The sequence below is a fragment of the Halorubrum sp. F4 genome, from assembly GCF_027257195.1.
Taxonomy (GTDB): Archaea; Halobacteriota; Halobacteria; order Halobacteriales; family Haloferacaceae; genus Halorubrum.
In genome coordinates this window covers 1-98,553 of the sequence record NZ_JAPDFS010000004.1, presented here as the reverse complement: position 1 = coordinate 98,553, position 98,553 = coordinate 1, and the positions used below count along the sequence as shown (strand labels likewise).

Here is a 98,553-nt window from a genome sequence, read left to right as displayed (position 1 = left end):
AGGAGTAGTCGGAGCCCCGGCACAGGAGTAGTCGGAGCCCCGGAACGAGGGAGCGTTCCGGCCGTGGGGTTTTTGATCCGGGACGCCGTTTCCCTTGCCGATGGGAGACGGGACGCGTATCGTCGACCTCGAGGCCGTCCCCGAGAACGGGTCGTACCTCTTCACCGCGGAGGACCCGTTCACGAACGAGACGGAGCTGGTCCTCGTCCGCTGTACCGAGGAGCCCGGCGTCCGCGCGTGGGCCAACACCTGCCCGCACGAGAGCCAGCGGCTCGACACCGGCGACGGCGCGGCGATACGAAACGACGAGATCGTCTGTCCGCGTCACGGGTCGCTCTTCGACGCCTGTTCGGGCGAGTGCGACAACGGCCCGGCCGCGGGGACGACGCTTCCCGACGTCGACGTCGCCGTCGAGGACGGCGTAGTTCACCTGGCCGACGACCGGTACACGTTCCTCCACGAGGGCGGGATCGACGACGGCGGGCCGGGATCCGCCTCACATCTGTCGTTTTGATCCGTGCCACGGCGGAGCGTGAGCCGCGCTATTCCGCCGTGTCGACGCCCACGGCCCGCACCGGCGCGCCGTCGCTCGGGAGCGCGAGCGGGTACGCGCGGAGCTCGAACCGCTCGTCGACGGCACCGAGGCCGGTGAGGTTCTCGAGGATCAGCGAACCGGAACCGAGCAACGTGTGATGGGCCTCGAATCCCGCCGGCTCGTCGTCGCTCGCGTTCGGTGACGGGGTCGGATCCGGGCTCAGCGCGTCCACGGCGACGTCGAACCCACGTTCGGCACACGCCTCGGCGGCCGCCGGCGAGAGGTACGGATGGTCGAGATAGCGATCGGTTCCCCAGGAGGCGTCCCAGCCGGTCCGGAACGCGAGGAGGTCCGCGTCGGCGTCCGGAACGCGTTCGGCGGGGATCGACTCGCGAGCGCCGAGGTCCCGGCAGTCGACGCGGATCGCGTCGAAGACGAATCGCTCGACCGGATACGCGTCGAGGGTTCGCCCGTCGGGTTCCGTGTGTGCGGGCGCGTCGACGTGTGTTCCGGTGTGGCTCCCACACTCGACGGATTCGACGTGGAAGCCGTCGGTCTCGTGGGTCGCGACGGTCTCGACGGTGACGGCGGGATCGCCGGGATACGTCTGGATGCCGGTCTCGATCGGATGGCTGAGGTCGTGGTGCACGTCCGAACCCGGGAGCGGGACGCGGAAAACGATCGGTGTACTCTGTAGAAACACTCTACGACTGACACAAGCGGTGTGCCGAATGGGAGTGCGTATCTTACGATCCGAGATGGGTGAGGAGTAGGTTTGCCACCCGATCGGGGTACTCGTGAGGGATCCAATGAGTGGCCTCGGAGATCTGTTCGAGGGTTCCTTCGTCACAGTAGTCGAGACTCTGTGGAGCCATCTCCGGCACGAGGGCCTGATCGTTCTCACCCCAAACGACACATGTGGGTGCGGTAACACGCTCGCGTGGTGGCTCCTCGCCGTGTCGAAAGAGTGCCCGATACCAGTTGAGCATCGCCGTGATCGCTCCGTCCTGTGCCCACGCCCGACGATACCGCTTGAAATCCGTTTCGTTGAATGCCTCCGATCGAGCTTCCTGCCGCATCGCAGTCACCATGAACTCGTAGTCGTCCCGTCTGACATACCACTCAGGAACGCGGGGGACCTGGAAAAAGAACATATACCAGCTTTTGCGCATTTGCGTCAGGTTCGATCGAAGATGCTCCTCAAACACCATCGGGTGGGGAACGTTGATGATTCCGAGCCGATCGACGGTATCCGGACGTCTGAGCGCCAGATCCCACGCCACGGCAGCTCCCCAATCATGACCGACGACGTGTGCAGTATCCCGATTTTCGGTAGCAATCAGACCGATGATATCCCCCGAGAGTTCGGTAATCCGATACGGACGGATACCAGCGGGCTTCTCACTGTGATTATATCCTCGCTGATCTGGGACGAGTACGCGATAGCCGGCCTCGACAAACGGTTCGATGTAGTCGTGCCATTCATACCAAAACTCTGGAAAGCCGTGAAGCAAAACGACGAGCGAGTCATTCGGGTCACCGGCAGCGACAGTATGTAGGCTCACATCATTTACGTCGCGGAAAGTGCTCTCTACCGATGGTATATCCGGAAGCAGTGCGTCGGTTTCCGTCCGTGTAGTCATTCTCTTTCCCCTTTCGTGTATGTACCGTGTATTCGTTATAAAATTGGGTTCTCCATCACTCGATATCCGGACGCTCGTGCGACTTTGCTGCGACACTCACCCTCTACGTTCAGCACGTAGTTCGAGATATATCGGCGTCGAACGATTTCAACAGCGCCGATCCGCAGTAACCCGTCCGAGCTACGACTCGTACTCCGCCCAGATGTACCGCGTGCCGTAACTCCGATATGGACGCCACGACTCGGCGATCTCGCGCATCTCGTCGCGGGTCAGCTCCTCGCCGTCGTTGTACACCTGCTCTATCCCCTTCCGCACCGCGAGGTCGCCGAGCGGCAACACGTCCTCGCGGCCGAGCGCGAAGATGAGGTACATCCGAGCGGTCCACTCGCCCACCCCGCGGATCTCGGTCAGCCTGTCGACGACCGCGTCGTCGTCGTGGCCGGCGAGTCCTTCGCGAGCGAGGTCGCCGTCGCCGTCACGGAACGCCTCCGCGGCCGACCGTAGGTACTCGACCTTCGTGCGGCTGAGTCCGGCCTCGCGCAGGGCGACCTCGTCCGCGGACAGCACGCGGTCGGAGGTCGGATCGCCGCCGAGAACGCCGACGAACCGCTCGTGAATCGCGGCCGCGGAGGCCGTCGAGAGCTGCTGGTTCACGATCGAGGTACAGAGACGCGCGAACTCGTCGTCCGCGGGCTCGATCGCGAGCCGTCCGTGTCGGTCGACGAGCGTCGCCATCGTCGGGTCCTCGCGTAAGGTCGCCGCGATTCGGTCCTCCATCGTCCCGACGTTGGGCCCGAAACTACGTGTACGTTTCCGGTCACGGACGGCGTCGGCGGCTCGGTTCGCGAATGCACCGTCGGCCGATCGACGGTCCATAAATAAACTTGCCTTGAGTTTCTCGTTTGAGAAATGGAAACGTTGAACCGGAGCGCTCGTGACCCTCCCGTATGCGACTCGAAGACGTTCAGCGGATCGCGGTACTCGGGGCCGGAAACATGGGCCACGGCATCGCCGAGGTCGCCGCGCTCGCCGGCTACGACGTGGCGCTCCGCGACATCGAGGAGGAGTTCGTCCGGGACGGCTACGACCAGATCGAGTGGTCGCTCGACAAGCTCGTCGAGAAGGACCGTATCGACGAGGAGGAGGCGACGGCCGCGCTCGACCGCGTCGAGACGTTCGTCGACCTCGCGGACTCGCTCGCGGACGCCGACGTCGTGATCGAGGTCGTCCCCGAGAGGATGGACATCAAGAAGGACGTGTACGGCCAGGTGGTCGAACACGCCCCCGAGGAGGCCGTCTTCGTCACGAACACCTCCAGCCTCTCGATCACCGAACTCTCGGAGGTCACCGATCGACCCGAACGCTTCTGCGGGATGCACTTCTTCAACCCGCCGGTGCGGATGGACCTCGTCGAGGTCATTTCCGGGAAACACACGAGCGAGGACACGCTCGAACTGATCGAGGGGCTCGCGGAGTCGATGGGAAAGACGCCCGTCCGCGTCCGCAAGGACAGTCCCGGGTTCATCGTCAACCGCGTGCTCGTCCCGCTGATGAACGAGGCGGCGTGGATCGTCGAGTCCGGCGACGCGACGATCGAGACGGTCGACTCCACGACGAAGTACGACATGGGACTGCCGATGGGCTCGTTCGAGCTCGCGGACCAGGTCGGGATCGACGTGGGGTATCACGTCCTCGAGTACATGCACGAGGTGCTCGGCGAGGCGTACCGCCCCTGCCCGCTGCTCGTCGGGAAGGTCGAAGACGAGGACCTCGGAAGGAAGACGGGGAGAGGGTTTTACGACTACGAGGACGACGGCGCCGAGATCCCCACCGGCGAGGGTGACGAGGACGTTCGACGCCGGCTGCTCGCCGTGATGGCCAACGAGGTCGCCGGGCTGGTCGGGAACGACGTGGCCGACGCCGAGGCGATAGACCGGGCGATGATGCTCGGAGCCGGCTTCCCGGACGGCCCGGCGAAACTCGCCGACGACGCCGGTCTCGACGACCTGTGTGACGTCCTCGACGACCTCCACGAGGAGACCGGCGAGGAACGGTATCGGGCGATCGAGTACCTCAGGGAGGCGGCCGAGGTGGGTGGATTCCACGGGAACGGAACCGACGCCGACGGAACGGGAGACGAGACGCCCGACTACGACACCCTCTCCGTCACCGTCGAAGAGCGGATCGGACACGTCGAGATCGACCGTCCCCACCGGATGAACACGATCAGCCACGAGCTGCTCGCGGAGCTCGAGTCGGCGATCGACCGGCTCGACGCCGACGACGAGGTTCGGGCGATCCTGGTGACCGGCGCGGGCGACCGGGCCTTCTCGGCGGGGGCCGACTTCCAGAGCATGGCCGCGAGCGGCACGGACCCGCTCGAGGGCGTCGAGCTCTCCCGGACGGGACAGCGCGCCTTCGGGAAGCTCGAAGAGTCGGACAAGCCCGTCGTCGCCGGCATCGACGGCTACTGTCTGGGCGGCGGGATGGAGCTCGCGACCGCGGCCGACCTCCGCGTCGCCTCCGAGCGCTCCGAGCTCGGCCAGCCCGAACACGACCTCGGGCTGATCCCGGGGTGGGGCGGGACGCAGCGGCTCGCGCGGATCGTCGGCGAGGGGCGCGCGAAGGAGATCATCTTCACCGCCGACCGCTACGACGCCGAGACGATGTACGACTACGACTTCGTCAACGAGGTCGTCGCGAACGACGCGCTCGACGACCGGGCGTGGGAGCTCGCCGAGGAGCTCGCGGCAGGCCCGCCGGTCGCCCAGAAGTACACGAAGCGGGTCATCCACGCCGGACGGGACGACGGCGAGGCCGGCCTCGAGGCCGAGTCGCAGGCGTTCGGCCACGCGATGAACACCGACGACCTCATGGAGGGAATCACGGCGTTCATGAGCGACGAGGAGCCCGAGTTCGAGGGGAAGTGAGCGACCTTCGAGTCCGTGTCGGCGACCGCGAACTGCCGGCGACGTGGACGGACGACGCCCCGGAGACCGTCGAGGCGATCGACGACGAGCTCCCCCTCTCCGGCGACGCGACGCGATGGGGCGACGAGCTGTACTTCGACGTTCCCGTCGACGTGCCGGCGGAGAACGCGCGGGAAGCGGTGCCGGTCGGGGCGATCGCCTACTGGCCGCGCGGGAACGCGCTCTGTCTGTTCTGGGGACCGACGCCCGTCAGCACGGACGGGGAGCCGCGCGCCGTGAGCCCGGTGAACGTGGTCGCTTCGCTCGACGACGTGAGCCTGCTCCGGTCGCTCGACGGCGGAGTGAGAGTCGTGATCGACCGAGAATAGGCGTCCGCGGCCGGGAGAACGTACCGCCGGAACGAAGGACGCGATCGTCTCCGGAGCGTTAGACGTACCCTTCCTCGACGAGCAGCTCGCCGTTCAGGATCGACGCGCCGGCCGCACCGCGGATCGTGTTGTGTGCGAGACAGTTGTACTGGACCCCGTTCGTCGTCGTCTCGACGCCGCCGGCGACGATCCCCATCCCGTCGGCGTAGGTCCGGTCGAGCCGAGGCTGTGGCCGGTCCGGCTCGTCGGGGCCGAACACCTTGATGAGCTGATCGGGCGAGCTGGGGAGGTCCGCGCTCTCGAACGCGCGCATGGCGTCGCGGACTTCCTCCGGATCGGGGTCGTCCGTCAGCGCGGCGAACACGTTCTCGAGGTGGCCGTCGAGCGTCGGGATCCGGTTACACGAGGCCGCCACGTCGGCGTCGTGGAGGCTCAGTTCGGCACCGTCGAACGAGCCGAGCAGCTTGCGCGACTCCGTCTCCATCTTGTCCTCCTCGCCGCCGATGTGCGGGATCGCGTTGTCGAGGATCTCCATCGACGTGACGCCGGAGTAGCCCGCCCCGGAGACGGCCTGGAGCGTGGAGACGTGGACCGTCTCGAGTCCGAACTCGTCGAGCGCCGCCAGCGTGGGAACCATCGTGATCGTCGAGCAGTTCGGGTTCTTCACCAGCGCGCCGTCCCAGCCGCGCTCGTCGCGCTGGACGTCGATGAGCCCGAGGTGGTCCGGATTGATCTCGGGGATCGTCAGGGGGACGTCCGCCGCCATCCGGTCGTTCGAGGAGTTCGAGGAGACGACGTACCCGGCCTCGAGGAACGGCGGTTCGACCTCCGCGGCGACGGAGGAGGGAAGCGACGAGAAGAGCAGGTCGACGTCGGCGTCGGCGATCGCCGCCGGGTCGGTCGCGACGACCTCCATCTCGGCGACGTCGTCGGGGATCGGGGTGTCGACGCGCCACTTCGCGGCCTCCCGGTAGGTCAGGCCCGCGCTCGAGGGACTCGCGGTGACCGCCGCCAGTTCGAAGGTCGGGTGGTCGTCGAGCAGTTGGATGAATCGCTGACCGACCGCACCGGTCGCACCGAGGATGCCGACTCGTACAGACATTGGATGACCCTGCGAGACAGTCACATAAGTGCGTTCGGATACGCGTCCGTTCGGGTGACCATCGGTACGTCGACGACCGACGGTTTAACACCGTCCGCCGTCTACGACCGGTCGCGTGCCCTCAGTCCCCGCCCGAGTACTCCCGGCTGGGAGCGATGACCGCGCGGAGAACCCAGGCACGTCACATCCGGTCGCGAACGCGACCCGCCCGTCGCCGCGCAGGCGACCGCCCGCCACGAGGGTTTCCCGGTCGACGCGGCACGCCGCCGGAGATGAGACCGGTCGTTAGTGTTGCGGGCGTACATTCCGAACTACCCTAGATACGTCTCTAAGACGGTGATGACATCTTCCACGAACTCGTCCGTGACTCGCCCCTGCCACGCGACCAGGTCTTCGATACGGGGCGAATGAACGGCCCACGGAGAGACGAACGACTGTTGTGGTACTCCGCCAACCGTCCACGGTCCGGCTTCACGGCGATCGAGTCCTCGTACTCTTTGGTCGAGATGGCGACTGCGACGAACTGTTCGTCACTGAACGGATGTAGGTCGTTGTTGACGACCAGCCACGGCCGTTGTCGATCTTCACCCAGCTTGAACGGATCCACGCTCCGAACCACGTCACCTAGCTCCGGCTGCATCTATTCGTCTCGTTCGCTGGGATGTGGTTCGTCGGGGGCAACGGCATCCCACTCGTCCGGATCGATCCCCTCATCCTCCTCGTCCAGCCGTTCCGTGATAGCGTGAAGTTCGTAGGCGTCTCTCACCCGATCCAGATCCGCTATTATTGCCCAGTACACCCCGTTATGTCGGACGAGATCGCGCTGCTTCAGCCGCGAGAGTGCGGTTCCGACCGTGTTCGGATCTTCGTTGATCCCGGTCGCGATCTCGGAACGAGTGAACGCTTTGTCCCGGTTCGTGTACAGGTAGGTGAGCACCTGTTCGGGGACGCTCGGGCCGTTCGGTAGATCACCGGTCTCGAACTCTTCGATACGTACTGGCAGATCCTGTACTCAGCGTGCTGATGTAATGAATGTACTGCAGTACTGGACCTGTCGACGGAGTCTGTTTACTCCGGGGAAAGGTCGCGTCACTTCCACCGAGCCTACTAGTAGATCCTCGTTCGGTAGTGTCGGGGGTGTACGTTTCGAACCACCGCAGACACGTCTCTACCGCATCCACGACTTCGTTGATATCTTCCCGGCGCTGAAGCGCGAGGATTCCCACGGCACCGCTTGGTTGAGATATTGTGGTTTACGATGTTACCTGTTTTTGAGGTGCGAATGTGCCAGTTTCCTTGTCAAACAGGTACTTCGATGGCTGTGCCAACCAGTGGTTGCTCCTATTCATCGACAAATCCGGTGAATTCGGAGGTACTTTTTATCGAATGTTCTCAGCTCCTTTCACATCCACATTTGCTGTCGTTCCGCACTCATCGCACACGTACAACCCGCACTCGATACGGTTCGCCTTCCGCTTGCGCCCACAACACGAGCACGATGTTAACGTGTCGCGCTCGGATACCTCTGTGATTCCTTCTATCTTGGCCTTATAGGTGAGCAGCTCCGTGAAACGGTCGAACGCCCACGAGTGTAAGTCGAGATTGCCGTGCTTCCCCCACTTTTTCGACTCTCTGTTCTGGTCGTCCTCACGGATACCGGAGAGATCGCCGACCACGATCGTCGCGACACCCTCCTCGACGGGTAAAACCACTAGAAGGTACGGGCACCATTTATAGAGAATTTTTACTAAAATGAGACTAGGTATGAGAGAGAAGCAGGGAGATTCAAGATAGTGTATCGGACGGATCTCAATGTGGTGCTATTCTAGTGAACTTAGACAAACACATCCCAGATATATCCGAAGAAGAACGACCGAATATTATCGATCTATTTGAGAGAATAGCACAAAATAACCTGAATGAGAATGTCACTCTCAAAGAGGATAATGAAATTGATAGTCTAAATCATTATTCGATTAAATCCGAAGAATGTGAACCGTTTACCGATAGTGATGAAGATTACTGTCTTTTCCGCGAAAAAGAAGATAAGACATTGATGGATTACTGATTATGAATAACACAACTACAATAAGAGCTGTTTTGGATCTGAAAGTAGCGAGGAGATATCTACAGCTGATTAATTATTACCACTCTACATCCGTTATCTCCCGATCCCCTCCATTGTTTGACGCCTCAACAATACTGCGAACATAATCGCACTCGTCTTCCCCCATATCTTCAGCATTAGATCGAAATACACTCGGGGTATCTGGTGACGGAATTTGTCCATGGGCATCAAATGTTCCAATAAGCCGGCCATCATTATCTAATTGTTGAACAGTTATTGTAGCGGTATCAGTTTCCAGATTAACACCTGCTGAATTTGTAACTTCAAACTCCCAATTAACTGTATCCAAATCTTCAAAAGCAAACGCAGAATAACACGACCAACTTCCGTCAATTATTTCTGTTATTTCGAGAGCATCTACGGCAGTTGTGATATTAATTTCCTCTTCCAAAACTGTCTCACCAGCTGTTTCAGCAAATTGTGCGTAAGAACCTACTTCCGGGACTTCATAATCAAACGTAATTGTCTCTGACGAACTGGGTTCAAGCGTAACATCTTCGGAACGTTCTACGCTACCCAATTCAAACATTAGATTTGTTGTTATCTCAAGATCGATCTCATTGTCCAGAGTTATTTCAACTGTCTGATCTTGGCCAACAAGCTGAGTAGACTCAATGTCATACGTTAATTCAATATCCGGTTCTACAACTTCTACTGTATCTGAGAGAGTCATTTCTTCCTCTGATAAGGATGCCTCAATATCTTGTTGGCCCGATGGGATATCTTCAAACTCAAACCGAACGGTGCCTGTACTATCTGGTTCGATCTCTACTTGCTCTGATTGTTGGGATCCTCCTAAATTCACTTCAACTACCGCTTCTCCAGTTTGTCCTCCTGTGTTTTCCAGATCAATATAGACATCTAAGTCATCCTCAACGAGGATCTTATCGAAACTTTTAATTTCAATTATTTCTATCCGAGCAGGCTCTGTTTCCTCCTGTTGGTCTTCATCCACCTGTTGGTCTTCATCCACCTGTTGGTCTTCATCCACCTGTTGGTCTTCATCCTCCCGTTGGTCTACTTCAGGCCCAGTTTCTTCTCCTGATTGGTCGTCACCTGATTCACCATTACACCCTGCTAATGCCACTATACCGCCCGAGATAGCTAGATATTCTCTCCGGTTCATATCGTGTTACTTTGTCATTTACTGCTTTAAATATTGGCCATATAACAAAAACTGAACCCACATAATGATACCTATATTCAATAGTATAGTGCCCTCATGAGGACAAGATAATCGTATATTGGAGAGTAGTGTATCTCTAAGTGGTGAATATAGGAACTTGAGAATACTCTACACTGATTTTAACATGAGCGATGGCACAATACGAATTATTGATAGAATTAGAAGCCCGTGAAACATCTCCAATCTATAAATCACCGCGTGATTGAATTATAGATGAATCGGTAGGAGGGTCCAAGGGACTTACGAGAACCGATTGAATCAAAATGACGTAGTTAAGAGAATATTTATACACATACCACTCGCGTCATGCGATTCAGACACGGCAGGAGAACGAGTGGGTCGGGGCGGATTCGAACCGCCGACCTGCTCCGTGTGAAGGAGCCGTCATAACCGGACTAGACCACCGACCCGGACGATACCACCTTTCCAACGTCGGGACTTAAGAGTTGCTTTGTCGCTTACCTTCGACTCGGATCGGACCGATCGTATCGACGGGAATGTCCCGTCAGCAGCGGGCAGTTCGCGGTTACTCGGCCGACTGTTCGTCGCGCTTGCGGTACGCCTCGACGCGCTCGCGAGCCGACTGGACGGCCTCCCGCGCCTCGCCCTCGGCGCGATCCTCGAGAGCCTTCAGGTCCGCCTGGAGCTTCTCCAGCCGCGACGGCTCCGGCTCCTCCTCGGGCTCGTCGCCGACGAGCTTCGAGACCCGATCCTGGAGGGGCTCGAGCTCCTCCTTGACTCCCGCCTTCGCGTGCTCTGCGGCTCGACCGAGATAGTATCGTGCGTCCTCGAAGTGCTTGCTCATATCTGTCCTTTGGTGAAGGACGAATATATGCTTTGTGGCGATCCCGGTGAATCCGACGTGTCCCGTCAGTACGACGGCGACTCCTCGGGTTCGCCGTCGCGCGCGTTCGCGACCCGGCCGAGCGTGAAGAGCAGGTCCGAGAGCCGGTTGAGATAGGTGACGACGGTCTCGTTTATCGGTTCGGACCGGGCGAGGTCGACGGCTCGTCGCTCCGCGCGGCGGACCACCGTCCGGGCGTGATGGAGCGCCGCGCCGGCCCGCCCGCCGCCGGGAAGCACGAACGACCGCAGCGGCTCCAGTTCCTCGTCGAACTGGTCGATCCGCCCCTCCAGCGTCTCGACGTGTTCGGGCTCGACGGCCGGATCGTCGGGGGACGGGTCCGGGTTCGCGAGGTCCGCCTGGACCACGTGGAGGTGGTTCTGGACGGTCTCGAGCAGGTCGTCGAGGTCGTCGTGGCCGGTCGGACGGATCGTCCCGAGGAGCGCGTTCGCCTCGTCGACGGTGCCGTAGGCCTCGATCCGGTTGCTGGACTTCGACACCCGGCTCATGTCGCGCAGGTCGGTCTCGCCGTCGTCGCCGCGACCGGTGTAGATCGTCATGCGAGCGTCCGCTCGACGTACTCGAGGACGTTCGCGCTCTCGGCCATCGTCACCCCGCGTTCGTCGTCGACCAGGACGGGAACCCCGCGCTGGCCGCTCACGCGTTTCACCTCGTTGCGGTCGGAGTGTAGCGCGTCGACCCACGTCGTCTCGTACTCGATCCCGGCGTCGGCGAGCGCGTCGTGAACCTTCTCACACCACGGGCATCCCTCGAGGGCGTACAGTCGGATCGACATGGGCGGAACGTGGACCCGCGCGGGCAAGAAAGTGCGTGTTCGGCCAGGGGAGGAGGCGATCGGCACTCAGATCCCGTGGTACGTCTCGATCGCCTCCCGATATTCGTCGGGGATCGGGCGGGAGGAACCGTCGTCGACGGCGACCTGGACCGACTCCGCCTCGGCGACGACCTCCCCCCGCGCTCGGATCTCGTAGGTCATCGGCACGCTCGACCGGCCGAGTTCGGGCACGTCGATCTCGACGGTAACCGCACCGTCCGTCAGTTCGACCGGCCGGCGGAACTGGATCGACACCGACGCGAGAACGGTCGCGACCGCCGAGAGGTCCGCCTCGAGGACGTCCCGGAAGTAGTCCGTCCGCGCCTGTTCGAGATACGTCGCGTACACGGCGTTGTTCACGTGCCCCATCGCGTCGATGTCGCGGAAACGAACGGGAACGTCCGTGGTGTACGTGCTCATGTCCGTTTCTCACCGGGCTGAGGTATGTACGCGTCGGAAGCGGCGACCGACCGGAAGCCGGGGCCGATCCGCCGGCGAGTACGACGGTTCCGGCTAGTAGAGCAGTTCGTCGTCGTTCTCGATCATGTAGAGCGCTCGAGCGGCGATGTTGACCGCGTGGTCGCCCACGCGTTCGAGGTCGCGGATCGTCAACAGCAGCCGGGAGACGTTCGCCATCATCGCCTCCACGTCGCCGTCCTCGCCGAGGTGGTTCTGTTCTATCAGGTCCCGGACGACGAGGTCGCTCGCCGCCTCACACGCCGCGTCGAGGTCGTCGTCCATCTCGGCGACCGCGTGACATCGGTCCGGGTCGGAGTCCGCGTAGGCCGTCATCGCGGCGTCGAGCATCTCGAGGGTGTCATCGCCGATCCGCTGGGCGTCGACGTCGGGGAACACCTCGCGTTCGGCCTCCCCGGCGTACTCGCCGAGGTTGGTGGCGAGGTCGGCGATCCGCTCGAGGTCCGTGATGATCTTGAACGAGGCCGCGATGAATCGCAGATCGCCGGCCACCGGCTGTTGAAGCGCGATGAGGTCCGTACACTGCTGTTCCAACTCCAGATAGAGGTCGTTGATCTCGGCGTCGCCCGTGATCACTCGCTCGCCGAGCTCGGCGTCCTGCCGTTCGAGAGCGTCGAGGCCCATCCTGAGCCGATCGGCGACGAGCTCGCTCATGTAGAGGACGTCGTCGCGGAGGTTCTCCAGTTTCGCCTGATACTGTTCCCGTGGCATCGTCTCGGTCGTAGACCACGCCCGACGGTTAAAAACACGTCGGCGACCGCGCGGCGGTGGACGGACGGTCACCCCTCGGACCGAAACCGATCGACGACCGACACCCGCCGAGGTCGCCGACGTATTGACGGACCGAAACTTTTTGCGATGGGCGACGAGAATACGACCGACCGTTTACTCGCCAGGACCGGGTGGTTCAGTGCGTCTCGGCCCTCACAGGATTAGTTACTACCGGTGTTGTAACAGCCACCATTAATTATAAATACATACAAATAACACGATCTGCCATGGAGGACAGTCGTTCACACGACGCGAATCGAACCGGATCGAGCGTCTCCCGCCGCAAGTTCATCAAGGCGACCGGGGCAGGAGGGGCAGCAGCGAGCCTCTCCGGATGTATCTACGGTGGAGATGACGACGGAGACGGTGCGTCCGTGACGATCGCCATGGGGTCGACCACCATCGAGGACATCAGAGAGGACATGCCGGACCTCCTCTACGAGAACGGCCTCAGCGAGGACATCGAGATCGAGTTCAGCGAACAGTCCAACGACACGGGCGAGCAGCGCGACCAGTACGTCTCCCTGCTCCAGGCCGAGGAGACCAGCCCCGACCTGTTCATGATGGACACCGGGTGGGCGAACGTCTTCATCCAGCGGGGCTACCTCGCGAACCTCTCCGAGGAACTGGACGACGAGACCCTCTCGACGATCAACGAGGACTACTTCCAGGCGTTCACCGACACCGTCCGGGACACCGAGAGCGGGGACCTGTTCGGCGTCCCGCTGTTCCCGGACTACGCGGTGATGCTGTACAACAAGAACTACGCCCGCGAGGCCGGCTACACCGACGAGGACTTCGCCCAGTGGGAGTCCGAGCCCATGACCTGGGAGGAGTGGGGCGGGATGGCCCAGGAGATCGTCGATGCCTCCGACGCCGAGTTCGGGTTCTCGACGCAGATGGACGTCTACGAGGGCACCGCCTGCTGTAGCTTCAACGAGGTCATGACCTCCTTCGGCGGCGCGTACTTCGGCGGCGACGAGAACCTCCAGGGCCCCGTCGGCGACCGCCCGGTCACCATCGACGAGTCGGAGTTCATCGAGGCGCTCTCGATGATGTACACGCTCGCCGCGACCGAGGACGACGAGAACACCCTCGACGCGTACCCGACCGGATTGGCCTCCCCGGACATCACGTCCTGGACGGAGAACCCGGCACTCTCGCCGTTCACGGAGGGACAGGCGGCCTTCCACCGCAACTGGCCGTACGCGATCGTCGAGGCGCTCACCGGCGACTACGAGAGCTTCGACGACGAGAGCGACCTCGGCACGATGCCCATGCCGTACGCCGTCGAGGACGGCGAGGGCGCGTATCCGGGTACCGGCGGTTCGACCTCCGCGCAGGGCGGCTGGCACCTCACCATGAATCCCAACTCCGAGCGAAAGGAGGAGGCGCTCGAGGTGCTGCGGGCCACCACGCAGGACGACTTCAACATCGGCATGCTCGAGACCATCGCGTGGCTCCCGCCGAAACCCGACCTCTTCGAGGCCGACGACGTGACCGATCCGGAGAGCGTCGGCGTGGTCGCGAACTACATGAGCACGCTCCAGGTGGCGGGCCAGGGCGCGATGCCGCGGCCGGTCACGACCCAGTGGCCGTCCCAGTCGACGACCATCGCCGAACAGGTCAACGCCGCCGTCGCCGGCGAGACGAGTCCCGCTGACGCCGCATCGACACTTCAAGACGCGATCGAAGCGAGCGAGGAAAGCGGGTCGTAACGATGAGCACCGGACGCGAACACGAATCGAAGTGGCCGGGACCCGTCGTCTCGTTCAGCCGGTGGCTCGAGAACCTCGGCGAGACCGCGTTCGCCTACCTGCTTTTGACTCCCGTCTTCGTGCTGCTCGGCGCGATCGCCTTCTATCCGCTGTTGCGGACGTTCGAGCTGTCGCTTTTCACCGGGGTACTGGGTTCCGGCGAGCCGACCTTCGTCGGACTCCAGAACTACGTCGACCTGTTCACCGGGGCGGCGAACCCGACGCTTCCCGGCTCGGTCACCTTCCTCCCCGACGTGACGACCTCCGGGAGCTTCCCGTTCGTCCACGTCGACGGGTGGGTTCGCAGCACCCTGATCGTGACCCTGCTCTTCACCTTCGTGAGCGTCTCCTTCGAGACGATCATCGGGTTCGGGCAGGCGCTCATCCTCGACAAGGACTTCTCCGGTCGGCGGTGGGTCCGCGCGGCGATCATCATCCCGTGGGCGATCCCGCTCGTCATTCAGGGAATGATCTTCTATCTGATGTTCCACCCGAGCACCGGGTTCCTGACCAGCTACCTCGCGCCGCTCGGGCTCGTCGCGGAGACGAACACGCTCAACGACCCGGCGAGCACGTTCCTGATCGTCACGGTGGCCGACATCTGGAAGACGTCGGCGTTCATGGCGCTTCTCATCCTCGCCGGGCTTCAGAGCATCGACCGCAACCTCTACGACGTGGCCAAGGTCGCCGGCGCGAGTCCCTGGCAGCAGTTCAAGCTCATCACGTTCCCGCTCGTGTTGCCCACGCTCATCATCGCCGTCCTCTTCCGGACGATCAACGCGATGCGGATCTACGGGCTCATCGACACGGTCTCGAGCTGTACGACGGTCCCGTCGCTGTCGTGTATGGTCGTCGAGACGTTCTACTCGAGTCGCGGGCTCTCCTCCGCGATCGCGTTCGTGACCGCGGGGATCGTCGGCATCGTCGCGTCGGTCGTCATCTACCAGCGGTACAAGGAGGGATTCTGACATGGCAACCATCGACGGATCGAACGACTCGACGGGATCGAACGACTCGACGGAACCGGAGGGCGGTCCGCTGGCACGCTGGACGAAGAGCGTGATCGAGGACCAGGAGAAACGCGAACGGCTCTACCGGGCGCTCTTCATCGTCGCGGCCGGCTTCTTCCTCCTCACGACGCTGTTCCCGTTCTACTGGCTGCTCGTGTTGGCGTTGACGCCGACGAGTCGGATCCTCACGGGCGACTGGTCGCTGCCGATCATCGGGATCGAGTTCCCCCATCCGCAGGGGTTCAACGTGTACGCGTTCGTGGAGATGTTCGAGCAGGTGCCGTTCCACCTGTTCATGTTCAACAGCTTCGTGCTCGCGATCTCGACGACGGTGATCGTCCTCGCGGTCGCGACGCTCGCCGGGTACGTCTTCGGTCGGCTCGACTTCCCCGGCCGCGGGGTCCTCATGCTCGTCGTGTTGATGATATCGTATTTCCCCCCGGCGGCGTTCCTCGTGCCGCTCTTCGACGCGTTCCTCGGGAACGCCGTCGTCGTCCCGTTCCTCGGGATCGAGCTGTTCGAGTCGCCGCGGCTCGTGAACACCCCCGCCAGCATGGTGTTGCCGTTCAGCGCGCTGTTCCTGCCGCTCGCGATCTTCATTCTCACCACGTTCTACTCGCAGATCCCGGACGGACTCGAGGACGCGGCGCGCGTGGAGGGAACCACCAGACTCGGCGCGCTCGTGAGGGTCATCATGCCGCTTTCGGCACCGGGGCTCGCGACCGCGGCCGTGTTGACGTTCATCACGGTCTACAACGAGTACTTCTTCAGCTCGATCATGGCGCTGGAGAACAACCCCGAGAACTGGTCGCCGCTTCTCGGCGGTATCCTGAGCTACCAGACGCAGTACACGACGGAGTTCAACCTCATGGCGGCCGCGAGCATCGTCGGGGTGTTGCCGATCGTGATCATCGTCATCGTCGCACAGGAACGGATCGTCAGCGGACTGACTGCGGGCGGACTCAAGGAGTAAATCCATGGCCAACTTAACACTCGAACACGTCACGAAACGCTACGAGGACGTCACGGCGGTCGACGACATGAACCTCGACATCGACGACGGGGAGTTCATCTGTCTCGTCGGTCCGTCGGGCTGCGGGAAGTCGACCACGATGGAGACGATCGCCGGACTCACGAAACCGACCGAGGGAACGATCTCCATCGGCGACCGGGACGTCACCACCCTGCCGCCGAAGGACCGCGGGGTCGCGATGGTGTTCCAGAACATCGCGCTGTTCCCGCACATGGACGTCTACGAGAACATCTCGTTCGGGCTTCGCCTCCGCGATTACGACAAGGAGGAGATCGACCGGCGCGTCGAGCACGCGACCGACGTCGTCCAGCTCGAGGGGATGCTCGACCGGATGCCCGAGGAGATGTCCGGCGGCCAGCGGCAGCGGGTCGCGATCGCCCGGGCGATCGTCCGCGAGCCGGACGTCTTCCTCATGGACGAGCCGCTCGCGAACCTGGACGCCAAGCTGCGCGTCCACATGCGAACGGAGCTCCAGCGGCTCCACAAGGAGCTCGACACCACCATCATCTACGTCACCCACGACCAGGCGGAGGCGATGACGATGTCGGACCGGATCGCGGTGATAGACGGCGGCGAGCTCCAGCAGATCGACCCGCCGCTCGTCTGTTATAACGAGCCGGCGAACCTCTTCGTCGCCGGTTTCATCGGCTCGCCTTCGATGAACCTGCTCCGCGGGAGACTGACCGCGAACGGCGCGGAGACCGACGACTTCGCGATCGACCTCGACGTCGAGAACGTTCCCGGCGCGTCCGCGGGCGACGACGTGACGATCGGGATCCGCCCCGAGGACGTCTACCCCACCGACACGCAGGGAGCCATCTCGACGCCGTCGGATCCCATCGAGGTGACCACCGACGTGCTCGAGCCGATGGGCGATCAGATCTTCGTCTACCTCACCTTCGACGAGACGGACGCGGGGGCGATGCGGGGCGACGCGACGGGCTCGGATCAGCTGTTGATGAGCGTCGATCCGGACCGGGACATCGAGGAGGACGAGTCGATGGAGGTCGTCTTCGACCGGACGAAGGTCCACCTCTTCGACGACGCCTCCGGCGACGCGCTGGTCCACGGCGTCGAGGACCTCACGAGCTCCGGCTTCGAAACGCGGGTCTCGGAGACGCGCTCGGGTGAGGCCGATGAGTAACGTCGTCGCCCTCGTCTACTACGGCGGAATGACGGTGCTGTTCTTCTTTTGGGCGTACGGGATCGTCTCGTTCGTCCTCGACGTGAAGAACAAGCTGATCCCGGGGATACGGGACTACCGCGAGGGTCGAAAGCAGCTGAAAGCGCAGGCCGAAGAGGAGGAGGAACGGGAGTCGCGGGAACGACAGCTGTACTGATCGGCGAAGGATCTCCTTTCGTTCGAGCTCCGGCAACCGACTCGGGAAGTCGCCAGAGCGAAGTGGCGTCCGAGCCAGTACCTTCCATGCCGATCCCTCGTGACGACCCGATCGATGCCCTCGGACGCCTCCTCGATCGCTGGGGGATCATCGGCGCCGATCGGTTCCGTCCCACGCTCGATCTCGCCTGGCCGCGCGTGGTGACGGGGTTCGCGATCATGTCGAAACAGACCGCCGACCTGGCGATGGTCGGCATCTCCATCGGCACCGCCGGGACCGCCGGACTGGCGTTCGCGCTCGGCTACTGGAGCATCGTCGTCCTGGTGGGACTCGGACTGGCGGGCGGGACCGTGAGCCTCGTCTCGCAGAACTACGGCGGCGGTCGAACCCGCCGCGCCTCGCGCGTGGTCACACAGAGCGCGCTGCTCGCGGTGGCGCTGTCGCTGCCGATCATGGCGCTTTTCACCCTGTTCGCTTCCGAACTGATCGCCGTTCTGGGTGCCGAGCCCGAGTCGCTCGGGTACGGCACGGTCTACCTGCTGTACGTCACGCCCGCCGTGCTGTTCGAGACCCTGAACCTCATCGCCAGCCGGACGTACACCGGCGTCGGAGACACCTTCACCGAGATGGTCGCCCGGACGGGCGGCGCGGTGCTCAACGTCGTCCTCAGCGCGCTGTTCATCTTCGGGCTCGACATGGGCGTCGCCGGGGTCGCGCTGGGGACGACGCTCTCGACCGGCGCGGTGACGGTCGTTCTCGGGTGGGGGATGGTCGGACGCTCGTACGGGCAGTTGGGGATGGAACCGAGTCCGGTGCCGATCTCGGTGTCGCGTCCGGTCGTCGACGCGGGGATCGTCCGGCAGCTGCTCGAGGTCTCCACGCCCGAGATCGGCCGCCGGCTCGCCCAGGGGCTCGTGGTCTTCCCGCTCCTGTGGATCGCCGCCTCGTTCGGCCCGGTCGTCGTGACCTCCCTCGAGGTCGCACGGCGGGTCCGCGCGATGATAAACAGCGTCAACTGGGGCATGTCGCTGGCGTCGAGCTCGCTCGTCGGCCAGCGGCTCGGGGCCGACGAGGAGGACGAGGCCGGCGCGTACGGCGCGGACATCATCCGACTGTCGATGGTGATCTACGTGCTCCTCGCCGCGGTCGTGATCCTGCTGGCGTCGCCGCTCGCGGAGCTCTTCGTCTCCGGACCCGAGGAGGTCGCCGCGACCGCGACGTTCGTCGCCGTCGCCGCCGTGAGCGCGGTCGGCCTCGGGCTCGACGGAACCGCCTCGGGCGCGCTCGTTGGCGCCGGCGACACGCGGTGGCCCTTCGTCGCATCGCTTCTCGGTCGGTACGCCTTCGCGTTACCGGCCGCGCTCATCGGGCTGGTCACGCCGCTCGGCGTCGTCGGGCTCCATCTGGCGCTGATCCTGGAGCCGTTCGTTCCGGGCCTCATCAACTACGGACTGTTCCGGTCCGGCCGCTGGAAGGTCGTCAGTCGACGCTACCGCTCGAGTACGGGAGACGATTGACTCAAGCGCCGTTCGCAGCTCGCACTGCTCACGCCGAGAACGACGACACGACGGTCGAGACGTCGGCGAAGTCGGTATCGGGCATGTCCGTCACGTCGTCGACGAACGCCTCGAGCTCGGCGACGAACGGAGCGCGACCGGCACACTGCGGGTGCAACAGAAGCGTCAGGACGCCCTCCTCGACGTGCTCGCGCATCCACGACAGTTCCGTCCGCCAGCGGTGGAACACGTCGGGCTCGTGTCCGTAGGAGACGAACTGCGGGTCGGAGGCGACGGGGAAGAGCTGGAGCCAGTCGTCGCGGTGCCACGGCACCGGGACCGTCACGATGTCGGTCTGATCTCCGCGTCGGTACGGTTTCCCGTCCTCGACGGTGCCCGGTTCGCGGAGGTAGTACGGCCGGAGGTCGCGCTCGGTGCCGCTCGAGTCCCACTCGAAGTCGAACTCCCGAAGCAGGTCGACGGTGTGTTCGGAGAAGCCGCCCGCGGGGTTCCGAAAGCCGGTCGGCGTCCGGCCGGTCAGGTCCTCGATGGCCTCGATCCCGCGGACGAAGTCGCGGCGTTCGGCCTCCCTCGAGCCGAAGGACGGGAGCGGGTCGTGGCTCCACCCGTGGTGTTGGATCTCGTGGCCGCGGTCGTGGATCTCGCCGGAGACCTCGGGAAAACTCTCGATCGTGTGTCCCGGAACGAACCAGGTGGCGGGCACGCCGGTCCGGTCGTGGAGGTCGAGCAGTCGCGGGACGCACGTCTCGGCCCCGTAGACTCCCCATGAGCGGTACTCGGACATCCCGGCGCTCGTCCAGCCGGCGACGGCGTCGAAGTCGTAGGTGAGACAGACGCGGTGTGGCATACCCCGTGGTCTCCGTCGGGGGAAATAAAAGGTTAGATGGCCGGGGTGGGCTCCGAACCCACGATCTCCGCATGTCCCAGGTCCGAGGCTCGGCGGAGCCACGGGAAGGACGCGGACGCTTCCAAGGCGTCACCGCACCGAATCTCTGAACCCTATGAGTGCGGCGCTATGTCCAGCTAAGCCACCCGGCCTCACTCTCACGTATCGCGATGACACTCTTTAACCTTCCCATCCGTCCGGGGTCTGTGAGAGTTCCGCACGGGCGGACGGGCCCGCGGGCCGGTCCGTGGCCCGCGAGCCGAATCCACGCGGTCGGATCCAGGACCGAGAAACGGACCCCGCGGATTTATGCCCGACGCCCCGGACGTTCGGCGTATGAGCCTTCCGGAACTACTCGCGGGCGCCGCCGGCGACGAGGAGGTCGTCGCGCGGGTTTCGCTCGGGGGAGACGATCTCCTCGCGGTCACGCCCACGCGAACGCTCGTCTATCGCGCCGACGGCCTGCTCTCGGACGAGGCGGTCGAGGAGTACGCTCACGACGCCGAACGGATCGCCGTCTCGACCGGCCGCCGGAAGTCGAAGGTCGTCTTCGGCTACGGCCTCGACGGCGAGAAGACGCTCTCCGTCCCGTCGAAACGCCTCGACGACGTCGTCCATCCCGTGCTCGCCGGCGTGCTCTCGGCGCGGGGCGTGACCGACTCCGGCGAGTCGGTCGTCCGCACGTTCCGATTCTCGGAACTCACCCTCGTCGTCACCGACAGCCGACTCGTGAAACACGTCGGGTCGGCGGTCTGGGACGAGGAGTTCGAGGAGTTCCCCTACGCGGACCTGACCGACCTCGACTTCGAGGAGGGAACCGTCGCGACCGCGGTCGTGCTCGCCCACGACGGTCGCTCCGAGCGGTTCAAGGCCCCCAACGAGTCGGCCCGAGCGGTCCGCGAGAGCCTCGTCGACGCGGTCTGTGAGTTCCACGGCGTCGGGAGCCTCGAGGAGTTCCGCGTCGTCGTCGCCGACGACGAGGACGACGCGGCCGAGGAGTCGACCGGGACGACCGATTTCGGGGAGGGACCCGACCCGCTCTCGGCGTCGCCCGCGGCCGACGCGGAGGCGACGTCCGAGCGAAACGCGGGGATCGAAACGGGAGCAGCGGCCGACCCGGAAACGGCCCCCGGATCGACCACGGGAATGGACGCCGACGTCCCGTCGGAAGCGGACTTCGACCGCGGCGGTGCCGGTCCCGCCGACCGTCACGGCGGCGGTGAGGGGACGGTCGAGAACACGGGTGCGACCGCCGACGCGGTCGACGCTCCGGCCGACGCCGGCCGGGCCGATCCCGCCGACATCGGTTCCGGTGGAGCCGCCGGCAGCGACCCGCTCGCGGACGAGTTCGGTACGTCGATGGCGGACGCGGACGATCCGACTGTGACCGATCCGGCTCCGAGCGACCCGGCCGCGACCGACTCCGCCGCGAATCACGGCGGGACCGAGTCCCCGACGAACTCGACGAACCCGACGACCTCGACGGGCTCGGCCGACGCCGACGGGTTCGAGGGGTCACCCTTCGAGAGCGCGGGCGTCGAGGACGACGACATCGCCGCCGAGGTCGCGGCGCTCCGTCAGACCGTCGAGGCGCAGTCGGCGAAGATCGAACGGCAGGCCGAACTTCTCGATCGGCTCATCGAGGAGCTCCGACAGGGACGCTAACGGCATCACACAGGACCGTTCGGCATCAGACGGGGCCGTTCGACGTCACTCGGAGTCCCGGCCGGTGACCTTCCGAACGCACGAGGAGCCGAACGGCCCCAGCTCGCCGGCCTGGAGCCGGACGAAGTGCCCGGTCGTGATCCCCGCACCGCAGCGTTTACACTCGAAGTCGCCCTCGCGGGCGACCACCTGGCTGTCGTACTCCACGTAGGTTCCGCCCCGGAGTACGCGCAGGCGGGCGTTCTCGCGTTCGATCACGCCGCGTTTCTCCGCCGTGTCGAGGATCTCGCGGGTGAGCGCGGGGTTCGTCGTCACGGTCTCGATCCGGTCCATCGCCTCGGGCAGCGAGAGCTCCTCGCGTTCGAGATGTGCGAGGAGCTCGACGGCGAGGTCCACCTTCTCCGCGCGGGCCGCCGGCTCGCTCACGGCCGAGCCGACGGCGCGGTGCTTATTAAGTGGATTCGTTGAAATTCAACGAGGAAGGTAGGTCCAGGATCGTTTCGATCAGTACGAGTGAACGGTGTACTGGGTGAGTTCATTAAATATACAACATCTGTTACGAAGGTGGTGGCGAGGACAGAAGCGATAGCCCCAGTTAGTCCTGTAATCCAGGAAGGTGTCAGCGTCGGCGTTTTTCATGACCAACGACGATAGCTGGACGCCGGGTACATCACGAAAAGGTAGATGTTCAACGACGTGTCGATGGTTCACAAAATATATTTGGCAGTCAATTGATGTCATGCTATGAGTTCTCGACGAGAAATCATCAATTACATGGGAGCGGGAGCAATCGGAGCCGCTGTCGGTTTCTACGCTGGAGCGCGGGAGTTACTCGGAATTCAATCGGACGAGACTGTACGTCAGGTACCGGAGGATTCCTCAACTGAAGATCCTTCGGCTGGAGATACTTCGACTGAAGAGTCCTCGACGGAAGATGCCTCGTTAGAGGGTGTTTGGCCCCAGGCAGGATACGATGCGCAAAGTAGATCTGCAAATCCCGCCGGAATCCCACAGCGCTCAGAGCCATCAGAGCAGTGGGTGTTCGAAACTGGCTGGGAGGTTCGAGGGGAGCCAGCGGTAAGCGGTGAGGAACTGTATTTCACATCACTTGACGGGAATCTATACAACGTAGACGCAACGACGGGTGAGGAAGGATGGCGATATGAGACAAGCGAGACGGGATGGACGTCGCCCGCCCTCTGGGACGATCTGGTTTTGTTTACCTCCGCGCGTGACGACGCCCTCTACGCGATCGATGCCGACTCTGGATCGTTGTCATGGGAGTTCGAAACGAGGGACAGCATCTGGCGAAGCCCAAAGGTAGTAGAGGACACGGTCTATTTCGGTTCCAACGATCAGAACCTCTACGCGGTAGATATTGAGAGTGGGACCGAACAGTGGCGGCATTCGACAGACGGAGCCATCTTAAGTGTCCCAGCCGTTGCGGACGATCGAGTCTACTTCACTTCACGCGACGATAACCTGTACTGTGTCGATCAAGAGGACGGATCGGAACTGTGGTCCGTGCAGGCTTCGGACCAAACTGACCCACTTATAGGGAGCCCAACGGTTGTCGGAGAGACGGTTGTCCAGAGCGCGAGGGGAGGTCCCCAGCGTGGATACAGCACACGGGATGGCACCGTTCTATGGGAGACGGATGTCAACGGTGGTGGAGGAAGCGTACACGACGGGATACTATACTACACGGTAAATGGTCAAGACGGCTCAACACTTCGGGCAGTCGATCCACCGACGGAAGAGGTCCAGTGGACGCTCGATCAAGCGGCAGCGGGTAATATTACTGACGACGTGTTGTATTATACTGGAGAGAACGGAGCGTTTGGAGCAGTTGACCTCGAATCACAGAACAAGATCTGGGAATCCACTCTGAGTGCGGACATCAAAGGATCACCTTTGGTCGTTGACGAATGGGTCTATCTTCCGGGAGGCGATAACAATCTCTATGCGTATAAATAGTCAACCGGTGGCTGTCTGTGCGACTTGCTGCTGAAGACGATCTCGAAGTCGAGAACGATGAAACGTTACGTCTGTTCCCACCGTCCAGCATCTCTCGACATGTAGTAAGACAGTTACCACGGGGGACGCTGGAGGTCGTATGGACGTACTGGAAGTCGCCGCGCGTGCGACCGCGACCGGTCCGGTGTGTGACGCCTGTCTCGGTCGGCTCGTCGCCGACCGGAGCTTCGGGCTGTCGAACGCCGAGCGCGGGTCGGCGCTGCGGGTCTCGCTCGCGTTGCGCGAGGACGACGACCACGAGCCGGTCTCGACCGCGGACTGTTGGGTGTGTGAGGGTCGCTGTGCCGAGTTCGATGCGTGGGCCGAACGCGCCGACGAGGCCGTCGAGGGAACGGAGTTCTCCACGTACAACGTCGGAACGCGGCCGCCGCCGCTGATCGAGGAGAACGAGGCGCTGTTACGCGAGGAGGCCGGCCTCGACGCCGACGCCGGCGAGCCGTTCAAATCGGAGTTCAACCGCGAGGTGGGCAAGCGGTTCGGGCGACTGACCGGCGCGGAGGTCTCCTTCGACCGCCCGGACGTCCAGTTCACGATCGATCTTGCCGAGGACGCCATCGACGCGAAGGTGAACTCCGCGTTCGTCTACGGCCGCTACCGGAAGCTGGAGCGCGACATCCCGCAGACCGAGTGGCCCTGCCGGGAGTGTAAGGGTTCGGGGCGGCAGGGCGCGGACCCGTGTGACCACTGCGGCGGGTCGGGATACCTCTACGACGACAGCGTCGAGGAGTACACCGCGCCGATCGTCGAGGACGTGATGGACGGCACCGAGGCGACGTTCCACGGCGCGGGACGCGAGGACGTCGACGCGCTCATGCTCGGCACCGGCCGCCCGTTCGTGATCGAGGTCGCGGAGCCGCGCCGTCGCCGGGTCGACACCGACCGGCTCCAGGCCGACGTCAACGCCTTCGCGGACGGCGCGGTCGAGGTCGAGGGACTCCGGCTCGCGACCTACGACATGGTCGAGCGCGTCAAGGAGCACGACGCCTCGAAGCGCTACCGCGCCGAGGTGACGTTCGGCGACGACGTCGACGGCGACGACCTCTCCGCGGCGATCGAGGAGCTGGAGGGCGCGACGATAGAACAGTACACGCCGAACCGCGTCGACCACCGGCGCGCGAGCATGACCCGCGAGCGCGAGGTGTACGAGGCGACCGCGGAGCTCGCGGACCCCCGACACGCCACCGTCGAGATACACGGCGCCGGCGGGCTCTACATCAAGGAGCTGATCTCCGGCGACGAGGGACGGACCGAGCCGAGCCTCGCCGGACTCCTCGGCGTCGACGCCGACGTCACCGCCCTCGACGTCGTCGCCGTCGAGGGCGAGGAGGAACCGTTCGAGGACGAGACGTTCTTCCGGGAGTGAGCGCGTTCGGACGACGCGTCTCCGACCGGTGGGTGAGAGACCGCGACGGGAGGATTTATCAGACGCACGTCTGACGCGTAGGGTATGAAGGGGAGCGACGCCGACGTCGACGACGCGGATGCCGGCGGCGGTGGAACCGATCCAACGGTGGACGCGAACCCGGGAGCCGAGACGCCGGGCGTCGGCGAACCGGTCGTCGAACCCGCCGTCGCGACGGCTTCGGAGGACGTCCCGACGGCGGGCGACGTGGCGTTGAACGGGCTCGACCGGGCGAACCGCCCCGATCGCGTCTCCTCGGTCCTCGTCGCGGTGGGGCCCGGCCCGCACTCCGGCGCGACGGTCGACGTCGCGAGACGGATCGCCGAAGCGACCGACGCGTGGCTGGAGCTGTTCCACGTCGTCCCCTCCGACGAGGCCATCGCGGGCGGGGACTCCAACGAGGTCGACGGGGCCGGTACCGCCGCGGACGACGGGGGCGATGCGGCCGGAGACGCCGGGAGCGATGCCGCCGCGGACGCCGGGAGCGATGCCGCCACGGACGACGGGAGAACCGCCGAGCGCGCCGGGAGCGAGGACTACGGGGCGGCCGGCGAGCGCCTGCTCGACTCCGCCCGCGACCGGCTCGGGGGATTCGACCGCGTGGACCGTTGGCTCGTCGAGGACCGGACCGCCGCCGGCGCGATCGTCGAACAGTCGCCGTACTACGACCTCGTCGTCGTCGGCGCGCCGACGACCGGCACGGTCGGCCGATTCGTCTTCGGCTCCACGACCGACACCGTCGTCGACGAGGCCGCAGTCCCCGTGGTCGTCGTCGAGGCGGCCGACGAGCAGCCGCTCGAGTAAGCGACTTCCCTTTTTTCCGGTTCGAGCGGTCGAGCGTCCACGGTGCCCGTCATCCCGAGGAGCCGCAACTCCTCCCGAGGACGGCGCGCTCGTATTCGGGGCGACAGCGTTAAATTAGTGTACACACTTGTACATTACAACACGGACTCATACATCAGTGATCATCATGGACATTCAAAACACGGTCGAACGCGTGACGAACGGGGAGGACCTGTCGCTCGAGGAGGCGCGCGAGGCCGCGCGGCTCGTCTTCGAGGAGATGACCGAGGCGCAGATCGGGGCGCTTCTCGCCGCGTTGCGCGCGAAGGGCGAGACCGAGGCGGAGATCGCGGGATTCGCACGGGGGATGCGCGACGCGGCCCGGACGATCGAGCCGGACCGGGCGCCGCTCGTCGACACGTGCGGGACCGGCGGCGACGACTACGACACGATCAACGTCTCGACGACCTCGGCGATCGTCGCCGCGGGCGCGGGCGTCCCGATCGCCAAACACGGCAACTACTCGGTCTCCTCCTCCTCGGGCAGCGCCGACGTGCTCGAGGTCGCCGGCGCGGACGTGGAGGCCGAGCCCGCCGCGGTCGAGGCCGCCATCGAGGACGACGGGATCGGGTTCATGCTCGCGCCCGTCTTCCACCCGGCGATGAAGGCGGTCATCGGTCCCCGAAAGGAGCTCGGGATGCGGACGATCTTCAACGTGCTCGGCCCGCTGACGAATCCCGCCGGGGCGGACGCCCAACTGCTCGGCGTCTACGACCCCGAACTGGTCGGCCCGATAGCCCGCGCGCTCGCACACATGCCCGTCGATCGCGCGCTCGTCGTCCACGGCGCGGGGATGGACGAGATCGGCATTCACGACGAGACGGTCGCCGCCGAGGTCGTCGGCGGGGAGGTGACGGAGTTCACGATCACGCCGGAGGACCTGGGCGTGCAGCGAGCGCCGATCGAGGCAGTCGCCGGCGGAACGCCCGAGGAGAACGCGGCTGACCTCCGCGGGATCGTCGACGGGTCGGTGACGGGCGCGAAACGCGACCTGATCCTCGCGAACGCGGGCGCGGCCGTCTACGTCGCCGGCGAGGCGGACTCCCTGTCGGCGGGCGTCGAGCGCGCCGCGGAGGCGATCGACTCCGGGGCGGCCGCCGACAAGCTCGCGGCGCTCTGTGGCGACTCCGTCGGGGAGACCGAGCCGGCCGACTCGAGCGTGGCCGCGGGCTCCGGCGCGGAGGTCGAGTGATGGCGCGGGTGAAGGTGTGCGGGCTCACCGACGGCGCGGACCTCCGGGCGGCCGTCGACGCGGGGGCGGACGCGGTCGGCGTCATAACCGAGGTGCCGGTCGACACGCCCCGAGAGGTCGACCCGGCACGCGCGGCGGACCTGCTCGCCGACGTTCCTCCGTTCGTCACGGCGACGCTCGTCACGATGCCGACGTCGCCCGAGCGCGCGGTCGAGCTCGTCCGGACCATCGGCCCCGACGCCGTCCAGCTCCACGGCGAGTGGACTCCCGACGAGCTCCGGTTCATCCGCGCGGAGACCGAGCGGAAGGTGCTGCTCGCGATCGACGCCGCGGACCCGGCCCGCGCGGAGGAGTTCGACGGCGTCGCCGACGCGCTCGTCGTCGACTCGACGCGCGAGTCCGGGGCGGGCGGCACCGGCGAGACCCACGACTGGGCGGCGACCGGCGACCTCGCCGAGCGACTGACGGTTCCCGTCGTGCTCGCCGGCGGGCTCACCGCGGAGAACGTCGCCGAGGCGGTGCGGGTCGCGGACCCCTTCGCGGTCGACGTCGCCTCCGGCGTCGAACGTATCGAGGGACGAAAGGACCACAACGCGGTCGCTCGATTCGTCACCAACGCGGGCCGCGAGATGGAGGTCGCATGACCGGAAACGGGATGGCCGGGAGTGGCGACGGGACGACCCCGCTGGACCGCTCGCGCGCGGAGTTCGTCGACCTGGTCGCCGAGGCCGAGCGGCCGGTCGTCGTCCGCGCGGCCGCGTCGCTCGATCCCGAGACCACCCCGCTCGCGGCGTACGCGACGCTCGTCGGCGAGGGACCGTACGGCTTCCTCCTCGAGTCCGGCGAGAAGGTGGCCTCCAGCGATCCCGACGGCGCGTTCACCGCGGGGGGAAAGGCCGACAGGCACGCCCGCTACTCGTTCGTCGGCTACGACCCGGAAGCGGTCGTCTCCGTTCATCCGGACCGCACCGAAGTGACCGAACTCGGCCCTGCCGCGGAGTTCATCGGCGGAATCGAGGGCGACGCTGGCGACGAGGACGGCGACGGCGACGGCGACAACACCGCCAACGGCGACGTCGACGTCATCGATCGGATCCGTGCGGCGTTTCCGGACGTGGCCCGCCGCGGCTTCCCCGAGACGGACCGGCAGATCCTCTCCGGCGGCTTCGTCGGCTTCCTCGCGTACGAGGCGGTCTACGACCTCTGGCTCGAGGAGGTCGGCGTCGGCCGACCCGAGACCGACTTTCCCGACGCCGAGTTCCTGCTGACGACCCGGACGGTCGTCTTCGACGAGAAGGAGGAAACCGTCGAGCTGGTGTTCACGCCGATCATCGACGTCGACGACGACCCCGGCGAGGTCTACGACGCGCTCGCCGCGGAGGCCGACCGCGTCGCCGCTACCCTCGATGCCGCCGACCCGCCGGATCCCGACGGTATCCGCGTACGCGAGGAGGAGGCCGACCCGCAGGGGGACTACGAGGAGGCGGTCCGGACCGCGAAACGCCACGTGCTCGACGGCGACATCTACCAGGGCGTGATCTCCCGGAGCCGCCGACTTCGGGGCGACGTCGACCCGCTCGGACTGTACGCGGCGCTCCGGGAGATCAACCCCTCGCCGTACATGTACGTCCTCCGCCACGACGACCGGACGGTGGTCGGCGCGAGCCCGGAGACGCTCGTTTCGGTGAAGGGCGATCGGGTCGTCTCGAACCCGATCGCGGGCACCTGCCCGCGCGGAACGAGCCCGGTCGAGGACCGCCGGCTGGCCGGCGAGATGCTCGCGGACGGGAAGGAACGCGCCGAACACACCATGCTCGTCGACCTCGCGCGCAACGACGTTCGCCGCGTCTCGGAGCCGGGGTCCGTCCGCGTCGAGGAGTTCATGAACGTGTTGAAGTACAGCCACGTTCAGCACATCGAGTCGACGGTAACGGGGACGCTCGCGGCCGATTCGGACCCGTTCGACGCCACGCGGGCGACGTTCCCCGCGGGCACGCTCACGGGCGCGCCGAAGGTGCGCGCGATGGAGATCATCGACGACCTCGAGACCACGCCGCGGGAGGCGTACGGCGGCGGCGTCGGCTACTACTCGTGGACCGGCGACGCCGACTTCGCGATCGTGATCCGGACCGCGACGATCCGCGAGGGGGTAAGAGAGGGAGTCGGAGCGGAGAGCGGCGTCGACGCCGAGGACGGTACCGACGAGATCACGGTCCGTGCCGGGGCGGGACTCGTCGCCGACTCCGACCCGACCGCGGAGTACGAGGAGACCGAGCGCAAGATGGAGGGCGTCCTCGCCGCGATCGATCGGGTCCGCGAGGACGAGCCGGCACTCGAGGGGATCGGGAAATGAAGGTGGTCGTCGTCGACAACTTCGACTCGTTCACCTACAACCTCGTCGAGTACGTCTCGGAGCTGTCGATCGGCGAGGACCACGGGGATGCCGCCGCCCGCGAAGACGTCGACATCGCCGTCCTGAAGAACACCGCGTCGCTGTCGGCGGTCGAGGCCGAGGAGCCCGACGCCGTGTTGATCAGCCCCGGACCGGGCCACCCGAGGAACGAGCGGGACGTGGGCGTCTCCGCGTCGGTGCTCCGTGAACTGTCCCCCGACGTGCCCACCCTCGGCGTGTGTCTCGGGTTGGAGGCGGCCGTCCACGAGTACGGCGGCACGGTCGGCCACGCGCCCGAGCCGATCCACGGCAAGGCGTTCCCGGTCGACCACGACGGCGAGGGCGTGTTCGCCGGGCTCGAACAGGGCTTTCGGGCGGGGCGGTACCACTCGCTCGTCGCCACGGAGGTGCCCGAGTCGTTCGCGGTCACCGCGACGACGGACCACGACGGCGAGTCGGTCGTGATGGGGATCCGGCACCGCGAGCACCCGATCGAGGCGGTCCAGTTCCACCCCGAGAGCGTCCTCACCGCGGTCGGCCACGACGTGATCCGGAACTTCCTCGAGTCGGTCGCGTGAGGCGCAGCGGCGGCGGTAGATGGTAATCGAATCCTCGCGAACGCCCCTCAGCGCGCGTCGTGGACGACCTCGCCGTCGACGACCGTCATCGCCACGTCGACGTCGCGGATCGCCGTCGGGTCCGCCCACGGCGACTCCTCGAGGACGACGAAGTCGGCGCGCTTTCCGGGCTCGACGGTGCCCAGCCGGTCCTCGTCGAAGCCGGCGTACGCCGCCCCGTGGGTATACGCGCGAAGCGCCTCGGTCACGGAGAGCCGCTGTCCCTCCGCGGGCGCGTTGACCGCGTGGTGGACGCCGAGGAGCGGGTCCATCGGCATCCCGTCGGAGCCGAACGCGAGCCGGACGCCGGAATCGAGCATCTCGCGGTATCGGTTGGTCTCCGCCGTCCGTTCCTCGCCGAGACGCGCCTCGTAGAGCCCGTCGGACCCCGCCCACTTCAGGAAGTTCGGCTGGACGCTCGCGACGACGCCCGTCTCCGCGAGCTGGCCGATGACGGCGTCGTCGGCGAGTTCGACGTGTTCGACGCGGTGGCGGTCCTCACCCGGATCGCCCGCCGCCACCCCCTCGTAGGCGTCGAGGACCGCCCGGATCGCCTCGTCGCCGATGGCGTGGGCCGTGAACTGGTAGCCGGCCGTCGTCGCCTCGCGCACCCAGTCGCGTAGCTCGTCGGGCTCGATCACCCACTGTCCGGTCTCGTCAGGGTCGTCGGCGTACGGCTCGGAGAGTTTGGCCGTCCGGCCGCCGAAGCTCCCGTCGGTGAAGGACTTGATCGCGCCGGTCTCGACGAACGCGGAGCCGGCGTTCGTCGCCAGCCCGACCTCCCGGAGCGCGTCCAGGTGGTCGGTCCAGTAGTTGATCCGGACGCGCGCGGTCAGCTCGTCGACCGCGTCGAGCTCACGGTAGACCCGCGGGGCGTGCGAGTCCCGGACCATGTCGTGAAAGCCCGTGATACCCCGCTCGGCGCACAGCTCGAGGCCCGCCTCGACGGCCGCACGGGTTCCCGCCACGCCGGGCTCGACCGCCTCGTAGATCGGGTCGATCGCGCTCTCGAGGAGGACGCCGGTCGGGTCGCCCGCGTCGTCGGTCGGGACCGTCTCGTCGGGGACTCCCTCGAGCGCGTCGGCGAACCGGTCGAGTGCGACCCCGTTGACCGCGGCCACGTGCATGTCCTCGCGGAACGCGGCCACCGGTCGGTCGGTCGAGACTCGGTCGAGATCGGTCCGCGTCAGGTAGCGGTTCTCCTTCCAGGTCGACTCGTCGTAACCGTAGCCGAGCACCCACGTGGTCGCGGGGTCGAGGTCAGCGGATCCGTCACCGCCCTGGCCGACCTCACTCTCAATCTCCGCGTCCTCGACCTCCGCCGCCCGCTCCGCCAGTAACTCGACCGCGTCCGCCGGCGAATCGGCCGCCGAGAGGTCGGCGTGGACGAGCGACCGTCCGACGGTGGTCAGGTGGGTGTGTGCGTCGATGAACCCCGGCAGGAGGGTTCGTCCCGCGAGGTCGACGACGTCGGTGTCGGCCCCCGCGAGGAACTCGACGTCGTACGTCCGGCCGAGCCGCACGATCTCGCCGTCTCGAACGGCGACCGCCTCGTGGGTCGCGTCGGGTTCGGCTAGCGTGTGGATCTCCCCGTTCAGGAAGACCCGGTCCGCGGCTTCGCTCATGAACGTCCTCCCGCGCCGGACGGATTAACCGTTTGGGACGGATCGCAGTCGCCGGAAAACATTTATTCGCGACCGATCAGGCTCGAACCGATGCCCTCCGACGAGAACGACACGAGCTACTCCCTCTTCGGCGACGACTCGACCGGCGACGGAAACGACGGCGAAAACGACGACGGGCACCGCGACGGCACCGATCGATCCGCCGACGGTGACGATGGTCCCGGCCCCGGTCGTGCCGAGTACGACGGGACCGCCTGGTCGACCGGATCGCGTGCGGACGCCGACGCCGAGACCCTCGGATCCGACGGCGACGCCGGCTGTCCGAAGTGCGGCGGCGAGGAGACGGAGACCGACGAGATCGCGACCAGCGGGACCGGGCTCACAAAGCTGTTCGACGTGCAGAACCGTCGGTTCGTCGTCGTCTCGTGTGCGAACTGTGGCTACTCGGAGCTGTACAAGGGCCAGTCGACCGGCGACGCGATCGACTTCTTCATCGGGTAGCTCGCGGCGATCCGCGGGCGTCCGACCCGCCAGATCCGTCCCTCACGCCGGCGTCTCACGCGAGCACGCGATCGAGGACGCTCGCGACCGTCGCGGCCGCGGCCTCGACCTCGCGGACCCTGACGTACTCGCGTTCGGCGTGGGCCACCGCGCCGGCGTCGTCCGCGAGATCGCCCGGCCCGAACACGACCGTGGGAGCCGGCGCGAAGTACGACGCCTCCGTGGCCGCACCGAACGGGCGGATCTCGCCGCCGCGGCCGTCCGGGAGCCCCGCGTCCGCGACCGCCGTCCTCGCCGCCGCCGCGACGGTGTCGACGAACTCGTGGTCCGGGTCGGTCGAGAACGCCTCGAAGAACGGGGAGTCGCGGTCGGTGAGGGCGACGTCGACGTCGACGCTCGCCGCGCTCCCGTCCATCGCGCCGACCGCCGTTCGGACCGCGTCCGCGAGACCGCTGCGGAACCCTTCCGCGGTCTCCGGCGGGACGCTCCGCCGGTCGACCGTGATCGCGCAGTCGGCGGGCACCTGGTTCGTCGCCCCGCCGCCCTCGACGACGGTCGGCGTGAGCTTCGGCGCGCCGAGTTGCGGGTGGTCCTTCGCGTCCTCGTCGAACCGACGGATCGCGGCGAGCGCGCCCTCCGCGGCCGCGACCGCGTTCGCGCCGGCGAACTCGGCGGCGTGTGCCGCCTCGCCAGAAAGCTCGACGCGTCCCTGGAACCGTCCCTTCGCGGCCGTACAGGCGTCGAGACCCGTGGGCTCGCCGACGAGATACAGGTCGCCGTCGAGGCGGTCCTCGCCTCCCGAAAGCTTCCCGGAAAGCGCCGCGGCCCCGAGAGAGAGCGTCTCCTCGTCGGGCGTCACCGCCAGCGTGAGTCGACCTCGATCCGGATCGGCCGCGAGGAACCCGTACAGGAGCGCCGCCAGCGGTCCCTTGGCGTCACACGCCCCGCGACCCCGGATCACGTCGGTCCCGTCCGTTTCCGCGTCGTTCGCGGTTCTCCCGTCGTCCGCCGTCGTCCCGGCTTCCGGGCCGGTCGCGGCCCGATCACGTTCGAACGCGACGTGTGGTGTGACGGTGTCGATGTGGGTGTTCGCGACGACGTGCGGGCCGTTTTCGGGGTTCGGGGAGGCCTTCTCGGCGACGACGCAGCCGGCCTCGTCGACGGCGACGTCGACGCCGAACCCCTCGAGCGTCTCCACGAGCAGTCGACGCATCTCCGCGACGTCCTCGTGTGAGGGGGTCGAGACGGCCGCCTCGAGGAACCCGATCGGGTCGAAGTCGCTCCCAGCGAGGTCGTCGCCGGGGGTGGCGGCGTCGGTCATCGCGGATCGGCCGCGACCCGTCCCGAGAACTCGCGGGCGACCGGACCGGTCAGCGTCGCGTGGTCGTCGTCCGGGACGGTAATGCGCAACTCGCCGCCCGGCGGCCGGGTCACGGCCGTGTCGCCGTCGATCAGGCCCAACCGGCGGGCGACCGCGACGACGGCGACCGCGCCCGTCCCGCACGAGCGCGTCTCACCCTCGACGCCACGCTCGAAGGTTCGCTGGTCGATGACGGCCGGGTGATCGTCTCCCTCCGCGTCGCCGGCGGCCGTCCCCTCGTCGACGACCGCGGCCAGGTTCACGTTCGCGCCCTGCGGGAAGACGTCCGCGTGTCTGACCGGCGGCGCGACCGTGTCGATGTCGACCGCGTCGATCCCGTCGGGGGCGTCGCGACCACCTTCGAGAAACGCCACGGCGTGTGGAACGCCGGTGTCGACGGCGGTGACGGTGAGTCCCTCGATCTCCTCCTCGACGAGCGGCTCGTCGCGGTCGACGGGCACCGCGGCCGGGTCGAACCGCGGCGTCCCCATCTCGATGGTCGCCGAAGCGGAGTCGGCGCTCACGGTCGCCCGGCGGGTTCCCGCCTGCGTGTCGATCATGAACTCGCGCTCGCCGGTTCGGTCGTGTGCCCAGCGGGCGACGACGCGTGCGCCATTGCCGCACATGGCGGCCGTCGAGCCGTCCGGCTGGACGAGCGTCATCACGACGCGGGTCGGCCGGTAGCGCTCGCCGAGCTCCAGGAAGAGGACGCCGTCCGCCCCGCGACGGCCGGCGTGACCGTCCGCGGCCGCCGGGACGGAGTCGTCCCCGCCCTCGACCGCGTCCACGTCCTCCGCGGTGATCCCGGTCTCGCGGTCGCAGTACGCCCGGGCGAACGCCGCCCGGTCGCCCACGCCCTCGGCGGCGTCGACCACGAGGAAGTCGTTGCCGGTGCCGTGGTACTTCTCCACCGGGACGGCGTGGGTGCTCATCGGTCCACCTCCGCCGACTCCCGCTCGACCCTCGTGAGGTCCGCGAGCCGCTCGCGCCGCCGGACGACGGTCGCCTCCCCGTCCGCCAGCGCGACCTCCGCGGGCCGCGGCCGCGAGTTGTACTGGTTCGCCATCTCGTATCCGTACGCGCCCGCGATCCCGACCGCGAGGAGGTCCCCGCGGGCCGGCCGCGTGATCGCGCGGTTCGTACAGAAGGTATCGCCGGTCTCACAGATAGGTCCTGCGACGGTGACGGGGGTCTCCTCCCGATCCGCCGGGGTCGGCTCGCCGTCCGCCCCGCCGAGGTTCCGGATCGGGTGGTAGGCGTCGTACATCGCGGGACGGAGGAGGTCCGTCATCCCGGCGTCGACGCCGACGACGGTCTCTCCCGGCGTCGGCTTCACCGTGTTCACCCGCGTCAGGAGGACGCCCGCGTCGGCGACGACGTACCGGCCGGGCTCGATCGCGAGCGCGAGCCCCCGGAGGTCGCCGACCGCGTCCCGCGTCGCCTCCGCGACGGCGGGCAGGTCGAGCGGTTCCGCGTCCTCGCGGTACGGAACGCCGAAGCCGCCGCCGACGTCGACGTACTCGAGGTCGAGGGGGGCGTCGGTTGGCGCGCCCGGATCCGTCAACTCACGCGCAAGCTCGCCCATCCGCGAGACGAGCTCCCGGTGGCTGTCGAGCTGGTCGGGGTCGATCCCGGAGCCCGCGTGCGCGTGGATCCCGACCAAATCGAACCGCCCGGCCGCCTCGCGGGCGACCCGCGCGGCCCGGTCGTAGGGGACGCCGAACTTCGGGGCCGCGCCGGTCCGCACCTTCTCGTGGTGGCCCGCGCCGACCCCGGGATTCACCCGGAGACAGAGCCGGCCGTCGTAGCCCCGCTCGGCCAGCCGGTCGAGCGTGTCGACCGCGCCGGCCGTTATCGTGAGGTCCGGCTCCCGCTCCGCGACGTCGACGACGTAGTCGAGGTCGCGGGCGGGCGGGTTGACCGCGGTGTAGTGGAGCCGTCCGCCGTCGAATCCGGCCGCGAGCGCGCGATCGACTTCCCCCGCGGAGGCGCACTCGGCGTCTAGTCCCGCCTCGCGAACGGCCTCCAACGTCGCACGGCCAGTGTGTGCCTTGACCGCGTATCGCACGTCCGCGTCGGGGAACGCCGCGAGCAGGCGATCGCAGTTCTCGCGGACGCGGTCGAGGTCCTGGACGTACAGCGGCGTGTCGTGCTCGGCGGCGAGTTCGTGGAGTCGGCCGGCGTCCCAGTCGTCCGTGCGCCGGACTGCGGGGTTCGCGTCGGTCTCACCTCCCTCGATCGTCGTCATTCCCGGAGCGCCCCCTCGCGTCGGGTCGCCTCGAGCGTCTCCTCCTCGACGTGGGTCGCGACGACCGCGGGCTTGTACGCACCGCCCTCGAAGAGGTCGTGGTCGCCGACGCTCGACTCCACCATCCGCGTGAACGCCCGGCGCTCGGCCGGGAGGTGGCCGTAGATCACTTCCTCCTCGACGAGGTCGTAGACGGGGATCCGCGGCGTGAGGAGGGTGTTCTCGCCGACGATCGAGCCCTCGCCGACGCGGAACCCGCTCGTGACCCGGCAGCCCGCCCCGAGCGAGACATCGTCCTCGATCACGACTGGCGCGTCCTCGATCGGCTCTAAGACGCCGCCGATCAGCGTGTTCGCGCCGAGCTTCACGTCCGCGCCGATCTGCGCACAGGAGCCGACCGTGTCACAGGAATCGACGAGCGTCCCGTCTCCGACGTACGCGCCCATGTTGACGAAGGCCGGGCTCATCAGGATACAGTCGCTCCCGAGGTAGGCCCCGCGCCGGAGCACGGTCCCGTCCGGAGTGTTCCGGGTGCCGCGCTCGGCGAGGTCGTCCGTCTCGCGCAGCGGCAACACGTCGTAGTAGGTCACGCCGCCGTACTCGCGCGGCTCGGTTTCACGGAGCGCGAAGTTGAGCAGGATGCCGCGTTTGACCCACTCGTTCGCCTCCCAACTCGTCACGTCGTCGCCGGTCTTCTCGGCGGCACGGATCTCGCCGGCCTCCAGCGCCGCGAGGAAGTCGTCGAGGACCGCCACGTCGTCGGCGGTCGTCTCCGCGGCCGAGAGCCCGTCCTCGTATCGCCGCCAGAGGTCGGACACGTCGGATTCGAGCGTCATTACTCCCCCTGATGGCGACCGGCGGTATTTATTCGTCGATGTGTGTCCATGGGTACCGCACTCCCCGCTCCCGCCGGTCGGTGGTTCACTACTCGGTCGTTCATCGGTCGTCCACTCAGCGGTCGGTCACTCATCGGCCCGTCCCCTCGTCCCGCGTCGTCGGAGCCGACCCTCCGTCGAGAACCTCGTCGAAGTCGTACCACCCCGGATCGCGGTCGACCAGCCACGCCGCGGCGTCGAGCGCCCCCTCCGCGAACACGCCGCGGTCGCCGGCGCGGTGCGTGAGCGCGAGCGTCTCGCGGTTGCCCGCGAGCAACACCTCGTGTTCGCCGGTCACGTCGCCGGCGCGTCTCGCGTGGACGCCGATCTCGTCGGGCTCGCGGGGCGCGTCGCCCTCGCGGCCGTGAACCCGACGGTCGAGGTCCTCGCGAACCCCCTCCACGTCGGCGAGGAGCGTCTTCGCCGTTCCCGACGGAGCGTCCCGCTTCCCGTGGTGATGGGTCTCGGTCAGCTCGACGTCGTATCCCGGGACGGCCGCGACCGCCTCGCGGACCGCCCGGCGGAGCGCGGCGACCCCCCGAGCGAAGTTGGACGCCTTCAGCAGCGGGACGGTCTCGCTCGCGGCCCGGAGTCGGGCCGTGCCTCCCGAATCGAACCCGGTCGTCCCGGTGACGACGGCCACGCCGGCGTCCGCGGCTGTCTCGGCGTAGTCGGGGGCCGACGCCGGCCCCGTGAAGTCGACGAGCACGTCGGGGTCGGTCTCGGCGAGCAGGTCGGCGAGCCGTGTCGCGTCCGCGACGTCGACGCCCGCGACAGAGTCCGTGGCGGTGCGGTTGACCGCGACCGCGACCGTCACGCCCTCCCGGGCCGTCGCGGCCTCGATGACCTCCCGGCCCATTCGGCCCCCCGCGCCCGTGACCGCGATCCGGAGGTCGGCGTCGGTCACTCGTCCCCACCTCTCTCGCCCGTCGCCGTCGGCGTCCCCTCCTCGTACTCCGCGAGCAGTTCCCGGAGACCCTCGCGGCGCTCCTCGGAGAGCCGCGTGAGCGGCGACCGGACGTGCGGGCCGCCGCGACCGCGGACGTGCATCGCCTCCGTCACCGGGATCGGGTTGGTCTCGGCGAACAGCGCGCGGACCAGCGGCGCGAGCTCGTGGTGGAGCTCCCGCGCGCGATCGTAGTCGCCCGAGAGCGCCGAGCCGACCATCGCACACGAGCGCTCCGGTTCGACGTTCGCGACGACGCTTATCGTGCCCGTCCCGCCGACCGAGAGCGTCGGGAGCGTGAGCCCGTCGTCGCCCGAGAGCACGGAGAACTCCTCGTCTCGGGTCCGCTCGATGATCTCGCTGATCCGGTTCAGGTCGCCCGAGGCGGCCTTGTATCCCTGAACGTTGGGGTGGGTCGCGAGTTCGACCGCGACGTCGACGGGGATCGACTGCCCCGTCCGCGAGGGAACGTTGTAGACGATCTGCGGGAGGTCGACCGCGTCGGCGATCGTCCGATAGTGTTCGAGGAAGCCCTCGGGCTCCGGCTTGTTGTAGTACGGCGAGATGAGGAGGAGCCCGTCAGCACCCGCCTCCGCGGCTCGGCGGGAAAGGGAGAGCGCCTCGGCGGTGTTGTTCGAGCCCGTGCCCGCGATCACGGGCACGTCGTCGACGGCGTCGCGAACGGTCTCGACCACCTCGATGTGTTCGTCGTGGGTCATCGTCGCGGACTCCCCGGTGGAGCCGGCGGGAACGACCCCGTCGACGCCCGCCCGCTCGAGGTAACGGGCGTTCTCGGCGAGCCGTTCGTGGTCGATCTCGTTCTCGTCGGTGAACGGGGTCGTCATCGCGGGGTAGACCCCCTCGAAGGGTTCGTCGGTCGGTTCCCGGTCGGTGCTATCGTCGGTCGCGTAGGGCGTCGTTGTCGTCGTAGTGTTCGTCATCGGTATCGTGGTGTGGTGTCGGTCGCGTCGTTGCTGACGGTCGTTGCGGGCGGACCATCGGAACGAACGCGTTCGTCGCGGAACGGTCGCGCGCGGGTCGGGGGTCGTCCGGGACGGGGTCGCCACTCCCGCCTGTGGACGCGTCACGCGCGTTTCTTCGAGAAGGGCCGCGCCGCTGCCGGCGATCGCGAGCCGAGCGGCGACGCGGTTCGAGTCACGTTCCTCCGTACATCGATGAGCCGCTTATAGGTTTTGTCTCCGACGGAATCTGCCGCCCCGCCGGGAGTCCGTGGGTCCGTCGACGGGGGCGGGCGTGGCCACGAGTTCGTCGACGGGGGAGGGCGTGACGACGAGGAGCGCGCGACGTCGGCAGAACGGTTTTTACTACCAGCGTGGTAATTTCGCGTCATGACCGCGATCGAGCCCCGACTCGGGTTCCTCATCGAGGGATCGACGAACGGGGGAAGGGAGAGTACGGGGACGGCTGGACACGGAGCGGCGAGCGAGGAGCCGCCGGAAGGGACGGAGTCGTCTGCCGCGCTCGCGTTCGCCCGCGACGTGGTGGGGGAGGTGGAGACGGTGACGCTCGCAGCGGTCGCCGCCGGCGACGTCGACCTCGATCGGTTCGACGCGCTCTGGTGGCACGCGTACGATCCCGTGAGCGACCCCGCGACGGTCGCCGATTGCGCGGAGCCGATCCGGGCGTTCCTCGCCGACGGCGGCGGTCTCTTCTGCTCCGCGCGAGCGCTCGCGCAGGTGAGCGCGCTGGGGATCGACCCCGTTCCGCCGGACGCGACGGGGATCGAGGAGGTGACTGATCCGGTCGGCCCGCTGTGGCACCCGCTGTACGCCGGCCACCCCGCCGTCGACGGTCTCGACGGATTTCGCCACCACATCCGACCCGCGGGGTCGACCGCCCCGTACGCCCGGTACGAGGACGTGATCCCGGAGCGCGCGGACGTGCTGGCGTCGACCTACCGCGGCGTCGAGGACGTTCCCCGGGAGGTGACCGTGCTCCAGTGGCGGATCGGCTCGGGAACGGCCATCGGCGTCGGCGTCGGCATGGAGTTCGCCCAGCACGACGACGAGACGACGGAGGCGACCCGCGAGCGCTTCGCGGCCGACGTGATCCGATGGTTGGCCGGCGCCAACGACTACGACACCGCGCTCGCGACGGGGCGGCCGAAGAGCGGTCGCGAACTCGAACGCCACCGCGACGCGCTCTCCGGGGATCGGGACCGCCCGTCCTACCACGTCACCGCGCCGGTCAACTGGCTCAACGATCCGAACGGCATGATCCACCACGACGGGGCGTATCACCTCTTCTATCAGTACAATCCCGCCGGCCCGTACCACCACTCGGTCCACTGGGGTCACGCCGTAAGCGAGGATCTCGTTCACTGGGAGGACCGCCCGGTGGCGATGTCCCCCGAACCGGGCGGACCCGACCGCGACGGCTGCTGGTCCGGATGTGCGGTCGCCGTGGACGTGGTCGAGGGATCGGACGGCGAGACGGCGCGAGTCGTTCCCGCCGGCGGCGTCGACGACGGGGATGCCGTCACCGCGACCGACGTGCCCGTCGACGCGGCCGACGCCGACGCGGTCCACGCGCTCTACACCGGCGGGCGGGACGGGTGGCAGCGTCCGTGTCTCGCGACCGCGACCGACCCCGACCTGACCGCGTTCGAGCCCGACCCGGGGAACCCGGTCGTCCGATCGCCGCCGCCCGAACTGGACCTGTTGTCGACGCCCGGCGAGCCGGCGCACTTCCGCGACCACTGTCTGTGGTACGAGGACGACCGCTGGCACCAGCTGATCGGCGCGGGCCTCCAGGACCGCGGCGGTGCAGCGGTGTTGTACACCAGCCGCGACCTCCGCGAGTGGACCTACGAGGGACCCGCCCTCGTGACCGAGGAGGCGGACCTCGGCGTCGTCTGGGAGTGTCCGGAGCTGTTGCGGTTTCCCGACGGCGACCTGCTCCACGTCTCCGACTACGAGGACGTGCGGTACTTCGTCGGGGCGTTCGACACCGATGCGGGTCGGTTCCGCGTCGACGACGAGGGAGTCCTCGATCCCGGGGCGTTCTACGCGCCGCAGTCGCTCTCGACGCCGGACGGCCGGACGGTGACCGTCGGCTGGCTCCGCGAGGAGCGGTCGACCGCGAGCCAGTGGGACGCCGGCTGGTCGGGCGCGATGAGCCTTCCGCGCGAGATCGAGATCGTCAACGGCGAACTCCGGCAGCGACCCGCCCGCGAGGTCGATCGCCTCCGCGGGTCCCGGCTGATCGACGGGACGCGGACCGCGGGGCCGACACCCCACCGACTCGACGCGACCGGCGAGGCGTTCGAGGTCCGCGCTCGCCTCGAACCGGGCGACGGAGTCGTCGCGCTCCGAGTTCGCGAGTCTCCCGACGGCGCGGAGCGAACGACGGTCCGGATCGGCGACGAGCGCGTCGTCGTCGACCGCTCGGAGAGCAGCCTCGATCGCGACGCGCGTGACTCGCCGGTCGGGGTGTGCGTCGACGACCTCGACCGCCCCCTCGACGTCCGCGTCTTCGTCGACGCCTCCGTCATCGAACTGTTCGTGAACTGGCGTCGGGCGCTCGCGACCCGAGTCTACCCGACGCGTCACGACGCGACGGGCGTCTCGATTTCGACCGTTCCGGGAGAGACTGCCTCCGCCTCCGCCGCCGGCGACGAGGAAAGCGGCGGAGGCGACGGGACCGGAACCGACCTCGACGGAGTCGACTCCGTCGAGGTCGACCTCACGCTGTGGCGGATGGAGGGTGCGTGGCCGGTCGGGAACGAGGAGGCCCGGCAGATCGACCCTCGGTAGGTCGTGCGGGCGGACCGGTCCTCCGATCAGCCCCTGTCCAGCGAGACCAGCGCGCCACCGGCGAGGACGACCCCGACGGCACCGGCCGCGAGGATCCCGAACCCGGGACCGTACGAGCCGGTCGCGTCGTATAGCGTTCCGACGAGCACCGGTCCCGCGAACCCGCCGATCTCGCCGATCGCGAAGATGAACCCCACCGCCGTCCCCGTCAATCTGGAGCCGATCCCGTCGAGCTCCGGCGGGATCGTCCGGACCAGCGGGGAGAGCCCGCCGGTCCCCAGGCCGGCGGCGGCGATCCCGACGACCGCCAGAGCGCCAGTGTCGCCCGCGATCAGGGCCGTGATCCCGAGGAAGGCCACGGCCCCGGACGCCGCGAGCGCCGGTCGCCGGGCGTCGAACCGATCCGCCAGCTCGGGGATCCCGAGGACGCCGACGACGACGGCGACGACGAAGAGGCTCGTGGCCTGCCCGGCGAGAGCCGCGGGGAGCCCGCGCGACTCCAGAAGCGTCGGGAGCCATCCCTGCATCCCGTGGTTGATGAGGAGATACATCGTCCCGACGGCGACGACCAGCTGGAGCTCGCGATGGGTGAGCACGAGCCGGAGGTCCGCCGCCAGCGACCCGGGGTCGAGCCTCCCTCCGTCCTCGCCGGCGTCGCCGGTCCGGTCCTCGTCCCCGTTGCCGCTCCCGGCGTCATCCGTGTCGCCGTTCCAGGTGTCATCCGCGTCGCCGCTCCCCGACCCATCCGCGTCGTCGATGCCGATCCGGAGCGCGACGAGGAGCCAGATCGCTCCGTAGGCGACCGCGACCACGCCGCTCCAGAGGAACAGCGGTCGCCATCCCCCGAGGGCAGGACCCAGAACGGGGCGACCGACGGCGAAGACGCCGGCGGATCCCGCCGAGGCGGCGACGAGGTAGAGCGCCGTCGGTCGGCCGGTCCGCGCGGGAGGAAACAGCACGGAGACGAGCTTCGGGAGCCCGAAGGTGATCGCCGTCGCGCCGACGCCCATCACCAGCGTGAACGCCAGGAGGGAGGCGAACCCGGGCGCGACGCTCCGCCCGATCTGTCCGCCGCCGTAGACCAGGACGCCCACGCCGATCGCCCTCCCGGGACCGAGCCGATCGACGGCGAGCCCCGAGAACAGCGCGAGGGGGATGTACGTCAGCGGGATCGCCCCCGCGAGGACCCCGGCCTGCGTGTTCGTCAATCCGACGTCGCCGATGATCGTCGGGAGGTACGCCGGCAGCGAGAACCAGACGAACATCAGACAGGTGTAGCTCGCGGCCGCGGCGAGGGTCATCCCGTACGCACGGCGACCGCCGGTCCGTCGCGATCCCATCGATGGGGCGTCCTCTCGCCGGAGATCGGGTATAGGTTGGCCTATCGGCACGGATCGACGCGGCGGACGCTCCGGAGCTTCCGGCTCCCGTCGTCGGGGTCGGACGGAGCCACATCCTTTTAGGCTCCCGCCACCTCCGTGGACATCCCATGACGAAGCCGGCCGACGACGCGGACGTCGAGAGACAGGAGTACGACCCGGACGCCGACCATCCGTTCCCGGACGGTCGGCTCAACGAGGTGCTCGACCGGATCGAGACCGACCCCGAGGTCACGACGTACCTCGAGGCCCAGAACGTCAACGCGGTCGACCGGAAGGGGTACAACGACCACGGGACGAAACACGTCGAGATCGTCCGCGACCGCGCGCTCAAACTCTACGAGCTGCTCAAGGCCCGCGACGTCGAGTTCAACGGAGCCCGCCAGCAGGGGCTCGAGGAGGCCGACGAGCCGGTGATACTCGCGCTCGCGGCGACGCTTCACGACGTCGGCCACGTCGTCCACCGCGACGACCACTCCTACTACTCGATCCCCCTCGCCGCCGACGTCCTCGACCGGCTGTTACCGGAGTTCTACGACGTTTCCGAACAGGTCCGCGTGAAGGCCGAGGTGCTCCACGCGATCCTCTGTCACCACACCGAGGAGGAACCGCTGACGCGGGAGGCGGGCGTCATCCGGATCGCCGACGGTCTCGACATGGAACGCGGTCGGTCCCGGGTCCCCTACGAGAAGGGAGGACGCGGGATCAACACCGTCTCCTCGCAGGCGATCGAGTCCGTGGTCCTCCATCCCGACGAGGAGCTCCCCGTCCAGGTGGAGATCCGGATGAACAACGCCGCCGGCGTCTACCAGGTCGACTCGCTTCTCCAGGCCAAAGTCGAGGGGTCGATGCTCGAGGACCTCGTCCGGATCGTCGCGATCAACACGAAGGAGAACGGCGAGGGCTCGCTCGTCGAGCGGATCGAGCTGTAGTCGTTCTCGCTCCGGTACGACCGGCGACCGTCGCCGTGCTCGGGGGCGGCGACGGAACCCAGCAGGGACCGCCGGGTCGCTCGTGCTTTAATACGTGGACCCCGTCGGGCGAGTCGATACCCGGTCGTGGCCCGCTTCGGCAACTCGGTACGGCTCCTCGGAAACGCGGAGTTCGCGTCCCTCGCGGGGACCGCCTTCGCGCGGAGCCAGGCGTACTCGACGATCCTCATCGCGATCGCGTTGTACGCCGACCTCTTCGGCACCACCGGGTTCGTCGAGGGGCTGTTCGGAACCGCCTTCGCGGCCGTCCAACTGCTCGTCGTCCTCCCGCTCGGCCGAGCGGTCGACACGGGCAACGCCAAGCGCTACCTTCTCGTCGGCTTCCTGATCAACGTCGGGGTCTTCGTGGGATTCGCGTTCGTCTCGAGTCCGGTCCACGTGATCCTCGTGCGGATGGTCCAGGGGCTCGGCGCGAGCGTCCTCTGGATCACGGGCGCGACGATAATCGGCGAGATCAGCCCCGACGACGAACAGGGCCTCTGGCTCGGGTCGTACAACCAGTTCGCGTCGGTGTCCTCGCTGACCGGCGACCTGCTCGGCGGCTACCTCCTGTACGCGTACGGGTTCACCGAGACGTACGCGGTCCTCTCCCTGATCACGCTCGTGAGCTTCCTCCTCGTCTACCGGTTCCTCCGGGACGATCCCGGCGGCCAGACCGACGCCGAGGCGGTCGACGGGATCGAGACGTTCCGGTCGCTTCTGGCGCTGCCGATGCTTCGCTCGCTCGTCGTCTTCCGGTTCACCTTCAGCGTCGGCAAGATGGCCGTCATCATCTTCCTCCCGATCTACGCCCGGACGACGTTCGGCATCTCCGCGTTCGCGATCGGGTGGATCATGGCCGGCGGGAAGGCGACGAAGGCGGTCACGCAGGGGTTCGTCGGGGACCTGACCGACCGGTACGGGAGGCGACACGCCTTCGTCGCGATCGGGGCCCTGCTGTACGGGGTCGGCACCGCCGCGATCCCGCTTGCGACCTACTTCGAGGGGACCGTCGACCCGGTCACCGTCTCGTATCTCGGCGACTCACAGACGCTCGGCGGGGCCTTCTTCGCGCTCTTCGCCGCCTACTCGCTGCTCGGGATAGCCGACTCGATCCGGCTGCCCGCCAGCATGTCTCTCTTCGTCGACGAGGGGGAGCGACACGACTCCGTCGCCAGCGCGATGTCGCTTCGGTCCATCTCCTGGAAGGTCGGACAGGTCGTCGGACCGGTGATCGTCGGCACGACGATGGACTTCACCACGACCGAGACGGGATTTCTGCTCGCGGCCGGGTTCATCGGGTTCGCCACGACGCTCTTCGCCCTCCAGGCGCGGCGGGCGGCCGGCAAGAACCCCGGCGAAAACGTGGCGTGACGGACGGTCGTACCGGTGACGTGTCGGCCGCGCGGACCGGTGACGTGACGGACGACCGTACCGGAACCGATTTGCGCGCGGCGGCGGTACCGCGGCCATGAGCGACAGCGAGGACCTCGCCGACCTGCGGACCGGCGCGGACTACCAGTTCGGGCCGGGGGCCGGGAGGGCGCTCTTTCCCCCCGACGAGTCGGTCACGATCCGCCGTTCCAGTGGCGGACGACCCCGGCAGGTGATCGCCGGCGACGTGGACGACACTCCCGGGAGCAGCGAGGGCGACCGGATCGTCACCTACGGGACCGACGGGCGGTTCACGCTCGGCGAACTCGGGGCGAGACGGATTCGAGAGGCGTTCGCCGATCCCGCCCACCGGGTCGTCGTCGGCGAGGAGAGCGAGCCGTTCGTCCGCGACGGGCGGAACGCCTTCGCGAAGTTCGTGACCGCGGCGGACGACGGGATCCGGCCGGGCGACGAGGTCCTCGTCGTCGACGGCGACGACGCCCTGTTCGCGGCCGGGCGCGCGGAGCTCTCGGGCGCGGAGGCGCTCGCGTTCGATAGCGGCGTCGCGGTGAAGGTCCGTTACGGGGTCGCGGACGGCCGGGAGTGAGCGGCGGTCACGACCGGGAAAGCGAGACGACCCACGTCGCCAACGCGACCGCGAGGAGGAGTCCCGTGACGACCAGCAGGTCGACGAAGGTCGGGAGCGTCCTCGGGATCAGGGGAACCAGACCGGCGTAGTACGCCGCGGTCGAGACGAACGCGAGGAGGAACGCGACCGTCGCGAGGCTCGCGACCGGATGTCGTCGCGGGAGGGTTCCGACGCGCATACGCGTGGCGTCCAACGCCGCCGACAAGTCCTTTGTGGCCACCGGAGCCGGATCTCGATGGCTAGCTAGAACACGACGCCGAGCCCGAGCGCCTCGACGAGTGGGACGCCGGCGACGAGCGCTCCGAGCAGGTAGCCGCCGATCGCCCCGCCGTTGAGCAGGGGCAAGCCGGCGTGGGGCCGCCCCTTCATCACCCAGCGCAACAGGACGAGGAGACCGACGAGCGTGCCGGCCATCGCGAGGAGCGCCGGGAGGTTGAGCCCGATGAACGGGACCGAGAGCGCCGGGGCCGACGAGAAGGTCGCGGCGCTGGCGACCATCACCGCCGGGATGACGGCGTCGCCGAGGCCGATGAAGAAGGCGTCGCGGTCCTCGATGTCGGGGACGTCGGCGGCAGTATCGCGGCCGACGTCGTCGGCAACGGCCTCGTCGGCAACGGCCTCGTCGGCCTCGCCATCGTCGATCTCGTCGTGGATCTCATCGTCGTGGACCTCATCGCCGTTGGCTGGATCGTCCTCCTCGAGGAGCGAGTAGGAGAGCGAAAGCGGGATCACGAGGACGACCGGGATGTTCAGGTCCATCACGCCCTCCGCGAGCGAGAGCATGTGTTCGGTTCCGTACACCGATATCGCGTCGTAGACGGCGAGGAACGTCAGGAGGACGAGCGCGGGGAGGATCCCGAAGGAGATCCCGAAGAGGCCGGCCGCCCCCGCGCCCATCAACACCCCCGCGGTGTCGACGACGTACCACTCGGGGTGGACGAGCAGGCCGACCGCGACCGCGACCGCGGGGACGGTGGCGAGAAGCGGCGGGACGATCGCGGAGAACACGTACCACGAGAGCCACGCGGAGACCCCGACGATCAGCAGGCGGATCGCCCAGTCGAACTCGTAGCGGAACGCGGCGAGCATCAGCCCAGTCATGGCGACGATGGCGACGATGTACACGAGACTGTTCGTCGGGTCCTGCGGGTTCTCGACGGGTTGATAGCCGCTCTCCGTGAACTCGGGGACCAGCGCCAGCGCGCCCAGCTGGACGACGAGGAAGAGGCCGACCGCGAAGGCGACGCCGCGGTACTCGCGGGGGAACATTCGAACGGACGTTCTCCACAGAGACCTATCGTCCTTGCGTTTCGACGACGGGGTCGTGACTCGCGGTTCGTGTCGTGACTCGACGGTTCGGGTTGACCCTCGGCAGTTCGCGGCAGCTCTCAACGGTTCGGATCGACTCGAAGAGAGGGATCCGTGCTTCCACGCCTCGAACGGGTCCGGGTGGTGGGAGCGGGTGGCCCGAACCCACGCCGACGGACGACGGACGGTGGAAGCGAGTGGTGGGCCGACCATGCCCGAAACGGGTGGTCGACCGAGTTCGTCCGCGGCGTTCGAAGCCTCGCCGAAACGGGCCAAGAAGGTGTCGCTCGAATTATCCTCGTTGATACTCCCGGCGCGGACGGATGGACACTTCGACACGACTTGGGGGCGACGAACGGCCAAGGACGGCGAAAGGCGAAGGGGTGAAGACGGGAGGCGGGCGGACGGGAGACGGCACCGAACAGCGGACCCCCAGGCTGTATCGGGCCGTCGCCCGAGGTGGGACGGGCGCGGGTCGTTGTCGCCGAACTTCGACGAGAAAAGCGTCGAACTCCGGCAACGTCAGGTACGGTTCCCTCGCGTATAAATCCACGGAGACCGGATCGATCCGGACCGTCTCCGGTCCGAGGGCGTTCGGACGTCGATCGGGCTCAGGCGTCGAGCGTCAGCGACCCGCGGAGCGCCTCCTCCAAGTTGTCGAGCTCCGCGTCGAAGTTACGCTTGAAGAAGGACTCGACGCCGGGCAGTTTCCCCTCGACGACGAACTCGTTCGCGAGCTGACACCCTCCATCGGTCTCGCTGATGACGTGTTCGCCGGTCACCCGGAACGCGCTCGATCTGCCGACGAACTTCACCCGGTTCGGCGGGTCGCGTTCGACCTCCTCGGTGTCGACCGTGATCGTCGACCGGATCATCGGGATCGGGAGCGCGACGTGCCACGTCGCCGTCCCGTCCCCGTGGACCTCGAAGGTGTCGACCACGCTGATCGCTCCTGCACGCTTCTCCGCGTCCGAGATGAACGCCCACACGTCCTCGGCGGGGGCATCGAACTCGAACGTCCGGGAGACTCGGACGGTCATGGATCCGGATACGAACGGGGGGTGAATAAAAGGGTGGAGTCGCGGATCCGACCGCCGACCTCGAACAGGTTCGATCGGGTCCTCACGGTCGGGTCGCTTCCCGCGCGACCCGTCAGCCCTGCGTCACGCGCCACGTCGTCGAGCGGGCGCGGCCCCACTTCTCGATCTCGACGTCGTCGGCCTTCTCGGCGAGTCGCGGGAGCCTGGAGCCGACCTGCTTGGCGGTGAGACCGATCGCGTCGGCGATCGTCTTCGAGCGGACGTACCGCTCGCCACGGGTGACGCTGTCCGTGAGGTACGCGAGGATCCGCCGCTCCTCCTCGGTGTACTCGGTCATCGTTGGACGTTGGTGTCAGACGGGGTTAACGGTTTCTCGTCGAGGCGTCCGGATTCTCGTCGCGTCGTCTCACTCGAACGCCTGGACGGCGACGACCGCCAACAGCGCGAAGACGAACGCCGCCGCGAACCCCCAAGCCTTGCCGTACTGGGTCGGGTGGCCGTACATCACGACTGCGCCGACCACCGCGACGGCCGACAGTGCGAGCGTCACGCCGATCCCCTTGTCGGACGCGATGGATCCCTCGGTCATACGAACCGCTTCGCGGGTGGACACTTAGTTCATGCGAACCTGGCGACCTGCGCGCGAACGAGAAGGCGAGAAAGCGGGGACGCGTCGGAGACGTGGTCCCGTCGCTCAGACGATGTCGACGTGGTCGGACGCCTCGTTGAGCGCAAGGTTCGCGGCGATCTCGGCGTTTCGCATGGCGTACTCCGCCGTGTGCTGGAGGCTGACGAGCACCTCTCGCGTCATCAACAACACGTCGTTGTCGAGGTCGTCGGGCAGTTCGCCGAGGATCTCCTGTTCGCGGTCCTCGAGTCGCGCGAAGAGGTCGCGGCACTCGACGGTGAGGTCGTAGTCGCGCTCGACGACGGCCCGGACCGCCAGCGCGGTGAGCTCGTCCACCTGGTCCGTGAACTCGCGGATCTGCCGCATCGTGGACTTGTCGACGTCGAGCGTGTGGCCGTCGGCCTCCATCACGATGTCGGCGATGTCCTCGGCGTTGTCGGCGGTGAGCTCGAGGTTCTTCGCGACCGACCGGTACCCGATGAGGGGGAATCCCTCCTCCAGTCCGACCGCCCGAGCGAGGTTCGGGTTCTGGTAGGCCGTGAAGATCAGCCGCAACAGGAGCACGAAGATCTTGTTCGCCTGCCGCTCGCGGTTGAGCGCGCGCTGAGCGAGGTCGGCGTTGCCGTGGGCGAGCGCCTTGACGGCCTCGCCGCGCATCGTCGAGCCGGTGTTCTCCAACCGTTCGAGGAGGTTGTCGAGCGTGAAGTCCTCGGGGTCGACGGAACAGCGGATCGAGATGTCCTCCGGCGTCTCCTCTATCACGCCGAGTCCCATGAGCTGGGTCTCGGCTTTGTACACCGCGTTGATGTGTTCGCTGTCGAGGGTCCCCTCGCTCCGGACGTGGATCACGCGCCGGCCGAGCACGTACTGGGCGACGACGGCCCGCTCGAGCGCCCGTGCATCGAGTCCGTCCGCGTTGATCACCGCCTCCGATTCCTCCGAGCTCACCGACTCGGGCAGCACCGTCAGCGTCCCCTTTCCTCCCATCCGCAGGGAGACCTCGTCACCCTTGTTCACGCCGTGTTCCTGTGCCCACTCGGCGGGGAGCGTCATCGCCAGCGTCGACGGTCCCAGCCGCTGGACCTTCCGCGTTTCCATATCCGTTGGTATCGCGTGAGATACCTTAACCTTGTTCCTATGTTCATTATACGCTCGAGCGAATATACAAGGTGATCGGTCATAGCAGTGTGCGGTTGGGTATCGATCCGTGAGCACCCGACCGCGACCAAAGCGACGACGGAGGGGCATCGACAGCAGGAAGAAGCCGATGGAGCCGGTTCAAGGCGGCACGAACGGTGACGTGACGAAGCCGGTTCACGCCGACCGGCTGGTCTCGAAACGGAAGACCGAGCTAGACTGAGAGGAACTCTCCGAGGTCACTCCTCGTCGATCGCGGCGGGATCGAACGAGCGGAGGATCTCCGCGAGCGCGCTGGCGAGCTCCTCGAAGCGATCGATCTCCATCGAATCGGTCGTCACCCAGACGCCGTGGTCGTTGGCAATCACCCGGGTGAGGTAGCCGTTCTCGAACACCCGGACGGTGAAGAAGTAGTTCCCGAGCTGCGTGTTGGCGTACAGCGACTGCGCGTGGAACCCGTGTCGTTCGCTCTCGGCGAACCCGACGAGGTCGGCGGTCCGGCTCAGATCGCTCCGCAGGTAGAGCTGTTCGACCTCCTCTTCGGTGAAGTACGTGAGGCTCCGCAGCTCGTCCCCCGTCGCGGTCCGCGCCGCGCTGAGTAGCGCCTCGGCGTGTTCTTCGAGTGCCTGTGACATGCCACCACATACGTCGGTGGGATACATGAGCGTGTGGGTCTCCCGTCGTTTTGCGACCGGAGGGACAGAGTTTAGCGACTCGGCCGATATCGCCCGGACGATGAGCGACTTCGACGACGTCTGCGTCCTGTTGCCGGCCTACGAGGAGGCCGAGACCGTCGGGACCGTCGTCTCCTCGTTCCGGGAGGAGGGCCTCGCGAACGTCCTCGTCGTCGACGGGGGGTCGACCGACGAAACCCGCGAGATCGCCCGCGAGGCCGGCGCACGCGTCGTCGAACAGTCCGGCGAGGGAAAGGGTCAGGCGATCCGCGAGGGCGTCCGCGAGCACGTCGGCGCCCCGTACGTCCTGATGGCCGACGCGGACGCCACCTACGACGCCGGGGACGCGGAGGCGATGTTGACCCCGCTTCTCGAGGGCGAGGCCGAACACGTGATCGGGGACCGCTTCGCGGACATGCGTCCGGGCGCGATGACGCGGCTGAACCGCGTCGGTAACCGCCTCATCAACGGGACGTTTCGCGCGATCCACGGGGAGGACTACGGCGACATCCTCTCCGGTTATCGGGCGTTCACCCGCGAGTCGTTCCGCCGGCTCACCCTCACCGCCGACGGGTTCGGCGTCGAGACCGAGATGGCCGTCGAGTGCGTGAAACAGCGGGTCGCGGTCGCGGTCGTCCCTGTTACGTACCGGCCACGCCCCGACGGCTCCTCGACGAACCTCCACCCGGTCCGTGACGGCGGCGTGATATTCCTGGAGCTGTACCGGAAGGCGAAGACCAACAACCCGCTCTTCTATTTCGGGAGCGTCGGCACGATCTCGACGGTCACCGGGGCGGTCATGGCCGCGTTCGTCCTCTACCGATGGATCGTCTCCGGCGTCGGCCACGAGATAGTCGCGGTGGCCGCGACCGGCGCGATCATCCTCGGCATGCAACTCCTCGTGTTCGGCGTGCTCGCCGACATGATCCTCTCCTTACACCGCGAGCAACTGGACCGGCAGGACCGTGTCGTCGCGGAGCGGTTGGGGTCGTCCGTCCGCGACGACGCTGGCGGGCATCGGGACGAGGAAAACGGGTCTCCTCGATCGGAGAACGACGATCGATCCGACGGGACCGGCGAGCGAGCCGACGGGACGGATGATCGAGCCGAGGGGGCGAGCGACCGGACCGAGGAGGCGAACGACGGTTTCACCACGGGCTCGGCGGGAAACTGAACCGGACCTCGAACCTTCCACATCATTTATGTTCCAGGTCGAACACGTCCGCGCATGGACGAGAAGCGCTTCGTCGTCGCCCTCTTCGGTCTCACGGTCTCGCTGATCGCCGGCTACATCGCCTATCGCTTCGTCGCCGCCCTCACCGTCGCCGTCTTCCTCTATTACTCCACTCGGCGGTTCTACTACGACCTCGAACGACTGCGGCTCCCCGCGCGAGTCCGAGCGGTGACCGCCCTCTCGGTGATCGCCGTCCCGCTCATACTGCTTTTGAGTTCGGCCGTGGTGCTGTTGGTCGTCGAGACGCGGCGGTTCATCGAGGACTTCCCGCTCGCCGAGACGCTCGGCTCGGGAAACCAGTGGGTACAGCGCCTGACCGAGCTGTCGAACCTCTCGGTCGGGAACGTCGTCGAGGCGTATCGGTCTGGACAGTTCGACCCGCTGATCGACTTCCTCGTCGACAACGCCGCGCTGTTGACGAACACGGTCTCCGGGCTGCTCCTCAACCTGCTCATCACCGTCGTCGTCACCTACTACCTCCTCTTGGACGGCTCGAAGTTCCACGAGTGGGTGCTCCGGTTCGACGACGACGCGATCGTCCGCGAGTACTTCGAGGCGGCCGACGCGGAGCTCGAGGCGGTGTTGTACGGAAACCTGCTCAACGTCATCGCCATCTCGATCATCGCGATCGCGACGTACACCGGCTACAACCTGGTCGCACCCGAGGCCGTCTCCGTTCCGTATCCGACCCTCGCGGGTGCGCTCACGGGTGTCGCGAGCCTGATACCGGTCATCGGAATGAAGGTCGTCTACCTGCCGTTGGCCGCGGCGACCGCGGTTCCGGCGGTCATGGGGAACGACACCGGACTGTTGGTGTACGTCGTCGGGTTCCTCCTCGTGGCCGTCGTCGTCGTCGACACGATCCCCGACATCGTGTTGCGGCCGTACTTCAGCGGAAAGACGACGCACGTCGGGCTGTTGATGCTCGCGTACATCTTCGGTCCCGTCGTGTTCGGCTTTCACGGACTGTTCCTCGCGCCGATCGTGTTGGTGCTCGTCCTGACGTTCGCGGACACCGCGTTGCCCCGGCTGCTCGGGGTGGAGCCGGAGCCCGCGGAACGGCTCCCCGACGGACAGTGCCGCCTCGACGAGTTCGAGTGGACGGTCCCCGGCGACGACGGGGCCGGCGCGTCGGGTCCGGATGACGACGACAACTGGCCCGGCGTCCCGGGCGACCGCTCCGCGACCGGCCGAAGATCATAAATCCCCGTTCGCCGACCGGGAGAACGTATGCGCGTACACGTCATCGGCCTCGGCGGGGCGGGCGGCCGGATCGTCGACCGGCTCACGGCCGACCGCGACGGGGACCGATTCCTCCACGGCGTCTCCGCGTTCGACACGGACATGGAGGCGCTCGACCGCCTCGAGTCGCTCGGCAAGGACCGGCGATACCGATTCGGGGACGCCGCCGGCGGCGACGGGCTCGACGGAGACCTCCATGCCGGCCGAGAGCTCGGAGAGGTCCACGCGAGCGAGCTCGGCCGAGCCCTCGACGACCAACGCCCGTCGATCGCGGAGGCGTTCGTTCTCGTCGTCGGCGTCGGCGGTGCCGCCGGCGGCGGGGTCGCACCGGCGCTCGCCGCGGAGCTCGAAACGCTGTACGACGCACCGGTGTACTCGGTAGCCGTCCTCCCCGCGTCCGCCGAGAGCGACCCGGACACGGAGCCGGACAGGAAGGAGAACGGCGACGACGAACCGAGCCGACACGGAGGATCGAGTCCACGACGGCCGCTCACGGAGAAGAACGCGGCTCGGACGCTCGGGGCGCTCTCGGAGGGAACGACCGCCGTCCTCCCCTTCGACACCGACGCGTGGCTGCGCCCCGGCGAGACGATCGTGGACGCTCGCGACCGACTGAACGGGATCGTCGCCGATCGGATCGCGGCGCTGTTCGGGGCGGGCGAGAGCGACGCCGACGCCGTCACGCCCCAGCAGGTGCTCGACGCGAGCGATATCGCTCGGGCGGTCGGCGACGAGGGCGACGTCGCGGCGCTGGGGTACGCGACGCAGGCGGTCGAACCGGCGGAAACCGAGTCGCGGTTCGGTCTGGGCCTGTTCGGTTCCTCGGAGCCGGAGAAGGTGGACGCGAGCGCCGCGGTGTCGGCCGTCGAGACGGTGATCCGGAAGGCGACCCGCGGAAAGAACACGATAGAGGTGCCCGAGGGGCGTGCCGACCGAACCCTGCTCGTCGTCGGCGGTCCGCCCGCCTGGCTCAATCGCGAGGCGATCGCCGACGGTCGGCGATGGCTCGCCGAGGAGACCGGTTCCGGGGCGATCCTGAGCGGGGATGCTCCAGTCCCCGACGGCGAGGAAGTGTTCGCGCTCGTGCTTCGAGCGGGGATCGACGAGCCGGAACGGATACGCGAGATACGCGAGTCGATCCCGGGCCGGAGCGGGTGATCCGTGACCGATCCGCGTGGCCGGTGACCGAACCGGTTAACTCCGTTCGTCGCCCGGTTCCGGACGTGAGTTCCCCTTCCGAGACCGCCGGGCTCGGCATCGATCTCGACGTGTCCGACGTCGAGTCGGTGGCCGACCGGCGCGACGAGCTGGTCGCCGCCGTCCGCGACCACGCCGGCGGGATCGCCTACCGGCTCGCGAAGCTCCAGGGCGGCGATTACGGCCGAACGGAGCTGTCGACGGCGGGCGGCGAGTGGACCGTCAAACACGAGGCCGGCGAGCTGGAGTTCCTGCTCTTCTCGCCGAAGAGCGGGCCCGACACCTACGTCGTCTCGACGAAGCAGCCGCCCGAACCGTCGAGGTTGGCGACCGCGCTGGCGGACTACCCGAACATGGTCGCCGCCTGGAACGCGTACGTCGACTCGCTGTCGGGCGTGCTCGACGGCGTCTCCGCGGAGTTTCCGGAGCCAGCCTCGACCGACGGCGTCGTCGCCGAGCGCGACCGGGTGCTCGACTCGATCCGCGAGACCTGCGGCGTCATCGCCGGTGAAGTGTACCGCTACGAGGGCGACGACTACGGGACCTTTACCGCCCGCGTCGACGGCGATCGCTGGGAGCTCAAGTGGGAGGAGGGGACGACCTCGTACCTCCGCGTCGGCGGCTCCGGCGGCCTCTATCTCCTCTCGCAGTACGGGGCCCCCTCCGCGGCCGACGTGCGCGAGTACGCCGAACCGTTCGCGGGCTTCGTCGAGGCCTACAACGAGTTCGTCGAGGGGCTCGAAAGCGACCTCGCGACGGTCTCGGTGTAGGGTTCGGTGTAGCGTTCGGTCGAAACGGGTGAGGACGGCCGCCGGGATCAGTTTTATGCCGTGTTCCTCGACAGTGGGAGTATGCCGAAAGCAACTGCCGGGTTCGTCGGACTCGGGATCATGGGCCTGCCGATGGCGAAGAACCTCCTCGACGCGGGGTACTCCGTCATTGGGCACAACCGATCGGACGAACCGGTCGAGGAACTCGTGGCGTACGGCGGCGAGGACGGCGGATCGCCCGCGGGCGTCGCAGAGCGGAGCGACGTCGTCTTCCTGTGTCTCCCCGACTCGCCGGCCGTGGCGGACGTCGTGCTCGGCGAGGACGGCGAGCCCGACCCGGTGATCGACGGCGTGAGCGCCGGGATGACGGTCGTTGACCACTCGACCATCTCGCCGACGGTCGCCGAAGCGGTCGCCGAACGCCTCGCGGAGGAGGGAGTCGACGCCCTCGACGCGCCGATCTCGGGCGGCGAGTCGGGCGCGATCGAGGGGACCCTCTCGATCATGGTCGGCGGCGACGAGGACGTCCTCGCGGAGTGGACGGACGCCCTCGAGGTCATGGGCGAGACCGTGACGCACTGCGGGCCGAGCGGGGCCGGCCAGACGACGAAGGCGTGTAACCAGATCGTCGTCGCCGCCCAGATGGTCGGGGTGAGCGAGGCGCTGGTGTTCGCACACAACGCGGGCGCGAACCTCGAGGCCGTCGTGGACGCGATAAGCGGCGGCGCGGCCGGCTGTTGGACGCTCGACAACCGCGCCCCGTCGATGATCCGCGGCGACTTCGATCCGGGCTTCTTCGCGGAGTACCAGTACAAGGACCTCCGGATCGCGACGGAGGCCGGCGAGACGTTCGGCTCGCCGATGCCCCAGACCGAACTCGCCCACGAGCTGTACAAGTCGATGGTCGGGAACGACATGGGCCGCGACGACAACTCGGGCGTGATGCAGGTCCTCGAGATGCTGGCGGGCGAGGAGGCTCGGATCGACGGCTGAGGCGACACAGCCCGGGAGGTTCGCGGCGGCGATCCCGAGCGGTTCGCACGAATGAGATCCGCATTCGTGCATATCGATCGGTGAATTCAGCAATGTTTATTCGTCAACGTGCGATATCCCGGCGTAGATGTCGATCACGCTTCCCGGCCCGACCCTGGGCGTCGTCGGCGGCGGACAGCTCGGACGGATGCTCGCGGAGGCGGCCTCGCCCCTCGGCGTTGACGTGGTCGTGTTGGACCCCACGCCGGCGTGTCCCGCATCGGGGGTCGCCCGCGACCAGATCGTCGCCGGTTTCGACGATCCGGACGGGATCCACGCGCTCGCCGAACGCGTCGACGCGCTCACCTTCGAGATCGAACTCGCCGATCCCGAGGTGCTGGCGGCGGCGAGCGAGGAACACGACGTACCGGTCCACCCGGACCCGGGGACCCTCGAGACGATACAGGACAAGCTGGTCCAGACGGAGGCGCTCGCGGACGCCGGGATCCCCGTGCCCGAGTTCGCCGCGGTCGCGACCGCCGAGGGGCTCGAGCGCGTCGTCGAGGAGTTCGACGGCGTCATGCTCAAGGCCCGGCGCGGCGGGTACGACGGCCGCGGGAACGTCCCGGTCCACGAGCCGAGCGAGGCGGCCGACGCGCTCGCGGAAGTCGGCGGCGACGCGATGGCCGAGCGGTTCGTCGAGTTCGAGCGCGAGATCGCCGTGATGGGGCTGAAGGGCGCCGACGGCGCGACCCGGACCTACCCCGTGACGGAGACGATCCACCGCGAGGAGATCCTCCGGGAGAGCGTGGCTCCCGCACGCGCGAGCGACGAGGCCATCGCCCGCGCCGAGGCGGTCGCGGAGGACGTCCTCGAGTTCCTCGACGGGCGGGGCGTCTACGGGATCGAACTGTTCGAGACCCGCGAGGGCGACGTGCTCGTCAACGAGATCGCGCCGCGCCCCCACAACTCCGGGCACTGGACCATCGAGGGAACGCGGACGTCACAGTTCGAGAACCACGTCCGCGCCGTCCTCGGCTGGCCGCTGGGTCCGACCGACCTCGTCGCACCCGCCGTCACCGCGAACGTGCTCGGGGACACCGAGGAGAGCCGCCCGGCGACCCTCCGGGGGATCGAGGGAGTCCTCGACGCACCGGAGGCCGATCTCCACTGGTACGGCAAGAACGACGCGCGCCCGCTCCGGAAGATGGGGCATCTGACGCTGACCGACGGAACCGTCGATCCGGAGGCGACCGCTCGCGCCGCGCTGTTGTCGCGGGCCCGGGAGCTTCGCGACGGGCTGACGTTCCGCGAGACGTAGGAAGGCGAACCTCCTCCCGCTCGTCCGATCCCTCACCGGGCTTCCGGAGACGAGCCGATCGGTTCGTCACCCCTTCCGGGCTCGTCGAACTCGACGCCGGTGATCTCGAACCGGGTGCCGCCCTCCTCGCTCTCGGTCACCTCGATCGACCAGCCGTGGGCCTCGACGACGTCGCGGACGATCGCCAATCCGAGTCCCGTCCCCGACTCGCGGGTCGTGAAGCCGACGTCGAAGACGTTCTCGTGCTCGGATTCGGGGATCCCGGGCCCGTCGTCCGCGAGGTAGAAGCCGTCCGACAGGCGGCCGACCGCAACCGTCACGGGCTCGTCGGCGTGATCGCGTGCGTTCCGCAGGAGGTTGTCGAGAACCTGTCCCAGTCGGGCCCGATCCGCGAGTACGACCGCGTCGTCGACTCCGTCCTCGACGACCACCGTCAGGTCGTCGTCCGCGATCCCGGTCTCGACCGCCTCGAGGACCTCCCGTAGCGGGACCGGCTCGAACTCGGTCACGGTCTCGCCCTGTCTCGAGAGCTGCAACAGGTCCTCGAGGAACTCGGTCATGCGGTCGACGGTGTCGTCGATCCGTTCGAAGTGCTCCGGGTCGCCCGTCTCTCTCGCGATCTCCGCGTAGCCCGAGATGACCGAAAGCGGATTCCGGAGGTCGTGTGAGACGATCCCGGCGAAGGCGTCCAATCGCTCGTTCCGTTCCGCCAAGGCCCGGCGCTGCTCCTCGATCGTGGTCACGTCCCCGATCAGGACCACCCAGCCGTACGTCTCGCCGCCCCGCCGCAGCGGCGACCGGCTCAACCGGAGGAACCGCTTCCCACCGGGACTCTCGCGGGTCGCGAGCACCTCGTCGTCGGCTCCGGTCTCGAGGCCGTCGTACTCCGGGAGCCGCGTCGAGACGGGCGCGCCGACCGCCGTCTCACGGTCGCCGACGACGGCCTCCGCGGCCGGGTTGACTTCGACTATCGTCCCGGCGGCGTCGAGGACGACCACGCCGTCGTCCATCTCCGAGAGGACGACCCGCGAGGCGATGGGCGTCAGATCGAAGAGTCGGTACCGGAACACGGCCAGCCCGAAGCACGCCGTCGAGAGCGAAAGCGACACGGGAGTCAGGTTCACGGTCGCCGTTCCGAACGGCGGCAGCGAGAGGACCTCGAACACGTTCAACGCGAGGGGGACCAGCGCCCCGAGGATCAGAAGCGCCGCCTGCCGTCTGACCTGCTCACCGGAGCCGAGAGCGTGGTCGACGACGAGCCACGCGCCCCCGACGACCGCGACGTACGAGAAGGCGAGATGGAGGTGATAGACCGGGCCGAGCGTCGTCTCGAGCCGCGTCAACGACCCGGTCGTCGTGACGAGTTCCGCGTCGACCAACACCAGCGAGTACGGATTCGCGACCAGCAGGACGACCAGCGCAGCGGGGATCGCCGCGAGTGCCGCGACGACGCTCGGCGTGAGGCGGTCCTCTCGACCGGTGTAGGCCAACGCGAACGCCAGCCAGGCCGACGGGGTTGCGGCCGCACCGACGTGTAACAACCGGTGGGCGAACAGCTTCGCCTCGAGGCCGGTGCTCGCGAGCTGGACGCCGTACGTTGCGGCCCACACCGCGGCCGAGAGACAGAGGACGACGAACGCGGTGACCGTGTGGTTCCGCCTTCCCGCCGGGACCGACACGATCCCGTACCCCGCCCACAGCGACGCCACCAGCGCCGACAGAAAGAGCAGAAGCACGTACGGGGTCGACTGCCATGGCATGTACTCGGATCTATCCGACGATACGGCGAGTATTACTTAAATCGGCCGACTACACGCCGATCACGGCCGATCCGGACGTTCGATCCCGTCCGCGTCACCGATCCGGACCCGTCCGCGTCACCACTCGGAGAAGCCGCCGTCGATGAGGGTGTCCGCCTGTCGTTCGATGTACGCCCGCTGAGTATTGTGGACCGCGTCAGCGAACGACTCGCCGTCCGACAGCCGGGATCGAACGCCGGCCCGCTTCCAGCCGGCCGGGGTGATCCCGCCGTCGACCCGATACCTGAGCGGGGCGAGCCACGACTCCGCCTCGGCCTCCGAGCAGCCGGCCGTCCGGAGGCCGGCGGCCGCGTGGTCGAGGAGGTCCTCGTACATCTCCGTCGCGTCCGTGGTGTGTTCGCCGTCGTAGCCGATCCACTCCATCTCGGCGTCGAGTCCGTCCGCGACCGCGGCGTAGAAGTTGTCGCGCGCGGTCTCCCACTCCAGGCCGATGACGGGGTGTTCGTGTCGCGGGAGCGCGCCCATCAGCCCCGCAAACGCGGCCTGGAACGCGATCGAGTCCCGGACGGTCGGTTGTGCGGGCACCGGACGGAACTCGATCCGGGCGTTCGCGCTCGACCGGCTCGCGCCCTCGAACACCGGGCGGACCCACCGCCAGTAGGTGCCGTGTTTCGTCCGGAACGTGGCGAACGCGTCGTCGAAGCGGTCGGTACCGTCCGATTCGGGCATGGGAACCATCGTCTCGTCGCCCGCGATCCGGTCGACGGCGGTCTCGACGTCGTGGAAGTCGTGCGGGAACCGGACCTTGTCGGCGTCGGTCCGGGCGTTGAGCACGGACTCGAACACGTGGACCCGGTTCTCCGTCGCCCCCTCCTCGAGGACCCGCTCCGCGTCCCAGTCGTCGTCGTAGAGGTCCGGCGGCAGGAACGGCGAGTTCACGCCGAGCGCCAGGAGCGGTCCCGCGATCCGGAGCGCGTACCGGAAGTGGACCGGTAGCGTGTCGGCCTGTGCGACCTGGTAGTGCGGCTGGATCGAGGTGATGAGGCTCTCCGGCATCACGGTGTCCGCCCGCAGCGTGACGCCGGGTGCCTCCAGGGCGACGGGCGCGTCGTCGCCGGCGTTCGCCATCGCGTGGTAGCGGACGGCGTCGCTCATGTTGGCCGCGACGGTCACGCCGTCGAGGTCGACGCTGTCGGTGAGGTATCCGCGTGCCGTCTCGCCCGCCGGCGGGATCGTCCAGACGCCGTCGGAGACGAGCCGCATTCCCTCGACGCCGGCCGTGTTCTCGGCGGCCTCCAGCCGCGCTCTGACCTCCGCGAGCTGGGCGCGCAGGCCGTGGTCCGAGAGGGGCTGCGGGCTCGTCGACATCTCCGCGTTGTGGAGCCCGAGCTCCTTCTCGAACCCCATCAGCTCCAGGAGGCGTCGCGGCACGCGCATCAGCGCGTACTCGCCGGCGCGGGACTCCTCGCTCCAGCGGCCGTCGGCGACCGCGTAGAACTCGTACTCGAAGCCGACGATCGACTGGTGGTTGTCGAACGCCCCGTCGTGTAGCCCCTGTTTGACGACCTCCGCCTCCTCCTCGGCGCGCGCGGCGAACTCCTCCGCGTCGACGGCGAGCGCCTCACGGACGCCGTCGGCGAGGGCCGACTCGGTGCTCATGCGATGGCCGGACGGACCCCGGTAATAAAAGAGCCCCGACCCAGGGTGAGCTCCGCATCGGCGCGCTTTTGAGCGCCGATCGCCGATCCGGGGCATGGAGTTCGCCGCGTTCGCCGAGCGGGTGGAGCGACTGGAGGCCGAGCCGGCCGACCTCGAGACGACGGCGATCGTCGCGGACCTGCTCGTCGACGCCGGCGACGACCTCGAGACGGTGACTCGCTTCCTGCTCGGGCGGACGTATCCCGCACACGACGACCGGACCCTCGATATCGGTCCCGCCTCGTGTCGCGAGGCCATCGCCCGCGCCGCCGGGCCGAACGTCACCGCCGACGACGTGGAGGACCGACTCGCGAGCCGCGGGGAGATCGGCGCGGTCGCCGCCGGGTTCGACTTCGGCGGACAGCGGGGGCTCTCGGCGTTCGGCGACGGTCGCGACCCGCTCTCGGTCGCCGAGGTAGACGGAACGCTCCGGGAGCTCGCGGCCGCCACGGGGGAGGGGAGCGAGTCCCGGAAGGTCGACGCGCTGTTCGGGTTGTTCAATCGGTGCGATCCGGCGGAGGCGAGAACGCTCGCTCGCCTGGTGCTCGGCGAGATGCGGATCGGCGTCGGCGAGGGGACCGTCCGCGACGCGGTCGCCGAGGCGTTCCTCGCCGATGACGGTATCGGGGTCGAGACCGAGGCCGACAACGGGGAGGGAGACCCGACGAACGAGACCGACGACGGCGGCGACGGATCCGGCGAGGTCGGCGGCGACGACGTGAGTCGCGCGAGCGACGAGGCGTACGCTGCCGTCGAGCGCGCGCTCCAGGTGACCAACGACTACGGACACGTCGCACGCCTCGCTCGGGAGGCGGGGATCGAGGGACTGAACGCCGAGCGGATCCGGGTCGGCAGGCCGGTCCAGGCGATGCTGGCGCAGGCGGGGACCGCCGCCGACGCCGTCGACTCGTTCGGCGAGGTCGCCGTCGAGACGAAGTTCGACGGGGCCCGCGTCCAGGTCCACTACGCGCCGGGGACCGAGGGGTTCGGGCCGCGGCTCTACTCGCGGAACATGGACGACGTGACCGACGCGCTGCCGGAGATCGTCGAGTACGTCGCCGACCGAGCCGAGGTGCCCGTCGTCCTCGACGGGGAGATCGTCGCGGTCGACGACGACGACTCGCCGCTGCCGTTTCAGGAGGTGCTCCGCCGATTCCGTCGGAAACACGACGTGGACCGGATGCGCGAGACGGTGACCTGCCGGCTCCACACGTTCGACTGCCTGCTCGCTGGCGACGGCGACGTCGAGAGCGACCGCGACAGCGACGGTGACGCCGCCGACGGGATCGACGCTGACGGCGACGAGGACGCCCCCGACGACCTCCTCGAGGAACCCCTTCGCGTCCGCCACGACCGCCTCGTCGACGTCCTCCCCGACGCGGCCGCGGACCTGCGGGTCGTCGACGACACGGAGGCGATCGCCGGGATCGAGTCCGCGGCCCTCGAGGCCGGCCATGAAGGCGTCATGCTGAAGGACCCGACTTCGGCGTACACGCCCGGAAACCGCGGCCGAGACTGGCTGAAACGGAAGCCGGACGTCGAGACGCTCGACGCGGTCGTGGTCGGCGCGGAGTGGGGCGAGGGTCGGCGTGCGGAGCTGTTCGGGACGTTCCTGCTCGCGGTCCGCGACGGCGACGAGTACGAACCCATCGGAAAGGTCGCGACGGGCCTCTCGGACGAGGAACTCGAGGAACTCACGGAGCGGCTGGAGCCGCACGTCGTCGCCGAATCGGGGACGGAGCTACGGATCCGTCCCGAGGTCGTCCTCGAGGTCGGTTACGAGGAGATCCAGACGTCCCCGACGTACGGCTCCGGGTACGCCCTTCGGTTCCCCCGGTTCGCCGGCGTCCGCGAGGACAAGTCCGTCGAGGACGTCGACACCCTCGAACGGGTCGCGGGACTCGCCGACGGCCGCGGTCGGTCGGGTGACGACGAGACGACCGACGGGGCCGGAGACGAGACGAACGACGAGACGGACGCCGGCGACTCGAGTTGAGCGCGGCGGACGCGAAAGTCGCTTCCGGGTCGGACCCGTACCGAGTACCCATGCCCGACCCCCTCGGCGACGCTGCGCGGCGGCGACTGACCGAGGCGGCGACGAGCCGGCTCGTGGCGTGCGGATACGACGTCTCCCGGCCGGGAACTCGAGCGGAGCCGCCGGCGATCGCCACGCGGGGCGAGGAGACGCTCGGGATCGAACCGCTCACCGCGGCGGACGCGACGCCGACGACGGTCGTCTCCCGGCTCGGTCACGCGATCGATCGGGACCGACGGGCCCTGTTCGTCGTCGCCGCCGCCGAGCTCGCGGACGCGGTTCGATCGGTCCTCACAGACCCGCCGCTCGTCGTCGACGAGTCGGACGGCCACCGGACGTTCCACGCCGGTCCCGACCGGATCCCCGTCGACACCGGTGAAATTCCCGGGAAAACCGGCGGATACGCTTGCGTTCGCGTCGACGATCCCGCCGGGGGGAAAACGGGAACCGACGCGGATCCGACGTTCCGCTGGCGTGAGACGGACACGCCGTCCGGTCCGGTTCCGTCGGTGGGCGGGGTCGATGCGGCCGCGAGCGAACCGGACGGTCGTCCGACCGTCCCGCGACTCGTCTGTGAGGTCGACGATCGGGTCGTCACCGTGCTCGCGGGCACGGAGAGTCTTCGAACGCCGCCCGCCCGGACGTTCCCGTACGTCTATCGCCGGGATCCGGCGGACAAGCGGTTCCGCGTGCGTCGCGGCGACGACGGGACGGTCGTCGAGACGGTAAGCGGTTTCGCCGCGATGCGTGCCGCCGGGTTCGTGCCGATTCCGATGCCGCTCGTTCCCGAACACGTCCTCGGTCCGGGCGTCGACGTCGAGGACGAGTGGGACCTCGTCGTCGAGGGCGAAGACCGGACTCCGGTCGGGAGTGAGGACCGAACTCCCGTCGAGGGGACGGACCCGGGTAGGGATCACGACGAAGCGACGAGATAGCCACGCTCATGCGTCGCCGGGGCGGAGGGCGAGACATGGCCGTCAAATACGGCGATCTCTCCGTGGAGTGGCTCGGATACGCGACCGCCCGCGTCTCCGTCGACGGCGGTTCCGTGGTGTACACGGATCCCGGTCGATACGGGATCCTCGACGACTACTGGGCCCGCGACGGCGACGTCGTCGTGGTGACTCACGACCACCACTACGACCCCGAGGGGATCCGCTCCGTCGCCGACGCGGACGCGACGCTCGTGATCTACGACGGCGTCGACGCCGATCGGATCGACCGCGACGTGGAGTCGGTCGAGGCGCTCTCGGCCGACTACGACGTGATCCGTGTCGACGACGAGGCCCGCGTCGACGTCGAGACCGACGACGGGACCGTCACCGTCTGGACGGTCGCCGCGCACAACGAGCCGGACGGTCCCTGCGCGAACGACGACGGGACGGTCCCGCATCCGGAGGGGTTCGGCTGTGGATTCCTGTTCTCGGTCGGCGGCCGAACCGTGCTCTGGCCCGGCGACGGCGACGCGCTCGACGGGCTCGCCGAGCTCGACGTCGACGTCTTCCTCGCGAACGTCGGCGGCGGCGGGATCGTCTCGGACCGTCACGCCGCCGCCGACCTCGCCGAACGCATGGATCCCGAACTGGTCGTCCCGATACACTACGACACCTTCGACGACCTGGAGGCGGACGGGGAGGCGTTCGCCGGCGACGTCGCGTCCCGGTCGATCCCGGTCGCGCTCGACGAGCGCTCGGTCGACGGGTAAGGGCAAAGGCGGTCGGGTGGCCTACTCCTCCGTCTCGTAGGGCTCGCCGACGACCGCCGGGATCCGGGTCTTCCCGTAGGCCGTGAGCACCACGAGCACCGCGACGTACGGCAGCAGGTTGACGAGCCGAGCGGATATCTCGATCCCGACCGTCTGGAACTGGACGTTCAGCATGTCCAACGCGCCGAAGAGCAGCGCGGCCGCAGCCGCCCCGACCGGGTTGTAGTTGCCGAACAGGTACGCCACGATGGCGATCCAGCCGCGGCCGTCCACCATCGTCGAGCCGGTTCCCACGAAGTTCCCGGCGTGGGCGAGCAGCACGGCCCCGCCGAATCCGGCCATCGCGCCGGAGAAGATCACCGTCGCGTAGCGGACTCGATTCACGTCGACGCCGGCGGTGTCGAGCGCCTCCGGGTTCTCCCCGGCGGCCTGTACCCAGTATCCGTATCGAGTACGGAAGAGGAACACCCAGGCGACCCCGACGACGACGATCGTGAGGAACACCAGCGGCGACTGGCCGAACGCCAGCTTGTCGATGCTGGTGAGCCCCGGACTCGACCGGCTCCCCCAGACGAGCGCGGCCACGAACGGGGCGAACCCGAGGCCGACGAACCAGACCGCCAGTCCGGCGACGATCTGGTCGGCCTTGTACCGGATCAACAGGACGGCGAAGACCGCCGTCAAAAGCGTCGAGACGACGATGGCGACGAGGATCGCGACCCAGACGTCTCCCTGCGTCGGCGAGGTGCCGCCGAGCGCGAACATCGTTCCGGCAGTCGTGAACGCGCCGAAGATCATGAAGCCCTCGAGACCGATGTTGAACACGCCGCTCTTTTCGGCGTACAGCCCGCCGATGGCCGCGAGCGTGATCGGCGTCGCCATCTCCAGCGACCGAGTCACGAACCCCCTGGTGATGAGCCGCGAGAGGTCCACGTCGAAGATCCCGGAGAGGACCGCACCGAGGACTGCCAGGACCCCGATCGTGATCCCGACGAGCCGGAGTCGAGCGACGGTCAGGCTGTCGGTGACGTTCATTCGGCGTCACCCCCGAGTCCCGTCCGCGCCGCGATCATTCGGAACAGCTCCGGTGCCGCGACGAAGAGGACCACGAGTCCCACGATCCCGTCGATCAGTTGGACGGGAACGTCGCTGTTGATCTGAACGTGTGAGCTCGCCGATTCGAGCCCGCCGAAGAGCAGTCCCGCCGGGAGCACGCCGAGCGGGTTGTTGGCGGCGAGCAGGCTCACGGCGATCGCGTCGAACCCGTAGTTGCCGATTCCCGAGGGGTCGGTGTAGTATCCTTGGATCATGATAACGAAGAGCGCACCCGTCAGCCCGGCGACCATCCCGGAGAACGTCATCGTCGAGATGACCATCCGCTTCGCGTCGACGCCGGAGTACGTCGCCGCGGTGTCCTGGTACCCGCTCGTCACCATGTCGTAGCCGAACCGGGTCCGGGACGTGATCACCGCGACGAGCGCGACCACGCCGAGCATGAGGAGGATCCCGACGATCGACAGGTTGGGGTCGCCGAAGACGGCCTGGGGAAGCTCGACGTTATCGGGGAGTCGACGGGTCCGAGTCGCCGTCGCCTCGGGGTCGCCGAACGGACCCGCGACGAGCCAGCCGACGAAGCCGGTGGCGATGAAGTTCAACATGATCGTCGTGATGATCTCGTTCGCGTCGCCGTACGCCTTCATCACGCCGGGGAGCGCGCCGTACAGTCCGCCGGTGACGACGCCGGCAGCCGTCCCGGACAGCATCAGGACGATCCCGCCGACCGTGCCGGAGGGCACGAACGCGGCCAGCCAAATGATCGAGACGACGGTGGAGAACCCGCCGACGACGAACTGGCCCTGTACCCCGATGTTGAACACGCCGGCGCGGAACGCGATCGCGACCGCGACGCCGGTCAACACGAAGAGCGTCGTGCTCCGGAGGGTGCGGGCGATCGCCCGCTCGCTTCCGAAGGCGCCGACGAGAAGCTGGCTGGCGAACTGAACCGGGTCGTATCCGGTGGCCGCGGCGACGACGAGCCCGATGAGGATCGCGAGCGTCGTCGACGCGACCGCGATCCCGATCCGCTCGAGCACCGACGCGTCCAGCAAGCGGGCCGCGACCGCGTCGAGCACCCCGCCGCCGTTCGAGGCGGCCTCGGAGTCGCTCACGACGAGACACCTCCGTCGACGGATTCCGACTCGTCGTCCGATCCCTCCGCCAGCGTCCCCCCGGCCATCAGGAGACCGAGGTCGGACTCCGTGACCGCTTCGGGGTCGACGACGTCGACGAACTCGCCCTCGTACATCACCGCAATGCGGTCGGAGAGCTTCTGTATCTCCTCGAGCTTCGAGGAGACCATCAGAATTCCGACGCCCTGATCACGGAGCTCCATCAGTCGTTCGTGGATGAACTCGATCGACCCGATGTCGACGCCGCGCGTCGGATGTGACGCGACGAGGACGTCCGGGTCGTGGCCGATCTCGCGACCGACGATGAACTTCTGTTGGTTTCCGCCGGAGAGCGACTCGGCGTCCGTCTCCGGGTTCGGCGGCTGCACGTCGTACTCCTCGATGACGTCCGCGGCGTGGTTCTCGACCGCGTCCCAGTCGAGGAACCCGTTCTTCGCGTACGGTTCGATCGTCTGGTTGCCGAGGAGCGCGTTGCGCTGGAGGCTGTACTCCTGGACGAGCCCCTCGGTCTGACGGTCCTCGGGTATGTAGGCGATCCCGTCTTCGATCCGATCACGGCGGCTCCGATCCGCGATGTCGGTCCCGCCCAGCCGGACGATGCCGTCGTCCGGTCGACGCAGGCCGGTGATGCCCTCGATGAGCTCGCTCTGTCCGTTCCCCTGAACGCCCGCGATGCCGAGTATCTCGCCCTCGTGAACCGTGAGATCGACTCCCTCGACCCGTTCGCGGCCGCGGTCACCGCTCACTCGGAGGTCCTCGACCTCGAGGACGGGAGCGCCCGTGCCGGGGTCACGCTCCAGTCGATCGAAGAGGACCTCCCGGCCGACCATCATGCGGGCGAGATCGCTTTCGGTCGTCTCCGCGGCGGGGACCGTTCCCATCGCCTTCCCGTCCCTGAGGACGGTGATGTCGTCGGCTATCTCGAGCGCCTCGTCCAGCTTGTGTGAGATGAAGATCAGCGAGCGGCCGTCCTCGCGGAGGTCGTTCATGACCTCCATCAGGCCGTCGACCTCCTGGGGAGTGAGCACCGCGGTCGGCTCGTCGAGGATGAGGACCTCCGCACCCCGGTAGAGGCTCTTGACGATCTCCACGCGCTGTTGAGCGCCGAGGTCGAGCTCCTCGACCGGTGTGTCGAGCTCCCGGTCGATGTCGAACCCGTACCGATCGCAGATGTCCTCGATCTCGGCTCGCGCGCTCGCCTCGTCGACGGTTCCTCCCTCCGTCGGCTCGTGACCGAGGATGACGTTCTGGAGGACAGTCATCGGCTTCACCAGCTGGAAGTGCTGGTGGATCATGCCGACCCCGGCGTCCATCGCGTCCCGTGGCGATTCGAACGTCCGCTCCTCGCCGTCGACGTGGATCGTTCCGCTGTTCTGGTCGTAGAGGCCGTACAGGACGCTCATCAGCGTCGTCTTACCCGAGCCGTTCTCTCCGAGGAGAGCGTGGATCGATCCCTGATCGAGCGTGAAGTCGACCGCGTCGTTGGCGACCACGTCGCCGAACCGCTTCGTTATCCCCTCGAGACGGACCGCGGGTGCGTTGCGCGTCATCGTGTTCTCATAGTGAATGGTTATAGATCGGGACGGAGCCGGGAGGAGCCGTTCAGCAGCTGGTCGGGCCGCAGGTCAGCTCGATCTCGTCGTTCTCGAACCCTTCCTTCGCGTCCTGGATGTTCTCGCTCAGCGCGTCGGGAAGTTCGCCCTCGAAGGCCTGGCCGACGACGAAGTCGATGCTGCCCTGTGCGATGGAGAGGTTCTGTTCGCCGACGTACTCGGAGAAGTTCCCGTTGACGACCGCCTCGGCGACGGTGTAGGTCGCCTCGTTGAGCGCCTTGACGGAGGATCCGAGGATGACGTCCTGGTACTGGTCCTCGGTGACCGACTGGTCGACGTCGACGCCGAGCGCGAAGCGACCGTTGTCCTGTGCCGCCGAGAAGACGCCGCCGCCGGCGGCGGACGCGGCGTGCCAGACGATGTCGGCACCGTCGTCGATCTGCGATTCGGCCACGTCGTTGGCCGCGCCGGTGTCGGAGAAGCTCCCGCCGTAGCCGGTCAGGACCTCGATCCCGTCGTCGACCCACTCGACGCCCTCGATGTAGGACTGCTCGAACGCGTTGATGAGCGGGATGTCCTCGCCGCCGACGAAGCCGACCGTCGACCCGTCGGGATCGGTGGAGCTGCCCTCGTACTCGAAGTCCTCCTGGGTCATCACGCCCGCGGCGACGCCCGCGAGGAACGACATCTCGTTGTTCATCTCGATCCAGCCCGAGACGTTGTCGGCGCCCTCGATGACGTTGTTGATGAGCATCCAGTTCTGGTCGGGATACTCCTCGGCGTTCGTCGACAGCGGGTCGGTGTGGTTGTCGCCGACGCAGATGATGAGGTCGTAGCCGCTCTCGGCCGTGTCGGCCTGGACGGACTCGTACTGTGCCTCCTGGGTCTCCTCGACCGTCGTGTACTCGAGATCGAACTCGTCGGACGCCTGCTCGAGTCCGTCGACCGCGTTGTCGTTGAACGCGTTGTCGTCGAAGCCGGCCGGGCTCGAGATGATCGCGACCTGCGTGGTGGAGCCGTCCGACCCGCCGTCGTCGCTTCCGCCGCCCCCGCCTAGACACCCGGCGAAGACGGTGCCCGTCGCGAGCGCGCCGCCGGACGCGAGCAGCATCCGACGACCGATCCCGGACGTCTCGTCGACTTCCGCCTGTCTATCTGTCATGGATGTATCCTGTAGTCTCGCATCATACATTATAAATTTACTTATTAGTGAGTTGCTGTCTCCGTTCCGGTCGGACGAGTTCGGAATGAAACATCTTTGATATCGTTCATCACTCGTTTACATCATCGATAGTATTCCGTAATTATCGGAGATACTTACCGATTCCCGATCTAGAACGGGTCGGTAGAAATGATTGAAATCCTATGAATTATTCCAGTGGTTCGGCATATCGACGACCCTCGAGACGATGCTCGAGTTCTTTACTGACGGTCGATCTGACTCCATCTCGACCGATATTTCCCGTTCGTTTTTCCATACATGTCGGATCTGATCTGTTTCTGAGAGCGCTCCGTCGTCGATCGGACGACCCGCTCGACGGGGGCCGAGACCCCCACCGACCACCCCCAGCGGCGAACCGTTTTTATCCTCGGCCTCGTAGGACGGCGTATGTACGTCCGCGACGCCAAGAACCGTGACGAGGCGTGGTTACTGGACGCGATCGAGCGATTGGGGCTCGACGACGTCGCCTTCCGGTCACGGGACTACGTGATCGCGGTCGACGAGGAGTCGGGTGACAGGGCCGGGTTCGGGCGACTCCGGCTCCATCGGGGCGACGACGTGGAGCGGATCGAGCTCACCGGGATCGGCGTGCTCCCGGAGTGGCGGGGCCGGGGCGTCGGGGCTCACGTCGTCGAACGTCTCGTCGACACCGCGGCCGCCGAGGGATTCGAGACGGTGTACGTGCTCACCGACCAGCCCGAGTACCTGACCCAGTTCGGCTTCGAGGAGGTCGACACCGACGACCTTCCGGCGGCGCTCTCGGACCGGTTGACGGAGAAGCGCGAGTTCCTCGGCGGCGGCGTGGTCGGACTCCACGTCGACGTCGACGACTTCGAGATGCCGGAGCGGCTCCGGGACGCGTTCAAGAACGCCGACGCCGGCGACGCGGGCGACGCCGACGGGGGCGAAAGCGATACCGGGGAGCCCACCGAGTCGGCCGAGGACTTCGGGATCGATCCGGAGTCCGCGACCTACAAGTACGACACCGGTCGGTGAACGGTGCCGGCCAGTGAACGACGCCGGCCGGCGACCCGACCGCTTATCGGCCCGCCGGTCGAGTGACCGACATGGCAGTGACCGACACGGACCTGATCGAGGCCGCCCGCGGCGCGCTCGCGGACGCACACGTCCCGTACTCCGAGTACCGCGTCGGCGCCGCGCTCCGGACCGCCGACGGCACCGTCTACACCGGCTGTAACATCGAGAACGCCAACTACTCCAACAGCCTCCACGCCGAGGAAGTAGCGCTCGCCGAGGCGGTGAAGAACGGCCATCGGGAGTTCGACCGCCTGGCCGTGGCCTCGGGCGCTCGGGACGGCGTCACGCCCTGCGGGATGTGCCGCCAGAGCCTCGCCGAGTTCGCGGACGACGACCTTCCGGTGGTCTGTGACGAGGGCGACGGCGAGACGAGCGAGTACACGCTCGGCGAACTGCTCCCGAACACGATCTCCGAAGGGACGCTCGATGACGCACGGCGTCCCTGAAAACGGGTCCGTCCCTCGATGCGGAACTACTTTTAAACGCCTCGCCGAAGGTCGAGGACATGACTGACGACATCGAACGCTCGGCGGGCGACGCCGTCGGCGACAGCGAGGACCCGAACGACGAGGTCCAGTATCACGTCGAGGTCGGCACGGGCGACGTCGCCGACGCCGTGCTTCTCCCCGGGAACCCGGAGCGAGTCGACAAGATCACCGCGCTGTGGGACGACCACGAGGAGGTCGCACACCATCGCGAGTACCGCACCGCGACCGGGACGTACGAGGGTGCCCCCGTCTCGGTGACTTCCACCGGAATAGGCTCGCCGTCGGCGGCGATCGCCGTCGAGGAACTCGCCCGGGTCGGCGTCGACACGTTCGTTCGGGTCGGTTCCTGCGGTGCCATCCAGCCCGGCATGGAGGTCGGCGACCTGGTGATCACGACCGGCGCGGTCCGCCAGGAGGGGACGAGCGACGAGTACGTTCGCGAGGACTATCCGGCGACCGCCGACGGGGAGGTCGTCTCCGCGCTCGTCGCCGCCGCCGAGCGGCTCGGCTACGACTACCACGCCGGGATCACGATGAGCGCCGACTCGTTTTACGCCGGACAGGGCCGTCCGGGGTTCGAGGGGTTCGAGGCGGCCGGCTCCGACGAGCTGGTCGCGGCGCTTCGGGACGCGAACGTGAAGAACATCGAGATGGAGGCGTCGGCGATCCTCACGATCGCGAACGTGTACGGTCTGCGTGCGGGCGCGGTCTGTTCGGTGTACGCCAATCGCGTCACCGGCGAGTTCCGAACCGAGGGCGAGTCGCGAGCGGCCGAAACAGCGAGCCTCGCGGTGAAGCTCCTCGCGCGCATGGACGAGATCAAACGCGAGGCCGGTGCCGACCGCTGGCACGCCGGGCTCTCGCTCTGAGCGAACGGGAAGGGGATCGAGATCTCCCCGCGGCTCCACGTGAGAGCGGTTCCAAAGCGTCTTTACCCGCGGACCGCGGATCCGCATCCATGACAACTCAGGTCGTCGTCGTCGGCTCCGGATACGCCGGTGCCGGGGCAGTGAAGGCGTTCGAAGACGAGGTCGGCGAGGGCGAGGCCGAGCTTACCTGGATCTCGGAACACGACTACCACCTCGTCTTACACGAGGTCCACCGCGCGATCCGGAACCCCGCCGTCGAGGACAACATCACCATCCCCGTCGGCGAGATCATGTCCGAGGACGGCGAGTTCGTTCAGGGCCGCGTCGTCGACGTCGACACGGAGGACCAGGTCGTCGAGACCGACGACGGCGAGGCCGTCGAGTACGACTACCTGCTCTTGGCGATCGGCTCCACCACCGCCTTCTTCGGCATCGACGGCCTGAAGGAGCACGCCCACCAGCTCAAGAGCCTGGCCGACGCGCAGGCGATCCACGACGACGTTCGCGAGGCGGCGGGGAACGCGACCCGCTCCGAGCCAGCGCAAGTCCTCGTCGGCGGTGCGGGCCTCTCGGGGATCCAGACCGCCGGCGAGATCGCGGAGTACCGCGACAAACACCGGGCTCCCCTCGACATCACGCTCGTCGAGGGGTTGGACGAGGTGTTCCCCGGCAACGACCCGCAGCTTCAGGGCGCGCTCCGCCAGCGGCTCGAGGACGCGGACGTGGAGATCCTCACCGGCGACTTCATCTCGAAGGCCGACGAGGACGCGGTGTATCTCGGCGGCGGCGAGGACGAGGAGCCGGAGGAACTGGCCTACGACGTGCTGATCTGGACCGGCGGGATCACCGGCCAGAAGGAGCTCGACGCGGTCGACGTCGAGAAGGACGACCGATCGAACCGCGTGTTCGCGGAGTCCGACTTCACCACGAGCGACGATCGCGTGTTCGCCATCGGCGACACCGCCTTGGTCGACCAGGGCGGCGACGACGTCGCCCCGCCGACCGCCCAGGCCGCCTGGCAGGCCGCGGAGGTCGCCGGCGACAACCTCGCGCGAGCGGCCCGCGGCGCGCCGCTCCACTCGTGGCAACACGAGGACAAGGGAACCGTGATCTCCGTGGGCGAGGAGGCGGTCGCCCACGACGTGGTCGGGATGCCGATCAAGACGTTCGGCGGGACCCCGGCGAAGCTGCTGAAGAAGGCGATCGCCTCGCGCTGGATCGCGAAGGTCTCCTCGACCGGGCGCGGAATCGGCGCATTCGGCGATATGTAACCGGCCCCTTTCACTTCCACCTTTTTCCAGGAAGGGTTCCCTCTGGGAACCCTTCCTCCAAAAACCTGGAGGGAAAAAGCCGACTCCGCCGTCTTCGACGGCTCCGTCGGTGAACTGCTCACTTCGTCGCCGGCGCGGAGCGCCGGCTGCCGGTGTCACGACGCGCCACGCTGCTCGCGGATGCTTCTCGTCCGGAGGATACGAAAACGTATCACGATCCACCCTCGTGAGGTTCATTCGTTATATGGATCGAGACGTGTTCTGGTCGCCGGTTACCGGGGTCGGGATGGAGTCCCTCCGTCTCATCGAGGATTCCGCAGGCATCGCTGCTGAGAGCGTTATCATCGGTTCGGTCGATGATACGTCGTTTCGTCTCCGCTACGAGATCGAGTGCGATCGCCGATATCACGTTCGGTGAGTGACCGTTGCCACCCTCGGTCGAGAATCGGAATCGGTAACGCTTCGCACGGACGGGGAAGGCAAATGGACTGACGGTCGAGGCGAGGTGATATCGACGCTGGGCGGATGCGTCGACGTCGACATATCAGCAACGCCGTTCAGCAACACGCTACGGATCCGACGCCTGGAACTCGATCGGAACGAGTCGTCCGAGGTTCGGGTCGTCTACGTCTCGGCACCCGAACTGCGTGTCGAGGCCGCCTCTCAGAGATATACCTGCCTCGATCCGATCGACGAGACCGGCGGACGGTATCGCTATGAAAACCTATCCAGCGGGTTCACGGCCGAGTTGCCGGTTGACTCGGATGGACTCGTCATTGACTATCCCGAGTCGTTTGACCGACTCCACATGTGATGATGCCGCTCCCGGTTCGGTATCGTCGGCGTCGCCGTCGCGGTCGTCGGAATCCGCGAAGAACACGTGAGTTCAGTGTGCGGCTTCGCCGGCGGGCGCGTGCATGTCGTCGATCCGGAGGATGAGGACGTTCGCGGTGTCGTCCTTGCCGTCGACGGTTCCCTCGATGAGCAGCTTCGAGAGCGGCGTGGGCCCGACCGTCACCGAGTCGCCCTCGTGGAAGTCGCGTACCGAGCCCTGGACGTGGATCTCGGCCCGGCAGAGTTCGGGGTGGTGGACGCTCGAGAGGTCGATCCCGTCGACGTTCACGCCGTCGACGGTCTCGCCCTCGTGTTTGATCGGGACGTGTGCGGGCTCGTCCATCCGCTGGATGTCGAGCGCCTCGTAGGCGTTCGACGTCGGTTTGTAGCCGCCCTTCGGGCCCGGGACGCCCTCGACGAGCTGGAGCGCCTTCAGGCTCTGCATCTGGTTCCGGATGGTTCCCGGGTTACGGTCGACCTCCTCGGCGATCGCTTCCCCCTTGACGGCGTCCTCCTCCTCCCCGTAGAGGTTGATGAGCGCCGAGAGGATGCTTTTCTGGCTCGACGTGAGTTCGATCGATGACATGGATCCGAGTAGATGGCGACCCCGCATAAAGGCGATGGAAGTCACTTATAAATGTATTCGGTCGCGGCGGACTGCCCAGTGCGGTCCCCGCCGCCGTTCACGCGTAGAGCTGCCGGTATCGGAGGTACGCCGCGGGGCTCGCGAACACGACGAGAAGGCCGATCGCGACGAGAACGAACCCGACGTCGCCGAGGAGGACGAGCAGCACGAAGCCGACGAACGCGATCACGGACCCGGTGAACGCGACGGCGATCATCGCCCCGGCCGGACCGATATCCTCCGGCTCGACGGGTCCCGGCTCGCGGTCGCTTCCGTCCGTGTCCTTCCCGCCCATACGCGTTCGTTCGGCGGCGACGAGGAAACCGTGACGGATCCGGACGTTCGTGGCTGACGGTTCGTTCGTCGGCGACGGCTCTTTCGTGAGTCCGACGTTTCGCGGGTCGGTCTTCGCGAGTTCGATTCCTCGAGACACGGCTCCCCGAGACTCCCGTTCTCCGCGGATCCATGCCTTTCAAGCGGTGGGGGGTTCCCCTACCGATATGACGAGAGTCAAGATCATCGGCGCGCCGACCGACTACGGAGCCAACCGACGCGGGGTCGACATGGGACCGTCCGCGATCCGCTACGGCGGGCTCGCGGACGAGCTGGCGGGCGCGGGCGTCGACGTCGTCGACGCCGGGGACCTCGCGGTGCCCCGCGCCGAGGAGCGGGACCCGGACACGGACGCCCCGTCGGAGGGCGACGCGAAGTTCCTCCACGAGGTCGCCGACGTCTGCCGACGCCTCGCCGACGAGGTGGACGGGACGCTCGCCGAGGGGGCGGTCCCGCTGGCGCTCGGCGGCGACCACTCGATCGCGATCGGATCCCTCGTGGGGGCCGCCCGCGACGCCGACGTCGGCGCGGTGTGGTTCGACGCACACGCCGACCTCAACACCCCGTCGACGACGCCCTCGGGCAACGTCCACGGGATGCCGCTCGCGGCCGCGCTCGGGATCGGCGACTTCGCGGACACCCCGTGGGCGAACGCGTCCGGGCTCGACCCGGAGAACGTCGCGCTCGTCGGGCTCCGGTCGGTCGACGGCGCGGAGGTCGAACTCCTGCGCGAGCACGGGTTCACCGCCTACACGATGTCCGACATCGACGAACGAGGGATCACGGACGTGACCGAGGACGCGCTCGATGCGGCGTCGGCGGGCGTCGACGGCGTTCACATCAGCCTCGACCTCGACTGGCTCGACCCCAAGGAGGCACCGGGCGTGGGGACGCCGGTCCGCGGCGGGGTGACCTACCGGGAGGCCCACAGCGCGATGGAGATCGTCGACGACGCCGACTGCCTCAGATCGATGGAGCTCGTCGAGGTGAACCCGACGCTCGACCAGCACAACGAGACGGCGGAGCTCGCGACGGAACTGGCCGCCAGCGCGTTCGGAAAGCGCGTCATCTAGGGTGGCCGGTCGTTTCGGGAACGCGAAACGATCGGATCCATCACGATTATGTGTCAGGCTCCGCGACCGGGGCCATGGATCTCAGACGCCTGGTCGGGGCGCTCGTTATCAGTCTAACCGGGGTGGGACTCGGAGCGATCGCCGTTCGCGGATTCGCCACCGGGACGACCGGGATCGTGGACGTGGTCGTCACGAGCGTGACCCTGCTCTTCGGCGTCGCGTTCACGGTCACGGGACCGTTCGCGTACCGGACCGACGTCGAGTCGGGACATCTCCTCCGGATCGCGGGCTGGAACACGCTGGGCGTGGTTGCGACGAGCGCCGTCCTCGTGTTGGTGTACTCCCTTCAGGTCGCCACCGGCGCGAGCGTGGCCGAACCGCTCGTCTCGGGCGCGATAATCGTCGGCGTGAGCGCGTTCGCCCACGTCCTGATCGGGTTCAACGACGTGCGGCGGATCCGCGCGCGGCGGCTCGTGAAACAACAACAGAAGGCGGCGGTGATGAACCGGTTCGTTCGACACGACCTGCGACACGCCGCCCAACTGCTGATCGGATACGGCGAACAGCTCTCGGCTGGCGACGGGACGGAGAGCGAGGGAAGTCTCGACCTCGGTCGCCGGATCACGGAGATCGGATCCGACCTCGGGGAGACCCAGTCGCAGATCCGCGTCTTCGACGACCTGCTCGATCGGGAGGCGGACCGGACCCCGATCGACCTCTCGACGGCCGTCGACGACCGCCGGTCCGAGTGGGAAGGGGAATACCCGGAGGGAACCCTCGAAACGGATCTCGAGGGCGAGTGTACGGTGATGGCCGGCGACCACGTCGACGCGGCGCTCGAGGAGTTGATCGACAACGCGTTCCGGTACGGCGGGGACCCGCCCTCCGTCACCGTTCGGGGGGAACGAACCGACGGGACGGTCCGGATCGAAGTGTTGGACGACGGCGACGGCTTCCCCGACGACGAGACGGCGCTCATCAACGAGGACCGCACGGAGACGCAGCTCCAGCACAGCAGCGGGCTCGGACTGTGGCTCGCCAAGTGGGTGATCGAACACTACGACGGTAGCCTGTCGATCGGCGACCGGGACGACGGCGACGGCGGGATCGTCACGGTGCGGCTGCCCGCGGCCTAGGAGGGACCGAACGATCTTCGGCTACCGTTCAAAGGCGTCGATCCCAAGCCTGCGGTCTTTAGTTCTCGCGTTTCGTCCGTACCTACATGACCGACTCTCCGGAAGACTTCGATCCGGAATCAACTGAAGAACGTGAGGTCGGTGGGGAGGCAGCACGTGACCCGTCCGATCTCTTCTCGCTCATGGGCCACGTGTATCGTGGTGAACTCGGCCGCGCGACGTCGTGGCGGACGCGGATCGATAGAACGACGAACTGGGCCGTCGTGTTGACTGCGTCGTTACTCACCTGGACGTTCTCCGCGGATACCCGCCCCCACTACGTTCTGGTCGTGGCCATGATACTGCTGCTCGTCTTTCTCGGTATCGAGGCTCGTCGATATCGGACGTATGACATCTGGCGGTCGCGGGTACGGATCCTCGAGGAGAACGTCTTTGCGAACGCGCTCGATCCACGAGGCGTCGAGCAATCGAGCTGGCGGAAGCTCCTGAGTGAAGACCTCCGTGAGCCGACGATCAAGATCCCGGCAACCGAAGCGGTCGCCCGCCGACTCCAGCGGGTCTACCTTCCCTTGCTCTCCGTGCTGGGTGGTGCGTGGCTCATCCGACTAACCGTGTTCGCTTCCACGTCGACCGGAGTCGTCGGGACGGCCGCAGTCGGTGGCGTCCCGGGAGTAGTCGTCCTCTCGATCGTCGGACTTGCCTACGGGTGTCTGTTCCTGATCACGTTCTGGCCGTGGCAGAGGCGGGCAAAGGGCGAATTGCGATCGCGAAGACGGTCAGAGGACTGGAAATAGGCTCTCCCGGTAGAGTCCTCGTCTCCCGCCCCGTCGTTCGTTCCTCCTCGTTCCTCTCCGTTCACTCCCCGTGTTCGAGCGTCGCGCCCAGCTCCGCCATCGTCTCGAAGAACGTCGGGAACGAGACGTCGACGTGTTCGCCGCCGCGGATCGTGGTCGTTCCCTCCGCCGCGAGCCCCGCCACCGCGAGCGCCATCACGATCCGGTGGTCGGCCCGGCCGTCGACGGTCGCACCCCGGAGGTCGCTCTCGGATCCATGGATCATGAGGACGTCGGGTTCCTCGGTCGTCGCCGCGCCGAGCCGCTCGAGCTCCTCGGCCATCGCCGAGACGCGGTCGGTCTCCTTGTAACGGACGTGCTCGCAGTTCACGATCCGGGTGTCGCCGTCGGCGACCGCGCCGAGCGTCGCGATCGTCGGGAGCAAGTCGGGGGTGTCGCCGACGTCGACCTCGACCCCGGAGAGCGCCGAGCGCTCGACCGTGATGACGCCCGCCTCGCGGTCCCAGTCGATGGCCGCGCCCATCCGCTCCGCGACGTCGACGATGGCGGCGTCACCCTGTGCGCTCGGTCGGGCTCCCTCGATCCGGACCGCGCCGTCGGGGGCGGCGGCGACCGCGCCCGCGGCGACGAGATAGGAGATCGACGAGAAGTCGCCGGGGACCTCGTATCGCCCGCCTTCCGGAGAATACGTCTGGCCGCCGGGGACGACGAACCCCTCCGCGCCGTCGGCGGTCTCGCTGCCGACCGGCTCGGCGGTGATCCCGAAGTCGGCGAGGAGTTCGAGCGTGATGTCGACGTAGGGCGCGGACTTGAGCTCCGTCGTCAGCGACACCTCGATCCCGTCGTCGGTGACCGCGCCGGCCATCAACAGGGCGGTGACGTACTGCGAGGAGACGTCGCCGGGGATCGCCACCTCCCCGCCCGAGAGCGGTCCGAAGACGACGAGAGGGGCCTGCCCGTTGCCGCGGGTCGATTCGGCGCGGACGCCGAGGTCGGAGAGGGCCTCGAGCAGCGGCCCCTGCGGACGCGAGCGAAGCGACGAGTCGCCGGTGAGGACGGTGCCGCCGTCGCCGAGCGCGGCGGTTCCGGTCACGAGGCGGGTCGTGGTCCCCGAGTTCCCGCAGTCGATGACGTCGTCGGGAACCGCGGGCCGACCGTCGAAGCCGTCGACGGCGAGGGCGTCCTGATCGGGAACCCAGTCCTCGGGAGCGGGATCGACGGAGCCGCCGTAGGCGGTCACGGCGCGGGCGGTCGCTCGCGTGTCGGCCGAGACGAGCGGAGAGGCCACCGTCGCGCCGTCGCTGTACCCTGCCGCGAGCAGCGCGCGGTGCGTGTAGCTCTTCGAGGGCGGCGCACGAGCCGTCCCTTCGACCGCGGATCTGCTGACGTGAACGTCCATGTCGTCCCCTGTCGCGCGCGTCGGTAAGTGGGTACCGGATGCGATGCGTAACCACGATAACACTTGTCCCGGTAAGGGATCGTTCGTGACACGGTCGCATGGAGCCTGCGAGCCGCTTATCTCTCTCCCGGTCGTACGTGCCGGCGTGTTCATCGGCCACGCGCTGCTCGCGTTCGCCCTCGCGGCCCTCCTCGCGGACCGACTGGGCTGGTCCGCCGACCGCGCGCTGGCGATCGGTGCGGTCGCCGGCGCGTTCGCCGCCCTCCCCGACGTCGACATGGCGTACGCGGCGGTCGCGATCGATCTCGGGAGCCTCTCCACGGAGTCGCTCACTCGGCCGAGCACGCTCTGGGACGCCACCCGCGAGGTCCATCGCGCGCTGACCCACTCGCTCGTCGTGTCGGTTCTCGCCGGCGGCGCGTTCGGTCTCTGGGCGGTCGCGTGGGGCCGCAGACGGTCGGTTCGGGCGATCGGATCGGTCCTCTCCGTCGCCGTGCTGGCCGCGCTCGTCGCGGTCGCTTCCGCGCAGAACGGCACGCTCGGGCTGGTGGTTCTCGGGACGTTCGCGATCGGCGGACTCGCGATCGCGACGCTCGCTCGACTACGGACCGACCTCTCCGGGCGGGCCGTCGCGGCCGCGGCCGTCTTCGGGCTGCTCTCGCATCCGTGGGGTGATCTCGTCACCGGCGAGCCGCCGAAGCTGTTCTACCCCTTCGACGTCCGCCTCCTCGACGGGCGGGTGCTGCTCCACGGCGACCCGACGGTACACCTGCTCGGTGCGTTCGCGCTCGAGCTGGCCGCCATCTGGCTGGCGGCGGTCGCGGTCGCCACCGTCACGGGCCGCTCGTGGCGGAAGGCGATCGATCCGCGCGCCGCGGCCGGGCTGGCCTACGGCGTCGCCGCCGTCCTCATGACGCCGCCGACGCTCGAGGTCTCGTATCACTTCGTGTTCTCGATCCTCGCCGTCGGCGTCGTCTGCGGCGGGTTATCCCTGACGCCCGGTTCGACCGGATGGCGGAGGTGGACGGTCGGGTGGCGGAGATGGATGAGGGGGCGGCGAAGGTGGGTGACGGGACGACGAAGGTGGACGCCCGGGATACCGAATTCACGGGGAGTCATCTCCGGATTCTCGCTTCCGGGCAGAGACGAGTTACGCCGACGGATCACCGTCCCGCCGTCGGCACTCGCGCTTACGTTCACCGCGCTCGCCGGAGTCACGGCCGCGTTAGTCGGATACGCGGCCGTGTACGTCGTTGCCGACTTCCTCTGAGAACGATCCGACCCCGAGACGATCCCGGGACGATTCCGATCAGATCTCGGGAGGCTCGTCGCGGCCGATGACGATCACTTGGCCCTCGACGTCCTCTAACGCGGCGACGCGACCGCCGATCTCGACCGGGCCGTCGTCGGTCTCGACGACGAGCGAGGCGACCTCCTCCGTGTCCTCGAACGCGACGTCGACCACCCGGCCGCGGACCGTGACGGCCTGACCCGTCTCGATGTCGCGCCCCTCGACCGTCGCGTAGAACCGCTCGCCGTCGAACTCGCGGACGTCCTTGACCGCCCGGCGGATCGAGGCGTACCGACGCGGGAACGGCCGGGCCTTCCCGTTCGAGGCGATCGTCTCCGCGGTGGTCCACAGAACCGTCCCGAAGAACCCGGAGACGAGGAAGCCGAGCGCGGAGCGGTTGAAGATGACGCCGTACCGCTCGCGGTCGTCACGGAGGGCGTCCTGTGTCGCGTACACGGAGTACTCGCCGTCGCCGACCGCGAGGACCGGTGTGGTGATCCCTCTTCGTGCACGCGCGATGGTCGCGACGTCGAGGTAGTCGAACTCCTCCGGGTCGGGCGCGCGGGATGCCGGGGTCACGAGGAGTTCGACGCTGACGCCGTTTTCGACCTTCCGTTTCAGCTCCTCGCGGAACCGCCGGAGGAGGTCGGGCGTGAGCGAGACCGCGAGCTCGTACTCCGCGCCCGTTATCACTTCCTCGAGGTAGCGCAGGATCGTCGATCGGGACTTCACGAGCGACACCGCCTCAGTCTCGCGGGTCGGCGCGGTGTATCGCGCCTCGAGCTCGTCGACCATCTCCGTGAACGACGAACGGAGCTCGTCGAACGCGTCGTCCGGGTCGACGGCCACGATCTTCATCGGGCGCGACTCCCGAAGTTCGACGAGCCCGCGGTCCGCCAGGCTCCGTACCGTGTCGTACACCCGCGGCTGCGGGATCTCGGTTCGGTCGGCGATCTCGCTCGCCGTCAACTCGCCGTGTTCTAACACCGCGAGATACGCGTCGATCTCGTACTCTCCCAGGTTGAACCGGTCCCCGACGTGATCGAGCGTCGCCCGGAGATCGTCTGCCATGGTTGTCCCGATGGTCGCATCCGGTATAGCTTTTTACTATGAGATGAGTTGTACGCGATTCTGGAGACGGATACGTCCACGACGACGTGTACGGTGAGTACGGCGGGTACGGGAGTGCGGGGGGTGCGGCAAGTGCGACGGATCACATGTACATCCGGTCGTAGGTGCCTTCCGGTTCGCGCTCCTCGATTCGCTCCGCGAGGTCCTCGTAGTGGCGGCGTATCTCCGCCGCGAACGCCTCGAGGGGGCCGGCGTCCACGTCGAGGTCGTATATATCGGTGACCGTCTCGACGAGCCGGACCGCAGCCTCCACGTCCGGTGCCTGTGCGTGGACCGGCGTGACGAACACGCAGACGCCGAGCGGGGACTCCATCCCACGTTCGAGCAGTGACGCGTTCACGCCGTCGAGGAAGCCCGATTCCATCGGAGGGACCTCCGCGTCAGTCAGTCGAGATCCGTGGTAGTCGTCGGTCGCGATGTAGAACGTTCGATGGGCGTCGGGACCGTGCGGGATCGGTACCCCTGAGAGGACGGCGATCTCGTCGACCTCGTTCGCGGCGGTCCACTCGAGTATCGATCCCGCGAGCGACTCACCCAGGATCGAGGGAACGAACTGCTCGGCGACGAGGAGCGTCACGTCGACGTCGTCCGCGGAGTACAGTCGGGTCGGGTGACGCGGTCGACCCTTCGCGAAGGGAGTGATGGAGGGGAGGCCCTCGGCGGTGACGTGGCCGCGGACCTCCACCTCCAGATGTTCGATCAGGTAGTCGACGGCCGTGAGCCCGGCGAGACCGTACGCCGAGAAGCCCGCGATGAGCGTCTCGCTCGGTGCCGACTCGTGGGTGACGCTGAACGTCGGGTGACGGTCCGGTAAGCCGCTGGCGTCTCGCATGCCCGGACTTCGATGCGACCGGTGTTAAGCGGTTCCCACGTCGAGTTCAATCGTCCAGGAACGGTGCGCGGACGATCGCTGGGCCGAAAACAGGCTCACCGTCGTCCACAGCAGGCTCGCCGTCGTCCGAAAGCCGACACCACCGCCGTTCGCGACGGGGATGGCTTCCGTCTCCGCGGAGAAACGCTTTTTCGGATGGGCGACACGGTGGGGGTATGGCACAACCGGCGGGGACCGCACCGATCGTCGAGTGGTCCTCGTGGCTCGCCGCGATTCCGGGGGTCCGGTTGCTCATCGTCGTCCTGTCCGTCGTCGTCGGTGCAGCACTCGCGAGGGTCATCGTCCGGGTCATCGGTCGACCAGTCGCTCGACGGTTCTCGCGACAGAGCGTCGCACAGACCGTCGTCCGCGGCGTTCGTGTCGGCACGATCGTGGCCTCGTTCCTCACCGGTCTCTGGGTGGTCGGGTTCCAGTTCACCGACCTCCTGATCGGGACCGCCGTCCTCTCCGCGGTGGTCGGTATAATCCTCGCGCCGCTGGTCGGGAACTTCATCAACGGCGTGTTCGTGCTCGCGGACCAGCCGTTCGAGATCGGCGACATGGTCGAACTGGACGACGGAACCCAAGGGTTCGTCGAGGACATCACCATCCGATACACGAAGATATTCACCCTCGACAACACGTTTCGCGTCGTTCCGAACGGCGCGATGCGCGAGCGCGACGTGACCAACTACTCCGCCGAGGACGAGCGGACCCGTCGGAGCATCGATGTACTCGTCACCTACGAGTGTGACGTGACGGAGGCCCGCCGACTGATCGAGCGCGCCGCCCGGGACTGTGAGGCGGTCATCGACGGCGGGCCGGACATCCGGATCGGCGTGGCCCGCTACACCGCGAGCCCGGACTGCCGGATCCACGAGTTCGGCGACGACGGCGTGCTGTTGCGGCTCCGCTACTGGGTCAAAAAGCCCTACAAGCTCGGAAAGGTCCAGTCCGACGTGAACATCCGGATCCGCGAGCGGCTCGCCGACGCCGACGTGGAGATGGCGTACCCGCACCGGCACCTCGTCTTCGACGACACCTCCGGCGTCGCCGAAGTCGGCGTCCGGGAGAGCGACGACGATCCCGACGTGGCGACCGGGCCCATGATCCGGACCGGCGAGTTCGATGACGCCACCGAAGAGACCTCGACCGACGGACCGGTCGACGAGCCGACCGGGAGCGACGTCGACGCCGATGTCGATCGGGGCGGTCTCACCGAGGACGGGACGTCGGATCTCGAGGAGCGTCCGGATCGGGACGAGCGGGACCGACCGTGACACGGCCGAAACCCTCCGGACTTCGCGATCGGAAGCCTGATACGCCGACTGGGCGTTTATAAGCTAGTGAGCGACGAGCCCTCCAGCCCGCCCAGTGACTCCCCTGACGACGAGAGGGTCCCCGGTAGCGACGCAGGGAGCGGAGCCACCGACGGACCGGACGACGATGCGCTGCACGACGGTGGACCGGACGATGACGGTAGACCGGACGATAACGGTGGACCGGACGGTGACGGTGGTGACCCGTCTCCCGACTCGATCACGTCGGGAAGCCTCCTCCGGCCGCTGTTCGGGCTCGCGTGGCCCATCGTCGTCATCCAACTGCTCCAAGTCACCTACAACGTCGTCGACACGCTGTACCTCGGTCGGCTCTCGGCGGAGGCCGTCGGCGCGATCAGCCTCGCGTTCCCGCTGATATTCCTGCTTATCGCGGTCGCCGGCGGCTTCACCACCGCGGGCGCGATCCTCGTGGCGCAGTACACGGGGGCGAAAGGCGACGAGTCGGCCGGGCTCGTCGCCGGCCAGACGATCGTTACCGTGGCCGTCCTCTCGGTGTTCATCGGGATCGGCGGCTACTTCTACACCCGTCCGGCGCTGGAGCTGCTGCCGAGCGACGCCGAGACGGCGGCGACGGTGATCCCCCTCGCGGCCGACTACATGGAGATCATCTTCCTCGGGATCCCGCTGATGTTCGGGTTCTTCGTGTTCTCGGCGCTGATGCGGGGGTACGGCGACACCCGAACCCCGATGGCGGTGATGTTCGTCTCCGTACTCCTGAACGTCCTCCTCGACCCGTTCCTCATCTTCGGGTTCGCCGACAACCCGCTCTTCGGCTGGCTCGCGGGGATCCCGGGGATCGCCACGCTCGATCCGGGCGCGATCGAAGGGGCGTTGTTCGCGGCGACCGGTTTCGCCGGATACGGGATCGAGGGTGCCGCGCTGGCGACGATCCTCGCTCGGGGGGTCGCCACCGGGATCGGGGTCTGGGCGCTGTTCGCGACCGATCTCGGCCCCGACGTGGGACTCGCGGACCTGCGGCCGGACCTCGGATTCATCGAGGACGTCTTTCGGCTGGGGCTGCCATCCAGCGTCGAGCAGACGACGAGCGCGATGGCGATGATCACGCTGACCGCGATGGTGGTCACGTTCTCGCCGCCCGTCGTCGCCGCCTACGGGCTCGGGAATCGACTCATATCGCTGGTGTTCCTTCCGGCGATGGGGCTCGGCCGCGCCATCGACACCATGGTGGGACAGAACCTCGGCGCGAACCGGGCGGACCGTGCGAGCCGCGCGGTTCGCGTGGCCGCGACGACCGGAGCGGGCGTGATGTTCCTCGTCGCCGTGGTCGCGGTGGCGTTCACGGAGCCCATCGTCTCCGTCTTCCTCGGCGACGTGCCGGACGCGCCCGAGACCGTCTCGTACGCCGTGGAGTACGTCCGGATCCGGTCGGTGGAGTTCGCCTTCATCGGCGTCTCACAGGTGATCCTCGGGGCGTTCCGTGGAGCCGGAAACACCAAGACCGCGATGGTGATATCCATTCTCACCCTCTGGGTCGGTCGGGTCGCGAGCGTGGGATACCTCGTGTTCGTCGCGGGGTGGGGCGAGACCGGGATCTGGGTCGGCATGGCGCTCGGAAACGTCCTCGGCGCGATCGTCGGCATCGTGTGGTTCTCCCGCGGAACGTGGTCGGACCGCTACATCGAGGAGCCCGCACCCGACGTCGATCCGGTCGCGGAGGACTGATCGGGAGGATCGGCCTGGGAACACGTGCCCATCACGCCCTTCAGTGTCGGAACCGGTGTGGATTCACGCCCTTCAGTGTCGGAACACGTGTATCGCGTCGTCCTCGCGCACGAGACAGAAGCGCGCTCCGTCGTTCTCGGGAAACCGCGTCGCCGGCCTGGCGGTCGTGAACAGACGGCCGAAGGGCTCCTCACAGACGGGGCACGTGATTCCTTTCCGATTCTCCCAGAGACTCGTGTCGCCGGTGTCCCGGAGCTGTTTCAGGGCGTGGCGATGCTCGTGGATGTCGAATCCGGGCATGTGCGGTGCGTTCGAGCGCTCTCGCTTGAACGTGTGCACGTGAGTATCACCCGTGAGACGTGAGAGGACGTCAACCCTGGACCGTGAGAGGGGCGATCTCGGACGGAAAACGACTCCTCGGAAGCGTCCGTCGGCGAACTACGACTCGCTTTCGTCGATCCGATCTCGGGCGCGATCGAGGGACGCGACGTTCCCGGTCCGGACGTAGTCGCCGAGGGCGTCGGCCGCCTCGATCAGGGCGTCGGCGGTTCCCGGGTCGACGTCACCGTGGAGCGCGTCGACGCGTTTCGTTCGGTCGCGGAGGCGTTCGAGGACCGCGCGCGCCGGTCCGACGCGGTCGGCAGGGTTGACGATCGAGTCGGTGGTGGTAGGGTCAGTGGTGGTAGGATCGGTGGTGGTAGGATCGGCGTCGACCGTCACCGTATTCCCGACTGAATCTCCGATCGCACTCTCGTCGCTCTCCGGTTCATCGCTTTCGGGCCCGCGACGCTCCAGTTCGTCCAGAAACGCCGAGAGGTCCTCGCGGTACTCGTCGACGGTGCGAGCGGCGGCCATTCCCCTCGCTTCGCGCATGCTCTCCGGAACGGCGCTCGATTCCGGTCGTTCACCGTCGTCGGCGCCGGCGAGCAGCGTGAGGAGGTACTCCCGGTCCGCGTCGGTCGGATCGCGCAGGCGATCGTAGACGTCGACCGCCTCGAGTAACTCGCGCGCGGCGAGGTACGTCGAGTCCGGACGGCGGAGCTCCCCGCCGCGGACGAATCCCCGCTTACGGACGTACTCACGAAGGTCCCGTTTCAACTCGTCGATGCCTTCGGGGGGAAGCGTCGAGCGCGCCTCGCCGAACCGGGCACGATGGCGGCTCAACTCGAGGGTTGTATGTGTGTCGGTGTGAAGCGCTCTCTCCGCGGTTCCGACGCTCTTGAGGCTCCCGCAGTCGGGGCACTCGACGCTTCCGGTCTCGTAATACGACCAGCGGCTTCCACAGTCGCGACACTCCCGTTCACCGCGGATGTTCATCGTCGGGAGTTCGTCGTCTCCGCGGTAAAGTACTGCGGGTCGGGTTGGAGGCCGGCGGCGTAGGAACGCGATGTCGGCGTGGAGGGACTCACATCCGTGTGAAGATGATATATATGGGAGGCCCGTGAAACGGCCGAACATGAGTTGGAGTGCCGTCGACGCCGTGGACGACGCGGTCGAGGCTACCCGTCGGTTCCTGTTCCCGTTCAGCTTCGTTCGCTGGGCGAAGCTCGCCCTCCTCGTCCTCCTGATGGGAGGTGGCGTACGTACGAACGTCTCGGTCCCGTTCTTCCCGAACCCCGAGTTCACGACCGGTCCGGGAGGGCCGGGAGGACCGGGAGGAGGGGCGACGGACGGATCGACCGGTGACCCGTTCTTCGGACCGAACGGACTCCAGGGAGACGTCGGGTTCGAGGCGGTCGACATGAGTCTCGTCATCGCGCTCGTGGCGGTCGTCGTCGCCGTCGCGATCGCGTTCTCGATCGCGTCGATCTCGCTTCGCCTGGTGTTTTACGATGCGCTTCGTACGAACGAGGTCCGACTCTGGAGACCGTTCGTCGGCCGGTTGCGCCAGGCGCTCGGGCTGTTCGTCTTCTCGACGCTGATCAGTCTGCTGATGGCGCTCCCCGTCGTCGTCGCCGTGTTGACGGAGGTGGACGTCGGATGGGGGCCCGCGGACGCGCTCGGCTCCGTCGTGGCGGGTTCGCCGACCTGGGTGATCGGGGTACTCGTCGTTCTCGCGGTCCTGCTCGCGGTCGCCGTGCTCTTCGTGCTCCGGTTCACCTACGAGTTCGTCGTTCCGGTGATGGTCCTCCGCGATGAGGGCGTCCTCGCGGGCTGGAGGCGGTTCCGACCGACGCTTCGCGAGTCGTGGGTCGAGTTCCTTCTCTATCTCGTCGTTCACTTCTTCTTGGGCGTCGGCATCTCCGTGGCCGAGAGCTTCGTCTTCCTCTTCGTCGGCGGCCTCGTCGCGGTGTTCGCCGGTGTTGCCGTGTTGATCACCGGAGGACTGCTGGGTGGATTGCCGGCGGTGACCGGGACGACCGCCGGACTCGCGATGCTTGCGGTCGTCGTCGTCATCGCGGTTCTCGCGCTCTTGATCCTGCTGCTTCCGGTCCGGATCCTCACGCGGACGTATCTGATCGCCTACGAGGTCTCGACGCTCGGCGGCGTCGATCCGGAACTCGCGCTCCTGGATCCGTCGATCGACCCGAACGCGTCCGGCGGTTCGGGTGGGGGAGACGGAGCAGGTGGTTCGGGCGGAGCGGGAGAAGTCGGTGGTACTGGGGAAGCCGACGAAACGGGAAACACGCCCGACTCGGATCGATGGGATTCCACGGACGAGAGGTACGACCCGGAAGACCGGTCCGACGAGCAGTCTCGAGGCCGGTCCGACGAGCAGTCTCGAGGTCGATCCGACGATCTCTTCGGAAACGATCGGTGAGAGATGACGAATCGATCGGCGGAGACGGGTCGGCGAGCATCTCGAGGGAGAGCGAATCGGTTCTCGTCGTCAGGATCGGCTCGGAGGCGACCTTAGGATCCTACCGCTCGGTGGTAGGATCCCATCGTCCGGTTGTGTTGACGGAGTTAGACGTCTGTCGAAACGAACTCTCGACGGGTACGGATAGATTTTTACTCCGTTCCCGAAAGGGGTAACCATGGGATTGGACGACGACGCACGCGAGTACCACCGGCAGGACCCGCCGGGGAAGATCGAGATCTCGACGACGAAGCCCACGAACACCCAGCGAGACCTTTCGTTGGCGTACTCTCCGGGGGTCGCCGCGCCGTGCCGGGACATCGCCGCCGACCCGGAGTCGGTCTTCGAGTACACGGCGAAGGGGAACATGGTGGCAGTCGTCTCGAACGGGTCGGCCGTGCTGGGGCTCGGCGACATCGGCGCGGCCGCGTCGAAGCCCGTGATGGAGGGAAAGGGAGTTCTGTTCAAGCGCTTCGCCGACATCGACGTCTTCGACATCGAGCTCGACATCGACGAGGTCGACCCGTTCTGTACCGCTGTCTCCGCGATGGAGCCCACCTTCGGCGGGATCAACCTCGAGGACATCAAGGCACCCGAGTGCTTCGAGATCGAGGAGCGCCTCCGTGAGGAGATGGACGTCCCCGTCTTCCACGACGATCAGCACGGGACCGCGATCATCTCCGGTGCGGCGCTTTTGAACGCCACGGACATCGTCGACAAGGACCTCGCGGATCTCGACATCGTCTTCTCGGGCGCGGGCGCGTCCGCGATCGCGAGCGCTCGCTTTTACGTCTCTCTCGGCGCGAAACGCGAGAACATCACGATGTGTGACTCCTCCGGGATCATCACGGAGGAGCGGGCCGAGGCGGGCGACGTCAACGAGTACAAACGGGAGTTCGCGAGCGACGTCGACGGCGGCGACCTCGCTGACGCGATGGAGGGCGCGGACGTGTTCGTCGGCCTCTCCGTCGGCGGTATCGTCTCACAGGAGATGGTCCGATCGATGGCGTCGGACCCGGTCCTGTTCGCGATGGCGAACCCCGACCCGGAGATCACCTACGAGGACGCGAAGTCGGCCCGCGACGACACCGTGATCATGGCGACCGGTCGCTCCGACTACCCGAACATGGTGAACAACGTCCTCGGGTTCCCGTTCCTGTTCCGCGGGGCGCTCGACGTGCGCGCGACCGAGATCAACGAGGAGATGAAGCGGGCGGCGGCGACGGCGCTCGCGGAGTTGGCGCGAAAGGACGTCCCGGACGCGGTCGTGAAGGCGTACGGCGACGACCCGCTCCAGTTCGGCCCCGACTACGTCATCCCGAAGCCGCTCGATCCCCGGGTGCTCTTCGAGGTCGCTCCCGCGGTCGCACGGGCGGCCATGGAGTCGGGGTCCGCGCGGACCGAGATCGACCTCGAGCAGTACCGCGAACGACTCGAGGCGCGGCTCGGGAAGTCACGCGAGATGATGCGGGTCGTGTTGAACAAGGCGAAAAGCGACCCGAAGCGGATCGCGCTCGCGGAGGGGACCGACGAGAAGATGATCCGGGCGGCCTACCAGCTCTCCGAACAGGGGATCGCCGAACCGGTGTTGCTCGGCGACGCCGACGAGATCGCTCGCACGGCGGACGGCCTCGGGCTCTCGTTCCGTCCGGAGATCGTGGACCCCGACGAGCGCGACGTCACCGCGTACGGGGACCGACTGTACGAGCTTCGGAAGCGGAAGGGGATCACTCGACGCGAGGCGAACGAACTGGTTCAGCGGGACACGAACTACCTCGGGAGCGTCATGGTGAAGGCCGGCGACGCCGACGCGATGTTGACCGGACTCACCCATCACTATCCGTCGGCGCTGCGGCCGCCGCTTCAGGTGATCGGCTCGGCGGCCGACACCGATACGGTCGCCGGCGTGTACATGCTGACGTTCAAGAACCGGGTGGTGTTCTGTGCGGACACGACCGTCAACCAGGACCCCGACCGGGAGACGCTCGCGGAGATAACCCGGCACACCGCCGATCTCGCTCGACGATTCAACGTCGAGCCGCGCGCGGCGGTCCTCTCGTACTCGAACTTCGGGAGCGTCGACAACGAGGGCACGCGAAAGCCACGTGAGGCGGTCGACCTCCTCCACGAGGACCCCGAAGTCGACTTCCCGGTCGACGGAGAGATGCAGGCCGACACCGCCGTCGTCGACGAGATCCTCAACGGAACCTACGAGTTCTCCGAACTCGACGAGGCCGCGAACGTGCTCGTGTTCCCGAATCTCGAAGCCGGCAACATCGGATACAAACTGCTTCAGCGGCTCGGCGGCGCGGAGGCGATCGGACCCATGCTCGTCGGAATGGACGAGCCGGTTCACGTCCTCCAGCGCGGCGACGAAGTGAAGGACATCGTCAACCTGGCCGGCGTCGCGGTCGTCGACGCACAGGAGTGAGCTTCGTCGGCGTGACGGTGGTCCCGTCGGCGTGATGGTGGTCCCGTCGGCGTGATGGTGATTTCGTCGGCGTGAGGATGGTCCCCTCAGCGGGGTTGCGTCTCCACTGGGTCACGCCCTCAGTCCGTGGGACCGTCGATCCCGATCCCCGTCGGGAACGCCGAAACACCAAACATACTTGTTTTCAACACCACGACTGTTGCTATGGACGACGAAGGAGCCGTCGCCCCGCGAGTGCTCGACAACAAGCGTGACGCCAGCAAGTATCGAGTACTCGTCGAGATCGCGGCCCGCCAGCCGGCGGTGAGCCAGGGCGAGATCGCCGAGGTCCTCGGAGTCACCTCGCAGGCCGTGAGCGATTACGTTCGCGAGCTCGTCGAGCGAGGGTACGTGGAAAAACGCGGGCGAGGGAGATACGAGGTGACGAAGGAGGGCGTCGATTGGCTCATCACGCGGACGGACGCGCTCTCGGAGTTCGTCTCCCGGGTCTCGGAGGACGTCCTCGGAAGCGTCGACGTCGACGCCGCGATCGCCATCGATCCGGTTTCGGAGGGTGATGAGGTCCGACTGACCATGCGTGATGGGGTTCTTCACGCGACCGCTGAGCGGGCCGGCGAGACGTCGGCTGATGGAGAGACGCCAGGTGGTGGAGAGACGCCGGCAACTGCGATCGCCGTCACGGGTGGAGTGGCCGGGGAGGCGATCGGCGTAACCGAATTTGAAGGCGTCGTCGAGTACGATCCTGGCGTCGTGACCGTGATCCCCGTTCCGGTCGTGACCGAGGGTAAACCGCCATCCGTCGAAGCCGTGACCGAGCGTGTGAACGACGAGGGGTTCGTCGCGATAGCTGGAACCGAGGCGTACGCGCTGGCGATGCGGGCCGGGATCGATCCCGAGATCCGTTTCGGGACGGTCGATGCCGTCCCGCAGGCCGCGCTCCGCGGCCTGGACGTGTTACTTCTCGTGTCTACTGACGAACTCTCGCGTCATACGACGCAACTCCGGGAGAGCAGTGTTCGATACGAGGTCCACGACCCCGTCGGGGACTCGTCCTGATCCGAATCTTCTCTTCCCTTTCTTCTCTCTCTCTTCTCTCTCTCTTCTCCGACCTTCTTCACCGACCTGACACTGGTTCGATACGTCGATCTGGATTCGTTCTGATGGTGGTGAGGGACACACCGTGTTTCCGGTGAAACGGGGTTGTTTGCTCTCTCGTTTTGAGGGTTCCTTTCTAGCGTTGGAATACGATCGGTTCTACTTTGAATGAAAATCAGTACTACTAAATACAATAGCTGATAAAATATCATTAAGTCGGCTGTAGTCATTAAACGAACATCGTGTAGTCATACTGAGAGATTCAGCGGAAGGCCCGATCTGTTCACGTCGATGGTGTAACGGTACGGTGTGAGCGGCGCGGTGTGGGTGGTACGGTGTGGATGATATGTCGTTGACAGCGTGATCTGGGGTTTCATCTCTCACGATTCGTTTTCTACGGTGTTCTCGATAGACGACGAGTTCGTGTTTCGTTGCCGTTTGGCGTTCTCTACGGGTTTACGAGTTTCTCGTGAGTCATCGACCTTTCGGCGGCGAGTTGTGTATCGGTCTGGTGGGTTCTCCTGCTGTTTGTAGTCCGGTATTGGGCTGTCTCCGTTTCCCTCCGTTTGATCCGTTCCGTGTGACCCGACTCTTTTCGCGCCTTCGTTTGGAGCCACACCTCGTTTCCGATGAATCCCCACCACCACCACCCAACCCATTTCACCGGAAACCCGGTGTGTGTCCACAGATTCTATAAAACACACAGCACGTATTCCGCGACACGCGAACTCGACCGATCGGCCCCTTATATTATCTGTTTTGGCCCCCAATCTTCCGGAAGCACGCGGCTCATGAGCTCATCCCCAGACGCTATCCGTGTTCTCCACGTCGACGACGAGCGGGAGCTCGCGGAGATGGCCGCGACCTTTCTCGAACGCGAAGACGACCGGATCGACGTCGAGATCGCGTCGAACGCGAGCGAGGGACTGGATCGCGTCGCCGACGGCGACGTCGACTGTGTGGTCTCCGACTACGACATGCCCGGTCGGAACGGTATCGAGTTCCTCGAAGCCGTCCGCGAGGCGCATCCGGACCTTCCCTTCGTTCTCTATACGGGCAAGGGCAGCGAGGAGGTAGCAAGCGACGCGATCGCCTCGGGGGTCACGGACTACCTCCAGAAGGAGAGCGGAACGAGTCAGTACACGGTCCTCGCGAACCGCGTCACCAACGCGGTCGAGCAGTATCGGACGGGCCAGCGAGCCGCCGAACTCGACCGAATCCGTACACTCGCCAGCGACATCAACCAGGCGATCGTGCGTGCGGACTCGCGGGCGGGGGTGGAAACCCGCGTCTGTGAGATCATCAGCGAATCGGATCCCTACCTGTTCGCGTGGATCGGCGAGCCCGATCCCGAAACGAACCGTGTCGAACCGCAAACGTCCGCGGGCATGGAACGCGGGTACCTCGACGGGATCACCATCACCACCGACGAGAGCCCCACCGGGCAGGGACCCGCAGGTACGGCGATCCGTGAACGCCGGATCGCCGTCTCACAGAACATCGCCGAGGACCCCCGATTCGAACCGTGGAGATCGGAAGCGATCGAACGCGGATTCCGAGCGGTTGCCGCGCTCCCGCTCGAACATCGGGACACGCTGTATGGCGTGCTGGTAGTCTACGCCGATCGTCCGAACGCTTTCGACGCGAACGAGCGCGATCTCCTCGACGAACTCGGGAGCGACATCGCTCACGTCCTCCATTCCTTCGAGGTGCGAGCGAGCCTTCGTGAGGAACGTGATTTCATCGAGCAAGCCCTCGATTCGCTCAACGACGTCTTCTACGTCATCAACGCCGACGGGACGTTCCGCCGGTGGAACGACCATCTCGCTTCGGTCACCGGCTATACGGACGAGACGATCGGGCGGATGCGGGCGATCGATCTCTTCCCCGAGGACGACCGGGAGCTGATCGCCGACGCGATCGAGGAGGCCCTCGTCACCGGAGAGACGACCGTCGAATCCGCGCTCTTGACGGCGGACGACGAACGCGTTCCCTACGAGTTCACCGGATCGCGCTTGACCGACCTCGACGGCGATCTGATCGGACTCATCGGGATCGGCCGGGACCTCACGGAGCGCAAGCGACGCGAGCGACAGCTCAAACGGCTCGTGGATAACCTCCCGGGAATGGTCTACCGGTGTGAAAACGAACCCGGATGGCCGATGGAGGACGTCCGGGGTGAGGTAACGGACCTGACGGGCTATCAGCCGTCCGAACTGGTGGAGGGGACCGGAATCTACGGCGAACGGGTCATCCATCCCGACGATCGAGCGGCGGTTTGGAGTTCGATACAGGACGCACTCGATGGACGCGAGCCGTTCGAGATCACCTACCGGATCCGCACCAAGGACGGGGACGTCAAGTGGGTGTGGGAACGCGGTCAGGGGATCTACGCCGACGATGGCCACGTAGAGGAACTGGAAGGCTTCATCACGGACGTTACCCGGCAGGAACGACACAAGCGAGTCATCAGCACGCTACACGAAACCGCACAGTCGGTCATGCGAGCCGAAACGGCCGAGAAAGCGGCCGAAATAGCCGTCGAGACCGTTCACGACGTCCTCGATATGCCCGCGAGTGCCATCCACCTCCACGACGAGGACGGCGAGAAACTGGTGCCGGTAGCGTGGACGGATCTGACCGAAGATATCGTCGGTGAACCGCCGACCTTCTCGCCCGGCGAAGGGCTCGCCTGGAAGGCGTTCGAGACGGCCCAACCGCTGATCTACGACGACATCTCGACGATCTCCGAACGGTTCAACCCGGAGACGTCCATTCGGAGCCAGATCGTTCTCCCGCTCGGCGATCACGGCGTGCTTCTCATCGGATCGACCACCCCCGACGCGTTCGACGACGTGGACGTCTCGCTCGCGGAGACCGTGGCCGCGCACACGACGACCGCGCTCGATCGGATCGAGCACCAGCGGGACCTCGAACGACAGAACGAACAGTTAGCGGAGTTCGCAGGCATCGTCTCCCACGACCTGCGGAACCCGTTAAACGTGGCTGAGGGGTATCTCGACCTGTCCCGGACGGAGTGTGACAGCGAGCATCTCGACGCGGTGGCGAAGGCACACGATCGGATCGGAGTGCTGATCGACGACCTGTTGGCGGTAGCGCGTGACGGGTCCGACGTGAGCGATTCCGAACCGGTCGACCTGGCCGGGCTCGTCGAGGACTGTTGGGCGAACGTGGATACCGCCGCGGCGACGCTCGAAGTCGCCGTTGATCGCACGGTTCGGGCCGATCGGAATCGGCTCGCACGGCTGTTGGAGAACCTGTTCCGGAACTGTGTCGAGCACGGCTCGACTGGCAGTCGGCCACAGACCGACGACAGTGTGGAACACGGTTCCACTGGCAGCCGGGGGAACCCCGGCGACGCCGTCGAACACGGCGGCGGCGAGGTGTCGATCACCGTCGGCGGCCTGGATGACGGTTTCTACGTTGCGGACGACGGCCCCGGAATCCCGGAAAACGAGCGCCGTCGAGTCTTCGAATCCGGCTACTCGACGCGCGAGGATGGGACCGGATTCGGCCTCGCGATCGTCCAGGAGATCGTCGAGGCACACGGCTGGGACGTCCGGGTTACCGAGAGCGAAACCGGCGGGGCACGCTTCGAGATCACCGGGATCGAACGTACTGGATAGACCGCGAGTTTCCCTTCGCGTTCATGCGGATACCGTTCCTGTACCGACTGAACGGACGTCACGACGAGGCCGCGATCACGACCGCTCTACCCTCGTCTCCGTTCTCTCACCCCCAGGACGTCGGGGCGGAGAAAACAGAACGTATTTCACCGGAAACGCGGTGTCTCACCTATGGACGCAGCGGACGATCTCTTCACGAGGGAGGACCCGATATTCGCCAACAAGGAACTCCTCGAGATAAGCCATCTCCCGGGCGAAGGCCGGATCGTCGGCCGCGACGACGAGATCTCCGATCTGGCCACCGCGGTCAACCCCGCGATATTCGGACAGAGTCCGAGTAACGTTCTCCTCTACGGGAAGACCGGGACGGGGAAGTCGCTCTGTGCGAAGTACGTCTCCAAGCGTCTGGTGTCGACGGCGGGGGAGGAGGGGGTCAACGCGACGTTCGCCTACGTCGACTGCGCACAGGACACGACCGAGACGCAGGCCGTCCAGACCATTGCTGAAGGCGTGAACGACCCCGATACGACCGGAATCAACGTCCCGGACAAGGGACTCTCGACGTCGACGTACTACAAACGGCTCTGGCGGATCCTCGACCAGCGCTACGACGTGGTGTTGATCATCCTCGACGAGATCGACAAGCTCGACGACGACGCCATCCTCATGCAACTGTCCCGTGCCGGGGAGGCCGGGAAGATCACCGACTGTAAGCTCGGCGTCGTCGGGATCAGCAACAAGATCCAGTACAAGGACCGAATGGACGAGCGGGTCAAATCGAGCCTCTGTGAACGCGAGTTCGTCTTTCCGCCCTACGACGCGAACCAGCTTCGAGCGATCATGCAGGCCCGGTCCGACGCGTTCCACGACGACGTCCTCGAGGCGTCGACGATCCCGCGGGCGGCCGCGCTCGCCGCTCGCGAGCACGGGGACGCCCGAAAGGCGATCGACATCCTTCGGTACGCCGGCGAGATCGCTCAGGCCAACGGCGAACCGACCGTCAGGGAGGAGTTCGTCACGCAGGCGCGCGAGCGCGCCGAAACGGATCGATTCCGGGAACTCATCCGCGGATCGACGCCCCACTCGCGGTACGTCCTCCAGGCTCTCGCGTTGCTCTCGCTTTCACACGAGCGGAACGACGGGTTTCGAACCAGCCGGGTGTACGAGATATACGAGAACATCTGTCGACAGGAAGGGTCCGATAGCCTCTCGTTGCGCCGTGTTCGGGACCTACTCAAGGAACACGCCTTTCTCGACATCATCGAACAGTCGAAACACAGCGGCGGCAGCGCGGAAGGAAGCTACACCAAACACCAACTCCTCGAGGACCCCGGCGTCGTCAAGGAAGTACTCGTCGAGGATTCCACGAGCAACTGACGGACGTCTCGCGAACCGCTTCAACCCAGCAGGCCGAGCCCTTCGATCCGTTCGACGATCTCCTCGACCGCTCCCTCCGCGTCGTCGGTCCGTTTCCCGCCGGTGATGACGATCTTCCCGCTGCCGAACAGCAGGATCACCACTTCCGGTTCGTCCATCCGGTAGACGAGCCCCGGGAACTGCTCGGGTTCGTACTCGACGTCCTCCAATCCGAGACCGATCGCGAGGGCATTGAGGTTGAGGTTGTGGCCGAGGTCCGCGCTCGAGACGATGTTTTGGACCGTGATGTCAGGGTCCTCCTCGACGGGGATCTGGAGCCCCCGAAGCTTCTCGAAGATGATACCGAGCGCCTCGTGAACGTCATCGATGCTCTTTGCGCCCGTACAGACGATCTTGCCCGACCGGAAGATGAGTGCCGCCGCCTTCGGCTCCTGGGTCCGGTAGACGAGTCCCGGGAAGTTGTCGGGGTTGAAATCCGCCCCCGGGAGGTCCTCCGCAAGGGCCTCCAGGTCGAGTTCCTGGCCGATCCCCGTCGATGCAACTACGTTCTGGATCTCGATCGAGTCTGCAGGGTTCGTCATCGTTCGCTTTTATATGTGACCCCCTCCCTTATAAACGCCCGTGGTATAAACAGCCCGGTGCGCGGCACTTCTCGAGAGCCGAAGTGTGAGGTGACGCGCTACGAGCCGGTACGCAAACCACGACGCGATCTCGTACGCGACAGCTGTCGATCGGCTCGGATCGTGACCGGGACCGGTGACGGATTCGGTACGTGATCGAGCGCTCCAGTGTTCCGTCGTCTCTTTGCCATCTCCTCGGTTATCCGTCCCATGAAACCGCATGACGTGGCGGGTTCGGTTCGACGGGGTTAAGTGTACACCGCGATTCGAATGGAATGCGAAGCGCCCCCGGCGTGGGGGCAGCGGCCGGCCGCCGACGTGGCCGGTCGACGCGTTCCGACGGGGTTAAATGTCTACCCCGGTTCGAATGGAATGCGAAGAACGCACCGCGAACTCGGGCCGTTCAACTCGGCCCGGTTTCGCTGAGTCGGGACATCCCGACTCGACGCCATGAGGATTTCGCCCCCTGCGCTCCGGCGTAAGAGGAGATCTGATGTGAGCCGTGGAC

General features: G+C 67.0%; 89 protein-coding genes, 2 tRNA genes and 2 pseudogenes. 48 read left to right on the top strand and 45 right to left on the bottom strand.

From position 1 onward, the window contains the following. The first annotated feature begins 100 nt into the window (after window positions 1-100). Entirely contained in the window at window positions 101-514 is a 414-nt protein-coding gene (locus OKW78_RS11455; protein WP_281195297.1) for a Rieske 2Fe-2S domain-containing protein, read from the top strand. 28 nt (window positions 515-542) lie between these two features. Here the strand turns inward: OKW78_RS11455 and OKW78_RS11450 are convergent, their stop codons facing one another. The 3 genes from OKW78_RS11450 to OKW78_RS11440 all read right to left on the bottom strand — a co-directional run bounded on the left by OKW78_RS11450 (window position 543) and on the right by OKW78_RS11440 (window position 2,955). After that, on the bottom strand, window positions 543-1,184 hold the full coding sequence (locus OKW78_RS11450) for a cyclase family protein (protein WP_281195296.1): 642 nt from the start codon (window positions 1,182-1,184) through the stop codon (window positions 543-545). Between the two features lie 97 nt (window positions 1,185-1,281). Beyond that, window positions 1,282-2,178, bottom strand: a complete 897-nt coding sequence (locus tag OKW78_RS11445) for an alpha/beta fold hydrolase (RefSeq protein ID WP_281195295.1) — start codon at window positions 2,176-2,178, stop codon at window positions 1,282-1,284. Window positions 2,179-2,358: 180 nt separating this feature from the next. Beyond that, complete coding sequence (locus OKW78_RS11440; protein WP_281195294.1) at window positions 2,359-2,955, bottom strand: DNA-3-methyladenine glycosylase; 597 nt, start codon at window positions 2,953-2,955, stop codon at window positions 2,359-2,361. Window positions 2,956-3,125: 170 nt separating this feature from the next. On the opposite strand from OKW78_RS11440, the gene OKW78_RS11435 reads away from it, so the two are divergent. Together OKW78_RS11435 and OKW78_RS11430 are read left to right on the top strand one after the other, a co-directional pair. Then, window positions 3,126-5,108 (top strand): 3-hydroxyacyl-CoA dehydrogenase/enoyl-CoA hydratase family protein, encoded by a 1,983-nt coding sequence (locus OKW78_RS11435; RefSeq protein WP_281195293.1) that lies wholly within the window; start codon window positions 3,126-3,128, stop codon window positions 5,106-5,108. Then, window positions 5,105-5,476 (top strand): cyclophilin-like fold protein, encoded by a 372-nt coding sequence (locus OKW78_RS11430; RefSeq protein WP_281195292.1) that lies wholly within the window; start codon window positions 5,105-5,107, stop codon window positions 5,474-5,476. Before OKW78_RS11435 ends, OKW78_RS11430 begins: the two co-directional genes overlap by 4 nt. 58 nt (window positions 5,477-5,534) lie before the next feature. Here the strand turns inward: OKW78_RS11430 and asd are convergent, their stop codons facing one another. The 3 genes and pseudogenes from asd to OKW78_RS11415 form a co-directional block, all read right to left on the bottom strand. Further along, window positions 5,535-6,578, bottom strand: a complete 1,044-nt coding sequence (asd, locus tag OKW78_RS11425) for an aspartate-semialdehyde dehydrogenase (protein ID WP_281195291.1) — start codon at window positions 6,576-6,578, stop codon at window positions 5,535-5,537. Between the two features lie 640 nt (window positions 6,579-7,218). Continuing rightward, entirely contained in the window at window positions 7,219-7,581 is a 363-nt protein-coding gene (locus tag OKW78_RS11420; protein ID WP_281195519.1) for a hypothetical protein, read from the bottom strand. Between the two features lie 250 nt (window positions 7,582-7,831). Then, window positions 7,832-8,272, bottom strand: a pseudogene (locus OKW78_RS11415) (zinc ribbon domain-containing protein); the annotation flags it as partial. Window positions 8,273-8,406: 134 nt separating this feature from the next. On the opposite strand from OKW78_RS11415, the gene OKW78_RS11410 reads away from it, so the two are divergent. After that, window positions 8,407-8,646: a hypothetical protein gene (locus tag OKW78_RS11410; RefSeq protein ID WP_281195290.1), complete on the top strand. Its 240-nt coding sequence runs from the start codon at window positions 8,407-8,409 to the stop codon at window positions 8,644-8,646. Between the two features lie 76 nt (window positions 8,647-8,722). On the opposite strand, the gene OKW78_RS11405 is transcribed toward OKW78_RS11410, so the two are convergent. From OKW78_RS11405 to phoU, 7 genes are all read right to left on the bottom strand, one after another. Beyond that, window positions 8,723-9,832 carry a hypothetical protein gene (locus tag OKW78_RS11405; RefSeq protein WP_281195288.1) on the bottom strand — a complete coding sequence of 370 codons (1,110 nt, stop codon included), beginning with the start codon at window positions 9,830-9,832 and terminating at the stop codon, window positions 8,723-8,725. 395 nt (window positions 9,833-10,227) lie between these two features. Continuing rightward, window positions 10,228-10,302, bottom strand: a tRNA-Val gene (locus tag OKW78_RS11400). A gap of 116 nt (window positions 10,303-10,418) precedes the next feature. After that, entirely contained in the window at window positions 10,419-10,697 is a 279-nt protein-coding gene (locus OKW78_RS11395; RefSeq protein WP_281195287.1) for a hypothetical protein, read from the bottom strand. A gap of 65 nt (window positions 10,698-10,762) precedes the next feature. After that, window positions 10,763-11,296, bottom strand: coding sequence for a cob(I)yrinic acid a,c-diamide adenosyltransferase (locus OKW78_RS11390; RefSeq protein WP_281195286.1), 534 nt, complete (start codon window positions 11,294-11,296; stop codon window positions 10,763-10,765). Next, window positions 11,293-11,532, bottom strand: coding sequence for a glutathione S-transferase N-terminal domain-containing protein (locus tag OKW78_RS11385; protein ID WP_281195285.1), 240 nt, complete (start codon window positions 11,530-11,532; stop codon window positions 11,293-11,295). Before OKW78_RS11385 ends, OKW78_RS11390 begins: the two co-directional genes overlap by 4 nt. A gap of 66 nt (window positions 11,533-11,598) precedes the next feature. Continuing rightward, on the bottom strand, window positions 11,599-11,991 hold the full coding sequence (locus OKW78_RS11380; RefSeq protein WP_281195284.1) for a thioesterase family protein: 393 nt from the start codon (window positions 11,989-11,991) through the stop codon (window positions 11,599-11,601). A gap of 93 nt (window positions 11,992-12,084) precedes the next feature. Next, window positions 12,085-12,759, bottom strand: coding sequence for a phosphate signaling complex protein PhoU (phoU, locus tag OKW78_RS11375; protein ID WP_281195283.1), 675 nt, complete (start codon window positions 12,757-12,759; stop codon window positions 12,085-12,087). A gap of 287 nt (window positions 12,760-13,046) precedes the next feature. On the opposite strand from phoU, the gene OKW78_RS11370 reads away from it, so the two are divergent. From OKW78_RS11370 to OKW78_RS11345, 6 genes are all read left to right on the top strand, one after another. Further along, window positions 13,047-14,537: an extracellular solute-binding protein gene (locus OKW78_RS11370; RefSeq protein ID WP_281195282.1), complete on the top strand. Its 1,491-nt coding sequence runs from the start codon at window positions 13,047-13,049 to the stop codon at window positions 14,535-14,537. Window positions 14,538-14,539: 2 nt separating this feature from the next. Then, window positions 14,540-15,544 (top strand): carbohydrate ABC transporter permease, encoded by a 1,005-nt coding sequence (locus OKW78_RS11365; protein WP_281195281.1) that lies wholly within the window; start codon window positions 14,540-14,542, stop codon window positions 15,542-15,544. A 1-nt stretch (window position 15,545) separates the two neighbouring features. Then, window positions 15,546-16,559: a carbohydrate ABC transporter permease gene (locus OKW78_RS11360; protein ID WP_281195280.1), complete on the top strand. Its 1,014-nt coding sequence runs from the start codon at window positions 15,546-15,548 to the stop codon at window positions 16,557-16,559. 4 nt (window positions 16,560-16,563) lie between these two features. Continuing rightward, entirely contained in the window at window positions 16,564-17,763 is a 1,200-nt protein-coding gene (locus OKW78_RS11355) for an ABC transporter ATP-binding protein (RefSeq protein WP_281195279.1), read from the top strand. Beyond that, entirely contained in the window at window positions 17,756-17,959 is a 204-nt protein-coding gene (locus OKW78_RS11350; RefSeq protein WP_281195278.1) for a hypothetical protein, read from the top strand. Before OKW78_RS11355 ends, OKW78_RS11350 begins: the two co-directional genes overlap by 8 nt. 86 nt (window positions 17,960-18,045) lie before the next feature. After that, window positions 18,046-19,476 carry an MATE family efflux transporter gene (locus OKW78_RS11345; protein WP_281195277.1) on the top strand — a complete coding sequence of 477 codons (1,431 nt, stop codon included), beginning with the start codon at window positions 18,046-18,048 and terminating at the stop codon, window positions 19,474-19,476. 28 nt (window positions 19,477-19,504) lie between these two features. On the opposite strand, the gene OKW78_RS11340 is transcribed toward OKW78_RS11345, so the two are convergent. Next, window positions 19,505-20,323: a polysaccharide deacetylase family protein gene (locus OKW78_RS11340; RefSeq protein ID WP_281195276.1), complete on the bottom strand. Its 819-nt coding sequence runs from the start codon at window positions 20,321-20,323 to the stop codon at window positions 19,505-19,507. Window positions 20,324-20,360: 37 nt separating this feature from the next. Further along, window positions 20,361-20,514, bottom strand: a tRNA-Met gene (locus tag OKW78_RS11335). A 184-nt stretch (window positions 20,515-20,698) separates the two neighbouring features. On the opposite strand from OKW78_RS11335, the gene OKW78_RS11330 reads away from it, so the two are divergent. Next, entirely contained in the window at window positions 20,699-22,027 is a 1,329-nt protein-coding gene (locus OKW78_RS11330; protein ID WP_281195275.1) for a hypothetical protein, read from the top strand. Between the two features lie 45 nt (window positions 22,028-22,072). Here the strand turns inward: OKW78_RS11330 and OKW78_RS11325 are convergent, their stop codons facing one another. Next, window positions 22,073-22,453: a DUF5830 family protein gene (locus OKW78_RS11325; RefSeq protein WP_281195274.1), complete on the bottom strand. Its 381-nt coding sequence runs from the start codon at window positions 22,451-22,453 to the stop codon at window positions 22,073-22,075. Window positions 22,454-22,771: 318 nt separating this feature from the next. Here OKW78_RS11325 and OKW78_RS11320 point away from each other — a divergent pair, with 318 nt between their 5' ends. From OKW78_RS11320 to trpG, 7 genes are all read left to right on the top strand, one after another. After that, window positions 22,772-24,004 (top strand): PQQ-binding-like beta-propeller repeat protein, encoded by a 1,233-nt coding sequence (locus tag OKW78_RS11320; protein ID WP_281195273.1) that lies wholly within the window; start codon window positions 22,772-22,774, stop codon window positions 24,002-24,004. 139 nt (window positions 24,005-24,143) lie between these two features. Continuing rightward, entirely contained in the window at window positions 24,144-25,427 is a 1,284-nt protein-coding gene (locus OKW78_RS11315; RefSeq protein ID WP_281195272.1) for a tRNA pseudouridine(54/55) synthase Pus10, read from the top strand. Window positions 25,428-25,511: 84 nt separating this feature from the next. Then, window positions 25,512-26,270: a universal stress protein gene (locus tag OKW78_RS11310; protein ID WP_281195271.1), complete on the top strand. Its 759-nt coding sequence runs from the start codon at window positions 25,512-25,514 to the stop codon at window positions 26,268-26,270. A 166-nt stretch (window positions 26,271-26,436) separates the two neighbouring features. Further along, the gene (trpD, locus tag OKW78_RS11305) at window positions 26,437-27,501 is read left to right on the top strand and encodes an anthranilate phosphoribosyltransferase (RefSeq protein ID WP_281195270.1); all 1,065 of its coding nucleotides are present in this window, start codon (window positions 26,437-26,439) and stop codon (window positions 27,499-27,501) included. After that, complete coding sequence (locus OKW78_RS11300) at window positions 27,501-28,145, top strand: phosphoribosylanthranilate isomerase (protein ID WP_281195269.1); 645 nt, start codon at window positions 27,501-27,503, stop codon at window positions 28,143-28,145. The genes trpD and OKW78_RS11300 overlap by 1 nt, the downstream gene beginning before the upstream one ends. Then, window positions 28,142-29,854: an anthranilate synthase component I gene (trpE, locus tag OKW78_RS11295; protein ID WP_281195268.1), complete on the top strand. Its 1,713-nt coding sequence runs from the start codon at window positions 28,142-28,144 to the stop codon at window positions 29,852-29,854. The genes OKW78_RS11300 and trpE overlap by 4 nt, the downstream gene beginning before the upstream one ends. After that, complete coding sequence (gene trpG, locus OKW78_RS11290) at window positions 29,851-30,471, top strand: anthranilate synthase component II (RefSeq protein ID WP_281195267.1); 621 nt, start codon at window positions 29,851-29,853, stop codon at window positions 30,469-30,471. Before trpE ends, trpG begins: the two co-directional genes overlap by 4 nt. A 47-nt stretch (window positions 30,472-30,518) precedes the next feature. On the opposite strand, the gene OKW78_RS11285 is transcribed toward trpG, so the two are convergent. Next, window positions 30,519-32,135, bottom strand: coding sequence for an amidohydrolase (locus OKW78_RS11285; RefSeq protein ID WP_281195266.1), 1,617 nt, complete (start codon window positions 32,133-32,135; stop codon window positions 30,519-30,521). Between the two features lie 90 nt (window positions 32,136-32,225). On the opposite strand from OKW78_RS11285, the gene OKW78_RS11280 reads away from it, so the two are divergent. Beyond that, entirely contained in the window at window positions 32,226-32,636 is a 411-nt protein-coding gene (locus OKW78_RS11280; RefSeq protein ID WP_281195265.1) for a zinc ribbon domain-containing protein, read from the top strand. A 55-nt stretch (window positions 32,637-32,691) separates the two neighbouring features. On the opposite strand, the gene OKW78_RS11275 is transcribed toward OKW78_RS11280, so the two are convergent. The 6 genes from OKW78_RS11275 to dapA all read right to left on the bottom strand — a co-directional run bounded on the left by OKW78_RS11275 (window position 32,692) and on the right by dapA (window position 39,006). Beyond that, window positions 32,692-33,957, bottom strand: a complete 1,266-nt coding sequence (locus OKW78_RS11275; protein ID WP_281195264.1) for a M20/M25/M40 family metallo-hydrolase — start codon at window positions 33,955-33,957, stop codon at window positions 32,692-32,694. Beyond that, window positions 33,954-34,928, bottom strand: a complete 975-nt coding sequence (gene dapF, locus OKW78_RS11270; RefSeq protein ID WP_281195263.1) for a diaminopimelate epimerase — start codon at window positions 34,926-34,928, stop codon at window positions 33,954-33,956. The genes OKW78_RS11275 and dapF overlap by 4 nt, the downstream gene beginning before the upstream one ends. Beyond that, window positions 34,925-36,244, bottom strand: a complete 1,320-nt coding sequence (lysA, locus tag OKW78_RS11265) for a diaminopimelate decarboxylase (RefSeq protein WP_281195262.1) — start codon at window positions 36,242-36,244, stop codon at window positions 34,925-34,927. The genes dapF and lysA overlap by 4 nt, the downstream gene beginning before the upstream one ends. Then, on the bottom strand, window positions 36,241-37,080 hold the full coding sequence (locus OKW78_RS11260) for a 2,3,4,5-tetrahydropyridine-2,6-dicarboxylate N-succinyltransferase (RefSeq protein ID WP_281195261.1): 840 nt from the start codon (window positions 37,078-37,080) through the stop codon (window positions 36,241-36,243). Before OKW78_RS11260 ends, lysA begins: the two co-directional genes overlap by 4 nt. A gap of 130 nt (window positions 37,081-37,210) precedes the next feature. Next, window positions 37,211-38,026 (bottom strand): 4-hydroxy-tetrahydrodipicolinate reductase, encoded by an 816-nt coding sequence (dapB, locus tag OKW78_RS11255; protein WP_281195260.1) that lies wholly within the window; start codon window positions 38,024-38,026, stop codon window positions 37,211-37,213. Continuing rightward, window positions 38,023-39,006, bottom strand: a complete 984-nt coding sequence (gene dapA, locus OKW78_RS11250) for a 4-hydroxy-tetrahydrodipicolinate synthase (protein ID WP_281195259.1) — start codon at window positions 39,004-39,006, stop codon at window positions 38,023-38,025. Before dapA ends, dapB begins: the two co-directional genes overlap by 4 nt. A 408-nt stretch (window positions 39,007-39,414) precedes the next feature. Here dapA and OKW78_RS11245 point away from each other — a divergent pair, with 408 nt between their 5' ends. Beyond that, entirely contained in the window at window positions 39,415-41,841 is a 2,427-nt protein-coding gene (locus tag OKW78_RS11245; RefSeq protein WP_281195258.1) for a GH32 C-terminal domain-containing protein, read from the top strand. A gap of 26 nt (window positions 41,842-41,867) precedes the next feature. Here OKW78_RS11245 and OKW78_RS11240 read toward each other — a convergent pair whose 3' ends face one another. Further along, window positions 41,868-43,181, bottom strand: a complete 1,314-nt coding sequence (locus OKW78_RS11240) for a CynX/NimT family MFS transporter (RefSeq protein WP_281195257.1) — start codon at window positions 43,179-43,181, stop codon at window positions 41,868-41,870. A 149-nt stretch (window positions 43,182-43,330) separates the two neighbouring features. On the opposite strand from OKW78_RS11240, the gene OKW78_RS11235 reads away from it, so the two are divergent. The 3 genes from OKW78_RS11235 (at window position 43,331) to OKW78_RS11225 (ending at window position 46,172) form a co-directional block, all read left to right on the top strand. After that, entirely contained in the window at window positions 43,331-44,152 is an 822-nt protein-coding gene (locus OKW78_RS11235; RefSeq protein WP_281195256.1) for an HD domain-containing protein, read from the top strand. A gap of 126 nt (window positions 44,153-44,278) precedes the next feature. Continuing rightward, the gene (locus tag OKW78_RS11230) at window positions 44,279-45,565 is read left to right on the top strand and encodes an MFS transporter (RefSeq protein ID WP_281195255.1); all 1,287 of its coding nucleotides are present in this window, start codon (window positions 44,279-44,281) and stop codon (window positions 45,563-45,565) included. A 97-nt stretch (window positions 45,566-45,662) separates the two neighbouring features. Next, window positions 45,663-46,172 (top strand): PUA domain-containing protein, encoded by a 510-nt coding sequence (locus tag OKW78_RS11225; RefSeq protein WP_281195254.1) that lies wholly within the window; start codon window positions 45,663-45,665, stop codon window positions 46,170-46,172. A 7-nt stretch (window positions 46,173-46,179) separates the two neighbouring features. Here OKW78_RS11225 and OKW78_RS11220 read toward each other — a convergent pair whose 3' ends face one another. From OKW78_RS11220 to OKW78_RS11190, 7 genes are all read right to left on the bottom strand, one after another. After that, on the bottom strand, window positions 46,180-46,392 hold the full coding sequence (locus tag OKW78_RS11220) for a hypothetical protein (RefSeq protein WP_281195253.1): 213 nt from the start codon (window positions 46,390-46,392) through the stop codon (window positions 46,180-46,182). 65 nt (window positions 46,393-46,457) lie between these two features. Beyond that, window positions 46,458-47,483 carry a presenilin family intramembrane aspartyl protease PSH gene (locus OKW78_RS11215; protein WP_281195252.1) on the bottom strand — a complete coding sequence of 342 codons (1,026 nt, stop codon included), beginning with the start codon at window positions 47,481-47,483 and terminating at the stop codon, window positions 46,458-46,460. 650 nt (window positions 47,484-48,133) lie between these two features. Beyond that, entirely contained in the window at window positions 48,134-48,562 is a 429-nt protein-coding gene (locus tag OKW78_RS11210; RefSeq protein ID WP_281195251.1) for a CoxG family protein, read from the bottom strand. Between the two features lie 112 nt (window positions 48,563-48,674). Then, window positions 48,675-48,899, bottom strand: coding sequence for a FaeA/PapI family transcriptional regulator (locus OKW78_RS11205; protein WP_149784946.1), 225 nt, complete (start codon window positions 48,897-48,899; stop codon window positions 48,675-48,677). 69 nt (window positions 48,900-48,968) lie between these two features. Then, window positions 48,969-49,151 (bottom strand): hypothetical protein, encoded by a 183-nt coding sequence (locus OKW78_RS11200; protein WP_066418014.1) that lies wholly within the window; start codon window positions 49,149-49,151, stop codon window positions 48,969-48,971. Window positions 49,152-49,256: 105 nt separating this feature from the next. Then, window positions 49,257-50,288 carry a phosphate uptake regulator PhoU gene (locus OKW78_RS11195; RefSeq protein WP_281195250.1) on the bottom strand — a complete coding sequence of 344 codons (1,032 nt, stop codon included), beginning with the start codon at window positions 50,286-50,288 and terminating at the stop codon, window positions 49,257-49,259. Between the two features lie 278 nt (window positions 50,289-50,566). Continuing rightward, entirely contained in the window at window positions 50,567-50,962 is a 396-nt protein-coding gene (locus OKW78_RS11190) for a hypothetical protein (RefSeq protein WP_281195249.1), read from the bottom strand. Window positions 50,963-51,062: 100 nt separating this feature from the next. On the opposite strand from OKW78_RS11190, the gene aglJ reads away from it, so the two are divergent. The 6 genes from aglJ to purK all read left to right on the top strand — a co-directional run bounded on the left by aglJ (window position 51,063) and on the right by purK (window position 57,737). Further along, the gene (aglJ, locus tag OKW78_RS11185; RefSeq protein ID WP_281195248.1) at window positions 51,063-52,175 is read left to right on the top strand and encodes an S-layer glycoprotein N-glycosyltransferase AglJ; all 1,113 of its coding nucleotides are present in this window, start codon (window positions 51,063-51,065) and stop codon (window positions 52,173-52,175) included. Between the two features lie 54 nt (window positions 52,176-52,229). Then, a complete protein-coding gene (locus OKW78_RS11180) occupies window positions 52,230-53,438 on the top strand; it encodes an AI-2E family transporter (RefSeq protein WP_281195247.1) in 1,209 nt (402 codons plus the stop codon). 27 nt (window positions 53,439-53,465) lie between these two features. Then, the gene (locus OKW78_RS11175; RefSeq protein WP_281195246.1) at window positions 53,466-54,635 is read left to right on the top strand and encodes a cell division protein FtsZ; all 1,170 of its coding nucleotides are present in this window, start codon (window positions 53,466-53,468) and stop codon (window positions 54,633-54,635) included. A gap of 65 nt (window positions 54,636-54,700) precedes the next feature. Then, on the top strand, window positions 54,701-55,444 hold the full coding sequence (locus tag OKW78_RS11170; protein ID WP_281195245.1) for a hypothetical protein: 744 nt from the start codon (window positions 54,701-54,703) through the stop codon (window positions 55,442-55,444). A gap of 81 nt (window positions 55,445-55,525) precedes the next feature. Further along, window positions 55,526-56,437: an NAD(P)-dependent oxidoreductase gene (locus OKW78_RS11165; RefSeq protein WP_281195244.1), complete on the top strand. Its 912-nt coding sequence runs from the start codon at window positions 55,526-55,528 to the stop codon at window positions 56,435-56,437. A gap of 127 nt (window positions 56,438-56,564) precedes the next feature. Then, window positions 56,565-57,737, top strand: a complete 1,173-nt coding sequence (gene purK / locus OKW78_RS11160) for a 5-(carboxyamino)imidazole ribonucleotide synthase (protein WP_281195243.1) — start codon at window positions 56,565-56,567, stop codon at window positions 57,735-57,737. A gap of 32 nt (window positions 57,738-57,769) precedes the next feature. On the opposite strand, the gene OKW78_RS11155 is transcribed toward purK, so the two are convergent. Both OKW78_RS11155 and OKW78_RS11150 read right to left on the bottom strand, forming a co-directional pair. Next, window positions 57,770-59,497, bottom strand: coding sequence for a histidine kinase N-terminal 7TM domain-containing protein (locus OKW78_RS11155; protein WP_281195242.1), 1,728 nt, complete (start codon window positions 59,495-59,497; stop codon window positions 57,770-57,772). Between the two features lie 117 nt (window positions 59,498-59,614). Continuing rightward, window positions 59,615-61,156: a hypothetical protein gene (locus OKW78_RS11150; RefSeq protein WP_281195241.1), complete on the bottom strand. Its 1,542-nt coding sequence runs from the start codon at window positions 61,154-61,156 to the stop codon at window positions 59,615-59,617. A 94-nt stretch (window positions 61,157-61,250) separates the two neighbouring features. Between OKW78_RS11150 and OKW78_RS11145 the strand changes: the two genes are divergently transcribed. From OKW78_RS11145 to OKW78_RS11135, 3 genes are read left to right on the top strand one after another with little or no spacing between them, the layout of a single operon-like run. Continuing rightward, window positions 61,251-63,191, top strand: coding sequence for a DNA ligase (locus OKW78_RS11145; RefSeq protein WP_281195240.1), 1,941 nt, complete (start codon window positions 61,251-61,253; stop codon window positions 63,189-63,191). Between the two features lie 50 nt (window positions 63,192-63,241). Beyond that, window positions 63,242-64,165 carry a hypothetical protein gene (locus OKW78_RS11140; RefSeq protein ID WP_281195239.1) on the top strand — a complete coding sequence of 308 codons (924 nt, stop codon included), beginning with the start codon at window positions 63,242-63,244 and terminating at the stop codon, window positions 64,163-64,165. A 35-nt stretch (window positions 64,166-64,200) separates the two neighbouring features. Then, window positions 64,201-64,935, top strand: a complete 735-nt coding sequence (locus OKW78_RS11135; RefSeq protein ID WP_281195238.1) for an MBL fold metallo-hydrolase — start codon at window positions 64,201-64,203, stop codon at window positions 64,933-64,935. A 21-nt stretch (window positions 64,936-64,956) separates the two neighbouring features. On the opposite strand, the gene OKW78_RS11130 is transcribed toward OKW78_RS11135, so the two are convergent. From OKW78_RS11130 to OKW78_RS11115, 4 genes are read right to left on the bottom strand one after another with little or no spacing between them, the layout of a single operon-like run. Continuing rightward, window positions 64,957-65,970, bottom strand: coding sequence for an ABC transporter permease (locus tag OKW78_RS11130; RefSeq protein WP_281195237.1), 1,014 nt, complete (start codon window positions 65,968-65,970; stop codon window positions 64,957-64,959). Continuing rightward, on the bottom strand, window positions 65,967-67,043 hold the full coding sequence (locus OKW78_RS11125; RefSeq protein WP_303654129.1) for an ABC transporter permease: 1,077 nt from the start codon (window positions 67,041-67,043) through the stop codon (window positions 65,967-65,969). Before OKW78_RS11125 ends, OKW78_RS11130 begins: the two co-directional genes overlap by 4 nt. 56 nt (window positions 67,044-67,099) lie before the next feature. Beyond that, window positions 67,100-68,674 carry an ABC transporter ATP-binding protein gene (locus tag OKW78_RS11120; RefSeq protein ID WP_281195235.1) on the bottom strand — a complete coding sequence of 525 codons (1,575 nt, stop codon included), beginning with the start codon at window positions 68,672-68,674 and terminating at the stop codon, window positions 67,100-67,102. A 52-nt stretch (window positions 68,675-68,726) separates the two neighbouring features. Next, the gene (locus OKW78_RS11115; RefSeq protein WP_281195234.1) at window positions 68,727-69,839 is read right to left on the bottom strand and encodes a BMP family protein; all 1,113 of its coding nucleotides are present in this window, start codon (window positions 69,837-69,839) and stop codon (window positions 68,727-68,729) included. A 447-nt stretch (window positions 69,840-70,286) separates the two neighbouring features. On the opposite strand from OKW78_RS11115, the gene OKW78_RS11110 reads away from it, so the two are divergent. The 5 genes and pseudogenes from OKW78_RS11110 to OKW78_RS11090 all read left to right on the top strand — a co-directional run bounded on the left by OKW78_RS11110 (window position 70,287) and on the right by OKW78_RS11090 (window position 74,379). Next, window positions 70,287-70,895 carry a GNAT family N-acetyltransferase gene (locus OKW78_RS11110; RefSeq protein WP_281195233.1) on the top strand — a complete coding sequence of 203 codons (609 nt, stop codon included), beginning with the start codon at window positions 70,287-70,289 and terminating at the stop codon, window positions 70,893-70,895. 71 nt (window positions 70,896-70,966) lie between these two features. Then, complete coding sequence (gene cdd / locus OKW78_RS11105) at window positions 70,967-71,383, top strand: cytidine deaminase (protein ID WP_281195232.1); 417 nt, start codon at window positions 70,967-70,969, stop codon at window positions 71,381-71,383. Window positions 71,384-71,442: 59 nt separating this feature from the next. Then, a complete protein-coding gene (locus tag OKW78_RS11100; protein ID WP_281195231.1) occupies window positions 71,443-72,294 on the top strand; it encodes a nucleoside phosphorylase in 852 nt (283 codons plus the stop codon). Window positions 72,295-72,383: 89 nt separating this feature from the next. After that, window positions 72,384-73,565 carry an NAD(P)/FAD-dependent oxidoreductase gene (locus OKW78_RS11095; RefSeq protein WP_281195230.1) on the top strand — a complete coding sequence of 394 codons (1,182 nt, stop codon included), beginning with the start codon at window positions 72,384-72,386 and terminating at the stop codon, window positions 73,563-73,565. 244 nt (window positions 73,566-73,809) lie between these two features. After that, window positions 73,810-74,379: pseudogene (locus OKW78_RS11090) on the top strand (putative glycolipid-binding domain-containing protein). Window positions 74,380-74,451: 72 nt separating this feature from the next. Here OKW78_RS11090 and OKW78_RS11085 read toward each other — a convergent pair. Beyond that, window positions 74,452-74,985 carry an Rrf2 family transcriptional regulator gene (locus OKW78_RS11085; RefSeq protein ID WP_281195229.1) on the bottom strand — a complete coding sequence of 178 codons (534 nt, stop codon included), beginning with the start codon at window positions 74,983-74,985 and terminating at the stop codon, window positions 74,452-74,454. A gap of 97 nt (window positions 74,986-75,082) precedes the next feature. Then, entirely contained in the window at window positions 75,083-75,457 is a 375-nt protein-coding gene (locus tag OKW78_RS11080; protein ID WP_281195228.1) for a hypothetical protein, read from the bottom strand. Between the two features lie 67 nt (window positions 75,458-75,524). Between OKW78_RS11080 and rocF the strand changes: the two genes are divergently transcribed. The 3 genes from rocF (at window position 75,525) to OKW78_RS11065 (ending at window position 78,360) form a co-directional block, all read left to right on the top strand. Further along, a complete protein-coding gene (rocF, locus tag OKW78_RS11075) occupies window positions 75,525-76,430 on the top strand; it encodes an arginase (RefSeq protein WP_281195227.1) in 906 nt (301 codons plus the stop codon). A gap of 74 nt (window positions 76,431-76,504) precedes the next feature. Continuing rightward, window positions 76,505-77,566 (top strand): sensor histidine kinase KdpD, encoded by a 1,062-nt coding sequence (locus OKW78_RS11070; protein WP_281195226.1) that lies wholly within the window; start codon window positions 76,505-76,507, stop codon window positions 77,564-77,566. Window positions 77,567-77,652: 86 nt separating this feature from the next. Next, window positions 77,653-78,360, top strand: coding sequence for a DUF2270 domain-containing protein (locus OKW78_RS11065; protein WP_321169332.1), 708 nt, complete (start codon window positions 77,653-77,655; stop codon window positions 78,358-78,360). Between the two features lie 61 nt (window positions 78,361-78,421). Here OKW78_RS11065 and aroA read toward each other — a convergent pair whose 3' ends face one another. After that, window positions 78,422-79,759, bottom strand: a complete 1,338-nt coding sequence (gene aroA, locus OKW78_RS11060) for a 3-phosphoshikimate 1-carboxyvinyltransferase (protein WP_281195225.1) — start codon at window positions 79,757-79,759, stop codon at window positions 78,422-78,424. Between the two features lie 145 nt (window positions 79,760-79,904). On the opposite strand from aroA, the gene OKW78_RS11055 reads away from it, so the two are divergent. Next, entirely contained in the window at window positions 79,905-81,029 is a 1,125-nt protein-coding gene (locus tag OKW78_RS11055) for a metal-dependent hydrolase (RefSeq protein WP_281195224.1), read from the top strand. A 39-nt stretch (window positions 81,030-81,068) separates the two neighbouring features. On the opposite strand, the gene OKW78_RS11050 is transcribed toward OKW78_RS11055, so the two are convergent. Continuing rightward, window positions 81,069-82,121, bottom strand: a complete 1,053-nt coding sequence (locus OKW78_RS11050; protein ID WP_281195223.1) for an HTH-type sugar sensing transcriptional regulator TrmB — start codon at window positions 82,119-82,121, stop codon at window positions 81,069-81,071. A gap of 142 nt (window positions 82,122-82,263) precedes the next feature. Then, window positions 82,264-83,013 (bottom strand): proteasome assembly chaperone family protein, encoded by a 750-nt coding sequence (locus OKW78_RS11045; RefSeq protein WP_281195222.1) that lies wholly within the window; start codon window positions 83,011-83,013, stop codon window positions 82,264-82,266. Window positions 83,014-83,228: 215 nt separating this feature from the next. On the opposite strand from OKW78_RS11045, the gene OKW78_RS11040 reads away from it, so the two are divergent. Further along, window positions 83,229-84,332, top strand: coding sequence for a mechanosensitive ion channel family protein (locus tag OKW78_RS11040; protein ID WP_281195221.1), 1,104 nt, complete (start codon window positions 83,229-83,231; stop codon window positions 84,330-84,332). Window positions 84,333-84,398: 66 nt separating this feature from the next. Then, entirely contained in the window at window positions 84,399-86,075 is a 1,677-nt protein-coding gene (locus OKW78_RS11035) for an MATE family efflux transporter (protein ID WP_281195220.1), read from the top strand. A gap of 72 nt (window positions 86,076-86,147) precedes the next feature. Here OKW78_RS11035 and OKW78_RS11030 read toward each other — a convergent pair whose 3' ends face one another. Next, on the bottom strand, window positions 86,148-86,375 hold the full coding sequence (locus tag OKW78_RS11030) for a flagella cluster protein (protein ID WP_281195219.1): 228 nt from the start codon (window positions 86,373-86,375) through the stop codon (window positions 86,148-86,150). A 138-nt stretch (window positions 86,376-86,513) separates the two neighbouring features. After that, on the bottom strand, window positions 86,514-87,392 hold the full coding sequence (locus tag OKW78_RS11025) for a hypothetical protein (protein ID WP_281195218.1): 879 nt from the start codon (window positions 87,390-87,392) through the stop codon (window positions 86,514-86,516). Window positions 87,393-87,531: 139 nt separating this feature from the next. Between OKW78_RS11025 and OKW78_RS11020 the strand changes: the two genes are divergently transcribed. From OKW78_RS11020 to OKW78_RS11000, 5 genes are all read left to right on the top strand, one after another. Next, window positions 87,532-88,836: a hypothetical protein gene (locus tag OKW78_RS11020; RefSeq protein ID WP_281195217.1), complete on the top strand. Its 1,305-nt coding sequence runs from the start codon at window positions 87,532-87,534 to the stop codon at window positions 88,834-88,836. Window positions 88,837-89,053: 217 nt separating this feature from the next. Then, window positions 89,054-91,306 (top strand): NADP-dependent malic enzyme, encoded by a 2,253-nt coding sequence (locus tag OKW78_RS11015; protein ID WP_281195216.1) that lies wholly within the window; start codon window positions 89,054-89,056, stop codon window positions 91,304-91,306. 204 nt (window positions 91,307-91,510) lie between these two features. After that, window positions 91,511-92,362 (top strand): MarR family transcriptional regulator, encoded by an 852-nt coding sequence (locus OKW78_RS11010; protein ID WP_281195215.1) that lies wholly within the window; start codon window positions 91,511-91,513, stop codon window positions 92,360-92,362. 830 nt (window positions 92,363-93,192) lie between these two features. Continuing rightward, window positions 93,193-96,048 (top strand): GAF domain-containing protein, encoded by a 2,856-nt coding sequence (locus OKW78_RS11005; protein ID WP_281195214.1) that lies wholly within the window; start codon window positions 93,193-93,195, stop codon window positions 96,046-96,048. 171 nt (window positions 96,049-96,219) lie between these two features. Further along, window positions 96,220-97,425 carry a Cdc6/Cdc18 family protein gene (locus tag OKW78_RS11000; RefSeq protein WP_281195213.1) on the top strand — a complete coding sequence of 402 codons (1,206 nt, stop codon included), beginning with the start codon at window positions 96,220-96,222 and terminating at the stop codon, window positions 97,423-97,425. Window positions 97,426-97,445: 20 nt separating this feature from the next. Here OKW78_RS11000 and OKW78_RS10995 read toward each other — a convergent pair whose 3' ends face one another. Beyond that, a complete protein-coding gene (locus OKW78_RS10995) occupies window positions 97,446-98,006 on the bottom strand; it encodes a TATA-box-binding protein (RefSeq protein WP_122105925.1) in 561 nt (186 codons plus the stop codon). Between the last annotated feature and the right edge of the window lie 547 nt (window positions 98,007-98,553).

Excerpts from the sequence above, each read along its gene's own strand:
- OKW78_RS11455 (WP_281195297.1), top strand. The coding sequence starts at position 101 with ATGGGAGACGGGACGCGTATCGTCGACCTCGAGGCCGTCCCCGAGAAC.
- OKW78_RS11445 (WP_281195295.1), bottom strand. The coding sequence starts at position 2,178 with ATGACTACACGGACGGAAACCGACGCACTGCTTCCGGATATACCATCG.
- OKW78_RS11440 (WP_281195294.1), bottom strand. The coding sequence starts at position 2,955 with ATGGAGGACCGAATCGCGGCGACCTTACGCGAGGACCCGACGATGGCG.
- OKW78_RS11435 (WP_281195293.1), top strand. The coding sequence starts at position 3,126 with ATGCGACTCGAAGACGTTCAGCGGATCGCGGTACTCGGGGCCGGAAAC.
- asd (WP_281195291.1), bottom strand. The coding sequence starts at position 6,578 with ATGTCTGTACGAGTCGGCATCCTCGGTGCGACCGGTGCGGTCGGTCAG.
- OKW78_RS11405 (WP_281195288.1), bottom strand. The coding sequence starts at position 9,832 with ATGAACCGGAGAGAATATCTAGCTATCTCGGGCGGTATAGTGGCATTA.
- OKW78_RS11395 (WP_281195287.1), bottom strand. The coding sequence starts at position 10,697 with ATGAGCAAGCACTTCGAGGACGCACGATACTATCTCGGTCGAGCCGCA.
- OKW78_RS11390 (WP_281195286.1), bottom strand. The coding sequence starts at position 11,296 with ATGACGATCTACACCGGTCGCGGCGACGACGGCGAGACCGACCTGCGC.
- OKW78_RS11385 (WP_281195285.1), bottom strand. The coding sequence starts at position 11,532 with ATGTCGATCCGACTGTACGCCCTCGAGGGATGCCCGTGGTGTGAGAAG.
- OKW78_RS11380 (WP_281195284.1), bottom strand. The coding sequence starts at position 11,991 with ATGAGCACGTACACCACGGACGTTCCCGTTCGTTTCCGCGACATCGAC.
- phoU (WP_281195283.1), bottom strand. The coding sequence starts at position 12,759 with ATGCCACGGGAACAGTATCAGGCGAAACTGGAGAACCTCCGCGACGAC.
- OKW78_RS11370 (WP_281195282.1), top strand. The coding sequence starts at position 13,047 with ATGGAGGACAGTCGTTCACACGACGCGAATCGAACCGGATCGAGCGTC.
- OKW78_RS11365 (WP_281195281.1), top strand. The coding sequence starts at position 14,540 with ATGAGCACCGGACGCGAACACGAATCGAAGTGGCCGGGACCCGTCGTC.
- OKW78_RS11360 (WP_281195280.1), top strand. The coding sequence starts at position 15,546 with ATGGCAACCATCGACGGATCGAACGACTCGACGGGATCGAACGACTCG.
- OKW78_RS11355 (WP_281195279.1), top strand. The coding sequence starts at position 16,564 with ATGGCCAACTTAACACTCGAACACGTCACGAAACGCTACGAGGACGTC.
- OKW78_RS11350 (WP_281195278.1), top strand. The coding sequence starts at position 17,756 with ATGAGTAACGTCGTCGCCCTCGTCTACTACGGCGGAATGACGGTGCTG.
- OKW78_RS11345 (WP_281195277.1), top strand. The coding sequence starts at position 18,046 with ATGCCGATCCCTCGTGACGACCCGATCGATGCCCTCGGACGCCTCCTC.
- OKW78_RS11340 (WP_281195276.1), bottom strand. The coding sequence starts at position 20,323 with ATGCCACACCGCGTCTGTCTCACCTACGACTTCGACGCCGTCGCCGGC.
- OKW78_RS11330 (WP_281195275.1), top strand. The coding sequence starts at position 20,699 with ATGAGCCTTCCGGAACTACTCGCGGGCGCCGCCGGCGACGAGGAGGTC.
- OKW78_RS11320 (WP_281195273.1), top strand. The coding sequence starts at position 22,772 with ATGAGTTCTCGACGAGAAATCATCAATTACATGGGAGCGGGAGCAATC.
- OKW78_RS11315 (WP_281195272.1), top strand. The coding sequence starts at position 24,144 with ATGGACGTACTGGAAGTCGCCGCGCGTGCGACCGCGACCGGTCCGGTG.
- OKW78_RS11310 (WP_281195271.1), top strand. The coding sequence starts at position 25,512 with ATGAAGGGGAGCGACGCCGACGTCGACGACGCGGATGCCGGCGGCGGT.
- trpD (WP_281195270.1), top strand. The coding sequence starts at position 26,437 with ATGGACATTCAAAACACGGTCGAACGCGTGACGAACGGGGAGGACCTG.
- OKW78_RS11300 (WP_281195269.1), top strand. The coding sequence starts at position 27,501 with ATGGCGCGGGTGAAGGTGTGCGGGCTCACCGACGGCGCGGACCTCCGG.
- trpE (WP_281195268.1), top strand. The coding sequence starts at position 28,142 with ATGACCGGAAACGGGATGGCCGGGAGTGGCGACGGGACGACCCCGCTG.
- trpG (WP_281195267.1), top strand. The coding sequence starts at position 29,851 with ATGAAGGTGGTCGTCGTCGACAACTTCGACTCGTTCACCTACAACCTC.
- OKW78_RS11285 (WP_281195266.1), bottom strand. The coding sequence starts at position 32,135 with ATGAGCGAAGCCGCGGACCGGGTCTTCCTGAACGGGGAGATCCACACG.
- OKW78_RS11280 (WP_281195265.1), top strand. The coding sequence starts at position 32,226 with ATGCCCTCCGACGAGAACGACACGAGCTACTCCCTCTTCGGCGACGAC.
- OKW78_RS11275 (WP_281195264.1), bottom strand. The coding sequence starts at position 33,957 with ATGACCGACGCCGCCACCCCCGGCGACGACCTCGCTGGGAGCGACTTC.
- dapF (WP_281195263.1), bottom strand. The coding sequence starts at position 34,928 with ATGAGCACCCACGCCGTCCCGGTGGAGAAGTACCACGGCACCGGCAAC.
- lysA (WP_281195262.1), bottom strand. The coding sequence starts at position 36,244 with ATGACGACGATCGAGGGAGGTGAGACCGACGCGAACCCCGCAGTCCGG.
- OKW78_RS11260 (WP_281195261.1), bottom strand. The coding sequence starts at position 37,080 with ATGACGCTCGAATCCGACGTGTCCGACCTCTGGCGGCGATACGAGGAC.
- dapA (WP_281195259.1), bottom strand. The coding sequence starts at position 39,006 with ATGACGAACACTACGACGACAACGACGCCCTACGCGACCGACGATAGC.
- OKW78_RS11245 (WP_281195258.1), top strand. The coding sequence starts at position 39,415 with ATGACCGCGATCGAGCCCCGACTCGGGTTCCTCATCGAGGGATCGACG.
- OKW78_RS11240 (WP_281195257.1), bottom strand. The coding sequence starts at position 43,181 with ATGGGATCGCGACGGACCGGCGGTCGCCGTGCGTACGGGATGACCCTC.
- OKW78_RS11235 (WP_281195256.1), top strand. The coding sequence starts at position 43,331 with ATGACGAAGCCGGCCGACGACGCGGACGTCGAGAGACAGGAGTACGAC.
- OKW78_RS11225 (WP_281195254.1), top strand. The coding sequence starts at position 45,663 with ATGAGCGACAGCGAGGACCTCGCCGACCTGCGGACCGGCGCGGACTAC.
- OKW78_RS11220 (WP_281195253.1), bottom strand. The coding sequence starts at position 46,392 with ATGCGCGTCGGAACCCTCCCGCGACGACATCCGGTCGCGAGCCTCGCG.
- OKW78_RS11215 (WP_281195252.1), bottom strand. The coding sequence starts at position 47,483 with ATGTTCCCCCGCGAGTACCGCGGCGTCGCCTTCGCGGTCGGCCTCTTC.
- OKW78_RS11210 (WP_281195251.1), bottom strand. The coding sequence starts at position 48,562 with ATGACCGTCCGAGTCTCCCGGACGTTCGAGTTCGATGCCCCCGCCGAG.
- OKW78_RS11205 (WP_149784946.1), bottom strand. The coding sequence starts at position 48,899 with ATGACCGAGTACACCGAGGAGGAGCGGCGGATCCTCGCGTACCTCACG.
- OKW78_RS11200 (WP_066418014.1), bottom strand. The coding sequence starts at position 49,151 with ATGACCGAGGGATCCATCGCGTCCGACAAGGGGATCGGCGTGACGCTC.
- OKW78_RS11195 (WP_281195250.1), bottom strand. The coding sequence starts at position 50,288 with ATGGAAACGCGGAAGGTCCAGCGGCTGGGACCGTCGACGCTGGCGATG.
- OKW78_RS11190 (WP_281195249.1), bottom strand. The coding sequence starts at position 50,962 with ATGTCACAGGCACTCGAAGAACACGCCGAGGCGCTACTCAGCGCGGCG.
- aglJ (WP_281195248.1), top strand. The coding sequence starts at position 51,063 with ATGAGCGACTTCGACGACGTCTGCGTCCTGTTGCCGGCCTACGAGGAG.
- OKW78_RS11180 (WP_281195247.1), top strand. The coding sequence starts at position 52,230 with ATGGACGAGAAGCGCTTCGTCGTCGCCCTCTTCGGTCTCACGGTCTCG.
- OKW78_RS11175 (WP_281195246.1), top strand. The coding sequence starts at position 53,466 with ATGCGCGTACACGTCATCGGCCTCGGCGGGGCGGGCGGCCGGATCGTC.
- OKW78_RS11165 (WP_281195244.1), top strand. The coding sequence starts at position 55,526 with ATGCCGAAAGCAACTGCCGGGTTCGTCGGACTCGGGATCATGGGCCTG.
- purK (WP_281195243.1), top strand. The coding sequence starts at position 56,565 with ATGTCGATCACGCTTCCCGGCCCGACCCTGGGCGTCGTCGGCGGCGGA.
- OKW78_RS11155 (WP_281195242.1), bottom strand. The coding sequence starts at position 59,497 with ATGCCATGGCAGTCGACCCCGTACGTGCTTCTGCTCTTTCTGTCGGCG.
- OKW78_RS11150 (WP_281195241.1), bottom strand. The coding sequence starts at position 61,156 with ATGAGCACCGAGTCGGCCCTCGCCGACGGCGTCCGTGAGGCGCTCGCC.
- OKW78_RS11145 (WP_281195240.1), top strand. The coding sequence starts at position 61,251 with ATGGAGTTCGCCGCGTTCGCCGAGCGGGTGGAGCGACTGGAGGCCGAG.
- OKW78_RS11140 (WP_281195239.1), top strand. The coding sequence starts at position 63,242 with ATGCCCGACCCCCTCGGCGACGCTGCGCGGCGGCGACTGACCGAGGCG.
- OKW78_RS11135 (WP_281195238.1), top strand. The coding sequence starts at position 64,201 with ATGGCCGTCAAATACGGCGATCTCTCCGTGGAGTGGCTCGGATACGCG.
- OKW78_RS11130 (WP_281195237.1), bottom strand. The coding sequence starts at position 65,970 with ATGAACGTCACCGACAGCCTGACCGTCGCTCGACTCCGGCTCGTCGGG.
- OKW78_RS11120 (WP_281195235.1), bottom strand. The coding sequence starts at position 68,674 with ATGACGCGCAACGCACCCGCGGTCCGTCTCGAGGGGATAACGAAGCGG.
- OKW78_RS11115 (WP_281195234.1), bottom strand. The coding sequence starts at position 69,839 with ATGACAGATAGACAGGCGGAAGTCGACGAGACGTCCGGGATCGGTCGT.
- OKW78_RS11110 (WP_281195233.1), top strand. The coding sequence starts at position 70,287 with ATGTACGTCCGCGACGCCAAGAACCGTGACGAGGCGTGGTTACTGGAC.
- cdd (WP_281195232.1), top strand. The coding sequence starts at position 70,967 with ATGGCAGTGACCGACACGGACCTGATCGAGGCCGCCCGCGGCGCGCTC.
- OKW78_RS11100 (WP_281195231.1), top strand. The coding sequence starts at position 71,443 with ATGACTGACGACATCGAACGCTCGGCGGGCGACGCCGTCGGCGACAGC.
- OKW78_RS11095 (WP_281195230.1), top strand. The coding sequence starts at position 72,384 with ATGACAACTCAGGTCGTCGTCGTCGGCTCCGGATACGCCGGTGCCGGG.
- OKW78_RS11085 (WP_281195229.1), bottom strand. The coding sequence starts at position 74,985 with ATGTCATCGATCGAACTCACGTCGAGCCAGAAAAGCATCCTCTCGGCG.
- rocF (WP_281195227.1), top strand. The coding sequence starts at position 75,525 with ATGACGAGAGTCAAGATCATCGGCGCGCCGACCGACTACGGAGCCAAC.
- OKW78_RS11070 (WP_281195226.1), top strand. The coding sequence starts at position 76,505 with ATGGATCTCAGACGCCTGGTCGGGGCGCTCGTTATCAGTCTAACCGGG.
- OKW78_RS11065 (WP_321169332.1), top strand. The coding sequence starts at position 77,653 with ATGACCGACTCTCCGGAAGACTTCGATCCGGAATCAACTGAAGAACGT.
- aroA (WP_281195225.1), bottom strand. The coding sequence starts at position 79,759 with ATGGACGTTCACGTCAGCAGATCCGCGGTCGAAGGGACGGCTCGTGCG.
- OKW78_RS11050 (WP_281195223.1), bottom strand. The coding sequence starts at position 82,121 with ATGGCAGACGATCTCCGGGCGACGCTCGATCACGTCGGGGACCGGTTC.
- OKW78_RS11045 (WP_281195222.1), bottom strand. The coding sequence starts at position 83,013 with ATGCGAGACGCCAGCGGCTTACCGGACCGTCACCCGACGTTCAGCGTC.
- OKW78_RS11040 (WP_281195221.1), top strand. The coding sequence starts at position 83,229 with ATGGCACAACCGGCGGGGACCGCACCGATCGTCGAGTGGTCCTCGTGG.
- OKW78_RS11030 (WP_281195219.1), bottom strand. The coding sequence starts at position 86,375 with ATGCCCGGATTCGACATCCACGAGCATCGCCACGCCCTGAAACAGCTC.
- OKW78_RS11025 (WP_281195218.1), bottom strand. The coding sequence starts at position 87,392 with ATGAACATCCGCGGTGAACGGGAGTGTCGCGACTGTGGAAGCCGCTGG.
- OKW78_RS11020 (WP_281195217.1), top strand. The coding sequence starts at position 87,532 with ATGAGTTGGAGTGCCGTCGACGCCGTGGACGACGCGGTCGAGGCTACC.
- OKW78_RS11015 (WP_281195216.1), top strand. The coding sequence starts at position 89,054 with ATGGGATTGGACGACGACGCACGCGAGTACCACCGGCAGGACCCGCCG.
- OKW78_RS11010 (WP_281195215.1), top strand. The coding sequence starts at position 91,511 with ATGGACGACGAAGGAGCCGTCGCCCCGCGAGTGCTCGACAACAAGCGT.
- OKW78_RS11005 (WP_281195214.1), top strand. The coding sequence starts at position 93,193 with ATGAGCTCATCCCCAGACGCTATCCGTGTTCTCCACGTCGACGACGAG.
- OKW78_RS11000 (WP_281195213.1), top strand. The coding sequence starts at position 96,220 with ATGGACGCAGCGGACGATCTCTTCACGAGGGAGGACCCGATATTCGCC.
- OKW78_RS10995 (WP_122105925.1), bottom strand. The coding sequence starts at position 98,006 with ATGACGAACCCTGCAGACTCGATCGAGATCCAGAACGTAGTTGCATCG.